Here is a 114,527-nt window from a genome sequence, read left to right on the forward strand (position 1 = left end):
ACGGCGGCGTGTGCGCGCGAGGGCCTTCCCCGCCTCCGCGCGGTTCTCCGTGCGGGGCGCGGCTCGGGGCGGGCGGGCCCCGCCCAGACGCTCCGGTCCCCAGGCGACCGCCGGTCTGCGGTCGGTCCCTGTGGCGCGCGCACGCCCAGGGCGGACGGCCGTCCGCGACGCCCCCGGCCTTTTCCGCCCCGGTGCTCCGGTCCCGCCCCGCCGCCCCGCCGCCCCGCCGCACCGGCGGAGCGGGGGAGGGGCGAGGACCCGGGCGCGGCGTGTCCGTCACGTGGGCCGGACGGGGCAGGCCATGCCGTACCGGGCGCGAGCCCAGGGAACCCGGGGCGCCGCAGCCGCCGCGTCGCATCCGGCTCTTGGGCCGGGACTGGCGGCATCCCGTGCGCGGGCCGGGACACAGCCGGCCGGGCGGGGCCACGGGCGCAGCACGCAGGGACGGACGACCCGCGCCCGAGGCGCCACGCGCGGCGCGCCGTGCCCGCGCGGTGCCAGTGGGGCCCGGGCGGCACGGCCTCAGGGAGTCGCCTGGAGTGCCCTCGTCAGGAGCGGCGTCACCTGTTCGACCTGCCACGGCCGCGCACCCAGCGCGGCCAGTGCCGAGGCGACCGCCTCCGGGCCCGGTTCCGCCGGCGGCTCCCAGCACATCCGCCGCACCGTGTCCGGCGTGATCAGGTTCTCCTGGGGCAGGTTCAGCTGCTCCGCCAGCGCGGACACCGCCGCCCGCGCCGCGGAAAGCCGCGCCGCCGCCACCGGGTCCTTGTCCGCCCAGGAGCGCGGCGGGGGCGGCCCGGCCACCGGCTGCCCCGGCTGGGGCAGTTCCGCCTCCGACAGCGCCCGCGCCCGGTCGACCGCCGACTGCCACTGCTCCAGCTGCCGCCGGCCCATGCGGTGCCCGAACCCGGGCAGGGCCGTGAGTGCGTGCACGTTCAACGGGAGCGCCAGCGCCGCCTCGATGATCGCCGCGTCGCCGAGCACCTTGCCGGGGGACACGTCGCGGCGCTGCGCCACCTTGTCCCGGGCCGTCCACAGCTCCCGTACGACGGCCATCTGACGGCGGCGGCGGACCTTGTGCATGCCCGACGTGCGCCGCCAGGGGTCCTTGCGCGGGGGCGCGGGCGGGGCCGAGGCGATGGCGTCGAACTCCTGCCGCGCCCACTCCAGCTTCCCCTGCCGGTCCAGTTCCTTCTCCAGCGCGTCCCGCAGGTCCACGAGCAGCTCGACGTCGAGCGCCGCGTACCGCAGCCAGGGCTCGGGGAGGGGGCGGGTGGACCAGTCCACCGCCGAGTGGCCCTTCTCCAGGGCATAGCCGAGCACCGACTCGACCATGGCCCCGAGGCCCACCCGAGGGAAGCCCGCGAGCCGTCCGGCGAGCTCGGTGTCGAAGAGCCTCGTCGGCAGCATGCCTATTTCGCGCAGGCAGGGGAGGTCCTGGGTGGCCGCGTGGAGGATCCACTCGGTGCCGGTGAGGGCGTCGCCGAGCGGGGAGAGGTCGGGGCAGCCGACCGGGTCGACGAGCGCCGTGCCTGCGCCCTGGCGGCGCAGCTGGACGAGGTACGCGCGCTGCCCGTAGCGGTAGCCGGACGCGCGTTCGGCGTCGACGGCGACGGGACCGGTGCCGGCGGTGAAGGCGGCGACGACGGATTCCAGTGCCTCGGGCGTGGAGATCACCGGAGGGATGCCCTCCCGCGGCTCCAGCAGGGGGATCGGCGCCCCTTCTGCAGAGACGCCGCCGTCCGGGGGGCCGCCCCCGATGGTGCGCAGGTCCGGCTCTGCTGCGGTCTCTTGGGCGTCGGTCACCTGTCAAGGGTATCCGTCAACGGCAAGCGCCCGTCGACGGAACGTTCCGTCGACGGGCACCGGACCGGTGTGAAGGAGGCTCAGTGGATGATGCCGGTGCGCAGCGCCACGGCCACCATTCCGGCGCGGTCACCGGTGCCCAGCTTGCGTGCGATCCGGGCCAGGTGGCTCTTCACCGTCAGGGCGGACAGGCCCATCGAGACACCGATCGCCTTGTTCGACTGCCCCTCGGCGACCAGCCGGAGCACCTCCACCTCGCGACCCGACAGCTCGCGGTAGCCGCCCGGGTGGCTCGGGGCGCCGGGGGGACGGCGGTGCAGCCGGGCGGCCGCGGCGCCGATCGGGGCGGCTCCGGGGCGGGTGGGGTGGCCGAGGTTGGTGCGCGTACCGGTCACGACATAGCCCTTGACCCCACCGGCCAGCGCGTTGCGGACGGCGCCGATGTCGTCGGCGGCGGAGAGGGCGAGGCCGTTGGGCCAGCCCGCGGCGCGGGTCTCGGACAGCAGGGTCAGCCCGCTGCCGTCGGGCAGGTGGACGTCGGCCACGCAGATGTCGCGCGGGTTGCCGACGCGGGGACGGGCCTCCGCGATGGACGACGCCTCGATGACATCGCGCACCCCGAGCGCCCACAGGTGGCGGGTGACGGTGGAGCGGACGCGCGGGTCGGCCACGACGACCATGGCCGTCGGCTTGTTCGGGCGGTAGGCGACCAGGCTTGCGGGCTGCTCGAGGAGAACGGACACCAGGCCTCCTGGGAAGGTGGGGGACGGAGCCGGCTCGGGGATGAAGCCGGGGCGAACCGTGCTTGATGGGTCACCACCTCTTCGGCAGCAAACCTGGTCGCCTTTAGAGAAAGATCACGATTTGGTGAGTAACAATTCCGGCAATTAGGACGCGTGATCGATCATGCTGTGACCCTGTACGGACATCCCGGGTGATCGTCGGCGGCCCGGACTTGCGGCCCGCACGGCCGTCGCGGACCCCGGGCGCACGGCCCCGGTGACAGCCCTCGCCCGCCGTGCCGACGGATCGGCCGACGACCCTGCGCACCCGTGTCGCGACCGCGCCGTGCGCCGCCCGACGGACCGGCGTGCCTCCGGCCCTTCCGCTCGTCCCACCCACCGCGCCGTGCGCCGCCGCTCCGCGTGCGCGCCGCCGTATCCCGACCCCGCAGACCCCCGTGCCGGCCGTACCGCCGGGGCTACGGCGCGTGCGGGCCCCGGCGCTGCGGCAGTGTGACGACGCCCGCCGTCGTGCCGTCGGGGACGCCCGCGGGCGGCAGGCCGGCGAGCTGGCAGAGCAGGTCGCACCAGGCCGCGAGGTGCGCCGCGGTGTCCGGCGCCCCGTCGCGGCCCTCGCGAGGCGTCCAGGACGCCCGGATCTCGATCTGCGTCGCCGGGCGGCGGTCCGCGAGTCCACCGAAGTAATGGGACCCCGCCCGGGTGACGGTGCCGCTCGGCTCCCCGTACGCGAGGTTCCGTGCCTCCAGCGCGCCGGTCAGCCAGGACCAGCACACCTCGGGGAGCAGCGGGTCCGCCGCCATCTCCGGCTCCAGTTCGGCGCGCACCAGCGTCACCAGCCGGAACGCGCCCTGCCACGCCTCGTGACCCGACGGGTCGTGCAGCAGGACCAGCCGGCCGTCCGCGAGGTCCTCCCCGTCGTCGACGACCGCCGCCTCCAGGGCGTACGCGTGCGGGGCGAGGCGCTGCGGCGGTCGGGCCGGGTCCACCTCGATCCCGGGCCGGGGCCGTGCCGCGCGCAGCGCGTCGACCGCGAGGCGGAACGCCCGCGGCACGGAGTCCGGCTCGGCGCCGTCCGTGCCCTCGGCGCCGTCGGATGGATCGGAGAACTGTCCCTGAGCCGCAGCCATGCGGGGAAGAGTAGGCGGAACGCGGGCCCGGCGCAGGGAGGGACACCCACCGGCGCACGCTCCTTGCTCGCCCGTGCGAAGATTCTGGGCGTGAGCGCCAACGACCTCCCCCCGGCCCGGAGCACCGCCCCCGCAGGGGACGCCCCGTCCGAGGGCCAGCAGACGACGACCGACGCACTGCGGGACTCCGCCTTCCTGAAGGCGTGCCGACGCGAACCCGTGCCGCACACACCGGTCTGGTTCATGCGGCAGGCGGGACGGTCGCTGCCCGAGTACCTGAAGGTGCGCGAGGGCATCCCGATGCTGGAGTCGTGCATGCGGCCGGAGCTCGTCACCGAGATCACACTGCAGCCGGTGCGTCGCCACAAGGTGGACGCCGCGATCTACTTCAGCGACATCGTCGTGCCGCTCAAGGCCATCGGCATCGACCTCGACATCAAGCCCGGAGTCGGTCCGGTCGTCGCCGAGCCGATCCGCCGCCGGGAGGACCTCGACCGGCTGCGCGAGCTGACCCCCGAGGACGTCTCGTACGTCACCGAGGCGATCGGAATGCTCACCGGTGAGCTCGGCGCCACCCCGCTCATCGGCTTCGCCGGTGCCCCGTTCACCCTCGCCAGCTACCTCGTCGAGGGCGGTCCGTCCCGCAACCACGAGCACACCAAGGCGCTCATGCACGGCGACCCGCAGCTGTGGGCCGATCTGCTCGACCGGCTCGCCGGGATCACCTCGGCCTTCCTGAAGGTGCAGATCGAGGCCGGCGCCTCCGCCGTGCAGCTCTTCGACTCCTGGGTCGGCGCGCTGGCCCCCGCGGACTACCGCCGCTCCGTCATGCCCGCGTCCGCGAAGGTCTTCGCCGCGGTCGAGGGGTACGGCGTGCCGCGCATCCACTTCGGCGTCGGGACCGGCGAACTGCTCGGACCGATGGGCGAGGCAGGCGCGGACGTCGTCGGCGTCGACTGGCGTGTGCCGCTCGACGAGGCGGCCCGCCGCGTCGGGCCCGGCAAGGCGCTCCAGGGCAACCTGGACCCGGCGGTGCTGTTCTCCACCCGGGAGGCCGTCGAGACCAAGACCCGCGAGGTCCTGGACGCCGCACGCGGCCTGGAGGGCCATGTCTTCAACCTCGGCCACGGCGTCCTGCCCACGACGGACCCCGACGCACTGACCCGGCTCGTGGAGTACGTCCACACCCGGACGGCGCGCTAGAAGCCAGGGGCACCTGGCCCGAGGGCGGGAGGAGCGTCGCGGGGAGAGGCGGTACCCGTCCGCGCGGCACGGCTTGTTAGGGTCCGCGGGTGAGATCGCGAATATCTGTTCCACCTGCGGCGGCTCGTCTCGGATGGCTCGACGCCGTTCGGGGGATCGCGGCCCTGATCGTGGCCCTGCACCACCTGAGCAACGACCTGTTCGTGGGCTTCGGTGCGGCCGTGCGCGAGTGGTTCGACCCCGGCGTCTTCGGGGTGATGGCCTTCTTCCTGGTCAGCGGGTACATCGTGCCGGCCTCGCTGGAGCGCCGGGGCGACGTGCGGGCGTTCTGGATCGGCCGGTTGTTCCGGCTGTACCCGCTGTGCGCGGTGGTCTTCGTCGCCGCGGCCGTACTGCTGCCGCGGAGTGCCGGCGGCGTCGACCCCTCGGTCCACGACCGCACCCTGCTCGCAGCCGTCGCCAACGGCACCATGCTGCAGGACCTGTTGGGGATGCGCAGCGGTCTCTCGGTGATGTGGACGCTGACCTACGAAATGGTCTTCTACTACCTGGTGACCATGTTGTTCATGGTCGGCGCCCATTGCCGCAGTGGTTCCGCCGCGGTCGTGCTCGCGGGGACGGCACTGTTCCTCGGGCCGTGGGCGGCAGGGTGGAGCCTGCGGCCCGAGCTGTCCGTCCGCGCGCTCGTCGCGGGCACCGCCCTGCTGGTGGGACTCGGGCTGGTGTGCCTGCTCAGCGGCAGCCGGCCGGCGCAGCTGGCGGGGGCCACGATGCTGTCCGGGCTGGGTCTGGTGCTCATGATCGCCAATTCGCGGTCGACCCCGTGGGAGAGCCTGCTCATCCTGGCCACGATGTTCTGCGGCACCGTGATGTACCGCGCCGAACGGGGACAACTCGGCCGGGGCGCGGCGTGGGCCTGCTGCGGCGTCGTGCTCGCGGCGGGGACGACGGCGGGGTTGCTCTACAACGACGGGCCGGCGCAGATCCGCACCTGGACCGAGTCCCCCACAGCCTGGGTCAGCGCGTTCCTCGCGGGCTGGGCGCTGTTCGGGGTGGCTCTACTGCTGCGCCGCCACCGCATGCCCGGGGCCCTGACCTGGCTGGGCGTGGTCAGCTTCTCCGTGTACCTGCTGCACCGCCCGGTGATCTCCGTGATGTCCTGGCTCATGGCGCACGTGGGGCACCCCCGCGGAGCAGCGCAGTTGCTCTGGCTGCTCGCCTTCCTCGTCGTCCTGTTCGTGCTGAGCGCCCTCACCTACCACCTGGTGGAGCTGCCCGGACAGCGGCTCGGCCGACGGCTGCAGAGCCGTCGCCGCGGCCCCCGCGCGGGCGACGACCGGGCCGTGCCCGGGAAGACCGAGAAGCAGCGGGTACCGGTCTGACCGCCTCCGGGGGCCGGCGCGGCTCCCCGCACCTCCCCGCCGAGCCACCGACGGGCGCCGGTCCCACAGCTCCCGTCGCCCGCGCCGCGGTCAGCCGCCCGCGGCGCGCACGGCCGCCGTCGCCTTCCGTGCCGCCACCAGCACCGGGTCCCACACCGGGGAGAACGGCGGGGCGTAGCCGAGGTCCAGGGCGGTCATCCGTTCCACCGTCATCCCGGCGGTGAGCGCGACCGCCGCCACGTCCACGCGCTTGGCCGCGCCCTCGCGCCCCACGATCTGCACGCCGAGGAGCCGGCCGGTACGCCGCTCGGCGAGCATCTTCACCGTCATCGGGGCCGCGTCCGGGTAGTACCCGGCACGACTGGTCGACTCCACCGTGACCGTCACGAAGCGCAGGCCCACCGCACGGGCTTCCTTCTCCAGCAGACCCGTGCGGGCGATCTCCAGGTCGCAGACCTTGCTCACCGCGGTGCCCACCACCCCGGGGAAGGTGGCGTATCCGCCGCCCACGCCCGCGCCGATGATCTGGCCGTGCTTGTTGGCATGGGTGCCGAGCGGGATGTGCCGCTCGCGGCCCGAGACGAGGTCCAGGACCTCGACGCAGTCGCCGCCCGCCCAGACGTCCTCGTACCCCCGCACCCTCATCGACAGATCGGTGAGCAGGCCACCGTGCGTCCCGAGGGGGAGTCCCGCCGCGCGTGCCAGCTCCGTCTCGGGCTCGACGCCGATGCCGAGCACCACCACGTCCGCCGGGAACTCCCCGTCCTCCGTGGCGACCGCCCGGACACGCCCCCGCGGGCCTCCGGTCCCGGCAGGCACCCCCACGTCCGACCCGGTGAGGATCTTGGTGACCTCCGCGCCGTTCACGGTGGTGATGCCCAGCCCGTCCATCGCCTCGTGCACCAGGAGGCCCATGTCGGGGTCCAGCGTCGCCATGGGCTGCTCGCCCCGGTTGACGACGGTGACCTCGAAGCCCCGCTTCAGCAGCGCCTCGGCCATCTCCACCCCGATGTAGCCCGCGCCCACCACCACGGCACGGCGGCCCTCCAGCCCCGCCAGCGTGTCCAGCAGCGCCTGCCCGTCGTCGAGGGTCTGCACGCCGTGCACGCCCGGCGCGTCGATCCCGGGCAGCCCCGGCCGCACGGGGCGGGCCCCGGTCGCGATGACGAGCTTGTCGAAGTCCGTCCACGACTCCGTGCCCGACTCCAGGTCCCGGGCCCGCACCCGCCGCCCGGGGACGTCGAGCCCGACGACCTCCGTGCGCATGCGCAGGTCGATGCCTCGCTTCCGGTGCTCCTGCGGCGTCCGGGCGATGAGCGAGTCCCGCTCCGCCACGTCGCCGCCGACCCAGTACGGGATGCCGCAGGCCGAGTACGACGCGAAGTGGGACCGCTCGAAGGCGACGATCTCCAGTTCCCCGGGACCCCTGAGCCGGCGCGCCTGCGACGCGGCGGACATCCCCGCCGCGTCGCCGCCGATGACCACCATGCGTTCCATACGGAACACGCTACGGGGGAGCGGCCGTTCAGTCCTGCCCGGGCCCCTGCGTCGACGGGACGCCGGAGCCCCGGGCGGTCCGCCGCGCCCGCAGCGGCCGGACCAGCCACCACCACACCGCGTACAGCAGTGCGAGCGCCGCGCCGAACGGCGACACCGCGGCCACCACCACGGCCCCCACCGCGCGGTCGACGCCAGCGCGTCCCAGCCGCCCGACAGCGCGTCCAGGAATCCCGGAGCGCCCTCCTCACCCGGACGTTCCCGCTTCTCGGGCTCCGAAAGCCGCAGGGTGACCGTCGCCATCGCCGTCCGGTCCTCCAGCGACGCCCGGCGGGCGAGCAGGGACTCCAGCTCGGCCTGACGCCTGCTCAGCGCGCCCTCCAGCGTGACCACGTCCGAGACGACCTGTGCCGTGCGCGCATGATGCTCCCCCCAAGGGATGCGGTGAGTTCGGTGCCCGTTCGACGTGCGGCCCCCGGACGGGGTTGCCCCGTCCCGGTACCGAAGCGGTCACGGCAGGGACTCGTTCCGGCGCGCCGGGCCACCGTGCGGTGCGACGCGCGACACGGACCGCGTCGCACCGCACGGTGGGCCCGTGCGACGGCGCGCACCGAGCCTCCCGGGGACGGGCACCGGCCGGGGTGTACGAGCCGATGCCGTCCGGTCCGGAGAGGTTTGAGACAGTGGAGGCATGCTGCCCACGTCCGAGCACCCCCCGTCCGGCGCCGGCCGCGTCGTCGTCATCGGCGGCGGGATCGCCGGCCTCGCGGCGGCCCACCGGCTGGCCACGTCCGGAGTGCGGGTGACCCTGCTGGAGGCCACCGACCGGCTCGGCGGGAAACTCCGGGCCGGCGAGATCGCCGGAGCCCCGGTCGACCTCGGCGCCGAATCGGTGCTCGCACGCCGGCCCGAGGCGGTCGCCCTCGCACGCGCCGTCGGGCTCGGCGACCGACTGCGGGCCCCCGCCACCACCACCGCCTCCGTGTGGACCCGCGACGCCCTGCGGCCCATGCCCCGAGGCCATGTGATGGGCGTCCCCGGCAGCCCCGAGGCACTGTCCGGGCTGCTGTCCGCCGAGGGGATCGCCAGGATCGGGCGGGAGCGCGAACTGCCCCCCGCCGAACTCGGGGACGACGTCGCCATCGGCGGTTTCGTCGCCGAACGCCTGGGCCGCGAGGTCGTCGACCGGCTCGTCGAGCCGCTGCTCGGGGGCGTGTACGCGGGCGACGCCTACCGCATCTCCATGCGGGCAGCCGTCCCCGCCCTCTTCGACGCGGTCAGGGCCGCCGGGGGCAGCCTGCTGGCGGGCGTCCGCGAGGTGCAGCGCCGGGCCGCCGAGCGGCAGGAGACCGGCCCCGTGTTCATGGGCCTCGACGGCGGTATCGGCACCCTGCCGCCCGCGGTCGCCGACGCCGTCCGGGCCGCCGGCGGGGAGATCCTCACCGGGGCGTCCGTACTGGGCCTGACCCGCGGCACCGGAGGCTGGCGGATCCGCACCGACGAGCGCGAGCTCACCGCCGACGGAGTCGTCCTCGCCACCCCCGCCTGGTCGGCCTGCGCGCTGCTCTCCGACGCCGCCCCGGCCGCCTCCGCCGAACTCGCCGGGGTCGAGTACGCGTCGATGGCGCTGGTCACCCTCGCGTTCCGCAGCGGCGACGCGGAAGCGCTGCCCGCCGGATCAGGATTCCTCGTACCGCCGGTGGACGGCCGCACGATCAAGGCGTCCACGTTCTCCGCCCGGAAGTGGGGCTGGGTCGCCGACCGCGCCCCCGGACTGTTCCTGCTGCGCACCTCCGTCGGCCGCCACGGCGAGGAGGAACAACTCGACCGGGAGGACGAGGATCTCGTCGCCGCCTCCCTCAAGGACCTCGCCGAGGCCACCGGGCTCTCCGCGCGGCCCGTCGCCACCGAGGTCACCCGCTGGATCGGCGGACTGCCGCAGTACCCGGTCGGTCACCTCGGCCGGGTCGCCCGCATCCGGGACGCCGTGGCCGCGCTGCCCGGGCTGCGGATCTGCGGGGCGGCGTACGACGGCGTGGGCATCCCCGCCTGCGTCGGCAGCGGACAGCGCGCGGCGGACGAGATCATCGCCACGGCCCCCCTGGTGCGGGGCACTGTCCGTGACGGGCGAGAATAGCCCCATGAGTGCGCCCGAAAAGATCCCGAACGCCGGTAAGAAGGCGAAGGACCTCAACGAGGTCATCCGCTACACCCTGTGGTCCGTCTTCAGGCTGCGGGAGGTGCTGCCGCAGGACGCGGACCGCGCCGGGTACGCGGACGAGGTCCAGGAGCTGTTCGACCAGCTCGCCGCGAAGGACGTCACCGTCCGCGGCACCTACGACCTGTCCGGTCTGCGCGCCGACGCGGACCTGATGATCTGGTGGCACGCCGAGACCGCGGACCAGCTCCAGGAGGCGTACAACCTGTTCCGCCGCACGCGCCTCGGCCGAGCGCTGGAGCCGGTCTGGTCCAACATGGCGCTGCACCGCCCCGCCGAGTTCAACAAGTCGCACATCCCGGCCTTCCTCGCCGACGAGACGCCGCGCGACTACGTCTCGGTCTACCCGTTCGTGCGCTCCTACGACTGGTACCTGCTGCCCGACGAGGACCGCCGCCGCATGCTCGCGGACCACGGCAAGATGGCCCGCGGCTACCCGGACGTCCGCGCCAACACGGTCGCCTCCTTCTCCCTCGGCGACTACGAGTGGCTGCTGGCCTTCGAGGCCGACGAGCTGTACCGGATCGTCGACCTCATGCGCCACCTCCGCGCCTCCGAGGCCCGGATGCACGTCCGCGAGGAGGTCCCCTTCTTCACCGGGCGCCGCAAGAGCGTCGCGGACCTGGTGGCCGGTCTGGCCTGACGGCCCCGAAGACCTGGAGGCGGGCTCCCGCAGGGGCGGCCCGCCTCCCCTCGACCCGGAAGATCAGACAGCGGGCGGCAGCACGCGCTCGACCGCCCGCTGGTCCAGCGACACCGGGTCCGGCTGCGGGTGCGGCGCGCACGAAGCGCGCCGCACCGGCGTCCTGCCGGTCAGCAGGTATACCTCCATGTGGCGGTTGACGCAGGAGTTGTCACCGCCCGAGATGCCGTGCGTGCCCGCACCCCGCTCGGTGACCAGCGCGGAACCCGCGAGGCGTTCCTGCAGCCTCAGGGCACCCGCGTACGGGGTGGCGGCGTCCCGCTCGGCCGCCAGGATCAGCAGCGGCGGCACGTCCCCCGGCCCCGTGCGCACGTCGACCGGACGCTGCCGCGGCGGCTGCCAGTAGGCGCACGGCAGGTTCATCCAGACATTGGCCCAGGTCTCGAACGGCGCCCGCCGCGCCAACGCGGTGTTGTCCCGGTCCCACACCGCCCAGTCCGCGGGCCAGGGCGCGTCGTTGCACTGCACGGCCGTGTAGACGGCGTTGCCGTTCTCCTCCTCGGCCGCCTCCGAGACACGGGGTTTCGCCTGCTTGACGAGCTGCCGCGGATCGCCCTTCAGATACGCCGACAGCGCGAGGGCGCGGCGCGGCCAGTACAGGTCGTTGTAGACGGTCCGGGTGAACGCCGAGTGCAACTGGCCCGGCCCGACGGTGCCGTCCGCCGGCTTCCGCGCCAGCAGGGCGCGGGCCCGGTCGTAACTGGCCTGCACCTGCTGCGGAGTTGTGCCGAGGCCGTACGTGGCGTGGTGCCGGGCGACCCAGGCCCGGAAGTCCGCCCAGCGGCCCTCGAACGCGAGCGACTGCTCCAGGTTGCTGCGGTACCAGATCCTCGCCGGGTCCGGGTCGACGGGCGAGTCGAGCACCATGCGCCGCACCCGATCGGGGAACATCATCGCGTACACGGCACCCAGGTAGGTGCCGTAGGAGGCGCCCAGGAAGGTGAGCCGCCGCTCGCCGAGGGCCGCCCTCAGCACCTCCAGATCGCGGACGTTGTTCAGCGAGTGGTAGTGCCGCAGCGCGGGACCGGCGTTGTGGGCGCAGCCGCGTGCGTACACCCGTGCCCGCGCGATGCCCTTCCCCTTCTCGGCGGCGGTGGGATGGACGGGAGCCGCGGTGGGGCCCTTGGTGAACTCCACGGGGTGGAGGCAGGAGATCGGCGCGGAGCGGCCGACGCCGCGCGGCGCGTAGCCCACCATGTCGTACGCCTCGGCGATGCGCTTCCACGCGGGCTCCTTGGCGAGCGCGGGGAAGTACATGCCGGAACCGCCGGGACCGCCGGGGTTGTAGAGGAGAGCGCCCTGCCGCGCCGACGGCCCGCCTGTCGCCCTGACCCGGCTGACGGCGAGACCGATCTGCCGGCCCCACGGGTCCGCGTAGTCGAGCGGGACCCGGACGACTGCGCACTCGACGGTGGGCGGCAGGTCCTCCTCCGCGGGGCACGCCCCGAACGTGACGCCGGCTGCCACGGCACGGGCGGCGGCGACCACGGTTCCACGGTCCTCCCGGGTGCCGTGCGGGGGTGCACCGGTGGCAGGGGCCGCTGCGACGGCGGAGAGGATCAGGGAGCCGGCGGCTCCGTACAGGGCTGTTGCTCTCATCGCGTTCCCTTCGCGCCACCGGTCGTGGCTCGAAGGTCACCAGAACACCGGACTTTGTAAAGGATCTTGTTCGGGTGTCGCGGTCGATGACCCTTTTGCGGCACGCATGATGTTTCACACCTCAGATGTGACGCCTCCGCTCAGGGGTGTCTGCCGTCTGCCGTCGGGCGTTCCGCTGCCAGGCGCACGCCTCAGGTGGTGCCGGGTCCGGGTCCGCTGCACGGCATCGGCTCCGGGCGTCACGGGAATTCCGGGCTGCGGGCCTCGCGACCCGGGGCGGGCGCGGTGTGGACCGGCCCGGGTCCCTGCTTGCGGCCCGGGGTCGGAAGCGTCGGCGGGGCCGCCCGAACCGGACCCCGGCTCCGGGCCCGAGCGCCCCCCGGCACCCGGTGCCCTCGACCCGCAGGGGCGGGCCGTCAGGTCGAGCCGCCACCGCAGCCGGACCCGCCCCCGCAACCGGACCCGCCGCTCGAACCGCCGCCGCAACCGGACCCGCCGCTCGAACCGCCCCCGCAACTCGAGCCGCCGCCGGACGATCCACCGCACCCGCCGCTGCAACCACCACCCGAGCCGCAGGAACTGCCGCCCGCCCCGCCGCAGCCCCCGCCGCCGGAGGAGGCCGCGCACCACACGGCGACGGGGACCCAGGCCGCGCTGTCGGAGGCACCGCCGTGGCCGCCTCCTCCGACGCGGGCACCGGCCCGGGAGGTCCGCGCGCCGCCGGCGCGCACCAGCCTGGCCGCCGCGACCAACTGCGCCTGGAGGACGGGGTCGGGCACGGCCCGCAGTCCGCCGAACACCACCAGATGGCCGGCGTCGGTGCGATGGGCCTGCGCGGCCCGGTACTCCGCGGCCGCGCGGTGTCCCGCGGCGCTGACGCGGCGGCGCGCCCGGGACGAGCAGACCGCCGCGACGACCACCCCCGCGAGGCAGGCCGGAAGGACCGCGACGACGAACGGGAACGGCATGTCGGCGAATCCCTCGTGGAACGCGTACTGCACGAACGTGGCGACCAGCGAGACCGGCAGCAGCACCAGGCACAGCACGAGCTGCCAGGTGGACCAGGTCTTCCAGCGCCGGACTTCGCCGGGCGCGATCATCAGTCCCCGGGCCGCGAGTCCGTCGCCGATCTCCTGGACGGCGGGGTTGCGCATCACCGCGATCCGCAGGTCGTGCAGCGCCCCGCTCGGGGCCCGTGTCAGTTCGTCCAGGACGGCGCGTTCGACGTGGTCGCGGGCGAGGGGCCGACGGACGGCGACGATGCCCGGCCCTCCGATCATCAGCCGCCCGTCCGTGACCATCGCGGTCAGCGCGGCGTCGACCGCCCTGGCGGGCCCGCCGTTGAGGAACGCGGCCTCCATGAGGTCGTGCACCGGGCCGCCCGGGCCACGGCGGGCCTTCGCCAGGCCGCTGACGAGCAGGATCGAGGAGACGCCCACGGCGAGGTACACGAGGACGGCGAATACGTTCGGCGGCATCCGGGTTCACCCCCTGACCAGAGCGGCGCGGGCCGCGCGGACGAAGCGCGTGGTGCGGCGGGGCGGGCGGGGCGCCGCCCGGTCCTGCCACCAGCGGGTGAGCCGCCGGCGTGCGACCGGGTCCTCCGGCCGGGCCGCGACCAGCAGATGCTCGGCGAAGTCCAGCGCGTCCCGGCGGTAACCGTCCCGCATCGGGCGGGACTTGGCGTAGGCGAGGTACGCGGGCCGGTAGCCGGCGCCGAGGATCTCCGGCAGTTCGGGCGCCACCTTGGCGACGACGTCGGCCCGCTTGGCCGCGAGGGCCCGGATCTGCACCCTCAGCCGCCGGGTGTCGAACCCCTCCGGCGCGGGCGTCCCGGCGACCAGCGCGGACAACAGAGCGGCCTGCGCGAGCCCGAGCCGCTCCCGCGCGGCCGGGTACGCGTCCGTGACCGGATCCGTATAAGCGTCCGTGCTCGGGCTCGGCCCCGTGCCCGCAACGGGTTCCGGTCCCGGAGCCGCATCCCGCCTCGTCCCCGTGAGCGGATCCGTGTCCGTGCCGGTGCCGGTGCCGGTGCCGGTGCCCGTGCTCGGTCCCGGAACCGCCGGCGTCGCCGCGGTACGGGACGCCGGCTCGTCCGCCGCACCCGCTTCGTCGGTACGCGTGGCCGGGGAGCCCTCCACCCGTGTACGAGGTGCCCGTCGCGTGGGCCTGGCGAGGGTCGCGCGGATCGTCTCCAGTTCCGCCGCCAGTTCCTCCTCGGGCGGGAAGTCGTCGTCCCGCTCCAGCAGTACTCCGGGTGGGTCGGTGCGCGAGCGCAGCTCGGCGAGGATGTCGAGGACCGGCTGCGGCACGGGGTGGGCGTGGGTGTCGTGCCAGACGCCGTCCCGCTCCAGACCGCCCGCGACGTGGACGTACGCGACCGCTTCGACGGGCAGCTCGTCCAGGGCCCGGACCGGGTCCTCGCCCCGGTTGACGTGGTTGGTGTGCAGATTGGCGACGTCGATCAGCAGCCGTACCCCGGTGCGCTCGACGAGTTCCGCGAGGAACCGGCCCTCCGTCATCTCCTCGCCGGGCCACGAGACCAGGGCGGCGATGTTCTCCAGGGCGAGCGGTACCGGCAGGCTGTCCTGGGCGATCCGGACGTTCTCACAGAGGACGTCCAGCGCGTCGCGGGTACGCGGGACGGGGAGCAGATGCCCCGCCTCCAGCCGGGGGGAGGCGGTGAGCGCACCGCCCGCCCGGACGAAGGCGATGTGCTCGGTGACGAGCGGCGCCCCCAGCGACTCGGCCCGCGCGGCCAGATCGGCCAGCCTGCGTGCGTCCGGCCGTTCCGCCCCGCCGAGTCCAAGCGAGACACCGTGCGGGACGACCGTGACGCCCCGCTCCCTCAGCCGCCGGAGCGAGTCGGGGAGATGGCCGGGGCAGATGTTCTCCGCGACGACCTCGACCCAGTCGAGACCGGGGAGCCGTTCCACGGCAGCGGCGATCTCCGGGCGCCAGCCGATACCGGTTCCGAGCCTGTCGGGCTGCTTCATGGGTCCCCCTCCTCCGCGTGTGCAAGGGTCATGGCCCCGTGGGGCCCTGCCCAATCCGGAGGAGGGGACGTTCAGAGCTTCATTTGAGGTTGCGGCCTCCGGGCCGGGGAGTCCCGGCCCGGAGGCCGGGGGGATCACGAACCCGTCGTCAGTTGCTCGCCCCGGGCGCCGGGCGGTTGGTGTTGACCGCAGTCGGCGGTCCCGGCTGGGTCGAGGGACGCGAGGTGGTCTCGGTCTGGGCCGGCGGCACGGCCGGGGTCGGCGCGGGCGGCAGGTTCCCGTCCGGCGGCGGCGGGCCCGTCGGGCTGGCCGTGGCACCACCGGCGGCCTCGTTGGCGATCGAGTCGAAGTCGACCATGCCGGTGTTCTCCAGCATCGTGATGTGGTCGAGCACCGTCTGGTTCGCGTCTGACGCCAGCTGGCGTATCAGGGTGTTGCGGGTGGTGTGGCGCACCTGGGCGATGAGGGAGAAGACCTTGCCGTGCGCGTTGCGCAGCAGGTTCGCGAACTTGTACTCGTACTCGCGGCCGCTGGCCGCCGACAGCTCTCTCAGCCAGCCCTGCTGCTGCTCGTTGGGCACGTTCGGCAGCTCCACGCCGAGTTTCGCCGCCACGTCGCGGGCGCGCTGGTCGAGGTCGGTGTGACCGACGATGAGGTGGTCGCCCGCGTCCTTGATCGCCTGGGTCGGGGCACGTTCGAGCGCCTGCTGCCCGGCGGGCAGCTCCCACAGGCCGGCGAGCCGCACCTTGACCAGGAAGTCGCGGTCGGTCGCCGTCAGCGGCCCCCACTGGGTGGACACGGACGAGGCGTTGAGATTGGCCTGGCCAGTCCCGGACCGGTCGGCGTAGGACCATACGGGGAAAGCGAGCGCGCCCACTGTGGCGACCAGTGCCGCGATGATCAGAGCTGTCCCGTTGACGCGACGCAGCAAGTGTGCCTCCCGATCCGATGTGCGTACCGCGGAACCGCCGGTCACGGAACCGGCGACTCAGACTGCTTGGCAGTACCGGAGGGTACGTTCGGGAGACCTGATCCGTTCAGCCCCGCTCGGGGAAGATTCGTTTCCGTACGGGACGGTCGGCGACGACCGTCACGGATCCGGGGGCGATCTCCGTGAAACCGGCGTCCCGGACCGTCGGCAGGCCGCTCGTGGCGAGTTCGGCCCAGCGGCCCGCGGCGGCGGTCCGGACGGCCAGGGGGAACCCGGCGTCGCGCCACGCCGCGCGTTCGGCTTCGTCCATGTCCCACCACAGCAGTTGCGCCCCGTGCCCGACCTGGGCCATCTCCTTGCCCGTCGACATGCGCAGCTCCGGGTTGAGCCAGAGCAGGGCGTGGTCCGGGTCGACGTCACCGGCCGGTTCCCCGGGGTCCTCGAGCTCCGTGCCCGACACCTGGAGCTTCGACAGTTCCCTGGGCCAGCCGTCCAGCGGCACCGGCGGGAACACCCGGACCTCGGCGCCGGCCCCGGCAACCGTGATGCCCGGCAGCTCCGACGCCTTGCGCCACTCCGCGCCGCGTGCTCTGCGCACGACCTTCCGGATCCGGCCGTCCTGCCAGTCCCGTACGCGCTCGGCCCACTCGCCCTCCCCGGAGGACCGCCCGTCGGACAGCATCACCACGACCGCGCGGGCGGCGGTCTCCAACGCGTCGGTACGGGAGGGCGGCGCGGTCTTCTCGATCCGGACGACGAGCGGCAGGACGAACTGGGGGGCCTCGTCGCGCGGTGTCGGCTCCCGGTGGAAGGGGCCGTCGGTGCTGTGGGTGCTGTCGGGACGGCCCGGGCGGTCGGCACTGCCTGGGCTGCCGGGACTGTCGGTGCTGTTCACCCGCACAGTCTGCCAGTCGGCGGCGGGCGGCCGGGGCCCCGGGGCCCCGGCGCTGTGTCCACTGCCCGACCGGGGGGAACGCGCTTCCGACACCTTCCCCTCGGGCCCCGGGCACCCCCGGGTGACACCTCACCGAGCCCGTATCTGACGATACGTCAAAAAACTTTCTTTGCGGGGGCGATGAACGGACACGGGTGCGGCGTCCGTATCAAGGGCCGGACGCGTCCCCCCTCCCGGTCCCCTTCGGCGACCGGAGTCCGTACCCCCGCAGGAGGCGAAGAGTTGAGTCACAGGCGTATACCCAAGCGGAAGGCGATACTCGCCGGAGCCGGAGCGGTGGGCATCGCCGCAGCTGCCGTACTGCTGCCGAATGCCAACGCTTCGCAGTCCGGGTCCGAGGACGACCGGATCGCTCCCAGAAAGATGAGCGCCGCCTCGGCCGCGGATCTCCTCCAGCAGCTCGGCAAGCAGCTCGGCGACTCCTACGGCGGCGCCTACTACGACGCGTCGAAGCAGCAGCTCATCGTGAACGTCGTCGGCAACGACAACGATGTGAACATCGAGATCAAGCGGGCCGGTGCGGTGGCCCGCAGCGTGCAGAACAGCTTCTCCACGCTGAAGTCCGCCACCCGCTCGCTCTCGAGCGAGGCCGCGGTCCCGGGCACGGCCTGGGCCATCGACCCGAGGAACAACCAGATCCTGGTGACCGCCGACCGCACCGTCACCGGCGACCGGTGGAACACCGTCGAGTCGGCCGTAGAGTCGCTCGGCGACGGGGTGGCCCGGCTCCAGAAGTCGAAGGGCGAGTTCAAGCCCCTTCTGGAGGGCGGGGACGCCATCTTCGGCGGCGGTTCGCGCTGCTCGCTCGGCTTCAACGTCACGACCCAGGACGGACAGCCCGGATTCCTCACGGCCGGCCACTGCACGGCAGCTTCCGAGCAGTGGTCCGAGCAACAGGGCGGCCGGCCCGTCGGCACCGCCCAGGAGTCCGTCTTCCCCGGTGAGGGCGACTTCGCGCTGGTGACGTACGACGACCCGAACACCGAGGCGCCGAGCGCCGTCGACCTTGGCAACGGGCAGCTCCTGGAGATCCGGCAGGCCGCCGACGCGGCCGTCGGCCAGGAGGTCTTCCGCATGGGCAGCACCACCGGCCTCAACGGCGGCCAGGTGACCGGCCTCAACGCCACCGTGAACTACCCCGAGGGCACCGTCAGCGGACTGATCCAGACCAACGTCTGCGCCGAGCCGGGCGACAGCGGCGGCGCTCTCTTCACCCGGGACGGCAACGCGATCGGTCTGACGTCCGGCGGCAGCGGCGACTGCACCTCGGGCGGCGAGACCTTCTTCCAGCCGGTGACGACCGCGCTCGAGGCGGTCGGCGCACAGATCGGCTGACGCCACCCACCGGGGCGGGCGGCGGCCCGCCCCGCCCGGATGGCCCGCCGAGACGGCAAGACGACACCCGGCCACGACGGAGAGCGAGGGGACGAGGGAGGGACAGCGGCAGCGGCCCCGGGCATCGGCGGATGCGCGGGGCCGCTGCCGCTGCCGCCGCGGTCCGCGGTCCCGTCCCGGCCGCGGGCCCCGGCGCTCAGCCGTTCCCCAGCAGGAGCTTCCTGCTCGCCTCGATGTCGAAGTCCCCCTTCGGGTACTGCGGGTCGAGTTCCTCCAGGTGTTCCAGCAGCAGCCTGCTGACTGCCCAGTTGCGGTACCACTTGCGGTCGGCGGGCACGACGTACCAGGGTGCCTCGGGGAGCGAGCAGCGCTCCAGGGCCCGTTCGTACGCCTTCTGGTAGGCCGGCCACAGCGTCCGCTCCTCGATGTCCCCCTGGTTGAACTTCCAGCGTTTGTCCGGGTCGTCGAGGCGGGCCAGCAGCCTCCGCCTCTGCTCCTCGGGGGAGATGTGGAGGAAGACCTTCACGATGGTGAAGCCGTCCTCCGCCAGCGCCCGCTCGAAGGCGTTGATCTCGTCGTAGCGGCGGCGGATCCGTTCGCGCGGCACCAGGCCGCGGACCCTGGCGATCAGGACGTCCTCGTAGTGCGAGCGGTCGAAGATCCCGATGTCGCCGGAGCGCGGCAGTTCCCGGGCGATCCGCCAGAGGAAGTGGTGGTCCCGCTCCTCCGTCGTGGGGGCCTTGAACGCCTTGATCCGGCAGCCGGCGGGATTGAAGTGGCCGATGACGTGCTTGACGGTGCCGCCCTTGCCGCTGGTGTCCATGCCCTGGAGGATCAGCAGCAGCCGGCGCCGGTCGCCCGCGGACGCCGCCGCGTACAGTCGTTCCTGCAGCTCCGCCAGGCGCCTGCCCGCCGCCGCGGCCGCCTCAAGGCCCGCGGCCTTGTCCCGCGGACCGGCCGGGACTCCGCCCGGGTCGTACGAGGAGAGGTCGACGCGATCGCCCCGGGGGACGCGCAGCACCTCACGGAGCCGGCCGGGATACCGGTCGGTGACCTCGGCCGGGGCCGGAGCCGGGGCCGCCGGGTTCCCGGCCGAGTCGGGAAGCGGGCCGGGCAGACGCCCACTGCGGCCGCTCTTCGTGGTCATCCTGGGTCACCTCGGGCTCTCTCCCGGCCGTCTCCGGCCCCGGTACTGCTCGGCCACCGGTCCTCTACTCCTCCGTCCAGCGGTCCTCCTCCGTCCACCGGTGTTCCCGGGGAGGGGGCTTCGTGTGCCGGCCACCGGTGCTTCCCGAGGGGCGTCCCCGGGTCCGGCCGGCCCTCCGATCCTCCACCGGATCCGGCACCGGCGCGAGCGACGCCCGGTCCGCCGGCGCGGCGGCGGACCGGGAACCCATGGCGCGGCGGGCCGGAGGTGCGGAGGTGCGGAGGTGACGGGTGTGCGCCGACGGGCGCCCGGAAACGATCCGCGCGCCCGTCGGCGATGACACCCCGGCTCCGCCCCCGGCGGTCCGGCCCCATCCCGGTCCGCAGCACGCCCCGGTCCCGGACGCCCCGGCCCGACGGCCGCCCCGGCCCTGCCGGTCTCAGTGCCGGGTCGCGGGCATCAGCGCCAGGGTCCGGTCACCGCGAACGTCGTACCCGGCGTGTAGCAGTTGACGTACATCGTGCCGCCGTCCGGCGAGAACGTGACGCCCGCGAACTCGCCCCACTCGGGCTCCTCCGGGGTGCCGATGTCCTGGCGGTTGCGCGCCATCGGGTACACCTCGCCCCGCTTGGTCACCCCGTACACGTGCTGGGCGCCGTTCCCGTCCTCCGCCACCATCAGCCCGCCGCCCGGGGCGAGGCAGATGTTGTCGGGGGATTCTCCGGGCAGTTGTACGTCGGTCGCCGGCCCGAAGACGACGACCAGGGTCAGCCGGCGCCGCTGCGGTTCGTAGCGCCACACCTGCCCGAAGTGGTCGGCCGCCGAGCCATCGCCGCTGCGGGCGAAACTGGAGACGAAGTAGACGGACGAGCCGCCCCAGTAGCAGCCCTCCAGCTTCTGGGCGTGGGTGATGCCCCTCGGGCCGAAGTCCTGCAGTCGGATGGGCGTCCGGCGGGCCTGGGGATCGGGCACGGGGACCCACTCGACGCCGTCGAACCGGGCGCCCGTCTCCTGGATCGCGGACAGGTCCGGCAGATCCGGGACCCGCATCGCCTCCAGCCGTCCACCGGCCCGCAGCGAGCCCCTGCCGCCGAGCGGTTTCTCCGGCAGGAAACGGTAGAACAGCCCGAACGGCCTCTCGAAGGCGTCCTCCGTCTCGTAGACGATCCCGCTGCGCGGATCGACGGCGACGGCCTCGTGCTGGAAGCGGCCCATCGCGGTCAGCGGTACGGCGCCGGTACGGCGCGGGTCGGCGCCGTCCACCTCGAAGACGAAACCGTGGTCCTTGGTGCAGCCGTTGGTACCGGCCCTGTCCTCGGTCTCCTCGCAGGTGAGCCAGGTTCCCCAGGGCGTGGGCCCGCCCGCGCAGTTGACTGCGGTGCCCGCGATGGCCACGCGCTCGTCGAGGACGTTGTTGCGGCCGTCGAGGGTGAGCGCAGTGCAGCCGCCCTTGGCCGCGGGATCGTAGGTGAGTCCGTCGACGACGGGGACGCCGATGCGGGCGTTGTGCCGGTTCTCGTGGTTGCGTACGAGATGGACCCTGCCCCGGCGTCCCGGCAGGGCGGCCATGCCGTCGTGGTTGCCCGGCACCCGGCCCTCGCCGGAGCGCAGCGGCTCCCCCTCGCGGGAGAGCACCCGATAGCGGAAACCTTTCGGCAGGTCGAGGAGGCCGTGCGGGTCCGGGACGAGGGGGCCGTAGCCGAAGTGGCCACGGGCGGCGGCCGTACCCGCGAAGAGCTCCGAGAAGGCTCCGGTGAAGGCGATTCCGGCGACTGCGGCACCCGTGCGGGCGAGTACCCGGCGCCGCGTCGCGGAGGAGGCGCCGGGGGCGCCCGGGGGCTCGGAGGCCCCGCCCCCGGCAACCCCTCGTGATTCCTGTGTGCTTTCTGCGGTCATGAGGCAACTCCCTGTTGGCGGACAGAGATGTGACCCGCATGTGTGTACCAGGCGTGTGGTCACGCGTGAAGCATGCGGGTCACCGTGCCCCGTGGGACGCGTGGTTCTGCGTGAGCGACGGCCGCACGGTGTCGCCCGAGTGGCGAGGGCCCGCGCGGGCGGCGAGGCGTTGCCGCGCGTACCTCGCCGTGCTACGCGAGCTTCGCCGTCAGCGTGATCTTCGTACCCGAAAGGGCCTGGCTCACCGGGCAGTTCTTCTTGGCCTCCTCGGCGGCCGCCTGGAAGCCCTCCTGGTCGAGACCGGGAACCTGGCCCTCGACGGTCAGGTGGATGCCCGTGATGCCCTCGCCCGGCTGGAACGTGACGTCGGCCTTGGTCTCCAGGCGGGTGGGCGGTGTTCCGGCGCCCGCGAGACCGTGCGAGAGGGCCATGGAGAAGCAGCTGGAGTGGGCGCCGGCGATCAGCTCCTCCGGGCTGGTCCTGCCGTTCGCCTGCTCGGCGCGCGACGGCCAGGAGACGGGGAAGTCGCCGATGCCGGAGGAGTCGAACGTGACGACGCCGGAGCCGGAGAGCAGGTCGCCGTCCCAGACGGTGTGGGCCTGGCGCGTGGTGGCCATGATGGATCCCTTCTCAAGGCATTCAATGAATCGGTTCCAACCGGCCCCAACCTACTGGAACCTACTGTTCGACGAGGCCCTTGGCGTCCCGCGCGAGTGCCGTCAGACGGGAGATCGCCCGGAAGTACTTCTTCCGGTACCCGCCCTTCAGCATCTCGTCGCTGAACAGCTTGTCGAACGGGAGACCGGAGGCCAGTACCGGCACCTCCCGGTCGTAGAGCCGGTCCGCGAGCACGACGAGCCGCAGCGCCGTCGACTGGTCCGGCACCGGCCGCACGTCGGTGAGGCAGACCGCTCGCACGCCGTCCGTCAGTGCGCCGTAACGGCTGGGGTGCACCCGTGCGAGATGCTCCAGCAGTTGCGGGAAGCCGTCGAGTGAAGCGCCCTCGGTGGCGTGCGCGGCCCGGGTGACCTGCTCGTCCGAGAACGGCGCGGGTGCCTCGGGCAGGCCGCGGTGGCGGTAGTCCTCGCCGTCGATCCGCAGCGGCCGGAAGTGCGCGGACAGGCCCTGGATCTCGCGGAGGAAGTCGGCGGCGGCGAAGCGGCCCTCCCCGAGCTTGCCGGGCAGGGTGTTGGAGGTGGCCGCGAGGGCGACGCCCGCCTCGACGAGCCTGCCCAGCAGGGTCGACACGAGAACGGTGTCGCCCGGGTCGTCCAGCTCGAACTCGTCGATGCACAGGAGCCGGTGGCCGCTCAGGGTCTGCACGGTCTGCTGGAAACCGAGCGCGCCGACCAGGTTCGTCAGCTCCACGAAGGTGCCGAACGCCTTGAGGGACGGCTCCGCGGGTGTGGCGTGCCAGAGCGAGGCGAGCAGATGGGTCTTGCCGACGCCGTAGCCGCCGTCCAGATAGACCCCTCTGGGCGCGGCCGGTGCCGCGGGCCTCCTCGCGAACCAGCGGCGCCTGCCGCTGCCGGTGGCGTGCGCACCGCCCAGACCCGCGGCGAACGACCCGAGCACCGTGACCGCCTCGGCCTGGCTGGGCTGGTTCCGGTCGGGGACGTAGGTGTCGAAGCGCACCGAGTCGAAGCGCGGCGGCGGCACCATCTCCGCGACCAGGCGGTCGGCGGGGACACGGGGCTCGCGGGCGCACAGCGAGAGCGGGACGGCTTCGGTCATGGGGGTGGTCGACACAACCCCCCACTCTACTGAGTCCGGACGGACGGCCGCCCTGCGCGTCCACCGCCCGGGACGGCAGGCGTCCTCGCACGTCACGGCCGCTTCCGGGCAGTCGCGCGCCCAAGCGTCCCACGCGCCCGGATCGGCGTGCGCCCGGGAGCGGCCGTCGGGCCGGCGTCGGACGGATCCTCGCGGGGACCGCCGGACGGGCCGTCGGAAGAGCTCTTGGCGGGGCCCTCGGGACGGCCGTCCGAGCGGCGCCCTCTCGCGCTTCCGCGGGTTCCCCGCCGGGCCCCTGCCGCACGTGACCCACCCGCCGCGGAGCGTATGTGCCCGCGGCCCGACGAGCGCGACCGGGAAGTGCATGGCCGGGGCGTGCATGGCCGGGACGTGCATGAGCGGGAGGTTCGCGGGCGGGACGCGCGTGATCGGGACGTGCGCCACCGCCGAGCCCGACGCGAGCCCGACGCGGCCGTCGTACCCGCTCCGGAGGCCGCGCCAGGGAGGCGCACGGCCGTGCCAGACTGCTCGGTATGCGACGCCTGTTCCCTCTGCCCGACCCGAACGACCCCGCCGGCGCCCGTGCCGCGACCGACCGCGAGTGGGGGCTGGACGAGCTGGCCGACGCCTACGCCTATCCGGACACGGAGGGCCCCTGGCTGCGGGCGAACATGGTCTCGTCGCTCGACGGGGCCGCCCAGCACGACGGGAGGTCGCAGCCGCTGTCGTCCGACTCGGACATGCGGATCTTCGGCACCCTGCGGGGGCTGGCCGACGCGGTGGTCGTCGGGGCGCAGACGGTACGGCAGGAGGGCTACCGCCCCGCCCGCGCCCGGGACGCCTTCGCGGGCCGCCGTGCGGCCGCCGGGCAGGCCCCCGCTCCCGCGATCGCCGTGGTGAGCGCGAGCCTCGACCTCGACTTCTCCCTGCCGCTCTTCACCTCCCCCCTGGTGCCGACGCTTGTCCTGACCGGGGCCTCCGCGCCGCCGGAGCGGGTCGCCGCCGCGGAGGGGGCCGGGGCGGAGGTCCTCGTCGCGGGCGACGGGACGGGCGTCGACCCGGCCCGCGCGGTCGAGGCGCTGGCCGGACACGGCCTGCGGCGGCTGCTCACGGAAGGGGGGCCGCGGCTCCTGGGTCAGTTCGTCGGATCCGGGGTACTCGACGAGCTGTGCCTGACGGTGTCGCCGACGCTCACCTCCGGCACCGCCCAGCGGATCGCGTACGGAACCGACCGGGCGGTGCCGGAGCGCTTCGCGCTGGCGTCCCTGCTGGAGGAGGACGGGTTCCTCTTCACCCGATACCGTCGGACCTGACGTTCGCGAAAGGTTATGTACCGGTTTGCTCCGGCCGGGCACACTACTCGCAGACCCCGTACGGACACGGGGAAGAACGGTTCCGGCAGAAGGGCTCCTGACGTGTTCACAAGCGTATTGATGATCGAGAAGCCCCTCACGGCGACCGACGTGGAATTCGTCACGACGCTGCACGGGGACGAGCCCGTGTCGTTCATCGTGCTCATGCAGCCGCGCGGCGACCAGGCCGACCTGCTGCTGCGCGCCATCGACGACGTGGCCATGGGCGAGCTCAAGGAAGCCGTCCGCGAGGGCGAGGAGCCCGAGGGCGAGAAGGCCCGGCAGCCCGCGGAGCTCGCCATCGTGCACTCCCTGAACGCCCTGCGGGCCGCCGGGGCCGAGGCCGTCGGCCAGGTCGTCGAGGAGCACCCGCTCGACAAGATGAAGACCGTCGTCGAGGAGGCCGGCGCCGACGAGGTGATCGTCCTGACCGCGCCCCACTACGTCGAGGAGTTCTTCCACCGCGACTGGGCCTCCCGCGCCCGGCACAAGGTCGGCGTACCGGTGCTGAAGCTCTTCGCGCACAGCGAATAGGCTGGGCCCTTCGTACGACGTCGCACCCCGGGAGAAACACGCATGGCATCCGGCATCCCCAACGCCATGGAACGGCCTCACTTCATCGGCATCGGCGGCGCCGGAATGTCCGGGATCGCCAAGATCCTCGCCCAGCGGGGCGCCAAGGTCGCGGGCAGTGACGCCAGGGAGTCCGCGACGGCCGAGGCGCTGCGGGCGCTGGGCGCGACCGTGCACATCGGGCACGCCGCCGAGCACCTCGCCGACGACGCGTCCTGCGTCGTCGTCTCCAGCGCCATCCGTGCCGACAACCCCGAGCTGGCCCGTGCCGCCGACCTCGGCGTACCGGTCGTCCACCGCTCCGACGCCCTCGCCGCGCTGATGCGCACCTCGCGCACCATCGCGGTGGCCGGCACGCACGGCAAGACCACCACCACGTCGATGCTGGCCGTGGCCCTGACGGAACTGGGACTCGACCCGTCGTACGCCATCGGCGGCGACCTCGCCGGGCCCGGCACGAACGCCCGGCACGGAGAAGGCGACCTGTTCGTCGCCGAGGCGGACGAGAGCGACCGCAGCTTCCAGAAGTACGACCCGGACGTCGCGATCGTCCTCAACGTCGAACTCGACCACCACGCCAACTACGCCTCCATGGACGAGATCCACGAGTCCTTCGAGGCGTTCGTCGCCAAGATCCCGGCCGGCGGGACGCTGGTCGTCGGCGAGCACGCCGGAGCCCGCGAGCTGGCCGCCCGGGTTTCCGGCCGCCCGGACCTCACCGTCGTCACCGTCGGTGAGGACGAGGGTGCCGACGTCCGGATCCGCTCGATCACACCCCACGGCATGACCAGCGAGGTCACGGTCGTCCTCCCGGACGCCGGGGAGATCACCTTCACCGTCTCCGTCCCCGGACGCCACTACGCCCACAACGCCGCCGCCGCCCTCGCCGCAGGCGCCCGGCTGGGCCTGGACCCGACGGGGCTGGCCCACGCCCTCACGGCCTACACCGGTGTCGGCCGCCGTCTCCAGCTCAAGGGCGAGGCGAAGGGCGTCCAGGTCGTCGACTCCTACGCGCACCACCCCACCGAGATGACCGCGGACCTGGAGGCCATGCGCGCCGCGGCGGGTGATCGGCGGCTGCTCGTCGTCTTCCAGCCGCACCTGTTCTCCCGCACCAAGGAACTCGGCGCCGAGATGGGCCGGGCCCTCGCGCTCGCCGACGCCTCCGTGGTCCTCGACATCTACCCGGCCCGCGAGGACCCGATCCCCGGCGTCACCAGCGCGATGATCACCGATGCCGCGGAGGCGGCGGGCGCACGGGTGACCCCCGTCCACGACAAGGAGAGCGTCCCGGACGTGCTCGCGGGAATGGCGGCACCCGGAGATCTGGTTCTCACCATGGGGGCCGGCGATGTGACGGACCTCGGTCCGAAGATCCTGGCCCGTCTGTCGGACTGAGGCCCTCCGGGGCCGTAGTGGTGAGGGAGACCGATCATGGCCTACGACGTCGACAAGCCGGACGAGCAGTGGCGCGCGGAGCTGAGCCCCGCGGAGTACGCCGTGCTCCGGCAGGCCGGGACCGAGCCCGCCTTCACCGGTGAGTACACGGACACCAAGACCAAGGGTGTGTACTCCTGCCGGGCGTGCGGTGCCGAGCTCTTCACCTCCGGTGAGAAGTTCCAGTCGCACTGCGGCTGGCCGTCCTTCTACGACCCGAAGGACTCGGACGCGGTGGAACTGCTGGAGGACCGGACGTACGGCATGGTCCGCACGGAGGTCCGCTGTGCGCGCTGCGGCTCGCACCTCGGGCACGTCTTCGAGGGCGAGGGCTATCCGACGCCCACGGACCAGCGCTACTGCATCAACTCGATCTCGCTGAGGCTGGAGCCGGCCGAGGAGGCGTGATCACCGAGTGAGCGCCCGGGGCGCCCCGGTGCACGCGAGGCCCGGGAGCACACCGCTCCCGGGCTCTCGTCGTCCGTACGGGTGGCTCACGAGCCGTGGCGCGCCCTGCGGGTCGGTCCTCGCGTCGACCTCGCGACCGGGGCCGACGGGAAAGTGATCCTCGTCGCGAGTCGGCGGCGTGGTTCCGGGAACCGGCAAAGGCCGGTCGGGAACGTACGGATCCGGACGCCGACGGAACACGCACCCGCCACGGCTGTGCAGGTCCCCCGTGATCGAGCCCCTCGGGCACCATCCGATAATCACCCCATGCGCCCCAGAGCCCCCGGCCGCCGAGCCTCCGCCGTCCCCTCCAGCAGGGACCGCCTCCCGTCCCTCACCGGGCTGCGTTTCTGGGCGGCCCTCCTGGTGGTCGCGTACCACCTCTCGCGTCAGGTCGGCCAGATACCCGGGGCCAGTGAGCTGGCCTGGTACGGCCGCAGCGGAGTGACCTTCTTCTTCGTGCTGTCCGGATTCGTCCTCGCATGGACGTACGACGGCAAACAGGTACCCGCGAAGGTCTTTCTCTGGCGCCGGTTCGCCCGTATCTGGCCGCTTCTCGCAGCCACGACGGCGCTTTCCGTCGGGGTGTGGCTCGCGCTCGGCAAGGCTGTGTCGACGAAGGCCGTGGCCGCGACGCTACTGCTCGTCAACGCCTGGATACCCGACCAGGTCATGCTGAAGGGCGGCAATCCCGCCGCGTGGTCGCTCAGCGACGAGGCATGGTTCTATCTGATCTTTCCCATGCTGATGGCCCTTCCGGCCGTGCGTTCGGGCCGTGGACGACGCTGGATCTGGGTGACCGTCTGTGTGGGCGTCGTCCTCGCGTGGCTGAGCGGTGCCCTGATCGACAGCGGGGTGCCCCGCGTCTGGGCGCTTGACTATCTGCCGCTGACCCGCACTCTGCAGTTTCTTCTCGGCGTGGCGGCCGGGCTCGCGGTGGCCCGCGGCTGGAGGCCGCCCGTCGGTCTGTGGTCTTCCGTATCGCTGGCGATCGGCTGGCACTTGGCGTTGATCCCCTGGTCGGGGGCTGTCCCCGACGCCCTCTGGTACAGCCCGTACCAGGCCTCACAGCTTCTCTCCACTCCTCTCTTCGCACTGCTCGTGGCCGCGGCCGCCCATGCGGATCTGAACGGCCGGACGACGGGACTCGGCGGAGAGCGGGCCATACGGCTGGGGCACTGGTCATTCGCCTGGTACCTGATCCACGAGATCGTCATCCGCGTGTGGTTGGCGAGGTACGGCCGGCCCGAGGGACTGCCCGAGACCGCCATGGTATGGCTGGTGGTCATCGCGGTCAGCCTGGCCCTGTCCGCATGCGCCTATCACTGGGTGGAGCACCCCCTCGAGCGACGGCTGCGCAGCTTCGGCCCGCGTGTACCGGCGGAGGGAGGGCGCATCGGCGATGAGCGGCATGCGGCCGAGGCGGTGCGACCGAACTGATCAGAGATGATCTGATTTAGTTCGTGTTCAATCTCACAAGCCTTTGCCATGGCTGCGCTGGCAGGAACGGAGCAGGCCGCGGCGGTGGTCGGCTCATGGCGCGGTTCGTCCGCCGTCGACGCAGGCGAGCGGCCGGACCAGCGCTGGGGCACGGCCGACGGACGCAGCAACCACGCGCCCCCGGACCGTACGGACGCCACGACGTCCGGCGGTCGTCCCGGAGCCCTCCGTGCTCCGGGACAATTGGCCCCGGAGCAGGGGGAGTCGGCGCCGGTGGATCTCAGGAAGCCCAAGCCTCCGACGATGGCTGGAACCCGACCCGTTCCTGCGCCCGCGCCCGGCACTCCGCACGGCTTCGACGAGAAATCGAGTAAGGAAGTCCTCGGGGAGCGGGCCGAGCGCGCTCGGACCTTTCTGAACAGGGACGGTTCCTACACGACCCGCTTCTACAACGAACCCGTCAACTTCCAGCGAGGCAAGAGCGCTTGGGAGGAGATCGACACCACGCTCGTGAAGCCGACGGGTACGCGGGGGTATGAGTGCCGCCGATGACGTCTGGGAGCCGCTCTCGACGGAATCGGGTGTCACGTTCGCCGCGTTCGCCGATGCCGCACCCCTGATGAGCATGAGCCTGGCCGACGGGATGGCAGTCGGCTACTCCGTCGACGGCGTCGCGCACACCCGCGGAGAGGTGCAGGGCAGCATCATCACCTACTCCGGGCTGCGCCCGTCCGCCGACCTCGAACTGCTCGCCGGCAGTAGCTCGGTGAAGGAAGCGGCAACCGGACCGCGGCGACCACGCCCGGCGGGAACACATCGCTGGCGACGTACAACGCGGCCGGTGACCTCACGGCGGTGATGAGTCCGGTCGGTGGCTGGACCCACTTCGCGTACGACGGCCTCGGCCGCCAGATCGGGACCACCGACGCGACAGGCCGCAAGAGCAGGGTGGAGTACGACGCGCTGGGCAATGTGACCGGGGCGTCCGACCACGGCACCGGGACAGCCGCTCTGCGCTCGGTGTCCGCCGAGTTCGACGCCGACGGCAACCAGACGGCCGTCACGTCCGCGACCGGGAGCCGGACCACCTACGCCTACGACACCCTGGGGCGGATGACCCAGCAGGTCGAGCCGGTGTCGCCGGGCAAGGCGATCACCACGTCCTTCGGCTACGACGCGGCAGGCAACCGCACACGGACGACCGACGGCCGCGGCAACTCCACGATCCACACCTTCACACCGTGGAACCTGCCGCAGTCGACCACCGAACCGGCCACCGCGGCCCACCCGGCAGCGGCTGACCGTACGTGGACGACCCTCTACGACGCGGCCGGACAGGACGTGGCCGAGCTACTGCCCGGAGGGGTGAGACGGGAGCGTACCTATGACGGCCTGGGACGGTTGACCGGTGAGAAGGGCACGGGCGCGGAGGCCGCGACGACCAACCGCTCCTTCACATACGACCTGGCGGGCCGGATGACCGCGGCCGGCACCCACAACGTCCTCGACCGGGACACCTTCTCGTACAACGACCGGGGCCAACTCCTCGCCAGCGCAGGACCCGGCGGGGACGGGTCGTACACCTACGACGCCGACGGCAACATGACCACGCGCACGACGCCCGGCGGGGAGGCGTACTACGGCTACGACAGCGCGGGGCGCCTGGACTGGACCTGGGACTCGATCACAGGCAGCGAGATCTGGTACGGCTTCGACCTCGCCGACCGGCCGACGGTGGAGCGCTACGCCACCGACCCGCAAGGCACGGGCGAGTGGGGTGAGACGGCGCGGCGGACGTTCGGCTACGACGACCTGGGCCGCCTGACGAGCGACCGGCTCACCAATCCGTCGGGCACCACCGAGACCGCGTCAACGGCCTACGACTACGACCTCGACGACCGTCTGACGAAGAAGACCACGAAGGGCACCGCAGGCGCTGCCGAGAACGCTTACGGCTACGACCGGGCAAGTCGCCTGACCTCCTGGACGAAGGGCACCACCACGACGGCGTACACCTGGGACGATGCAGGCAACCGGGTGACGGCGGGGGGCGCGACCTCCACCTACGACGCTCGCAACCGCCTGCTCTCGGACGGCGCGTCCACGTACACCTACACCGCCCGCGGCACCCTGTCCTCCGTCAGCAGGCAGGGCGCGCCGACCCGCACGATCGCCTTCGACGCCTTCGAGCGCAAGATCAGCGACGGCGCGTCGACCTTCGCCTACGATTCGCTCGACCGAGTGCGCCGGCACGGCGAGACGACGTTCTCCTACGACGGCGGCTCCAACAATCTTGTGAGCGACGGCACCAACCGCTTCACCCGCACACCTGCGGGCGCTCTCCAGGCGATGGACAGCGGGACGGTGAAGCAGTGGGCGATCACCGACCAGCACACCGACCTCGTCGCCGGCCTCAGCCCAGACGGCGCGACCGTCACCGGCTCAAAGGCGTACACCCCCTTCGGTGAGGTGACCGCGTCTGAGGGCGCATCGACCCCGCTGGGCTACCAGTCCGGGTGGACCGACCCGTCCTCGGGAGACGTCAACATGGCCGCCCGCTGGTACGGGCCCGGCAGCGGAGGGTTCGTCTCCCGGGACACCTGGCTTCTCGACCCCAGTCCCTCGGCCCAGGCCAACCGGTATACCTACGCCAACAGCGACCCGCTCAACGGTACGGACCCGACGGGGCACTTCTGCGCCTGCGGCGGTGGCTACAAGGGCAGCCCGAGACTCTCGGGCATGAGATGGCGCAGCGGTGCCGGGGGAGCGCACGACGCCGCCCCGCGCAACATGGGGGCCCACAGGGGGAGGCCGACAGCCCGTCCCGCCTATCGAGGAAACAGCGCATCGGCCAGGGCGCAGACCCGTAGGAACATCCAGGAAATGCGGCGCTATGACGCCGCGCGCACGCCTGTCCGCGTTCGCCCGACCCGCCCGGCGACCCGAAGCAACGGCAACTACCGCGGCACAAACCGTTGCACCTACTCGTGCGGTACGGGCGCCATCCGCAGCGGAAACCACGCTCGCGGCACCAAGTCCGGATCGCACACGTCGAGCGGCAGCGCAACGCAACGGCTGACACAGCCGAGGCAGCCTACGCCGCCGCAGAACCCGAACCGTGGCAGGAACCCGGCTCCGGCACCGGCGCGCCCGGCTCCGAAGCCGAGAGTCGATGTCAGGCAGATTCAGCAGCGTGCTATTGACCAGGCGGCCGCTTACCACATCCAGGTACTAAACGATCTGGTCATGGTTGATGCAGGGTCTTATGACCCTGAAGAGTTTGCCGCCGACTACAGCCTGTCCCGTTTGGTCACGACGGAAGAGGACGACGAGCACTATCCCGAGGCTGGCACTCCCGTGCGGCGTGATGAGTGCAGAAGGGGCAAAACGGCTGTGCACTACATGCCACTGGACCACTTGGGCCGCGCACAGGGAGTTGTCGCATGCCTCAATCGGGGTGACTACAACTACGTACACTCCAATAAAGTCGAAGGCATCCTGGGAGTGCAATCCGAATGGGCGCTCGATAGTCGTGAGACCGCGATCATAGGAACGCCTACGGAGTACCCCACCAACTGGGAGCACATACCCCGTGGGTACGGTGGTATGAAGAAGCGTCATAATCGCGGTCACTTGTTGGCTCGCCAACTGGGGGGCGACGGCACGGACCTTCGCAATTTGGTGACACTACATGAACGTGTGAATTCTCCGCGGATGTCGAAGTATGAGGGGATGCTGGAAAAGCGGGTTCGGGAGGGTGGGGAGACTATTTTCTATCAGGTCATACCTCACTATGAGGGCAACAATCTGACTCCGGACTATTTGGATCTAAAATGGGTTGGTAGTGTTGGCGGTGCCGATAGTGTGCGTATTCACAACGTGCCCTAGTGGAGGAACTGATGTCCTGGGTTGATCGGCTCGTGATGGCTGTCGGTAGGCGTCCGCTTGGCCTATCTATCGACTGGTCAACAATCGAGGCTCGCATGGGCACCGCTCTGCCCGCCGACTACAAGGACCTTTGCGAGGTATTCGGCAGTGGCTATTTCTGTGACTATCTCACCGTATATGCCTCGACGGGGGGTGCAGGGTCGAGTTTGGTCGACGTGTGCGAGGAAAACTGGCAGATCGCCGAAGAGGATGAAGCGGGTCGTTACTATTATGCCCCATACGGGCTTTTTCGACCGAACAGTCAGGGTGGCCTTCTTCAGTGGGGCGCGAGCGTTCAAGGTGATGAGTTTGCGTGGCTGGCCGACAGTTCCACGTCGCCAGAGTCCTGGACTGTCCTGGCGCGCGATGATGCGCAGCACGCTCAGCGGTTTGCGATGTCAATGAGTGAATTCGTGTATCGTCTGCTGGCCGACAAGTCTTTTGAGGGTTTTGGGGGGTTCGGGGCGACCGAGGAAGCACCGTATTTCACGCCCTATTCCTGACCCTCTTTTGGTGGCCTGTGTGGCCGTCGGCCGTCGGAGAAAGACGCGCCCACGTCACAGGGGCGGGCACGGCTACCCAGGGCGGCGAGGAAGCTCTGGTGGAGGAGGTGCGCCCGAGGTTCAGCCTGCGGGCCGCTCGGTCCCCGCGTTCAGCGCCGCACACAGCCAGTCGTGGGCGGAGCCCGGGTTCGGTTCGGGCGGGGCGCCGGGCGGGGTGGACAGCTCGGCCGTCAGCTGCCAGTACACGTCGATGCGGGGGTCCGCGGCCAGCTGGCGGCCCAGGAGCCGGCGGAACGCCGGGGTGTCGCACGTGCCGCGTGACATGGCATAGACCGAGACGAAGCAGTCGAGGGCCTCGCCCGTCCGAGGTGGCCGCCCCGCCCGCAGCTCGGCCGAGGCCAGCGCGTACGCCTCGCCGAGACCGTCGTACAGCACGGCGGGACGGTAGCCCCGGTCGGGCAGGTGGGCCGCGGGCTGCGGCCGGACGGAACCGGAGCAGCTCCCGGACACCAGCGCGTGCAGCCGGGCGAAGGCCCACACCTGTGCGGGCGTCGGGTCGTCGGGAAGGTGCGGCACGGCCTGGTCGAGGAAGGCGGAGACCACCCGGGCCGGCAGCCGCGGCGGCAGCCAGTACCGCCAGAACCGCGCCATCGACGCCGTGCTGGGCGGCACGGACAGCGCGCCGATCAGCCGCAGCCGCTCCGCGCGCTCGCCGGGATCGCAGTCACGCAACAGCCGCAGCGACGCCTCCCGCCAGCGCATGGCGGCCAGTTGGGGGCCCAGTACCCGCAACCGCCCCGTGATCACGTCCTCCAGGACGTCGTCCGGCCCCTCGCCGTCCTGGCCCTCCAGGACTCGTCCCACCTCGGAGACCGGCAGATCGAGCCCGCGCAGCGAGCGGATCAGCCGTAGCCGGTCGAGCGCTTCGGGGCCGTACCGGCGGTGTCCGCCCGCGCTGCGGCCGGACTCGGGGAGCAGGCCGCGGTCCGAGTAGAAGCGGACCGTCTTGACGGTGACGCCCGCACGCTCCGCGAGCTCCCCGATGGTCAACGTGTCGTCCGGGGGCAAGGCTTGAACCTCCCTCAGGGGGAGTTCCTACGGTACCCGGACCGGGCCGGCCCACGGGGGGCCGGCCCGGCGGGCATGACCCGGTCGAGGAGGAACCATGACGGCGTTCGTGCTGGTGTCGGGAGGCCACACCGGAGGATGGGTCTGGCGGGAAGTCGCCGCCGGGCTGCGGGAGTCGGGAGCCGGGGCCCACCCGGCGACCCTGACGGGTCTGGGCGACCGACGCCATCTCGCCGGTCCCGGAACGGACATGGACACCCATGTCGAGGACCTGGTGCAGCTCATCGACCACATCGACGAGCCGGAGGTCGTCCTCGTCGGCCACTGCTACGGCATCTACCCGGTGCTCGGTGCCGCCGGCCGGCGCCTGGACCGGACCGCCGGGATCGTCTACGTGGACGCGCCCCTGCCCCGGGACGGGCTCTCCGTGCTCGACCAGGTACGCGAGCAGATGCCGCACGGCCCCGCCCGTGACCGGATGCTGGGGCAGCCCGCCCGGGCCGAGGACGGCTGGCGCGTGCCCGCGCCCACACGGGACGAGTGGCCGCAGTGGGGAAACCTGGCGGGTGTCCCCGAGCACGGGATCACCCGCCTGGCCCGCCTCGCCGCGCCCCAGCCGGTGGGCACCCTCACCGAGCCGGTCCGGTTCACGGACGCGGTCGGAAGGCTGCCCATGACGGGCGTCTTCTGCACGGTCGGCGGCACGATGGACATCGGCGGCGTCGAAGCCCTGGTGGCGACGGGGAACCCGCTCTTCCGGCAGCTCGCGGAACCGCGCTGGGGGTTCTTCGAACTCGCCACCGGGCACTGGCCGATGCTGTCCGCGGCGGACGAACTGGTGACGGTCCTGCTGCGCGCCGCCGCGGGGGAGGGGCACCGGCTGGCGAGGACCGAGGGCGGCCGTGACGGTGACCCCACGGTGTGACGCCCCGGTGCGGTGGGGTGCGTCCGGGGGCCGCCCGGCGACATGATGCGCCGTGCCCCGGCCCCGGGCGCCTCCTACCACCCCGGGGCGGTACGGGCGCCCGGCTTGAGGACTCCGGTGCCGGGACCGCCGTGAGGCTCTACCGGTGGCGCCGCAGAGAGGAACGCGGCCGAGGCGCCCGACTGTACGCCCGCGAAGGATCTCCGTGGACAGAGGGCCCGGCGACGACGTATGTTCCGCGAGCGGCCGCCCACCTGGGGCGGTCGCTTGTGTTCCCGTGGGGGGTTCCTTCTCGTGTCCGTCGACTTCAGCAGCGTCCCGCCGACCGGCCGGACGGGTGTGCGTTCGCTCAGGGGCCTCGGTGCCGCCGTCGTCGTGCTCCTCGGCCTCGTGATCGCGGCCGATGTGTTCGCCGTCGTCGTCGGCGCGAGGATGTATGCCCTCCGGGGCGCGGAGCCGGTCGGCTTCGAGGTGCACGAGCGCTGGGAGAGCCTCTACCGCTGGTCCGATGTGGCCACGATGAACACCTACGTCGCCTGCGGCGTTGTCTTCATCCTCTGGTTCCGCCGCGCGCGGATCAACGCCGAGGTGTTCGCCCCTGACGGGCACCGACTGGTGCGCGGCTGGGCGGTGTGGGGCTGGCTCGTGCCGGTCGTGAACCTGTGGATCCCGCGCCGGGTCGCCCTCGACATCTGGTCGGCGAGCACCCCCGGCGCCCACCTCGGCCCGGCGCCCCGGCAGTCGAGCGGACTCGTCAACGCCTGGTGGGCGGTCTGGATAGGGGGATACGTTCCCACCCTGGCAGCGTTGACCTACGCCAAGGCCGAGGGGCCGGCCGAGACGCGGCAGTCGATAGCACTGACGCTGCTCTCCGTGCTGCTCGACATCGCCGCCGCGGTGCTGGCCGTCCGCGTCGTCCGGCGTCTCACGGCCATGCAGCACCGCAAGGCGCTGGAGGCCACGCCGGTGCCGTAGGCGTCAGTCCCGGGTGGCGTAGGCGACGAAGTCCGTCCAGGCGGTGGGGGAGAGGGCGAGCGTGGGGCCCTGCTCGGCCTTGGAGTCGCGGACATGGACGGTGGTGGGGCAGGCGGCGACCTCGACGCAGTCGCCGTCGCCGCCACTGCTGTAGGAGGACTTGTGCCAGGAGAGCGCCACCTCCACGCAGTCCCCGTAACCGCTGCTGCTGTAGCTGCTCTTGAACCAGGCCAGTTCCGCCGTGCCGCTCATAATGCTCCTCGCATCCGCCGCAACAGACTCAGTGAGTCCTCCAGGGTAAGAGCCTGTGAGCGCATCCTGGCATACCGCATCTGGAGCACACTGATCTCCCGGGGGTCGGAGACGAACTGGCCCCCTCGTTGCCCCTCGCAGTAGCCGAACCGCCTGTTCTCCTGGGTTTCCAGCAACTGCACGGGACCGTCCAGTCCCGCATGGCTCTCCCGCACCAGAGGCATGATCTGGAGCTCGATGTTGCGGAGTTCGGCCAGGTCGAGGACATGGTCGAGCAGCTCGCGGGTGACCGCTGCCCCGCCCATCCGGCGCAGCAGCAGATGCTCTTCGAGGATGAAGCTGTAGGCCGTGTTCGGGCGCTCCCTCAGCAGCCGCTGCCGTTCCAGCCGAGCCGCCATCTGGGCCTCGATCTGCTCGTCCCCCAGCGGCGGGAGCTGGTTGACGAACAGCGTCCGGGCGTACGCCTCCGTCTGCAACAGGCCCGGGACCAACCGGCATTCGTAGGTGCAGAGACTGCTCGCCACCGCCTCCAGCCGCGCCCACCTTCGGAACCACGCCGCCAGGCCCGGCCGGCGCGAGAGGTGCTGCGCTGCCCGCCGCAGCGCTCCCGTGTTGCCGAGCGCCGTCTCCGCCCGTTCCACGAAGTCGTCGTCCGGCATCCGGCGGCCCAGTTCGATCGAAGCCACCGTGTGCTTGGAGTAGCCCACCAGCGGGGCGAAGTCGCCGCGGCTGAGGCCCGCGTGCTCGCGTAATGCCTGGACCACCGCGCCGAACGTCCTGAGACTGTCCGAGGACTCCGGCTCCGTCGCGTGCGTACCGGCTCCGCCGGCGTCCGTCATCGCCATCGGGCCATGGTCACGGATGGTGACGCGTACCGTCCACCCGGAGTGCGCGTACGCTGACGCAGCGTACGCGGTGATCCGCTGGAGAAATCCCTGGTCCGGCCGCCAGATTGGGGTCCATGACCGCACCGGCCACCCCACCGACCGCCACCGCCGCTCCCCAACCCCCGACTACCGTACGTGTGTTCACACAGCGCTTCAGCTCCACGCCGCGCGGTGCCCGGCTCGCCCGGCACCTGGCGCTCCACCAACTGCACTCCTGGGGCGTTCCCCACGGGACGGAGGCTTCCGAGACCGCCGCCGTGCTGGTCGCGGAACTGGCGGCGAACGCGGTGACGCACGGCCGGGTGCCGGGCCGGGACTTCGAGCTGAGGCTCGCCCTCGCGCCGGGGCAGTTGACCGTCGACGTGTCGGACGCACGGGGCGAGCGCCGGCCGCCCCGGCCCGGAGCGACCGGCTTCCCGGACGGCGCGGCCGGTGACACGGAGACCGGCCGGGGCCTGGTGCTCGTCGCGGCGCTCGCCGACCGGTGGTCCGTCCTTGACCGGTACCCGGTCGGGAAGACGGTGCGCGCCGAACTGGACCTGCCGCGGTGAGCGTTCCGTGCCGGACTCGACCCGCCGCGCCCGGAGCGCCCCCCCACCGCGGGCTACGCGGGCTGCAGCAGGTCCCAGCGGTTGCCGTACAGGTCCTCGAAGACGGCGACCGAACCGTACGGCTCGTGGCGGGGCTCCTCCAGGAAGCGGACGCCCGCCGCCGTCATCCGGGCGTGGTCGCGGGCGAAGTCGTCGGTGTGGAGGAAGAAGCCGACCCGGCCGCCGGTCTGCGCGCCGACGCTCGCCGACTGCTCGTCGCCCCTCGCCCGCGCGAGCAGCAGGTCCGTGCCGCCCGTTTCGCCTCCCGGCCGGACCACGACCCAGCGCGAACCGTCGCCCCGGTCGGTGTCCTCGACGAGCGTGAAGCCGAGGGCGTCCCGGTAGAAGGCGACGGCCTCGTCGTAGTCACGGACGACGAGCGTGACGAGGGCGATGCGGGGGAGCGGTGCGGTGGACACGGGGATCGGATCTCCTTGCTCGGGGCGCCCCAGTATCACCGACGCTGTGCACAATGCCTCCCATGGACCCGTCGATCGAGCAGCTCGCCGACCGTGCCCGCGGCCTCGCCCGCCGGGGCGGGCGGCACCTCCTCGGCATCGCCGGGCCACCGGGGGCGGGCAAGTCGACACTCGCCGCGGAACTCGTGTCCCGACTGGGTTCGGGGCGTGCCGTGCTGGTGCCCATGGACGGCCACCACCTCGCCCAGGCCGAGCTGGAGCGGCTCGGCAGGGCGCGGCGCAAGGGCGCCCCGGACACCTTCGACGCCGCCGGGTATGTGGCGCTGCTGACCCGCCTCCGCAGCCCGGAGGCGGGCACGGCGGTGTACGCGCCTGCCTTCGACCGGACGCTGGAGGAACCGGTCGCGGGCAGCATCCCGGTCGCTCCGGACGTCCCGCTCGTCGTAACCGAGGGCAACTACCTGCTCCACGACGAGGGGCCCTGGTCGAGGGTCCGCGCGCTGCTCGACGAGGTCTGGTACCTGGAACTGCCCGACGCGGTACGGGTGCCCCGGCTCGTCGACCGGCATGTCCGCTTCGGCAAGGACCGCGCGTACGCCGAACGCTGGGTCCGCGACTCCGACGAGCGCAACGCCCGGCTGGTGGCGCGCGGCCGGCATCGCGCCCATCTGACGGTGCTGATGGGGCCTGGTCCCTGAGCGCCCCGCTGCCTCGCGCGCGGCTCCTGCCTCAGCGGCAGAGCGCGTCGATGTCGTCGGAGAACGTGGGGAATTCCGCGCCGGCCTCGTCGATGATCTGCCCTGCGGCCCGGCGCGGGGTGGTCGTGTGCCGCTCGGCGAGGGCGGCCAGGTCCGGGTCGGCGTTCGGGCGTGCCTCCCGCTCCCCGAACTCGACGGCCTCCACGGGGCCTATGCCGTCGGCCAGGACCCAGAGGAAGTCCGACAGGTTCCCTGCCACGACGCCGCGCTCGCCCTCCGAACCCATGAACACCACGGGCTGCTCGGCGAGCGGCCGGCCGGGGCGGGCGAACCATATGGCCGCGAGGCCGCCGGAACCGTCCTGCCCGAAGATCCGGAAGGCGCCACCGTCCAGTTCGTGGTTGCCGGTCCAGTGGCGCAGCCAGTCGGTCGTCTTCTCCGCGGAGTCGAAGGCGTCGTACGGCTCGAAGTCGACGCCGTCGCCGTCCTCTCCGTACACGAACCCCACTCGGGCCACCTCGGCCAGGGCGGCCGGGAAGGCACGGTCGTCAACGGTCGTCTCGGTCATGCGTGAACCGTAACCGGCCCCACTGACACAGCCGCCCGTGCCCGGCCGCGCTAGGCGCCGAGGCTGCCCATCGCGCGTGAGATGAGCGCGTCGTACGCCCGGTCGGGCAGGACGCGGCGGGTCAGGATCAGCGGCTTCGCGCCCATGCCCACCGCGTAACGGGTCCTGGGGCGGCGGCTGGTGGCGGCCCGGCCGATGGCACGGGCGACGACCGACGGGGGCGAGGACCGGCGCGCGTTGCCCTCCGACTCCAGCGCCCCGGCCATGGACTCGATCTGCGCCGCGTACGCGCTGTCGCCACTCACCTTGCGGAGCTGGTCCGCGGCGATTCCGCTCCACTCGGTGCGGATGGCACCCGGTTCCACGATGACGACGTCGATGCCGAAGGGCCTGACCTCCACGCGGAGGGAGTCGCTGAAGCCTTCGAGGGCGAACTTCGTGCCGTGGTACCAGGCGCCCAGCGGGGTGTGGATCTTGCCGCCCATCGAGGTGATGTTGATGATGCGGCCGCTGCGGTGGGCGCGCATGAGCGGCAGGACGAGCTGGGTCAGCCGGGCGGCGCCGAAGACGTTGACCTCGAACTGGCGGCGCGCCTCGTCCAGGGCCACGTCCTCGACCGGGCCGTACGAGCCGTATCCGGCGTTGTTGACGAGGACGTCGACGCGTCCGGTGTCGGCGACGATCCGGTCCACTCCGGCGCGCAGTGAGTCCTCGTCGGTGACGTCCATGGCGATTGTGCGGATCCCTCGCTCGGCCAGGGCGGACATCCGCTCCACGCGGCGGGCGGCGCCGTAGACGGTGAATCCTCGGGTGTGCAGTTCCAGGGCGGCGGCTTCGCCTATCCCGGACGAAGCTCCGGTGATCAGGGCGACCTTGTTCGGCATGGCGGGGTCCTCCGGGGACGACGGGACGGCAGTAAAGTGAACCAAGACTCACAATCATCATGAGCGTTGGTTCATGTTTGTGCAAGCGGCGGGGAGGTGATCCTGAACTAGAATTCATGTTCCTGTCGTGGACGCGGCACCGCGCACCCGGCGTGAGAGACCGTCCCCCGTCCGAGTTGGAGGACCCGATGGCCGGTTCCCGCCCCCTGCGCGCCGACGCCGTCCGCAACCGGACGAAGATCCTGGCCGCCGCGCGCGAACAGATCACCCGCCACGGGCCCGATGTCCCGATGGACGTCATCGCCGAGGCGGCGGGAGTGGCCGTGGGCACGCTCTACCGCCACTTCCCGACCAAGACGGACCTGGTCGGGGCCGTCATCGCCGAGCACAGCGAGATCATCACCGGCGAGATCGAGGCCGCGGCCGAGCGCGTCGCCGACGGCTCCCGGGCGATGGCGGAGATCACCCGCCTGGCCGAACGCACGGTCGAGGCCGCGGCTCGTGACCGCAGCGTGAAGGCGGCGGCCCAGACCCTGGGCGCCGCGCACTGGACCGAGCAGCAGGAGGAGCGGTTCAGGGGCGCGATGGAGCGGATCATCGCCGCCGCCGTGTCCGACGGGGACCTCCACCCCGATGTCACCGTCGACGACTTCCTGATGCTCATCCTCACCGCCCCCACCGACCAGGAACCGGCCGTACGGACCCGCTGGCTCACTCTCTTCCTGGCCGGGTTCACCGTCCGCGCGCGCGAGGAGGACGCGTAGCCCGCCGGCCGGAGGGCGGCGATGTCGTCTCACACCCGGCAGGGCATGCGGCCCCACGGCCCCGAGCGGCGCTCGGCCCCGAACGCCGCGCGGGCGTCGCCCGGCCTGGCAAGCGGGGCCCGTGGTGCGGTCGGTACGCTCGAAACCTGAGCACACCCAGAGGAAAACCGAGCAGACACCACACCCGAGCAATCAGGATCCGAACCGACACAGGATGAGCGGGGGCCGACGTGAGGCTGTTCCGGCGAGGGCCGAAGCGGGACGGGGACGACGCGCCCCGGGACGCGGAGTTCGCGTTCTTCTCGGTGGCGGAGGGCTCACGCTTCCGCGGCCAGGTCCGGGAGGCGTTCGCCGAGCGCGGCCTGGAGGTCACCGTCTACTCCGACGCAGTCACCGACAGCGCCGGACGGCAGTTCGGGCTCGGCAACCTCGCCGCGGTCTGCCACAACGACGAGCGGGGTCCCCGCGTCTGGCCCAAGGTCATCCGCGGCCACGTCGGCATGGTGCTGCGCACCATGGACGCGCCGTCCGCGCTCGACACCCTCCCGCCCGACCAGATCCGGTCCCAGCTGTACCCGCGGGTGATCGGCTCCGAGGGGCTGGACAGGGAATCGTTTCGCTACGCCCGCGCGCTCGCGCCGGGACTGAGTGAGGTCCTCGCGCTCGACCTGCCCGAGAGCGTGATGATCCTGACCGACGACGCCCTCGAGCCGCTCGGGGACGTGCCGGTGCTGCGCGAACGTGCGATGGCCAATCTGCGGGACCTCCCCGTGGAGGGCCACGAGACCATCAAGGACGCCGGGGGGATGCGCCTGGAGGTGGTGGTCGGCGACTCCTTCTACACGGCGAGCCGCGTCCTCGTGCTGGACGCGCTCGTCCGCCAGGTCACCGGGCAGCAGATCACCGAGGACGGCGCACTGGTCGCACTGCCCTTCCGGCACCAGATCGCCTTCCACGTCATCCGCGACGCCGGCGTCATCCCGTCCCTGAACGCGCTGGCCGCCTTCGCCGCCTCCGGGTACGCCGACACACCGGGGGCGATCACCCCGTACGTCTACTGGTGGCGGGACGGGAGACTGACCCAGCTCAGCGACCGCGACGAGGGCGGCGAGGGGCTGAGGATCGTGGTCGGCGAGGACTTCCAGGACATGCTGCAGCGTCTCGTGGCACGGCACCCGGGCGACGACTGACACCGACCGGCCCGGCTCGTGTACCGCGATCGGCCCGTGTGCCGCGATCGGGCCGTTCCGAGGGCCACCGGCCAGGGAGGCCGGCCCGAGCCGGAACCCGGCCCGGGTACCCCGATCGGGCCGTTCCAGGGACGGGCACCGAACGCAGGAGGAGAGCCCATGCCCAGCACCGCAGGGACCGCGACGCCGGTGCCCTTCACCGTCGACGACTACCGGGCGCGGATGGTCCGGGCCGCCCGGTCCGCCGCCGAGGCCGGGCTCTCCGGTCTCCTCGTGGCCCCCGGCCCGGACCTGGTCCACCTCACCGGCTACCAGCCCGTGCCCACCGAACGGCTGACCTTCCTGGTCCTCGTCGAGGGCCAGGACCCGGTGCTGGTCGTGCCGACCCTGGAAGCCCCTGACGCGGCGAGCGCGGCCGGAGGAGCCGCGCTCAGGCTGCGCGACTGGACCGACGGCAAGGACCCGTACGCCGTCACCGCCGCACTGCTCGAAGGCCGCGGCCGCTACGGGATCAGCGACAACGCCTGGGCCATGCACCTGCTCGGTATGCAGCGCGAACTGCCCGGCACGACGTACACCTCGCTCACCCGGGCCCTGCCCATGCTGCGCGCGGTCAAGGACGAGCGGGAACTGGCCCGGCTGGCGGCGGCCGCGGCCGCCGCCGACGAAACGTACCGCGAGATCCTCAAGGTGCGCTTCTCCGGCCGCAGGGAGACCGACGTGGCCGCCGACCTCGCCGGACTGCTGCTGCGTTTCGGGCACTCACAGGTGGACTTCACTGTCGTCGGATCGGGCCCGAACGGGGCGAACCCGCACCACGAGGCCGGTGAACGCACGATCGAGGAAGGCGACATGGTCGTCCTCGACTTCGGCGGGCTCAAGCACGGCTACGGGTCCGACACCAGCCGGACCGTCCATGTCGGGGAGCCGACCGAGGAGGAGCGGCGGGTGCACGACATCGTGCGCGAGGCGCAGCAGGCCGGGTACGAGGCGGTCCGGCCGGGTGCCACCTGCCAGGACGTCGACCGGGCGGCGCGCGCGGTGATCGACGACGCCGGCTACGGGGCGTACTTCGTCCACCGCACCGGTCACGGGATCGGCGTGACCACGCACGAGCCGCCGTACATGATCGAAGGGGAGGAGCAGCCGCTGGTCCCCGGAATGTGCTTCTCCGTGGAGCCGGGCATCTATCTCCCCGGCCGCTTCGGGGTGCGGATCGAGGACATCGTGACGGTCACGGAGACGGGCGGCAGGCGGCTGAACGACACGCCCCGCGAACTGGCGATCGTCCAGTAGGGAGGCGCCGTTCGGGGGCGTGCCGGGCCTTCGTCGGGGTGACCGCCCGGGATGGGGACGACCGGGAGGCCGTGGACGCCGGCCGCCGCTGGACCCGGGCCGGGGCGATCCGCGCCGGTGTCGCGCCGTGAGCAGCGGCGATCTTGCGGACGGGCTCCAGCGGTGCCGTGCTCACCGCGGCCGCCGTCACCGGTGAACCACGGCCGGTGGCGCCGGAAGTCGTTCCGACATCGTCCGCCTGGAGACCGACGCCGCTGGTGTTCGGTGGGCCGGAGAGACCGTCCAGGCCTCGAGACCCAGCAACTGCCCGCCAGAGCGTGCTGGAGACCTTTCACAGCCTCGGTACGACCGGCGAGGGAATCGAGCAGCGCGGCGGCGGTCACATGCGAAGACCCCCGCACTCAGCGACGCCCCGGTCGCGGAGGGAGATACCAGAGACGGCCCCGTGTCCCGATGCGATACGGGTACGCGGGGCCGTCGACTGTGGGCGGGCTCGGCTGGTGAGAGCTGCACGATCAGCTCTGCGACCGCTGGGCCTCCCGCTCGGCCTCAGCCGCCAGAGCGGCGTGAGCGGCATCGTGGGCCTCCCGAAGGTCCGCCCAGGCCGGCGATGTGTGCGCGATCTTCTTCGCCTCGGCGAGGGAACAGGCCCGAAGCTCCCTGACCGCCTTGATGCAATCGATCATGCCGAACCCGCTGGCTCTGAGGTCCTCCAGCACGGCGTCGATCGGCTTGCCTCTGTCGTACAGCGGACGTTCCCGTACGAGGGCGTCTTCCATGCTCATGGACACAGTTCTCACCTTTTCTCCCAGCACCGGCCGGTGCGGCCGTTCTGCCATCCTTACAGATACTTGGACAGGTCGAATGTCATGTCGACTTGGTGGCCGGGGTTGCCAGTGAGCCTCTCTGCGGTGATCCGTGCTGACTTGAAGCCCTGCCTCGCAGCCGCCGGCAAGATGTTCCCCCGTAGTTCGGACAGGATGATCCGGGGGCTCAGGTCACCGCGCTCCATGGCCTCGCCGTAGACGATGACGTTTGCCAGGCGCAGATGATCGCCGTCAACTGTCACATCAGCGAGCATGCCCACATCGCCCTTGGGGGTCTTCAGGGTGTGCTCGAAGTTGCTTCCGGCACGGAAGTTGCTGATGTCGCAGACATCGCCGGCGTTGTGTACCAGAAGGGGCGTGACACCTGCTGCTGCGTAGAAGGTGTGGATGCCGTTGACGGAGAGGTTATAGACCTTCTGGACGGCGGTCCACGCGCGGACGGCCGTGACCTTCACCCAGGTGCCGGTCGAGGTGCGCAACAGCATGCCCGGCTCGATTGCGCCAGCGTTCACCCACGCGTTGCGAGCCTCGAGCCAGAAAGGGTGCCCCTCGGTGGCGGTCAGGGTACTGACAGCAGCGCCGCGAGCGCCGTCGGTGTCTACCGTCAGTTCGACGAGGTGCTTCTTACCGTCCCCGACAATCACGTCGTCGACAGGACGCCCCTCGGTCCGGCCCGACACGGGGTCGGTGGCCAGCACGCGGTCACCCTCGACGACGGCTCGGATCGGCTTGAGCGTGCCGTCGGCCAGGGCAACGGTGGTCTCGGGAGTAAAGCTGTTTCCCCCGCGGCACGGCGGGGGCACTTTGCCGCCCTTTCCGAAGAGATTCTTGAAGGCATCGCGCGCCTTGTCGCCCCACTTGCCAAACTTGACTGCGCTCGCGCCGTACCCTGCCGCCGGGATGGCAGACGCACACGACAGACCGGCGTCGACGGCATCTCCCTCCGCGCCATACCACGCACAGTTGGCGCCATCGGCGATCTCACCGGCACCGGGGATCAGGCCGACCACGTCGAGGCCGAAGTGACCGGCCTCTGACAGCATGTCCCAGACGCTGGTGTCGTCGTCGCTCGTCTGCGAGAGCAACGCCTCGGCCAGTTCTTCCATCTGTTCCCGCTCTTTGCGGTCCTCGGTACGGCGCCTAGCCTCGTCCTCGGCGCGCTTCTTGGCGACGTAGGTGGCGAATGCCTCCTTGGCTGCCTTGTCCGCTGCCGTGGCGTCCTTGCCCGCGGTGATGGCGGCGGTGCGGGCTTCTCGGGCTGCTGTTCGGGCAGCGGAGGCAGAAGCTTGCGCCCACTCGGCGGAGGCGTTGGCCGCCTGTGCGGAGGCGCGGGCTTCGCGTGCTGCGGCGGTCGCATCAGCCTGCGCCTTACGTGCAGCTTTGGCAGATTCGCGTGCCTGGGCTGCGGAGGTCTCGGCTTGAGATGCTGATCTGTTGGCTTCGTCCGCGTACGTCTTGGCGTCCGCGGCCGACTTGCCTGCCTGGTCGGCCCAGGTATTGGCTTCGCCGGCCTTGTTGTTGGCGAGGGCGGCGGCCCGGTTGGCTTCTGCCGCGTTCTTCTGGGACTGGGCGGCGATGACGGCGGCGCCGGAGATCAGGCGCTGGACGTCGGCGATGTGGGTGGCGGTCAGGGCGTCTTTGCGCTTGGCCCGGTACTGGCCGACGGTGATGAACTCGTGCAGCATCTGCGGGGGGCCGGCGTCGGCGACCATTGCTGCGGCCTTGAGTTCAGGACCGCCGGTGCTGATCAGTTGCGAGACGCGCAGGCGTTCGTCGTTGGCGCGCGCGGTGTACTGGCCGGTGGTGAGGAAAGTGTGTATCGCGTCGATGCTGCCGTCGTCCAGGGCGGCCATGGCGGCTTCCTTGGTCACCGGCCCGCCGGTGCTGACGATCTGGGAGATCCGCAGCCGATAGTCGTTCGCGGCTGCTTCGTGCTGGCCGGTGGACAAGAAGCCATGGATCTGCTGAGCGTCGCCTGCCAGTGCCTTCTCCGCGGCCTGTCGGACGGCCGGGGAGTCGGCGTCGTCCGCGAGCCGCTCGGCCCGGGCACGTTCGTCCTGCTCGGCCGCCTCCTTGAAGCCGGTGCGCACGTAGTCGACGACCTCGGGGTCGGCGCCTGCCAGGGCAGTGGCTGCAGCGGTGCTGCTCCACGGTCCGCGGGTCTTCATGACCGCGAGTGCGGCGGTGCGGCCTTGGGCTGCAATCCGTGCGATGTCGGCACCGGGCTGAGCGGCCTGGGTGCCGAGCTGCTCCATATCGGCGTCGAGTGCCGCGGCGGCTTTGGCTGACTCCGCTGCCTGGGCGCGCCTGCGGTCGTCGGCAGCTTTGAGGGCCTTGGCTTCCTCCATTACGGCCGCGGTGCGTGCGGTCAGTTCTGCGGTTTCGCTGCGGCGGGTCAGCTCGAAGGTGGTGCGGGCCTGTTTGACAGCATCGCTGGCCGCGTCCGCAGCCTTCTTCGCGTTCGCTGCATGGACGGCGGACTCTTTGGCAGCCTGAGCGGACTTACCAGCCTGCTTGGCTGCCTCCTCCGCGGCCGCCGCTGCCCTTTCGGCGTGCTCGGCCGCGCCGTTGGCCGCGTCCCGCGCCCTGCGGGCGGCCGCGGCGGACTCGTTGGCGAGTGCCCGTGAGACTCCGGCCGCGCGGCTCGCCTCAGCCGCCTGACGGCGTGCCGCCGCCGCGGCGGCATCCGCCTCCGCGGAATGAGCCCCGGCTGCCGTCGCCAGGCTGCTGGCCCGACCGGCCTCGGCGGCTGCAGCGTCAGCGTTGCGGCCCGCGCTGCCGGCGGCCTCGGCCGCAAGCCCGGCATTGTCGGCGGCCACGCCGGCCGCTTCGGCTGCCCGCGCGGCCTGGCGGGCCTGCTTGGCCACCGTGCGAGCCTCTTCGGCCGCCTTGCGCGCGGCGGAGGCCATTCCGGCGTTGGTGGCGGCAGCCGAAGCGGCGCTCTGCGCCCTCGCCGCGGCGTCGGCGGCACCAGCCGCAGCTGCCGCGGCCTGCGACGCAGCGGTCGCGGCAACACGCGCGGAGGCGTTGGCCGCACGGGCCGCACTAATAGCCTGCCGCGCGGCAGCAGCGGCACCCCGGGCCGCTCGTGCTGCCTGGCTGGCCGCGTTCGCCGCGTGCCTGGAGTCCTTACGAGCCTCCTGGGTCTGCTTCGCCGCTTCCTCGGCTGCCTTCCTGGCCAGTTCGGATGCCTTCACCGCCCGGGCAGATGCCTCCTTGGCGGCATCGGTCTCCCGCTTGGCCTGGGCACCTGCCACCGTCGCTCGCTGGGCCAGTTGAGCGACGGTCGCCCGCTCCTGGTCCCGCGCCTGGGCAATGTACTGTCCGACCTCCAGGAACTCCCGGATGTCATCGGCGGTGCCGTCGAGTGCGGCCATTGCGGCGGCTTTGGTCGCGGGACCGCCCGTGCTTACAACCCGGGACAGGGCGAGCTGGTTGTCAATCTCGCGCGCCGGATACTGCCCTCGTTCGATGAACTCCCGTACCTTGTCCGGTCCGCCGTCCAGGGCCGCGACACCGGCTTCCTTGAGGGCAGTACCGCCCTCGCTGATGATCTGCGAGACCTTCAACTGCCGGTCCCTCACCAGCGGCTCTTTCCAGCCGTCCTTCAAGAAGGCATCCACCGCGCCCGGGTCAGCGCTGTCCAGCGCCTTCAGTGCCGCCTCACGCACAGCCGGACCACTGGCCGAGTACAACTGCGAGAACAACAACTGGTCGTCGAGACGCTCGGCATCGGCCTTTCCCTTGTCGAGGAACAGCCGCACCTCCGTATCCGAACCCTGAAGTGCGAGTTCAGCCGCCTCCTTGACAGCCGGGCCTCCGCTCTCCCATATCTGCACAACTCGGCCGCGGTCACTCAGCGGAATGGATCTGGCGTCATCGCTGTCATCCGCGTACGCAGGGCCTGCACTGAGAACCCCCGAAATCATTGAGAGTGACACAGCGCCCAGGAATGCCCCTCGCATACCACGCAGCCACCCTCCCCCAGTTCTCTTCATCTCTCCGTTTTCCGTCGATGAGGCCTGCCGGTCGTAACAGGCCTGCCGCGTGTCGGCCGCCCGAGCATATATCCCGGAGATTCGGCACTCACGTTCACCTAAACGGAACTTGAGGTTCACAGCGGATGCGAAACCCTCCCTCAAGGTTCCTCGAGAACGGCACCTGTTGCGTTTTCGATATCCAATGACGCCTTGTGAAGGTCTCGAAAAGGAGGTGGTACCTTCTGGGAGGGCCCTGGGGGAACGGGCCGTCTACGCGGCTGCCGTCGTGCGCCGCTCCGTTCGGAAGGAAAACAGTCGTGAAATCACGCGCGCGCGGAATCCTGCTTTCATCTGTCGTAGGTACTATTGCGGCGCTGGGGGGCCTGCTGACCGTCGCGACCGCCGCCCCTCAGAGCAGGACGCAGACTGCCCCCGCAGCGGATGCCACCACTGATCAACTACCGTACGCCGTTGAGGACTTCGCTTATCCAGGAGCTGAACAGCTGTTCACCGACAAGGGAATCGTCCTCCGTAGAGGCGATGGCCACATCCTGCTCACCGACTGCGCAGGGGATCACCAGATCAAGGTGTCCACATTGCAGAGCGAGCAAGGCGGATACTGCTTCCGCGTCCTCGGCAAGTCCGGAACCCTCGCTCTGGAGGTCAACAAGGTGCACGCGATCCGCACAGCGGAGCGTGCTGTCAGAGCCAGCCTCACCATGGACGGCGAAACCACCACTGTGGACGTGCCCAAGAACGACTACAAGCCCGTCGGCGAAGGCGACGTGAAGGACGGGCGCCGGGCGGTACTCGTAGAGCTCAAGGTCACAGGGTGAACGGAACCCCCCCACACGACCTCGACTCCACACACCAACCGATCCACCGAGGAATGACCATGCCCTCCCCACGCCAGCGGACCGTTTCGTTCAGCCTTGCGGCCGTGACAGGCGCCGGCCTGCTCACTTTCACCTTCACCGGCGCGCCCGCCATGGCAGCTACCGGTCCGGACGCCCTCGCCGACACCCAGGCATCCGTCGCCCGCCTCCACATCGGTGAAGGCGACACCACCCGCTCCTGCTCCGGTGCCCTGGTGGACCGTCAGTGGGTGCTGACCGCCGCGGCGTGCTTCGCCGTCGCCCCCGCCAACTCCGCGCAGGTCGCCGCGGGCAAGCCGGCCATCAAGACCACCGCGACCGTCGGCCGCAGCTCCCTGACCGGGACCGGCGGGCATGTCGCCGACGTCGCGGAGCTCGTGCCCTCTCCCACCGGCGACCTGGTCATGGCCCGCCTCGCGACACCCGCCCCCACCGGCATCGGCCCCATCAAGCTGGCCGCCTCCCCCGCCGCCGAGGGCGACACCCTGCAGGCGGTCGGCTTCGGCCGCACCAGGACCGAATGGGTGCCCGGCGCGGCCCACACCGCGTCGATGCAGGTCGGCGCGCTCTCCGACACCGAGCTCAGCCTGGCCGGTGCCACCGCGAACGACGCCCTGTGCAAGGGCGACACCGGCGCCCCCCTGCTACGGGAGGGCGAGGAAGGCGTCGCGCTCGTCGGTGTCGCCACCCGCTCGCGCCAGGGCGGCTGTCTGGGCGAGTCCGAGACCCGCACCGACGCCGTCGCCACGCGCACGGACGACCTGGCCGACTGGATCGCCACCACCGCGGGGCGGTCGTGGGCGCTGCTGATGACCGCCGCCGACTTCAACGGCGACAAGAAGGCCGACCTGCTCGCGATCGACGCGGCCGACGACTTCCTCTACGCCCAGCCCGGCGACGGCAAGGGCAAGTTCGGCAAGCGCGTCAAGGTCAACGAGGGCAGGTGGACCAACATGCGTCTGCTGGCCGCCACGGACTTCACCGGCGACGGCAAGGCCGACATCCTCGCCGCGAACACCAACGGCAACCTCTACCTCTACCCGGGCAACGGCAGGAACGGCATCACCGGCTCCTCCGTCGTCGGGAGCAACTGGGGCGGCATACGCCTGATCACCGCCTCCGACTTCAACGGCGACAAGAAGGGCGACCTGATCGCCGCCCACACCAACGGCAACCTCTTCTTCTACCCGGGCAACGGCAAGAACTTCGCCTCGGGGAGCGTGACCAGCACCGGCTGGACCAACATGCGCATGCTCTCCGCCGGGGACTTCACCGGCGACGGCAAGGCAGACATCTACGCCGTTCACAACAGCGGAGACCTGTACCTCTACTCCGGCAAGGGCAACGGCACCTTCAACACCGCGAGCAGGACCGGCGGCGGCTGGCAGAGCATGCGCCTGCTCTCCGAAGCCGACTTCAACGGCGACCAGAAGAGCGACCTGATCGCCATCCACACCAACGGCAGCATCTACGCCTACCCCGGCAATGACGAGGGCGGCTTCGGCACCCCCGTCGTCACCCCGGCTCCGGCCGCCTGATCCGAACGCCCGGGTGCACCCGGTGCAGGGCAGGAGAGCCGCCCACCCACCTGATCCGCAAGCCGGGCCCCGAAGGGGCCGACCCCCTACGGGACCCTGCTGACAAGCGGCCATGTGCCGTGAACTCGGTCCGTTCCACCTCGTCCAGGTGGTGCGGACCGAGGTCGTGTGCCATGTGATGTGAGGTGCTTGCGGCCCTGCCATGTCACGCGTCGTGCAGCACCACACACGACTCGCCCGCCAGTTCCAGCACGCCCTCCGGCCCCGGCGGTGCGGTCTCGTCCCAGGCGGCGAGCACCCGGCCGCCCCCCGCGCCCAGCGGGATCGTGACCGGTTCCACGCCGAGGTTGACCGCGACCCGTACGTCGCCCCGACGGAAGACGAACCAGCGCGCCTCCTCGTCGTAGGCGATCCGCACGGCCGCGAGGTCCGGGTCGGACAGGTCGGGTTCGCTCCGGCGCAGGGCGATCAGCCGGCGGTACCAGGCCAGGAGCCGGGCATGGGGTTCGCGGTCCCGCTCGGCGCGGTCCAGGCACGAGCGTTCCCTGGTGGCGGGGTCCTGCGGGTCGGGGATGTCCCGCGCCGTCCACCCGGTCCCGGCGAACTCCCGCCGCCTGCCCTGCCGTACCGCCTCCGCGAGTTCCGGGTCCGTGTGGTCGGTGAAGAACTGCCACGGCGTACGGGCGCCCCACTCCTCGCCCATGAACAGCATCGGGACGAACGGTCCCGTCAGCACCAGTACCGCCGCGCAGGCCAGCAGTCCGGGCGAGAGGGCCGACGAGAGCCGGTCGCCGGTCGCGCGGTTGCCGATCTGGTCGTGCGTCTGGGCGTAGCCGACGAACCGGTGGGCGGGTGTGCGGACGAGGTCGACGGGACGGCCGTGCGTACGGCCGCGGAACGTGGAGTACGTGCCGTCGTGGAAGAAGACATGGCCGAGGGTCTTGGCGAGCGCGCCGAGCGGCGCGCGTGCGAAGTCGGCGTAGTAGCCCTGCGATTCACCGGTCAGCGAGGTGTGCAGGGCGTGGTGGAAGTCGTCGTTCCACTGGGTGTGGACCCCGAGACCGCCCTCCTCGCGCGGGGTGGTGGTCCTCGGGTCGCACCGGTCGGACTCGGCGATGAGGAACACCGGCCGCCGCACGTCCGCCCCGAACCGGTCCACCTCCGCGGACAGTTCCTCCAGAAACGTCAGCGCCCGGGTGTCGACGAGGGCGTGGACCGCGTCCAGCCGCAGTCCGTCGACGCGGTAGTCCCGCAGCCACCCCAGCGCACTGCCGATCAGGTACGCGCGCACCTCGTCGGAGCCGGGCGCGTCCAGGTTGATTGCCGAGCCCCAGGGAGTGTGATGAATGTCCGTCAGATACGGTCCGAACGCCGGCAGATGGTTGCCGGACGGCCCCAGGTGGTTGTGGACGACGTCCAGGACGACACCGAGCCCGAGTCCGTGGGCCGTGTCCACGAAGCGCTTCAGGGCCGCCGGGCCGCCGTACGGCTCGTGCACGGCCCAGGGAGCCACCCCGTCGTAGCCCCAACCGTGGGTCCCCGGGAAGGGGCACAGCGGCATCAGTTCCACATGGGTGATGCCGAGTTCCGCCAGCTCGCCGAGCGCGGCGGCCGCGGCGTCGAGCGTGCCCTCGGGCGTGTAGGTGCCGATGTGCAGCTCGTACAGGACCGCGCCCGCGAGGTCCCGGCCGCGCCAGTCGTCGCTTCGCCACACGTGCGTGTCGGGGGCGACCACCGCGCTCGGTCCGTCCGGGCCCTCGGGCTGACGGCGCGAGCGCGGGTCGGGCAGGACGGGGCCGCCGTCGAGGCGGAAGCCGTAGCGGTCCCCGTCACCCGCGTCCGCCTCGGCCGTCCACCAGTCCTCCCGCGACGGGTCGCGCTCCATCCCCTGCTCGGTGTCCTCCAGCCACAAGTCGACCCGGTCCTGCGCCCGCGGTGCCCATACCTCGAACAGCACTGGTGATCGATCCCCTGTCATCTCGGCGTCGGTGTTGCCGGCGTCCTCGTGCGGGCGTCGGTGGTCCGGTCGTCCGTGGTCCGGTCGTCCGTCGTGCGGCCGCCCGGCGTCCGGTCGTCCGACCCGCCGGCGCCGGCGGAGTCGTGCCGTCGGCGGCAGTTCTCCCCAATCCTGGCAACTTCGCCCTCTGGAGGCGCCGTACTCGCCGGTACTAGGGTCCGCGCCATGACATCGCCCTCCGCGACACCGCTGCCCTCCTTCCCGCCCGGATTCCTGTGGGGTGCCTCGGCGTCCGCGTTCCAGACGGAGGGGGCCGCCGACACCGACGGCAAGGGCCCCTCCGGCTGGGACGCGTTCGCGGCGGAGCCCGGACGGATCAAGGACGGCGCGGACGCCTCCCGCGGAACCGGCTTCCACGAGCGCTACCGCGAGGACGTGGCGCTGCTCGCCGGGCTAGGCGCCGGCGCCTTCCGCTTCTCCGTCAGCTGGCCCCGGGTGATACCCGGCGGCAGCGGTCCGGTGAACCCCGCCGGGATGGGCTTCTACGACCGGCTCGTCGACGAGCTGTGCGAGCACGGCATCACCCCCGCGCCGACCCTCTACCACTGGGACACCCCGCTGCCCCTGGAGGAGGCCGGTGGGTGGCTCGACCGCGACACCGCCGCGCGGTTCGCCGACTACGCGGCCGTCGTTGCCGACCGTCTCGCCGACCGCGTCCCCATGTGGATCACCGTCAACGAGCCCGCCGAGGTCACCATGCTCGGTTACGCGCTCGGCGAGCACGCCCCCGGCAAGCGGCTCCTGTTCGACGCCCTGCCCGCCGCCCACCACCAGCTCCTCGCCCACGGCCTCGCCGTCCGGGCCCTGCGTGCCGCAGGCGCCGGGAACATCGGCCTCGCGGTGTCCCACTCGCCCGTCCACCCGTCCGGCGACAGCGACGAGGACCGCTCCGCCGCCGAGCTCTACGACACGCTCACCAACCGGCTGTTCTCCGACCCGCTGCTGACCGGCCGCTACCCGGACGGCTTCGACGGACTGATGCCGGGGCCGGTCGCCGACGACCTCGCCGTCATCTCCGAGCGACTGGACTGGTACGGCGTGAACTACTACAGCCCCATGCTGGTCGGCGCCCCCGCGACCGACGCGCTGGACTCCTACGCCGGACTGGGCATGCCCGCCGAACTCCCCTTCGGGCTCAGGGAGATCGAGGGCGTCGAACGCACCCGGTTCGGCTGGCCCGTCGTCCCGGACGGCCTGCGGGAACTGCTGGTCGGCCTCAGGGCGCGCTACGGCGACCGCCTGCCTCCCGTCCACATCACCGAGAACGGCTGCTCCTACGACGGACTCGACGACCACTCCCGGATCGCCTTCCTCGACGGCCATCTGCGGGCCCTGCACCGGGCGGTCGAGGAGGGTGTCGACGTCCGCGGCTACTTCGTCTGGTCGCTGACGGACAACATCGAGTGGGCGGAGGGCGCGTCGCAGCGCTTCGGCCTGGTCCACGTCGACTACGACACCCTGGAACGCACGCCGAAGTCGTCGTACGCGTGGTACCGCGACGTCATCCGCGCCCAGCGGGCCGCGCGGCCGCAGTCGCGCTGACCGGCCCGGCGCGGGCCCTGCGCGCGGAGCGGGTCCCGCTCCGCGCGCACCGGGTCAGAAACCGAGGTGGACGCGCTCCTGCACCACCGGGTGCCCGGCCCTGGCGAAGGTGTTCGCCATGGGCACGTTGCCCTGGTCGGTGGCACCGGCGATGAACTCCGCGCCCCGCTCGGCCAGGAAGTGCGTGCACTCGGCGAGCAGGTCGTACGCGTAGCCGTTGCCGCGGTGTTCCGGAACGACGCCGATGAAGCCGATGCACGGGCCCGACGGGTTGTGCGCCGGGATGTGCAGACCGACGAGTTCGCCGTCCCGGTACGCCAGCCGCCACCATGCGCGCGGCGACGGGCACCAGTGGAAGAAGTCCAGCTCCTCCTGGGCCGCCTGGTCCAGCCCGCCCTCGGCGATGGCGCGCAGCGCATGGACGTCGAGCGTGCCCGTGTGAACGCGGCGCAGCACGTCGAGGAACACGGCGTCGTCGGGTTCGGGCCGGAACTCCAGCCGCCCGGGCCGCTCCGGCAGCCCGCATCCGGGCGTCCACCGGTACTGGAAGCGTTCCACCAGGACGCTCATCCCGGCGGCTTGCGCGGCCCGTATCCGCACCTCGGCGGCGGCCCGGGACACGGGGTCCTCGCGCCAGCCGGAGGGGAGTATCAGCTCGTACTCGACCCGGAACGGGGAGGCGCGCAGCAGCTCGGCGCCCGCCTCCTCCTCGCCGTCGGCGACGTCGAACCAGTTGAGATTGACGGGAGCGGTGTCGTCGGGGCCGCCCCACCAGGCGGCACGTGCGACGACCTTCCCGTCGCGCAGGGCGACCCGCTTCCACTCGGGGCGGTGGGTGGCGCGGGCCAGGGCCCGGCCCACGCCGAGCGGATCGGGCAGGGTGTCGAAGAGGTACGCGTCGCTCTCGGAGAGCGCGCGGAAGAGCGGACCGGTGGAAGCGGTCATGGTGAGTCCTCCGGGACTGCGGAAAGGTGTGCCGCGCTCCCGGTCAGACGACGGACGCCGGGCGGTCGGGGCGGGAGCGCGGGAACGATCTGGTCTGCACTGCACTCGCCTCCTTCCAGCGGCCATGGGCGTCGGGAGCATGGTAGACGCACCCGGGGGAGCCCACCATCGCATTTCCGCCCGCCGGTCCGGGGAGTCGCCGGCCGGGGGTGGGTGAGGGACGTACGGGGTGCGGCACCTCGCCGGGGCACCGCCCGCCGGACCGTTCCGGCGGGCCGGTCACCGCGGACTGTTCCCGGGTGGGCTGCTGCCGGGACGGCCCCGCCTCGGCGGACCGCTGACGGTTTGCAGGGCGCGGCCGCGCGGGGAAGCGGGAGGAGGGGCGTGACTCGGGGCGGTCCTCCCTGCCGCGGACGCGCTCCCGCTTCCCCTTCCCCTCCCTCGCGTTGTGCCCGTGCCCGTGTCCGTGCCGCTGCCCGTGCTCAGCCGCCGGTCGCCTGGGCCGACTGATCGCGGACGTACTCGGCATGGCGCAGCAGCCCGGCCGAGGTCTCGGTCCCCAGCTCCTTCAACTCGCCGACCACGGCGTCCATCCGCGCGGTGCCGCCCTCGGCGCGGCCGAGGGCATGCTCCGTCCAGGCGGCGCGGACCAGGCACTGGACACGGTCGCAGAGCGGCCTCGGGGCCGGGCTCGCTCCAGCCCTTCACCGTCTCGGCGGCCCGCAGGAACTGCTCGGCCGCAGCGCGAGGGTCGCGCAGCTGTTGCAGCAGCCGGGCCAGCGTCTCCCGAGCCTGTACGCCCTACTCCCCGGGGCGGCCGCCGACAACCTCCTCGTCCTTGTGCCTCCGGGCGCTGCGGCACCGCCGGTCGGAGGCGGTTCCTGGGCGTTCGCCGCCCGGAGGACGCCCGAGGTTCGGCCCCGCCGGCCCGGGGCACGCCGTACCGGAACGGAAGTGATCTTCATGGTTCCTTCTGGACACCCGGGGCGCCCGGCCGGACAATCACGTCTGTGACGTCCTCCTTCGAGTCCCAGACGTATCGCGCGCGGCCCTCCGACGCCGATCGGGAGCGCGTCCTCGGAGTGCTCCGGGAGGGCGCCGTCCAGGGCCGGTTGTCGCACGACACATTCGTGCGGCGCATGGAGCTCGCCCTGGCCGCCCGCGGGCCCGACGAACTCCGCGCGCTCACCGCGGACCTGCGGCACGACGGCGGCGGGCTGTCCGAGAAACTGTTCGGCGCGGTGGGGAGGGTCTCGGCGTTCTCCATGAGGCTCGGCCGCGCCTGGCGGGCGGAGCGGCTGCCTCCGCTGCTGCTGCCGGAGCCCGGTCCGTATCCGCTGCGCATCGGCCGTGACCCGTCCAACGGGCTGCGGCTCAGCCATGAGACGGTGTCGCGGCTGCACGCCGAACTGGCGCTGCGCGGCGGGCTGTGGGTCCTCCGCGACCTCGGTTCGACCAACGGCACGACCGTCAACGGCCGTCGTGTGACCGGCTCCGTGGTGGTCCGGGCCGGCGACATGGTCGGCTTCGGCCACATGAGCTTCCGCCTCGACGCGCGCTGAGACACGTACGCGGGCGGTGCGGAGGGGCGCCGGGGGACCACGCGCAAGGGGGCGCCCCGCCGGCGCGCCCTGTCGACGGCGCCGGTGACCATCGCCATGCCGACGGGGGGCCGCCGCATCCGGGACCAGGGGCACGGCCTGGGTCCCGTCGCCGGGTCCGACGTGTGGCCCGGCGCTCATGCGACCGTCCTCGCAGGGGTGAAGGTCGGCGGCCCGGGCGACGGTGGGTGCCGGCGCGGTCTTCACGCGCGACATGCCGGCGCCCTCCGCTGCCGTCGGAGTTCCGGCACTGGGCGTCGCGGAACGGCCCGTGCCGGGGCGGAGGGAGGGCGCGGTGGGTGATGGCCCGCACGCGTGCGCCGATGCATCCCGTCACTGTCCGTCACCTCCTGAATCGCGCCGTTCGTCCGGAGTCGGTACTTTCTTGATCAGGTGTCCTCTCGCGTCGAGGGCCGCGCCCACCGGGCCCGGCCCCTCGCAAGAGCCCGAGGCAAGGAGGACGGCATGTCCCGACCCATCGTCGTGGGAGTGGACGGCTCGGACGGAAGTCTCGCGGCCGTGGACTGGGCCGCCGACGAGGCCGCCCTGCGCGGCGCGCCACTGCGGCTGGTGTACGCGACCCAATGGATCGCGCACCAGTTGCAGGCCGTGCGGATGTCCCACGAGGACCGGGCCGGCGAGGCGGAGGGCGTCCTCGGCGCGATGGAGGAGCGCGTACGGTCCCGCAGGCCGGAGCTCGTGACGACCGGCGAGGAGATCGAGGACTCGCCGACGACGGTCCTGCTGGAGGCGGCGTCCCGGGCCGATGCGCTGGTCGTCGGGTCGCACGGACTCGGCGGCGTGGGCGGCTTCATCATCGGTTCCGTGGGGCAGGAGGTCGTCGCCGGCGCCGAGGAGCCGGTGGTGCTGGTACGGCCGGACTACCGCGAGGCCCCGTCCGGCTCGCCGGCCGGCGCTCGGCGCCGGGTCGTCCTCGGCCTCGACGTGACCGATGCCCGCGACGAGCTGATGGAGTTCGCCTTCGACCACGCGGCGCGGCGCGATGCCCCGCTCCACGTCCTGCACGGCTGGCACGCCCCGTTCTTCCACCGGCACCGGGCCGCCGGCGACGCGGACTCGGGCGTTGAGGCCGAGATGGCGTCGGCGCTCGCCCAGGCCGTACGTCCGTTCCGCGACAAGTTCCCCACCGTGGAGGTGACGGAGGAGTCGGCTCCCGGAAGGCCCGCCGGACAGCTCGTGGAGGCAGCCGCGGACGCCCGTCTGGTGGTCGTCGGCCGGCGCAGGACGGCCTCCGGTTCGCATATCGGTTCGATCACCCACGCCGTCATCCACCACGCCGCCTGCCCGGTTGCCGTGGTCCCGCACGGCTGACATGTCGGAACGTCCGACGGCGGGCGCCCGTGTGGGGCACCCCGGCACCGGCGAGGGCGAACCGTCCAGGGCCGACCGGGGTTCCCGTCCGTCCCGTTCATCCCGTCCGTCCCGGACACGCCGTACGTCCCCGCGCGGCCCACGCCCGGGACGTGCCGTCCGCCCCGGACATCTCGGCCACGGCTCCCGCATCTCACCCGGCGTGGGTGAGGCCCGCCCGCCGGCGCCGTGGCCACGATGCGAGAAGGACCTCGACGCCGCCGGGCCTGCGGATCCCCCCTGTCCGTCGCCGCGCGAGGCCCCGCACGGCCGGACGCCCCGCCCGCCGGTCGGCCCGACCGGCCCCAACGGTTCGCCCCGCCCGCCCCCGACGAAGGAAGCAGGCCCACGGCCCCACGCAGGAAGCAGGGACAGAGCAGAGAACGAGCACGCCGAGACGCCGAGACGCCGAGCACGCCGAGAACGGGGAACGCTCATGACCGACGACCTGGACACCCTGTCGGTGAACACCATCCGCGGCCTGTGCATGGACGCCGTCCAGCGCGCCGAGTCCGGGCACCCCGGCACACCGATGGGCATGGCCCCCGTCGCGTACACGCTCTGGCAGCGGTTCCTGAGGTACGACCCCCGGGACCCGATCTGGCCCAACCGCGACCGCTTCGTGCTGTCCGAGGGCCACGCCTCGACGTTGCTGTGGTCCCTGCTGCACCTGGCCGGGGTCCACGCGGTCGACCCGGACTACGAGGTGCTGGGCCGTCCGGCGGTCACGATGGAGGACCTGAAATCCTTCCGCCGGCTGGACTCCCGCTGCCCGGGCCACCCCGAGTACCGCTGGACGAGCGGGGTGGAGACCACGACCGGCCCGCTCGGCCAGGGCGTCGCCACGTCCGTCGGCATGGCGCTCGCCGGCCGGTGGCTGGGCGCCGCGTACAACCGCGAGGACTTCCCGCTCTTCGACTTCGACGTGTACGCCCTCGCCGGCGACGGCTGCATGATGGAGGGCATCTCCTCCGAGGCCGCCTCGTTCGCCGGCCACCAGCGGCTGTCCAATCTGTGCTGGATCTACGACTCGAACCGGGTCACCATCGAGGGCCACACCGGCATCACCTTCACCGAGGACGTCGCGGCACGGTTCCTCGCCTACGGCTGGAACGTGACCACCGTCGCCGACGCCAACGACCTTGACTCCGTCGCGCGGGCCTTCCACGACTTCCGGGCCGAGACCGAACGCCCCACCCTGGTGCTGGTGCACAGCCACATCGGCTACGGCTCGCCCGTCGAGGACTCCCCTAAGGCCCACGGCTCACCGCTCGGCCCCGACGGGGTCCGCGCGGCCAAACGCTTCCTCGGCCTGCCCGAGGACGAGGAGTTCCGGGTCCCCGACGCGGTGCGGGAACGGTTCGCCCAGGGCATCGGCACCCGCGGCGCCGAACTGCGCGCCGCGTGGGAGAAGCGGTTCGAGGACTACCGCGCCGCCTGGCCCGCCGAGGCCGACGAACTGGAGCGCATACAGCGCCGCGAACTCCCCGACGGCTGGGACCGGGCGCTCCCCGAGTTCCCGCCGGACCCCAAGGGCCTCGCCACCCGGGACTCCTCGGGCCGGGTGCTCAACGACCTGGCGCGGAACGTCCCCTGGCTGCTCGGCGGCTCGGCCGACCTGGCCCCGTCCACGAAGACCAGGCTCACCTTCGACGGCGCGGGGGACCAGGAACCCGACGATCCGGGCGGGCGCAATCTGCACTTCGGTATCCGCGAGCACGCGGCCGCCGCCATCTCGAACGGGATGGCGCTGACGAAACTGCGGCCCTACTGGTCCGGCTTCCTCATCTTCTCCGACTACGCCAAGGGCGCCATCCGGCTTTCGGCCCTGATGGAGCTGCCAGTCGTGCACATCTTCACCCACGACTCCATCGGCGTCGGCGAGGACGGACCGACCCACCAGCCGGTCGAGCAGCTCGCGGGACTGCGGGCGATGCCCGGTCTGCTGGTGTTCCGCCCCGCGGACGCCGGCGAGGTCACCGAGACCTGGCGGTACATCGCCGCGCTGCGCCACGAGCCGGCCGCGCTGGTGCTCTCCCGCCAGGCGCTCCCCACGCTCGACCGCACCCGGCTCGCGAGCGCGGCGGGCGTCTCACGCGGCGCGTACGTCCTGGCCGACGCGCCCTCCGGCGCGCCGCAGGTGATCCTGCTCGCCACCGGGTCCGAGGTGTCCCTGGCACTGGCGGCCCGGGACGAGCTCGCGGCCGAGGGCATCGGCGCCCGGGTCGTCAGCATGCCGTGCTGGGAGCTGTTCGACCGTCAGCCGCGGGCGTACCGGGACGAGGTGCTGCCGCCGTCGGTGACCGCCCGGGTGGGCGTCGAACAGGCGTCCACCTTCGGCTGGGACCGGTACGTCGGCGACCGGGGCGCCCTCGTCGGCATGCACACCTTCGGCGCTTCGGCGCCCCTGAAACAACTGCTCGGCAAGTTCGGCTTCACCGCCCAGCAGGTGGCCGAGACCGCCCGCGGACTGCTGGCGGCCGGCCGGGAGGCGGCGCCGTGACGGGCCACCGCCGAGCAGTCCCGCAGATCGTCCGCACCCACCGAGAACGGGGAGAACGACCATGACCACGGACACACCCATGCAGCTCGGCATGGTCGGACTCGGCCGGATGGGCGCCAACCTGGTGCGCCGGCTGATGCGCGACGGCCACCACTGCGTCGTCTACGACCTGGACACGGACGCCGTGAAGGAGATGGAGAAGGAGGGGGCGACGGCCGCCTCCTCGCTCCACGACCTCGTCGATCGGCTGGAACAGCCGAGGAACGTCTGGCTGATGCTGCCCGCCGGTGTCGTACAGCCCACGCTGGACCAGCTGGCGGCCCTGCTGGCGGCCGACGACACCGTCATCGACGGCGGCAACTCGTACTACCGCGACGACATCGCCCGTGCACGGCAGCTCGCCCCCAACGGCATCCACTACGTGGACTGCGGCACCTCCGGCGGCGTGTGGGGCCTCGAACGCGGCTACTGCCTGATGATCGGCGGCGAGGACGAGCCGGTGGCACGCCTCGGCCCGCTCTTCCGCACCATCGCCCCGGGCGTCGGTGACGCGGCCCCCACACCCGGCCGGACCCGTTCCGACGGGACCGCTCCGGAGGGCTATCTGCACTGCGGGCCCAGCGGGGCCGGCCACTTCGTGAAGATGGTCCACAACGGTGTCGAGTACGGGATGATGGCGGCCATCGGCGAGGGGCTCAGCATCATCAAGCACGCCGACGCGGGTCTGCGTTCGCGCACGGTCGACGCCGAGACCGCCCCGCTGCGCGAGCCGGAGGCCTACCAGTACGAGATCGACGTGGCCGAGGTCGCGGAGGTGTGGAGGCGAGGCTCGGTCGTCGGGTCCTGGCTGGTGGACCTCGTCGCCGACGCGCTCGCCCGCTCGCCCGAGCTCGACACGTACTCCGGGCGGGTCTCCGACTCAGGCGAGGGCCGCTGGACGGTCCTGGCGGCGGTCGACGAGAGCGTGCCGGCGCCCGTCATCACCAACGCGCTCATCGAGCGCTACGAATCGCGCGGGCTGGGGCAGTTCACCGACAAGGTGCTGTCCGCGATGCGCGGCGAGTTCGGCGGGCACGCCGAGAAGGCGGGGTGAACCGTGACCGCAGGAAACCACGCGGAGCACCCCGGTGCCGTCCCGGACGACCACGTCATCGTGCTGTTCGGGGCCACCGGCGACCTCGCCCGGCGAAAACTGCTGCCCGGACTCTTCCACCTGGCGAAGGCCGGACTGCTGCCCGACCGCTACCGGATCGTCGGCTCCGCGCCCGCCCGGGCGGCGCTCGGCGACGACGAGTTCCGCAAGAGGGCGCGGGAGTCGGTCGCCGAGTTCGGAAGGTCCGGGCCCGAGGGCGAGGAGTGGCGGAGGTTCGAGGAGTCGCTGTCCTTCGGTGCCGCCGACCCCGAGGACCCGGAGCCGCTGCTGGCGGCCGTGCGCGACGCCGAGCAGGCCGTGGGCGGCGGGCCCCGCCGGCTGTTCCACCTCGCCGTGCCGCCGAATGCGTTCGCCTCCGTCATCGAGATGCTCGGCGCGACGGGCCTCGCCGAGGGCGCGCGCGTCATCGTGGAGAAGCCGTTCGGCACGGACCTGCCCTCCGCGCGGGCCCTCAACGCGACCATCCACTCCGTCTTCGACGAGTCGAGGGTCTTCCGCATCGACCACTTCCTCGGCAAGGAGTCGGTCGACAACATCCTGGCGCTGAGGTTCGCCAACGGTCTGCTGGAGCCGGTCTGGAACCGCGAGCACATCAGCCATGTGCAGATCGACGTGCCGGAGAGGATCGGGATCGAGGGCCGCGCCCAGTTCTTCGAGGGGACCGGCACCTTCCGCGACATGATCGTCACCCATCTGTTCCAACTGCTGGGCTTCGTGGCGATGGAACCGCCGACCACGCTCGCCGCCAAGCCCCTGCGGGACGAGAAGGAGAAGGTCTTCCAGTCCATGCGGCCACTGGACCCGGCACACGTGGTGCGCGGGCAGTACGAGGGCTACCGCGAGGAGCCCGGCGTCGACCCCCGCTCGGACACCGAGACCTTCGTCGCACTGCGCGTCGAACTCGACAACTGGCGCTGGGCGGGTGTGCCCTTCTACCTGCGCTCCGGAAAGTCGTTGGGGGAGGGGCGGCACGTCGTGACGCTCGGCTTCCGGGAGCCCGCCCTTCGGATGTTCCCGGACACCGAACGCCACTGCACCCGGACCAACGAGCTGGTGATCGACTTCGACGACCCGGGCACGATCGCCGCGCGCTTCCTGGTGAAGGACCCCGGGCCCGCGATGCGGCTGAGCGACGCCGAGATGCTCTTCAGCTACGCCGAGTCGTTCAACACGATGTACGCGCTCGAGGGGTACGAGCGCCTCATCCTGGACGCGATGCTCGGCGACCAGTCCCTGTTCACCCGTTCCGACGGCATCGAACGGCTCTGGGAGGTGTCCACCCCGCTGCTGGAGAACCCGCCGCCGGTCGAGCCCTACGCCCCCGGCTCCTGGGGGCCGGAGAGCATCGACCGCCTGATCGTGCCCTACCACTGGGCCCTGCCGGGCCGACGGTGACGAGCCCGGAAGCCGGTCCGCGTCCCCCGCCGGGGCCCGGACCGCACCGGACGCGGAGGCCGGCGGGTGTTCGGGCGGCGGGCTGCTCCGGATGGCACCGGGCACGTCATCCCCACGGGGTACGCGCGGTGCGGCGGGGGTCCGCTGTCGCCCCCGACGGCCGCCGGCGCCTCCTAGCCTCGACCGCATGCTGGGGCTTCCCGATCATGTGCGCACCTGTCTGTTCGACCTCGACGGCGTCCTCACCCGCACGGCGAAGGTCCACGCCGCCGCCTGGAAGGAGATGTTCGACGACTTCCTGCGCCGGCGGGCCGAACGCGAAGGCGCCGCCTTCGTGCCGTTCGACGCCGTCCGCGACTACGACGAGTACGTCGACGGCCGCCCCCGCGAGGACGGCGTCCGCACCTTCCTCGCCTCCCGCGGCGTCGAACTGCCCGAGGGGACGCCCGAGGACCCGCCGGAGCGCGAGACGGTGGGCGGCCTCGGCACCCGCAAGAACGAGCTGGTGCTCCGCCGGATCCGCGAGGACGGCGTGGAGGCGTACGAGGGCTCCGTCGCCTATGTGCACGCCGTCCGCCGCGCCGGGCTCCGTACCGCCGTCGTCTCCTCGAGCGCCAACTGCCGGGATGTGCTCGCCGCCGCAGGCATCGAGGACCTGTTCGACGAACGCGTCGACGGGATCGTCGCCCGCGAGCAGCGGCTGCACGGCAAGCCGGCGCCCGACACCTATCTGGCCGCGGCCCGCGCCCTCGGCGTCGCGCCGGGGGCCGCGGCCGTGTTCGAGGACGCGCTCGCCGGGGTGGAGGCCGGCCGGGCGGGGAACTTCGGCCTCGTCGTGGGCGTCGACCGCACCGGACAGGCCGCGGAGCTGCGGCGCCACGGGGCGGACGTCGTGGTGGACGACCTGGCCGAACTGATGGAGTCGCGATGATCACCCACTCCGGTTACACGGTCGAACCGTGGTGTCTGCGAGAGACCGGGCTCGACCTCGGCGTCCTCGCCCAGAGCGAGTCCGTCTTCGCCCTCGCCAACGGCCACATCGGCTGGCGCGGCAACCTCGACGAGGGCGAGCCGCACGGGCTGCCCGGCTCCTACCTCAACGGCGTCCACGAACTCCATCCGCTGCCGTACGCCGAGGCGGGATACGGCTATCCGGAGTCCGGCGAGACGATGGTCAACGTCACCGACGGCAAGATCATCAGGCTGCTCGTGGACGACCACCCCTTCGACCTGCGCTACGGCGAACTCGACTCCCACGAGCGGGTACTGGACTTCCGCACCGGAGTCCTGCGCCGCACGGTGGAGTGGACGTCGCCGGGCGGACGCACCGTGCGCATCACCTCGGAGCGGCTGGTGTCGCTCTCCCAGCGTGCGATCGCCGCGATCGCCTACGAGGTCGAGCCGCTGGACGGGCCCGTCCACGCGGCGGTCCAGTCCGAACTGGTCGCCAACGAGCAGATGCCCCGCGAACCCGGCGACCCGCGCGTCGCCGCCGCCGTCGACGCGCCACTGGAGCCGGAGGAGCACTTCGCCCGGGACACCGGGCTGCGGCTGGTCCACCGTACCCGGCGCAGCGGCCAGCGGGTGGCGGCCGCCGCCGACCACCTCGTCGAGGGCCCGGAGGGGACGGCCTGGTCCGCGGAGAGCGAGCCGGACGTCAGCCGGCTCACCGTCACCGCCACGCTGAAGCGGGGCGAGCGGCTGAGGCTGGTGAAGTTCGTCGGGTACGGGTGGTCGGCCGAGAGGTCGCTGCCGGCCATGCACGACCAGGCCGACGCGGCCGTCGCCGCCGCCCGCAGCACGGGCTGGGAGGGGCTGCTCGCCGAGCAGAGGGCGTTCCTGGACCACTTCTGGTCCTGCGCCGACGTCGAGGTGCAGGGCGACGCACAGATCCAGCAGGCGGTGCGCTTCTCGCTGTTCCACGTTCTGCAGGCGGCGGCCCGCAGCGAGGAGCGGGCCATTCCCGCCAAGGGACTGACCGGTACGGGCTACGACGGGCACTCGTTCTGGGACGTGGAGTCCTTCGTCCTCCCGATGCTGACCTTCACCGCTCCCCGGGCCGTCGCCCCGGTGCTGCGCTGGCGGCACGCGACCCTGCCCGCGGCACGGGACCGGGCGCACCAGCTCGGGCTGGCCGGGGCGGCGTTCCCGTGGCGGACCATCAGTGGCGCCGAGTGCTCCGCCTACTGGCCCGCCGGCACGGCAGCCTTCCACGTCAACGCGGACATCGCGCGAGCCGTGGTGCGGTACGTGGCGGCCACCGGGGACGAGGAGTTCGAGCGCGGGCCCGGACTCGAACTCCTGGTGCACACGGCACGGCTGTGGCACTCGCTCGGGCACCACGACCAGGACGGCGTCTTCCACATCGACGGGGTGACCGGCCCCGACGAGTACAGCGCCATCGCCCGCGACAACCTCTACACCAACCTGATGGCGCGGTGGAACCTGCTGGCCGCGGCGGAGGTGGCGGCCCGGCACGCCGACCAGGCCGAGCAGTTGGGCGTCGACGACGAGGAGACCGCGGCCTGGCGGGACGCCGCCGCCCGGACGGCCGTGCCGTACAACGAGGCCCTCGGCGTGCACGAGCAGTCGGCCGGGTTCACCACGTTCCAGCACTGGGACTTCGCGAACACCCCTCCCGACCGGTACCCGCTGCTGCTGCACTTCCCCTACTTCGACCTCTACCGCAAGCAGGTCGTCAAGCAGGCCGACCTGGTCCTCGCCATGGTGACCTGCCCGGACGACTTCACGGCGGAGGAGAAGGCCCGCAACTTCGCGTACTACGAGGCGCTGACGGTACGGGACTCGTCGCTCTCCGCGTGCTGCCAGGCCGTCATGGCCGCCGAGACCGGGCACATGCGGCTCGCCTACGCCTATCTGGGCGAGGCGGCCCTGATGGACCTGGAGAACCTGGAGCACAACACCCGCGACGGGCTGCACATCGCCTCGCTCGCCGGCACCTGGATGGCGCTGGTCGCCGGCCTCGGCGGCATGCGCCAGCACGAGGACGAGGAGGGGGTGCGCCGGCTGGGCTTCGCCCCCCGGCTGCCGGAGAAGCTGTCCGGCCTCAGGTTCACCGTGCTGATGCGGGGGCGCCGACTGCGGGTGGACGTCAGCCCCCGTACGGTCCGCTACACCCTGGAGGGCGGGGACCCGCTGCAGATCCTGCACCATGGCGAGCCGGTCGAGCTCGCCGCGGGCAGCCCCGCGGAGCGCCCCGTTCCGCCGGTGCCGGTGCTGCCCGAGCCGCAGCAGCCCAAAGGCCGCCGCCCGGCGGACCGAGCGTTCGCCGGGCCCGCCGCCGACGAGGGCGCGGACGGTTGAGAACGAGGGCGCGGACGGTCGAGCACGTCGTCCGGCGGTGTCCGGGATTCCGGGTCCCGGACCCCGACTGAGCCGCCGGACCGCCGGACCCACCTGTGCCGCCGGACGCCTGTGCCGCCGGACCGCCGGACACCGCCGGACCCGCCGGACCCGCCGGATGCCGGCGGCCGCCGCTCAGCCGTCCGCCGTGCGTTCCAGCAGCGCGACCGGACCCGCGGCGAACAGCTCCGCCAGCGGCACGGGACCGCCGCCGGTGAACTCCCGGCCGGGGGACAGCAGATCCGTCCACCGCCCGGCCGGCAGCGGCAGCGCGGTGTCCCGCCAGCCGCCCGACTCCTCCAGCCGTAGCGCCAGCCGGGTGACCGCCGTGATCGCCGCGCCCGAGCGGGAGAACGCCAGGCAGTGCCCGGCCGCCGGCCCCTCCGCCGTCAGCGGGGCGTACGTGCCCGACTCGCCGAAGACGCCCGGGCGCCGCAGGCGCAGGTCCAGCGCCGCCTTCGTCACGGCCGTCTTCCGGTCCTCGCCCCGCTCCCGGAACGGCCGCCGGTTGTCCGGGTCCACCAGCGCGAAGTACTCGCCCTCCGTGCCCTGGTACAGATCCGGCACCCCCGGCATGGTCAGGTGCACCAGTGCCGCGCCGAGCGAGGTGGCCCGTACGTACGGGTCGAGTTCCCGGGCGAACAGCGCCACCTGGTACATGGGCGGTCCCGCGGGCCCCGCCTCCACGAACTCCTCCACGGCCCGCTCGTACCCCTCGTCCGGTTCGGTCCAGCTGGTGTGCAGCCCCGCCTCCCGCACCGACTTCAGCAGCGCCGGACCGAGCCGCTCCGGATGGGGGAGCCCGAAACCGCAGGCCGTCTGCCACGCCACCCACGCGAAATGCCGGTCCGGTGCCGGCGCCCAGGCCAGGCTCGTCAGCAGCCGCTCCCACCGCTCCGGGCACTCCGACAGCACCGCGATGCGCGCCCGTACGTCCGCGCTGCGCTTGGTGTCGTGCGTGGAGAGCACCGTCCCGGTGGCCGGCCAGTCCCGGGCGAGCCGGGCGCAGTAGGTGTGGAACTCCTCCGGAGCCACCGCCGGCCGGCCGGGGTCGCCGCCCACCTCGTTGGCCGACAGCAGCGGTACGTAGCGGTAGAAGGCCGTGTCCTCCACCGACTTCGCCCGCAGCGCCGACGACGTCTGCGCGAACCGCGCCCGGAACGCCCGGTGGTCCGGGCCGTCGCCGAGCCGGCCCAGCGCCAGGTCCCGGACCACGTCGACAGCGTCGCCCTCCCGGGCCACGGTGAACACGGCCCTCGCCCGCAGAGCCGCGTCCGCCGTCACCACCGACTCGCCGCCGGTGCGGTACGGGCGGTACACGGGCACACGCACCAGCAGTTCGCGGATCGCGGTGCGCAGCGCCCAGGGCGCATGGTCGCGCAACGCCGTGTCCGCCGCGCAGACCCGCTCGGCCAGCCGGGTCAGGGCCTCGGTCTCGGCCGCCAGCTCGTGCGTCACCACCTTGTAGGCGGCACGCCGCACGGTCGCCCCCCAGTAGCCGCCGCGGTCCCCGGCGGGAGCCGCGTGGTTTCGGTACTGCCGGAGCAGTTCCCCGGCTCCGTCCGGGTCGGTGAACAGCCCGTCGATCCGGTACAGCGCGTCGTACCCGGTGGTGCCGGCGACCGGCCAGGACGCCGGCAGCCGCTCGTCGCCGGTGAGGATCTTCTCGACGACCGTCCAGCAGCCTCCCGCCGCCTCGTGCAGCCGCAGCAGATAGCCCTCCGGGTCGGCGAGCCCGTCCGGGTGGTCGATCCGCAGCCCCTCCACCACCCCGTCCCGCACCAGCTCCAGGATCTTCGCGTGGGTGGCGGCGAACACCTCCGGGTCCTCCACCCGGACCCCGATCAGATCGGAGACGGTGAAGAACCGCCGGTAGTTCAGCTCGGTGCGGGCCAGCCGCCACCAGCCGAGCCGGTACCACTGCGCGTCCAGCAGCTCCGGCAGCGGCAGCTCCTCCGTGCCCTCCCGGAGCGGGAACGTGTGTTCGCCGTAGTGGAGGGTCCGCCCCTCCACCCGCAGCGCTCCGAGCTCCTCGCCCAGCCGCTCGCCCAGCACCGGCACCAGCACCTTCCCGCCACCCGCGTCCCAGTCGATGTCGAACCAGCGGGCGAACGGCGACTCCGGCCCCTCCCGCAGTACCTCCCGGAGGGCCCGGTTGTACCGGGGGACGGCGGCCATGTGGTTGGGCACGATGTCGACCACCAGCCCGAGACCGTGCTCGCGTGCCGTGCGCGCCAGCGCGCGCAGCCCCTCCTCGCCGCCGAGCTCCTCCCGCACCCGGTCGTGGTCGACGACGTCGTACCCGTGCGGGGAGCCGGGCACCGCCTCCAGGACGGGGGAGAGGTGCAGATGGGAGACGCCGAGGCCGGCGAGATAGGGGACCGCCTCCTCGGCGGCCCGGAAGGGGAAGTCCGGTTGCAGCTGGAGCCGGTACGTGGCGGTGGGCGTCATGCGAACGTACGTACCCGGATCGCGCCCCTCTGTGTCACCGGCCGCCGCACCGGCGGCCGTCACCGCCCGCACGTTCACCTGATACGGCGAACGCGCCCCGGCCCGGGGACGACCCGTGCCGGGGCGCGCCACGCCCGTCGGGGACTACGCCGGCCGCCGCAGCACCGTCAGGCTCCGGCTGATCATCCTGATCCGCTCGCCCGCGTCAACCTTCGGCCCCTGGCCCGGGGGGACGCCTTCGGGCCGTGCCGTGTCGACCACGACCTGCCACTGCCGGCCGTGGTCGACCGGCACGGCGAAGTCCAGGTCCTCGTCGCTCGCGTTGAACATCAGCAGGAACGAGTCGTCCGAGATCCGCTCGCCGCGCGGCCCCGGTTCCGAGATGGCGTGGCCGTTCAGGAAGACCGTCAGGGCCTTCGCATGGGCCGCCTGCCAGTCCCGCGACGTCATCTCCCCGCCCTCCGGGGTGAACCAGGCGATGTCGGACAGTTCGTCGTGCGTGCCCTCCACCGGCCGGCCGTGGAAGAAGCGCCGCCGCCGGAACACCTGGTGGTCGCGGCGCAGCCACACCATCGCGCGGGTGAACGCGAGCAGCGTGCCGTCCTGGTCCGCCGTCGACTCCGGCCAGCGCACCCAGGACAGCTCGTTGTCCTGGCAGTACGCGTTGTTGTTGCCCTGCTGGGTGCGGGCGAACTCGTCGCCGTGGCTGAGCATCGGCACGCCCTGGGACAGCATCAGCGTGGCGATGAAGTTGCGCATCTGGCGGTTGCGCAGCTCCCGGACCCCGCCGTCCTCCGTCTCCCCCTCCGCGCCGCAGTTCCAGGACCGGTTGTGGCTCTCCCCGTCCCGGTTGCCCTCCCCGTTGGCCTCGTTGTGCTTCTCGTTGTAGGAGACAAGGTCGTGCAGGGTGAACCCGTCGTGGCAGGTGACGAAGTTGACCGAGGCGAGCGGGCGCCGGCCGTCGTCCTGGTACAGGTCGGAGGAGCCGGTCAGCCGGGACGCGAACTCGGCCAGGGTGCGCGGCTCCCCGCGCCACAGGTCCCGCACCGTGTCCCGGTACATGCCGTTCCACTCCGTCCACAGCGGTGGGAACCTGCCCACCTGGTAGCCGCCCTCGCCGACGTCCCACGGCTCGGCGATCAGCTTCACCTGGCTGACCACCGGGTCCTGCTGGACCAGGTCGAAGAACGACGACAGCCGGTCCACCTCGTGGAACTGCCGTGCGAGGGTCGCCGCCAGGTCGAAGCGGAAACCGTCGACGTGCATCTCGGTGACCCAGTACCGCAGCGAGTCCATGATCAGCTGGAGGACGTGCGGGGAGCGCATCAGCATCGAGTTGCCGGTGCCGGTCGTGTCCATGTAGTACCGGCGGTCCTCGGTGAGCCGGTAGTACGAGGCATTGTCGATACCGCGGAAGGAGAGCGTCGGGCCGAGGTGGTTCCCCTCGGCGGTGTGGTTGTAGACGACGTCGAGGATGACCTCGATGCCCGCCTGGTGCAGCGCCCGCACCGCGGACTTGAACTCCAGGACCTGCTGGCCCCGGTCCCCCCAGGACGCGTAGCTGTTGTGCGGGGCGAAGAACCCGATGGTGTTGTAGCCCCAGTAGTTGTTCAGCCCCGCGTCGACCAGGCGGTGGTCGTTGACGAACTGGTGCACCGGCATCAACTCCAGTGCCGTGACGCCCAGTTCCGTCAGGTGCGAGATCACCTCGGGATGGGCGAGCCCGGCGTACGTCCCGCGCAGTTCCTCCGGCAGCGCGGGGTGCAGCATCGTCAGGCCCTTGACATGGGCCTCGTAGATGACCGTGCGGTGGTAGTCGGTGCGCGGCGGGCGGTCGTCACCCCAGTCGAAGTACGGGTTGACGACGACCGACGCCATCGTGTGCGGCGCGGAGTCGAGATCGTTGCGCGAGTCCGGTCTGCCGAAGTGGTAGCCGTAGACCGCCTCCCCCCAGTCGACGCGGCCGCTCATCGCCCGCGCGTACGGGTCGAGGAGCAGTTTCGCGGAGTTGCACCGCTGCCCGTGCTCGGGCTCGTACGGGCCGTGCACGCGGAAGCCGTAGCGCTGTCCGGGCATCACGCCCGGCAGGTAGGCATGGCGCACGAACGCGTCGGTCTCGCGGAGCTCGACCGCGGTCTCGGAGCCGTCGTCGTGGAGCAGACACAGCTCGATTCGGTGCGCGGCCTCTGAGTAGACCGCGAAATTGGTGCCGGCGCCGTCGTACGTGGCACCGAGTGGATACGCCTGTCCCGGCCAGACCTGCATAGATAAGACTCTTCCACTTCTGATCCGGGTGTTGGGGACCTCTTCGGCCAGATCCTCCCCGAAAGTTGGGCAACCTCCTAGGACTTACCACCGTCCTACCGGGTGACCACGGGTACGAGGGGGGAAAAGTGCGCACATTGATGCGCCGCCACCTGGGGAAGCTGGTGGCGGGCACCGCCATTGCGGTGACCGGCACGGCCGCGATGGTCGCCGTCACCCTGCCGGACACGGCGGGAGCCCGGGCGGGCCAGGGTGCCCCGGCCGCCGCAGGGCAGCGGGCGCCCGGGGAGCCGCACGCCCCGCCCCCGCCCGGACCCGGGGTCGTCGCGGCGGCCCCCGCGGAGGGGAAGCGGGGCACGGGACGCGATCCGCTCACCGACGACGAACTGGAGCGCGCCCGGCGGCTCGCCGCCGCTCCGGCGGCACGCACCGCCCTGAACGCGGCCGGCGACCGGGGTCCGCAGCACCTCTCCGCCGATCTGGCCGAATCCCTGCCGTCCGAGGCCGGATCCGCCGCGCCGCCGCGCCGCGCGGTCGTCTCGTACTACGACTACCGCACCGACCGGCTCGTCACGACGACCGTCGACGTCACCGGCGGGAAGGTCGAGAGCCGCAGCACCCGGCAGGGCGTGCAGCCGTCCCCCGTCCGGGCGGAACTCCGGGAGGCGGTCGAGCTGATCCTCGCGAGCCCGCACGGCGCTGGTCTCCGCGCGGACTACCGGGACGCCACCGGCGCGGATCTGACCACGCCGGCACCGCTCACGCTCAGCGGATACGCGTACCGAAAGGAGCGCGAGGCCCGGGTGCCGCCAGGACTCCGCTCCTGCGGCGTGCACCGCTGCGTGCGGGTCGTCACCAGGATCACCGGCGGGCCGTGGATCGACACGAGGGACCTCGCCGTCGACCTGAGCGCCCGCACCGTCGTCGTCGCGCCGTCCGGCTGAGGAGTTCGCATGCGCACGGACAGGAACGGACATCCGGATACCGAGTCCGCCGCGGAGCACCGAGTCCGGGTGCGCGCCCCCCGGAGGGCCGCCTCCGTGGCGGCCGCCGCCGTGCTGCTCGGTGGCGCGCTGACCGCGGCCGGCCCCACCGCGGCCGGAGCGGCACCGCCGGCCGGCCCCACCCCGCCGCCCGCCCCGGGCTGCAGTGCGCCCTACCGGGTCACGCAGAAGCTCGGCGGCGGAACCACCTGGCGGATGTGCTGGCGCTACGACTCCTCGGCCGGGCTCGTCCTGGACGACGTCAGCTACCAGCCGCGCGGTGAGGCCCGGCCGATCCTTGTGCTGACCAGCGCCAAGCTCGCGCAGGTCCACGTCCCCTACGACGACGGGCGGGCCGAGTACGACGACCTCACCGGCTTCGGCTTCGGCTACGGACTGCAGGGCCTGAAGCCCGAGGAGTGCCCCGGCGGGACCATCCGCTCCGTCAAGGTCCCCGACACCGGCCGCGTCGACGGGCTCTGCCTCACCACCCGCTCCCGCGGCCACGCCTACCGGATGGCGAAGGACGACGGCACCGGCGTCTGGCACGAGGAGGGCAGGGACCTGCTCCTCTACACCGTCAACAAGGTCTCCTGGTACGAGTACATCACCGAGTGGCGCTTCTCCTCCGACGGCACCGTGTCGGCGAGCGTGGGCGCCACCGGCAGCCTCTCCCCCGCGGACTACGACGCCGGCGACGGCCGGGGCTGGCCCGTCGGCAGGGGCGCGAAGGACCACGCCGTCAGCCACAGCCACAACGTCTTCTGGCGGCTGAACTTCGGACTCGACGGCGGGGCCGGGGACCGGATAGAGCAGTACGACTCCGCGGTCACCCCACCCCCCGCCCAGGGCAGCCCCACGACCAGGACCACCCGGACCCCCGTCACCAGGGAGCTGGCCGGGGACGCCCGGGAGATGCGCTGGTGGCGCGTGGTCAGCGCGAAGGGACGCAACGCCGACGGGCACGCCCGCAGTTACGAGATCGTGCCCGGCCCGACCGCCAAGCACGCCGGACGTCCCTACACCCGCCACGACGTCTACTTCACCCAGAACCGAGCCTGTGAGCAGTTCGCCAGCAACAACATCCTCGACTGCGGCCGGGACGCGCCCGACAGCGTGGACCGATGGGTCAACGGCGAGACGCTCGCCAACCCGGTCGTGTGGGTCCACATCGGCTTCCACCACATCGCCCGCGACGAGGACCAGCAGCCGATGCCCGTCCACTGGCAGGGCTTCCAGCTGGCGCCCAGGGACGTCACGGCTATGAATCCGCTCACCCCGGCCGACCTCGCGGACCAGAACGGGGCTCCTCCGGCGGGGAGTTGAGCGAAGAGCCTGTGGATCCTGCTGCAGCGCGTCCCGCTCCCGGAGTACCCTTCCTTGATCGTTGAAGACGGGTGTGCGGGAGCAGAAGGCGGTGCGCGGGTGAGCTCGGGAGGGCTTGAGCTACCCCCAGGTGACACGGGTCACGACGGGGACTCCTCCGACGCGCCGCCGGGCGCCGTCTCCCTCGCCCGGCCGGTGGACATGGGATCCGAGATCGGACCCGAACTGGACTGGAGCGCGGACGCCTGGAGCGAGGTGCGCACCCGGGCTCAGCGGGCAGGACGGGCGTACATCTGGCTGAATCTGGTCGAACAGCGGCTGCGTGCGGTCGTGTCAGCGGTGCTGAGGCCCATCTACGAACCCGTGCACGGCGAGGAGTGGGTCGTGGCCGCGGCGGGACCCGCCGGGCAGGAGTGGGTGCAGCGCGCCGTCGCGGTACGGGAGGTCAGCCGGCGCAAGGGCTATCTCCTCGACCCCGCCGACGACAACGTCCTCAGCTTCCTCACGCTGCCGCAGCTGCGGGAGCTGATGGTCCAGCACTGGCCCTGCTTCGAACCGTACTTCGACGACCGGCGCGACGTGGAACTGGCGCTGGACGAGCTGGAGGTCGCGCGGAACGTGGTCTCCCGCAACCGGGCGCTCAACGAGACGGTGCTGGCCCAGGCCGAACGGGCCTCGGCGCGGCTGCTGGAGATCCTCGGCAGCGGCGCCGGCGTGCCCTCCGCCGACCGGCTCCCGGTCGACGCGGTCGAGGACCTGGTGGGGGACCGGTACGCGGACGTGGTCTCGATCCACCCCGACCGCGTGCGGCTGCAGCGGCAGCTTCCGGCGGAGGACCTGTTCGGGGGCGCGCGGCGCCTCGACGCCGTCGGCATAGGCCTCAATCTGCTGGTGCAGAACTTCTCCGGACGCCGGCTGGTGCGGCTGGCGGAATCCGGCTGCCGGGTGCGGCTGCTCTTCCTCAATCCGGCGAGCAGCGCGGTGAAGCGCCGCGAGCGCGAACTGGGCCTGCGGAAGGGGGAGCTGAGCCGTGCGGTGGAGATGAACATCCTGCACATGCGGAGGGTGCGGTCACGGCTCCGCGACCCCGGGGCGTTCGAGATCCACGTCTTCGACGAGACCCCGCGCTTCACCGCCTATCTCGTCGACGGGGACGGGGCGGACGGGCTCGCCGTCGTCCAGACGTATCTCCGGCGGGCCCGCGGCATGGAGGCGCCGGTGCTCGTCCTGCGCGGCGGAGGCCGGTCGGTGGTGAGATCCGGGCAGGAAACCGAGCACGGGCTGTTCCAGACCTACCGCGAGGAGTTCGAGTCGGTCTGGGCGGACTCCCGGCCGGTGTCCTGAACGGGTGGCGCCCCGGGACCGGCCGGTCGCGCCGGAGGTCCGGGCGACGCCTGCGGGGCGGAACGCCGCTGACGGCCCCGGGAAAGGACTGTCAGTGCCGCGTGCGAGAGTTCTTCCGTCAAGCAGGACCAACGAAAGAGGGGGGACGATGAGCCGGCACCGCGGGCCACTGGTGGGGTTCGCTCCGGGGGCGACGGGCACGGACCCGCTCCCGGCACGGACCGTGACGGCGGCCGTCGCCGCGGACGACGTGTTCCGGACGTCCTCTCCCCCGGCCGGGTGCCGGGCCGCGGCCCGTGCCGGAGCGGGCGCCGCGGGATGAGCTGGATCACCGGGCCCCTGGCGGCCTTCGACCTGGAGACCACCGGTACTGACGTCGAGACCGACCGCATCGTCACCGCGGCGGTCGTGCGGCTGGAGCCGGGCGGGGACGTCTCGGAGGAACGGACCTGGCTGCTCGATCCCGGGGTCGTGATACCCGAACAGGCCTCCGCGATCCACGGTGTCTCGACGGCCCATGCCCGCGAGCACGGGGTTCCGGCCGCGTCCGCGGTCGAGGACATCGCGGAGACCGTTGCCGGGGTCCTGCGCTCGGGGACCCCGCTGGTCGTGATGAACGCGCGCTACGACCTGTCGCTGCTGGACCGCGAGTGCCGCCGCCACGGGTTGGAGTCGATCACCGAGCGGCTGGGGACCGTGCCCGTGCCGGTCGTCGACCCCCTGGTGATCGACAAGCACGTCGACAAGTACCGGAAGGGCAAACGCGCCCTGCACGCCTTGTGCGCGCACTACGGCGTTCCGCTCGAGGACGCGCACGATGCCAGGGCGGACGCGGTGGCCGCGGCCCGCGTGGTGCGGCGCATGGGCGAGCGGCACCGGCCCGTCGGGAAGATGTCCCTGACGGACCTGCACGACCTCCAGGTGCGTGCCGCTGCCGCGCAGTCGGCCTCACTGCAGGAGTACCTGCGGCGGACCACGAACCCGACGGCGGTCGTCGAGTCGGCCTGGCCGGTCATTCCGCGGAGCCGGTGACCCGGCCGGGTCGAGGGCTGCCGTGCCGGCCGGCCCCGGCCCGCGGCCGAGGAGCGGGGAAGCGTCAGAAGGGGTGCCAGCGCACCTCGGGGTCGTCCGCGCGCAGCGACGCCACACGGCGGCGGAACTCGGCGAGGGCACGGGGGTTCGTGGGCGCGTGCTGCGCCACCCAGGCGCAGCTCGCCGTCTCCCGGGCGCCGCGCAGGACCGCGCAGCCGCCCCACGCCCGGACGTCCCACCCGTAGGCGTCGGTGAACGCGTCGTACGCCGCCGGGTCGAGCCCGTAGCGGTCGCGCGAGAGAGCCAGGACGACCAGGTCGTGCTCGCGCAGATCGGAGGAGAAGGTCTCCAGGTCGACGAGGACCGGGCCGTCCGGCCCGACGAGCACGTTGCGGGGGAGCGCGTCGCCGTGGATCGGCCCGCGCGGCAGGTGCGGCGTCAGTGCGGCGGCGGCGGCCGCGAAGCCGTCCCGGCGCTCCCGCAGATAGGCCGCGTCCGCCGGGTCGATCGCGTCGCCCGCCAGCCGAAGCCAGCGCTCCACACCCCCGAGCAGTTCCCGCCCGGGCAGTGCGAACGGCGCCTCCGGCAGCCTGTGCACCCGGCGCAGGAGCGGCGCCAGATCCCGTGCTTCCGCGGGGCGCACGGCCTCGGGCAGCCGGTGCCACACCGTCACCGGATGGCCCTCGACCAGCCGCGCCTCCGGCTCCGCGGCCCGTACCGCGGGGACATCCGCCGCTTCCAGCCACTCGGACACCGCCAGCTCGCGCTCCGCGCGTTCCAGCAGTTCGGCGCTCCGCCCGATCCTCACCACGGTGGGGCCGGACGCGAACACCGCGTTCTCGCCGAGCGCCAGCAGCTCCGCGGTCCGCGGTAGTCCGGCCGCCGCCAGCACCTCCCGCGCACGTGTCTCGTCCATGGCGTGAATTCTCGCATCTCCGCAGGTGGGGTCGGCCGCGAGGAGTCGGGGAAGCGGCTGGTCGAGGGCGGCGATCCGGTACCCGCCGCCACCGTGCGACTGATTCCGCATCAGGCGGCGACCGGAATCGAAATTGCACGAGACGTATCGTCTCGTTTAGTGTGGGGGCATGACCGAAGCGAAGCGGGCCCACATCGCCATGTTCTCCATCGCCGCCCACGGGCACGTGAACCCGAGCATCGAAGTGATCCGCGAGCTCGTGGCCCGCGGGCACCGCGTCAGTTACGCGATCCCGCCGTCCTTCGCAGGAAGGGTCGCCGCGACGGGTGCGGAACCGGTGCTCTGGAACTCCACGCTGCCGACCGACGACGAGCCGGAGGCCTGGGGCACCGAACCAATCGACCACATCGAGCCGTTCCTCAGTGACGCGATCCAGGCGCTGCCGCAACTCGCCGAGGCGTTCGCGGGGGACGAGCCGGACCTCGTCCTGCACGACATCACCTCCTACCCCGCGCGCGTCCTCGCTCATCGCTGGAGCGTGCCCGCGATCTCCCTCTCGCCGAACCTCGTTGCCTGGGAGGGTTACGAGAAGGAGGTCGGCGAGCCGATGACCGCCGCGATCAGGGCCACCGAGCGGGGCAGGGCCTACTACGCCCGGTTCGAGTCCTGGCTGTCGGAGAACGGGATCGGTGTCCACCCCGACCCCTTCGTCGGCCGCCCGGCCCGCTCCCTGGTGCTGATCCCCAGGGTGCTGCAGCCGAACGCCGACCGGGTCGACGAGCGCGTCCACTCCTTCGTCGGTGCCTGCCGGGGCGACCGCGCGGAGCAGGGGGAGTGGCGACGGCCCGCGGGCGCGGGGAAGGTGCTGCTGGTCTCGCTCGGCTCGGCTTTCACCAAGCAGCCCGGCTTCTACCGCGAGTGCGTGAAGGCATTCGGTGAACTGTCGGGGTGGCATGTGGTGCTGCAGATCGGCAAGTTCGTGGACCCGGCGGAGCTGGGCCGGGTGCCGGCGAACATCGAGGTGCGCGACTGGGTGCCGCAGCAGGCGATCCTCCGGCAGGCGGACGCCTTCATCACGCACGCCGGTGCCGGCGGCAGCCAGGAGGGGCTGGCCACCGCCACGCCCATGGTCGCGGTCCCGCAGGCGGTCGACCAGTTCGGCAACGCCGACATGCTCGCCTCACTCGGAGTGGCCCGCCGTCTCTCGATGGAGGAGGCCACCGCGGACAACCTCAGGGAGGCCGTGCTCACGCTGTCTGGCGACCCTGAGGTGGCCCGCCGTCTGGAGGGGATCCGCCGTTCGATGAGCCTGGAGGGCGGTACGCGGCGCGCCGCCGACCTCGTCGAGGCCGAACTGCCGCGGACCTGAGGGTGCGTGCGGCGGACGGGCCACGGCGGCGGTACGCGGCCGCCGTGCCCGCCGTGCGTTTGCGCCTGCCGTGCCCGCGGTGCGTCCGTGCGTGCGTGCCGTGCCCGCGTGCGCTCGTGCCCACCGTGCGTCGGTCGGCCCCGTCTTCACGCTGTGACCGTCGGATGACCAAGTCGTCCCGCGGGAGCCGGCGTCACGGCCGCTCGCTCCGCGGCTTCGTGCCCCCACCCGCCTGAGGGGGCGTGAACATCCCTTTCGGATCAAGCCGATCCTCGCGCCCGCAAATGCGGTCCGCGCTTCCCCGATGAGGTGCCGACCGCCCGCCGGCGCCCGATCTGCCCGCGCCCCCCGGAGTGCTCGTCGCCGTATACCCGTATCACCCGGGGGCACGCCACGATTACCGCATGGGCACATTTCCTCGACAGAAATTCCCTGCCTGTGAGGGAAGTTCGACCGATGGTCCGACTTGTGAAGTCCTGGCCGATTTCGTATTACGAACGCTTGTTGATCAAGTCACACCTGGATGAAGGTCTTGATCTGAGCCCGTCAATCGGTCAGGGTTTCGACTCAGCCCCCGGAGATTTTCTTTCCGGGAGCGAATCCCCCCACAAATGATGACGAGGAGAACCCCTCTTCATGGCATCTCACAAGCGCACCAACAGGATGAAGCTGACCGCGGCAATAACCGCCGTTGCGGCCGCCGCCGGAGTGACCGTCCTCAACACCTCTTTCGCCGGTGCGGCTCCCGCGCCCGCCGAGGGCAGGATCTACGGTGCGAACGCGGAAGGCGCCGTCGCCGGCAGCTACATCGTCCTGCTGGACGAGAAGACGGACAAGAAGAAGCTCGCCGAGGAGTACGGCGGCTCGCTCCAGCGCACTTACAGCTCGGCGGTGAACGGCTTCTCCGCCAGCGGCCTTTCGGAGACCGAGGCGAAGCGCCTCGCCGCCGACCCGGCCGTCGACAAGGTCGTCCAGAACAAGAAGTTCACCGTCAACGCCACCCAGGACAACCCGCCCTCGTGGGGCCTGGACCGAGTCGACCAGGCCGACACCGCCGGGGACAGCAAGTACACCTACCCCGACGGCGCCGGAGAGGGCGTCACGGCGTACGTCATCGACACCGGGGTCCGGATCACGCACAAGGACTTCGACGGCCGTGCCAGCCACGGCTTCGACGCCATCGACAACGACGAGACCGCCGACGACGGCAACGGCCACGGCACCCACGTGGCGGGCACCATCGCCGGTGCCTCCCACGGCGTCGCCAAGAAGGCGAAGATCGTCGCCGTGCGCGTGCTCGACGACAGCGGGTCCGGCACCACCGAGCAGGTCGTCGCCGGCATCGACTGGGTCACCAAGAACCACCAGGGCCCGTCCGTGGCCAACATGAGCCTCGGCGGCGGCGCCGACCCCGCGCTCGACGAGGCCGTGCAGAAGGCCGTGGCCGCCGGCGTCACCTTCGGTGTCGCCGCGGGCAACGAGTCCAGCGACGCCGGACAGGGCTCGCCCTCCCGCGTCAGGGAGGCCATCACCGTCGCCTCCTCGACCAAGGACGACAAGCAGTCCGACTTCTCCAACTTCGGCGCGGTCGTCGACATCTACGCCCCTGGTTCGGACATCACCTCCGCCTGGAACGACAGCGACGAGGGCACCAAGACCATCTCCGGCACTTCCATGGCGACCCCGCACGTCGTCGGTGCCGCCGCGGTGTACCTCGCCGCCCACCAGGACGCCACACCGGACCAGGTCGCCAAGGCCCTGACGGACGGTGCCACGCCCGACAGGATCGGCAACCCGAGTGAGGGCACGCCCAACAAGCTGCTGAAGGTCGTCGAGTAGCCGACCGGCCGACAGCGTGATCCGGCGGCCGCCGTGCCCTCCCCCACGGGGCACGGCGGCCGTCCTATGGTGTGCGCATGGCGAAGACCCATGCGTACGCCGCGTTGCTGCGCGGCATCAACGTCGGCGGCCACCGCAAGGTCCCGATGGCCGACCTGCACAGCCTGGTGACGGACCTCGGCCACGGCCACGTACGCACCTACCTGCAGAGCGGCAACGCCGTGTTCACCAGCGAGACGGACGACGAGGACGCGCTCGCCCGAGGCATCGAACGGGCTGTCGAGGAGCGCTTCGGCTTCACCGTGGACTGCCTCGTCCGCGGCGGCCCGTACCTCGCATCCGTCGTCGAGGAGTGCCCCTTCCCGGCCGGCCGGCTCGAGGGGAGGCAGTTGCACGTCACCTACTTCTCGCAGCGAGTGGACCCGGACAGGTTCGCAGGCGTGGACCGGGACGCCCATCTGCCGGAGGACTACCGGCTCGGGGAGCGTGCGCTGTACCTGTACACGCCCGGTGGAATCGGCCGATCCAAGCTGGCCGACGCGCTGGCGCGGTCGAGCGTGAGCAAAGGGCTCGTCGCCACGACCCGCAACTGGAACACCGTCGTCAAGCTCGCGGAGATGACCGGGGACCCCGCCTGAGCCGGGAAGCGACCACGCTCACCGGCCCCCGGACTCCCTCCCCACCGGCACCGTCGGCGGCGTGCCGCGACCCGGGACCCGGGGGCGGATGCCCGTCCCACCCGCCTGGCCGGCCCCGTCTCAGGGGCACGCCTTCGCCGCTCAGCGCCGCCGGAAGTGCCGGTGCCAGCTGAAACCGCCGGGCAGCCGCACCGACGCCCTGCCCTGGCCGCCGCTGCCCCGGGTGATGTGGGCCCGGCGCGTGCCGAGGCTCAGGGACCAGCCGTGCGTACCGATGTTCAGGTGCAGCAGCTTCGGGACGATCGTGATCCGCTTGTGGTAGTAGAGCGACATGTCGGCCTCCTCGCAGCCATCATGCGCCGTCGGCTCGTCGTCTCCGTCACGACGGCGCCACCGTCGTGTCACCGCGGGGCCGGACGGTCGCGTCCGACCGTCGTGCCCGGCCCGTCGTGCCCGGCTCCCGGCGGGGCAGCCCCGGCGCGGCGGACGGACACCCGGCCGGGCGGGCAGGTGCCTGTCGGTGCCGCGTCCTATCGTCGGTCCCATGTACGAGGACGGTGACGGACCGCCCCGCCCCGGCGGTGCGCGTGAGGCACGGGCACGGGCCGCCGAGGTGCGGGTCGCGTTCGAGGGCATGCTGCAGATACGGCGGCTGGCCAACACCGGTGCTCCCGACCCCGAGTCGGTTCCCGCACCCTGGGAACGGGGCCGGATGGTCCGTGCCGTGGCCCTCGCGCTGGAGGCGGCCGGTATCGCCCCCTCCGCCGTGGACGCCGATTCCGGGCAGCGGGTGGCCACCGGATACCGGGTGGGCCCGGTCCCGGACGAACCGGGCACGGTCACGGTCGAGTGGCTCGGACCCCATGGCAGCGGGGCCGCCGGCGAGGAGGAGGACGCCCTCGCCGACTGCGCCGGGGTCCTTCAGCGCCTCGGCTGGGACGCCCTGCTGTACCGGGGGCGGAGCCGGCGCCGCTTCCTGGAGGTCCGTCCGCCGCACCCGCGGGGCTGAACGGCCGGGCCGGTGGCGGTGAATGGCCCAGGAGAACCGGCGCCCATTGGCCCGGGCGGACGGGACACCCCGGTCCTAGGCTCACCGTCATGACCAAGCCCACCGAGCACCACGTCGACCAGCACGGCACGAACGAGCACGGCACGAACGAGCACGGCACGAACGAGCACCGCGATCGCGGCCAGCGCACCACCGTCGACTTCTGGTTCGACCCCGCCTGCCCCTTCGCCTGGATCACCTCGCGATGGATGCTGGAGGTGGAGCGCCGGCGCCCGGTCGACGTCCGCTTCCATGCGATGAGCCTGCTCCTGCACAACGTAGGGAACGAACTTCCCGACTGGTACCGGGACCTGGTCGACCGGTCCATCGGACCGGTGCGCGTCGCGGTCGCCGCCGCGGAGCAGCACGGCGAGCACGTCCTGCGCGACCTCTACACCGCCATGGGCACCCGTATCCACCGGCAGCGGGCCGAGGACTTCGACACCGTGATCGCCGAGTCGCTGGCGGAGACGGGACTGCCCGCCGCGCTCGCCGCTGCCGCGCACGACCCGGGCCACGACGACGCCGTGCGCCGCAGCCACGATGCCGGGAAGGACCCCGCAGGGGGCGGCTACGTCGGTACGCCCACGCTTCACGTGGACGGAGCCGTGTGGTTCGGGCCCGTGCTCAACTCCGTGCCCCGGGGCGAGGAGGCGGGACGGATCTTCGACAGCTTCCGCGTGCTAGCGGGACACCCCGACTTCTTCGAGCTGAAGCGGACCCGTACGGGGAAGCTGGACCCGCACTGAACATGCGTGCACGGGCCCGGGGGCGCACCGAACGTGCGGCGCACGGGCGGGGGACACGCACGGGGTGCGATTCGCGACCAGCGGGCAGGTACCCAGCCCGGAACGCGCCGAGCCGGGGGGCACCGGGTCCGCGGCGCACCGGGCCGGGCAACGTTCGAACCGCCGCCCGTACCGGCTCGCAGGGGCACCCGTACGCCCGTCGGAAGCCGACGCTCAGCCCGCGGCGGCGAGGCGGCGTGCCGGCCGGGCCTCTTCGTACCGGCGCAGCATCAGCCGGGCCAGCCGCGGCGACGCACCGAGGACGTCGGCCAGTACCTCGGCGCCGGCCGACCGGGCGCCGTCCGCGATCCGGTCGGGCAGCCGGCCCGGGGCGATGACGTACGGTGCCACCGCCACCCGGGCCACGCCTCCGGCGCGCAGTGCCCGCACGGCGTCCTCGGGACGGGGCGGGCCGGCGGCCGTGACGGCGGAGGCGAACGCAGGCCGCACGGCGCACCATCCGGTGTGCCGCAGCTCCCGCGCCATGTCAGCGATCACTGCGATCGCCTCCGGGTCGGAGGAGCCCGCCGAGGCCAGGACGACCCCGGTCGAGCGCTTGTCGGCCGGGGTCAGCCCCGCCTCGTACAGCCGCTGTTCGACCGTGTCCAGCAGCAGCGGGGACGGGCCGAGAACGTCCGCCTGGGCGATGCGGACCCGGGGATGCCGCGCCCGCGCCTCGCTCAGCACGGACGGGATGTCCGACTTCGCGTGGAAGGCGCGGGTCAGCAGCAGCGGCAGCGCCACCACGTCCTCCACCCCGTCGTTCGCCATCCGCTCCAGGACCTGCGGCACGGACGGCGCGTTGAAGTCCAGGAACGCCGTGCCGACCCGCAGCGCGGGCTCCTGCGCACGGATGTGCCGTACGAGGGCGTGCACGGTCGCCGCGTGCCGCGGATCGCGGCTTCCATGGGCGACGACGAGAAGCGCCGGCCGGTGGGGGCGCACGGGGCGGGCGGGGTGGTGAGGGCTGTACACGGTGATCAGCTCAGCTCTTGACGAGAAGCCCGCGGCTGCGGAGCACCCAGCGCTCCAGCGGGCTGAAGACGAGCAGGTCGACGGTGATGCCGACGATCAGGATCAGGAGGATCGCGAGGAACACGCCCGGCATGTCGATGTTGTTGCGGCCGTTCTCCAGCAGCTGGCCGAGGCCGAGACCCAGGTCGGGGGAGGAGGCGATGATCTCCGCGGCCATGAGCGAGCGCCAGGAGAAGGCCCAGCCCTGCTTCAGGCCCGCCAGATAGCCCGGCAGGGCGGCCGGCATGACGATGTGCCAGGTGCCCTTCAGGCCGGTGGCGCCGAGCGTCCGGCCGGCCCGCAGGAACAGCGGCGGCACCTGGTCGACGCCGGACACGAGTCCGTTCGCGATCGACGGCACCGCGCCGAGCAGGATCACCGCGTACATCATCGAGTCGTTCAGGCCCAGCCAGATGACGGCCGGCGGCACCCACGCCACCGACGGCAGCGACTGCAGACCGGACAGTATCGGGCCGATCGCGGCGCGGACGAACTTCACCCGCGCCACGAGCAGGCCGAGCGGGGTGCCGATGGCGAGGGCCAGCAGGAAGCCGAAGAGACCGCGCGACACGCTGGTCCAGATGACGTCGAACAGGGTGCCCTGCAGCCACATGTCGGACAGGCCCGTCCACACGGCGGACGGCGCGGGCAGTTTGTCCTCGGTCGTGACCTGGGCGGAGACCAGGACCTGCCACACCACGAGGACGAGGGCCACCGCCACGACCGGCGGCACGACCTTCTTCACGAGCAACTCGCGCACCGGCGTGCGGCGGATCTCGACGGCGTCGAGCGCGTCCAGGCCGGCCTCTAGACCGGCGAGGTCGTCGCGCCCGGCGGGGGACGTGCCCGCCTTCGTGACGCCGTCGCGGACTTCAGTGCTGGCCATGTCGGCGGATCTCCCCACGCAGTTGTTCAGTGATCTCGACGGACAGCTCCGCCACGGCGGCGTCCTCGATACGGCGCGGCTGCGGGATGTCCACGGCCCACTCGCGGGCCACCCGGCCGGGACGTGAGGACAGCAGGACCACGCGCTGGGCGAGCCGTACCGCCTCGCGGACGTTGTGCGTGACGAAGAGGACCGACACGTTCGTCTCGCGCCAGATCCGGGTCAGCTCGCCGTGCAGCACGTCACGCGTGATGGCGTCGAGCGCCGCGAACGGCTCGTCCATCAGCAGCAGATCGCTGTCCTGCGCGAGCGCCCGGGCCAGTGCGACCCGCTGGCGCATGCCGCCCGACAACTCGTGGACGCGCTTGCCGTGCGCGCCACCGAGGCGGACCAGCTCCAGCAGCCGCTCGGCCTCGGTACGGCGCCCGGCCTTGGGGACCCCGCGCAGCCGCAGGGCCAGTTCGATGTTCTTGCCCGCGGTCAGCCAAGGAAAGAGGGCGTGCTCCTGGAACATCAGTGCGGGCCGCCCGCCGGGCGTCTCGATGGACCCGGCGCTCGGCCGGTCCAGCCCCGCGACCAGGTTGAGCAGCGTGGACTTGCCGCATCCCGACGCGCCCAGGATGGTGACGAACTCGCCGGGGGCGACGTCGAGACTGATGTCGTCGAGGACGAGCTGCGATCCGGCCGGACCGGAGAAGGACTTCGAGACGTGCTCGATCCTGGCGGCGTGCGACACCGCGGTGGTGTCCTCGGCGGCCTCGGCAAACGTGGTGGCCATGGTCGTCACCTCCTGGGAACGTTCGGTTCGGGTACTCGGGTGCCTACTCCGCGCCGAGGCCGGCGTCGTCGACCCCGGGCCTGCCCTCGGCCTTCAGCACCTTGTTCAGCAGCGTCAGGTCGTAGATGCCGTTCAGGTCGGGCTCGTCGATGAGCCCGGCCTTCACCGCCCACTCGGACTGCGTCCTGAGCGTGGCGGCCAGCGGGTCGTCCGTGACCCGGATACTCGGCCAGGCCGGATCGATGACGTCCGGGGCGAGCGCCTTGCCGGTCTCCGCCTTCAGGGCCGCGTTGGCGGACGCCTTGGCCTTCTCCGGGTTGGCGTTGATCCAGGCGTTCGTCCTCACCGTGCCGCGGAGCACGGCCTCGACGACGTCCGGGTGCTCCTTCAGGAACGTCTGCGACACGATCACGTTCGTGATCACGAACTTCCCGTCGGGCCACAGCGCCGTCTCGTCGAGGAGCACCCTCGCACCCTCGGAGACCAACTTGGAGGCGGTCGGCTCCGGCACCCAGGCGCCGTCGATGGAGCCGGACCTGTAGGCGCCCGGGGTGACCTTGTTGTCCGTGCGGACCACGGAGACATCGCCCTCGCCGCTCTCCGCGTCGACCTTCCAGCCCTTGCCGGAGGCCCAGTTCAGGAACGCGACGTCCTGGGTGTTGCCCTTCTGCGGCGTGGCGATCCGCTTGCCCTTGACGTCGTCCGGGGTCCTGATCCGGTCCGGGTTCACGACGAGCTTCACGCCGCCGGACGCGGAACCGGAGACGATCCGCAGGTTCCTGCCCTTGGACTTCACATACCCGTTGACGGACGGCGAGGGGCCGAGGAAGCCGATGTCGAGTGAGCCGCCGTTGAGGGCCTCGATCGCGGACGGGCCCGCGTTGAAGGTCTGCGGCGCGAGCCTGGTGCCGCCGAGCTCCTTCTGGATGATCCCTTCCTGGACGCCGACGAGGGCGGTCGCGTGGGTCAGGTTCGGGAAGTAGCCGACGCGGACGGTGTCGGCGGAGAGCTTCCTGCCCTCGGCGGCCACCACGGGCCTCTCGTCGTCCTTGGCCTGGGAGCCGTAGCCGCAGGCGGTGGCCGCGACGGCCAGCAGGGGGAGCAACGCCGCGGCGGCGAGACCGCGGCGCGGGGTCGTACGGGATGCAGGCACGGGAGGCTTTTCCTCTCGGGGGCCCGGCGCTCACGTCCCCCGGTGGTTCCGGGTGGTGCGGGACGCGGCCGGGAGATCGGCAGGTCTGTGTCTTCGTCCGGGGCGCGGTGTGGCGCCGGTCATCGGACACATCGCGTGACACCTCCCGAACCCGCGCCGAGCACTCCGCTGCCCACGCGGCCGCCCTCCTTGGCGAACGTCGCGTACGCGTCGATCGCCATCAGAAGTCCCACCCCTCGTCGTCCTGCGCCGGCGCGGCCCCGGAGGTGGCGAAGGACTCGCCCGCCATCCCGGCCGCCAGGGTCGTGCCGTCCGCAGGATCGATCAGCAGGAAGGACCCGGTACGGCGGGAGTCCGCGTACGCGTCGAGCGCCAGCGGCTCGGCGGTGCGGACCCGGACCCTGCCGATGTCATTGGCCACCAGCTGCCCGGGAGCCGGATGCTGGGACAGGTCGTCGAGCGTCAGCCGCGACGGGATCTCCTTCACGATCGCCTTCACCGTGCGGGTGGTGTGCTTGAGCAGCACCCGCGCGCCCACCGTGAGCGGGGTGTCCGCGACATGGCAGACCGTGGCCTCGACGTCCTGCGTCGTGGCGGGCGCGTCGTCGCTCGGCACGACGATGTCGCCGCGGGAGACGTCGATGTCGTCCTCCAGCAGCAGCGTCACCGACTGCGGGGTCCAGGCGACGTCCACCGGCTCGCCCAGCAGGTCGATCCCCGCGATCCTCGACGTCCGGCCCGACGGCAGCACGGTCACGCCCTCGCCGACGCGGAACGTGCCGGCGGCGATCTGGCCCGCGTAGCCGCGGTAGTCCGGGTGCTCGGCGGTCTGCGGGCGGATCACGTACTGCACCGGGAAGCGCGCGTGGCAGCTGGTCAGATCGTGGCTCACCGGCACGGTCTCCAGATGTTCCAGCACCGTCGGGCCGCCGTACCAGTCCATGTTGGCGGAGGCGTCCACCACGTTGTCGCCGGACAGCGCCGAGATCGGGATCGCGGTGATCTCCGGGACGCCCAGTTCGCTCGCGTAGGCCGTGAACTCCTCGGCGATCGTGGCGAAGACGGACTCCTCGTAGCCGACCAGGTCCATCTTGTTCACGGCGAGGACGACGTGCGGGACGCGCAGCAGCGCGGCGATCGCGGCGTGCCGGCGGGTCTGCTCGACCACACCGTTGCGGGCGTCGACGAGGATCACCGTCAACTCGGCCGTCGAGGCGCCCGTGACCATGTTCCGGGTGTACTGCACATGCCCCGGCGTGTCGGCCAGGATGAACCGCCGCCGGGGCGTGGCGAAGTAGCGGTACGCCACGTCGATCGTGATCCCCTGCTCCCGCTCGGCCCGCAGACCGTCGGTGAGCAGCGCCAGGTCCGGAGCCTCCTGGCCGCGGGAGCGGGAGGCGTGCTCGACGGCCTCCAGCTGGTCGGCGAGCACCGACTTGGAGTCGTGCAGCAGCCTGCCCACCAGGGTGGACTTGCCGTCGTCGACCGACCCGGCGGTGGCGAAGCGCAGCAGGGTGGTGGCCGACAGCTGCTCGGCCGAGTGCTCGGTGGAGCTGGTCATGTCTAGAAGTACCCTTCGCGCTTGCGGTCTTCCATCGCGGCCTCGGACAGCTTGTCGTCGGCGCGGGTCGCGCCCCGCTCGGTGAGCCGGGAGGCGGCGATCTCGGCGATCACGGCGTCCAGCGTGGTCGCGTCGGAGTCGACGGCGCCCGTGCAGGACATGTCGCCGACGGTGCGGTAGCGGATCAGCCGCTTCTCGGGCGTCTCGCCGTCCTTCGGGCCGCCCCAGTCGCCGGCGGTCAGCCACATGCCGTTGCGGGCGAAGACCTCCCGCTCGTGGGCGAAGTAGATCTCCGGCAGCGCGATCCGCTCGCGCTGGATGTACTGCCAGACGTCCAGCTCGGTCCAGTTGGAGAGGGGGAACACACGGACGTGCTCACCGGGCGCGTGACGGCCGTTGTAGAGCTGCCACAGCTCGGGGCGCTGGCGCCGCGGGTCCCACTGGGAGAACTCGTCGCGCAGCGAGAACACCCGCTCCTTGGCGCGGGCCTTCTCCTCGTCGCGCCGCCCCCCGCCGAACACGGCGTCGAAGCGGTGCTGCTGGATGGCCTCCGTCAGCGGGACGGTCTGCAGCGGGTTGCGGGTGCCGTCGGGACGCTCGCGGAGCGCACCGCGGTCGATGTAGTCCTGTACGGAGGCCACATGGAGCCGCAGACCGTGTTGCGCCACCACACGGTCCCGGTACTCGATGACCTCGGGGAAGTTGTGCCCCGTGTCCACATGCAGCAGCGAGAACGGGATCGCCGCGGGAGCGAACGCCTTCAGCGCGAGATGCAGCATGACGATGGAGTCCTTGCCGCCGGAGAAGAGGACCACCGGCCGCTCGAACTCGCCCGCCACCTCGCGGAAGATGTGCACCGCCTCGGACTCCAGCGCGTCCAGGTGCGTGAGCGCGTACGGGCTGTCCGTGCTCCCGCCCACGACGTCGATGCTGGTCGTCATGCCAGTCCCCTCTCGATGAGCAGCGCGTGCAGCGCCTGCGCCGACTCCTGCACGGTCTGGGTGTGCGACTCGATCCGCAGGTCCGGGGACTCCGGTGCCTCGTACGGGTCGTCCACACCGGTCAGGCCGCTGATCTCGCCGGCCGCCTGCCGGGCGTACAGGCCCTTGACGTCGCGCACCGCGCACACGTCGACCGGGGTCGCCACGTGCACCTCCACGTACGGCGTGCCCTCGGCACCGTGCCGCTTGCGGACGGCCTCGCGGCTGTCCGCGTACGGGGCGATCACCGGTACCAGGACCGTCACACCGTTGGACGCCAGCAGTTCGGCGACGAAACCGATCCGCTGGACGTTGGTGTGCCGGTCCTCACGGCTGAAGCCGAGGCCCGCGGACAGGAACTCGCGGATCTCGTCGCCGTCGAGCACCTCGACGCGGCGGCCCACGCCGCGCAGCCGGCCGGCCAGCTCGTACGCAATGGTGGTCTTGCCCGCGCTCGGCAGCCCCGTGAGCCAGATCGTGGCCCCAGTCACGTGCATCTCCCGTTGGTTCAGGGTCGGTTCGGTCGGATGGTCTGCTGTGGTCGCGGGCGCCGTCATCAGCCGTGCAGCCCGCACTCGGTCTTCGCACGGCCCGCCCAGCGGCCGGCTCGAGCGTCCTCGCCCTCCAGCACCCGCCGGGTGCAGGGCGCGCAGCCCACCGAGGCGTAACCGTCCATGAGCAGCGGGTTGGTGAGGACGCCGTGTTCCGCGACGTACGCGTCCACGTCCGCCTGCGTCCAGCGGGCGATCGGCGAGACCTTGACCTTCCGGCGCTGCTCGTCCCAGCCGACTACGGGCGTGCCCGCCCGGGTCGGGGACTCGTCGCGGCGCAGGCCGGTCGCCCACGCGTCGTAGGCGGTGAGCCCTTCCTCGAGGGGCGCGACCTTGCGCAGCGCGCAGCACAGGTCGGGGTCGCGGTCGTGCAGTCGCGGGCCGTGCTCGGCGTCCTGCTCCGCCACGGACCGCCGCGGGGTGAGCGTGATCAGGTTGACGTCCATCACGGCCCCGACCGCGTCACGCGTGCCGATGGTCTCGGGGAAGTGGTAGCCGGTGTCGAGGAAGACCACGTCGACCCCCGGGAAGGCGCGCGAGGCCAGATGGGCCACGACCGCGTCCTCCATGGAGGACGTGACGCAGAAGCGCGGGCCGAAGGTCTCAGCCGCCCACGTCAGGATGTCGAGGGCGGACGCCTCCTCGAGGTCCCGCCCGGCCGTCTCTGCCAGCGACCTGAGCTCGTCCCCGGTCCGTCGGGTCCGTATCGCCGTCATATCGCGTCCCCTCCGTCGTCGTTGCGCCGAACCCCGCGGGCGAGCAGCCCGAGGAACTTCAGCTGGAAGGCCCTGTTGCACGACGCGCACTCCCAGGCGCCGTGGCCCTGCTCGCTCGGACGAAGATCCTCGTCGCCGCAGTAGGGGCAGTAGAAGGGGGCGGCCCGCTCGCTCACTGCACGTCCCCCTTCGCTATTCCGCCCGCGTGGCTCAGGGGTGCGGCTTTCGCGGTCGGCTGCGGCCGGGTGGCCGCGAGTGCGTCGCTCGACTCGCTCATGAGAGTGACTCCTCGCTCGCGCGAGCCACCCAGGCGGCGAAGCGCTCGCCGTCCTCGCGCTCCACCCGGAAGCGTTCCAGCACGCGCTCGACGTAGTCCGGGAGTTCCGCCGCGGTGACCTTCAGCCCGCGGACCTTGCGGCCGAATCCGGCCTCCAGGCCCAGCGCACCGCCCAGGTGAACCTGGAAGCCCTCCACCTGGTCGCCGTTCTCGTCCAGCACCAGCTGGCCCTTGAGACCGATGTCCGCGACCTGGATACGGGCGCAGGCGTTGGGGCAGCCGTTGATGTTGATCGTGATCGGCTCGTCGAAATCCGGGATGCGGCGCTCGAGTTCCTCGATCAGCGAGGCACCGCGGGCCTTGGTCTCGACGATCGCCAGCTTGCAGAACTCGATGCCGGTGCAGGCCATCGTGCCGCGGCGGAACGGGGACGGGGTGACCCGCAGGTCCAGCGACTCCAGCCCGGACACCAGCGATTCGACCTGTGACTCCTCGACGTCGAGGACGATCATCTTCTGCTCGGCGGTGGTACGCACCCGGCCCGAGCCGTGCGCCTCCGCCACCTCGGCGATCTTTGTGAGGGTGGCGCCGTCGACCCGGCCGACACGCGGCGCGAAGCCGACGTAGAAGCGGCCGTCCTTCTGCCGGTGCACACCGACGTGGTCGCGCCAGCGCTGCAGGGGCTGTTCGGGCGCCGGGCCGTCGGTCAGCGGGCGCCCCAGGTACTCGTCCTCCAGTACCCGGCGGAACTTCTCCGCGCCCCAGTCGGCGACCAGGAACTTCAGCCGGGCGCGGGTGCGCAGCCGGCGGTAGCCGTAGTCGCGGAAGATCGAGATGACGCCCTCGTAGACGTCCGGGACCTCGTCCAGCGGCACCCAGGCGCCCAGCCGGACGCCGATCTTCGGGTTGGTGGAGAGGCCGCCGCCGACCCACAGGTCGAAGCCGGGGCCGTGCTCGGGGTGGTTCACCCCGACGAAGGCGATGTCGTTGATCTCGTGCGCCACGTCCAGCAGCGGCGAGCCGGAGATCGCCGACTTGAACTTGCGGGGGAGGTTGGAGAAGGCCTTGTTGCCGACGATCCGGCGCTGGATCTCGTCGATGGCCGGGGTGCCGTCGACGATCTCGTCCTCGGCGATGCCCGCCACCGGGGAGCCGAGGATGACGCGTGGTGTGTCACCGCACGCCTCGGTGGTGGACAGGCCGACGGCCTCCAGCCGCTCCCAGATCTCGGGCACGTCCTCGATGCGGATCCAGTGGTACTGGACGTTCTGCCGGTCGGTGATGTCGGCGGTGCCGCGTGCGAACTCCTGCGAGATCTCGCCGATGACGCGCAGCTGCTCGGTGGTCAGCCGCCCGCCGTCGATGCGGACGCGCAGCATGAAGTACTCGTCGTCCAGCTCCTCCGGCTCCAGGATCGCGGTCTTGCCGCCGTCGATCCCGGGCCGGCGCTGGGTGTAGAGGCCCCACCAGCGCATACGGCCTCGGAGGTCGTTCGGGTCGATCGAGTCGAATCCGCGCTTCGAGTAGATCGTCTCAATGCGTGTCCGCACATTGAGACCGTCGTCGTCCTTCTTGAACTGCTCGTTGCCGTTCAGGGGCGTGAAGTGGCCGACGGCCCACTGGCCCTCGCCGCGGTGGCGTCCGGCCTTGCGGCGGGGCGTGGCGGTGGCGGGCTTTCCGGGGGTGGCGGCCATGGCGATTACGTCCTTCGGGACTACGGGAGGGCGGCTCTGACCTGCACATGCGCGCCCGGTTTCACGGGTGGGCGCGGCGATGCGCGGAGGTCGGGGATCTCAGGGAACGCGGGGAACCGGTGCCGGGGCCGATGGCCCTCGATGACACTCAGGCCACGCGACACATGGCGCTGGACATGCGGCCGAGGTCGACGTGCCGCCGACTCACCAAGGCAATTCCAGCTCGAGACATGACGGAAGCGTGTCACGGGAGTTTGGACCCAGTCCACTGCTGTCCATTATTTGGACAAGAGTGTCCCGTATCCCAAGACAGTGTGGGGTCGGTCACTCGTCCCGGCGGTCACTCGTCCCGGCGGGCGCTCGGGCCCGGCCGGCGCGCCGCGCGCCCACCGGGCCCGGATCGGGTTCTGATCGGGCCCGGTGCGTGGGCCGAGGGTGCTGCCCCTGGGTCCGGGCAGGGCATGGGCGGCGCTTGAACGGGGCCGGTCGAGGTCGCGGGCCGGGGTCGGCGGTCGGAGTCGCGGGTCGGGGTCAGCCCAGGGCGCCGGGCCAGGGCCCGGGCGTGGCGGTCTCCGGCTCCTCCTCCACCTTGGTGTCGAAGAGCGCGAAGCCCCTGCGCAGATAGTTGTCCATCGCGTGCGGGCCGTCCTTGGAGCAGGTGTGCAGCCAGACCCGCTTCGTCGGGGCGCGTCCCGGCCAGCGTTCCGCCAGGTCCCAGGCGCGGGCGGTGCCGTACGAGAGCAGATGGCCGCCGATCCGCCTGCCGCGGAACGCCGGGATCAGCCCGAAGTAGACGATCTCGACCGCACCCTCGTCCTGCGCCTCCAGCTCGACGTACCCGGCGGGCGTGCCGTGCTCGTACGCCACCCACGTCTCGACCCCCGGCCTGGCCAGCGTCTCCTCCCACTGCTTGTAGGTCAGGCCCAGCCGGTCGGTCCAGCGCACGTCCCCGCCGACCGCCGTGTAGAGGAAGCGGCTGAACTCCGGCGAGGGGACCTCGGCGCGCACGATCCGTACGTGCCCCGGGGGCTCGGCGGCGGGACGCAGATCGGAGGGCGAGGTCTGCTCCAGGGACCACGTGGTCACGGTGATGCTCATGACCGTCAGGGAACCACGGGCGCCCCGCCCCGGACAAAGCGGACCCCCGTCCGGGCGGCCCACCCGGGGCGCACCGACGCACGCCGTGCGGTGCCGGGCGGCACACCAGGGGCACCCGGCACACGACGGCGGCACCGGGCGGCTGCCGGTCCACATGGCGGCTGCCGGTCCACATGGCGGTCAGCGGCCCGGTGCCGGGAGGTGCGCCACGGCGCGGGTGGACCGGGACCGGCCGGGGCGATCCGGAGGTCCGGCGCCGCTGGGGGCCCGGGGGCCCCGGTGACCCGGGCGCTCAGGCGGCGGGCGGGATGTTCTGGTTGGCGTGGAGGAAGTTGTCCGGGTCGTAGCGGCGCTTGATCTCCCGGAGCCGGTCGTGGTGGTCCCGGTACGTGGCCCGGACCCGGTCCGGTCCCTCGTCCGCGCCCACGAAGTTCACGTACGCGCCGCCCATCGAGAACGGGTGGAGGGCGTTCCAGTAGTCGACCGCCCACTGCCTGATGAGCGCGGCGTTCGCCGGGTCGGGGTCGATGCCGGCGATGACCCCCGACCAGACCGCGTCACGGTAGGCCCACGCGGTGTCGCCGGGCGCCACGTCGTGAGCGGCCCCGTCGACGGGGTACAGGTGCATCGTCGACAGCGGCGTCGGCAGGTTCTCCCCGTACTTCAGGTGCACGTCGATCGCGCCGTCCGCGATCCGGTCGAAGAAGTCGCCCCGCCAGTACCACTGCAGTCCCGCCGGAATCAGCCCGTCGAACATGGCCTGCAGCGCGGGATAGGGCATCGGCGCCGCGAAGTGGAAGAGCGGAGGCGCCGGCTCGCTCACGGCGGAGGAGAGCTCGTCGGTACCCGGCCGATCCCGGGCGCCGGTCCGGCACCACACCACGCCGCACACCTTGCGCCCGTGGATCTCCTCGGGGAACGGCGGGCCCGGCGGCACGGACAGCAGGGCGAAGAAGCCGTAGATGTCGCGGGGCGCTCCGGGCAGGAACGTGCGGTACCAGTCCAGTACCTCGCGGGTGCTCTCCACCGGCCACACGGTGATGGCGACGCCCACCGTGTCGACGGGGTGCAGCCGGTAGGTGAAGGAGGTGACGACGCCGAAGTTGCCGCCTCCGCCGCGCAGGGCCCAGAACAGGTCGGGCCGCTCGTCCTCGGAGACGGTGACGAAGGTGCCGTCCGCCAGCACGACGTCCGCGCCGATCAGGTTGTCGGCCGTCAGGCCGTACCGGCGGGTCAGATAGCCGTGGCCGCCGCCGAGCGTCAGGCCGCCGGCGCCCGTCGTCGACATGATGCCCGCGGGGGTCGCCAGCCCGAAGCCGTGGGCGGCGTGATCCAGATCGCCGAGCACGGAGCCGCCCCCGACCTGCGCGGTGCGGGTCACGGGGTCGACCCGCACCCAGCGCATCAGGGACAGGTCGAGGGTGAGGGCGCCGTCGGCCAGGCAGAGCCCGGGGCCGCTGTGGCCGCCGCCGCGTACGGCCAGCTCCAGGTCCCGCTCGCGGGCGAAGGCGACGGTACGCATCACGTCCGCGGCGTCCACGCACCGCGCGAACGCGGCCGGACGCCGGTCGATCATCGCGTTGTAGATCGCCCGGGTCCCGTCGTACCCGGGGTCCTGCGAACCCACCACCGGCCCGCGCAGGGTCTCCCGCAGCGCATCGAGAGCAGCGCCGTCCATGTGAACTCCTCGAGGAGCGCGCGCCCGGCCCCCGCCCCCGCTCTCCGGCCCCACCGGTCGCACTGTGGATCAGGTGGGCGTACCCCGCGCGGTCCGGCGGGGTGCGTCGGCAGAGCCCCTCGGCGTCCGCCGCGGCGCCTCAGGGCCGACAACCTCAGCCTGGCATCGGGCCCGAGCGCCCGCAACGCGTCAGTCGGCCCCGGTCCCCGCTCCGGCTTCCGTCCCGGTCCCGGCCCCCGTCGTGCTCCCCGTCCCGGTCACGGTCCGCGCCTCCGCCACGGCCGGGGCCGAGGAGTGCGGCAGCAGGTCCGCGGAGTCCGCGGGGAGCACGACCTCCACGTCGACCTCGTCGCTGAAGCGGTACGGGCGGTGCGCCAGCACGCCCGACAGGTAGCGCCTCACACGTGACATTTCAGCGCGCACCGTGACCATGCGCGTCGGGTCGCCGAACACATCGCCCGCGAGTTCCGCGGCCGTGCGCCCCTGAGGATGCACCGCCAGCACGTACAGCAGTTCGGCGTGGCGGGGGCTGAGCTCCTGCGTCCAGCTGCCGGCGGGGCCGTGGACGGCGACCGACCACCGGCGGGCGCGACTCAGGTCCAGGACGACCCGCCCCACGGACTCCGCAGGCCGCGGCTCGTCGGGGCGCACCAGCCAGCCCCCCGGCAGCGGTTCGACGGTGCAGACGCCCAGGGACGGCAGCCACACCCGGCCCGTGTGGAACGACTTGGGCAGTGGCAGCCGGTCCACCGGCGCCATTCCGATCACTGCCGCCGTCCAGCCGTGCACGTCCACGGCGAGCGCCCGGCCGCCCACCCGGCACAGGATCGGCGCCGCGACGGAGCGGAGCCGTTCGATCTGCCGCAGATGCCTCTCCCGCAGCTCCGCCTCGGCGAGCTGCGCCACCGACCTGACGAGCGCGAGGGTCGCCGGATGGAAGCTGGACGCCGGCCCGCTGACGTCGACGATGCCGAGCAGCCGGCCGTCGCGGGGGTCCTGGACCGGCGCGGCCGCGCAGGTCCAGTTGTGCAGCGTGTGGACGAAGTGCTCCGCCGAGTGCACCTGGACCGGTCGCCGCGCCGCGAGCGCGGTGCCGATGGCGTTGGTGCCGGTGCTGTCCTCGCTCCAGGCGGCGCCCTCCTCCAGGCAGATGGTGTCGGCCTGCCGGAGCACACCCGCGTTCCCCTCCCGCCACAGCACCCGGCCCTGACAGTCCGTCACCACCATGATCTGCAGGGAGGCGTCGGCGATCGCGGTGAGCCCACCGCTCAGCGTGTGCATCACCTCGCCGAGGACGCTGGACCGCCGACGGTGCTCCAGCTCGGCCCGTTGCAGCAGCACGCTGCTCGTGGAGCGGTCGGGGTCCAGCCCGAGCCGCAGCATCCGCTGCCAGGACGCGTCGATGACCGCTCGGGGCGGGATCGGCGGGCGGCGCCCGGCCAGCGTCGCCGCGTGCACCTGGTGCAGCACATGGGCCGCGTGCGCGGCGTCGGCGGTGCTCAGCCGTGAGATGTCCAGAGCAGTGTTCCTCATCGGAAGTCCCCCGCCGTCGTCGGCGCCCTTCGGCGCAGGTCGGTCGTGCGCGTGGTGCCGGGCCGGCCCTCACGATGCCGCGGGCCGGTCGTGCCGTGACGGTTCGGTGTCCGATCGGCGCGCGAGCCGTCGCGGACCGTCCGGATCCATCGTGCCGCCCGTGCCCGTACCCGGAAGAGGAGTTCGGGCAACTTCTGCAACGGTCTGCAACTCTGGCCAACGAACGACAGGTGGGTGAAGGTGACATGAGCGGAGGGTGGTGCCGTGTCGGCGCAGCATCACCCCCCGCTTTTGCGCACGTCGGATCCGGTTCACCTGGTGAAGGCGCACGGGTGCGTCCACCGGCGCGCGATGCCGTGTCTCACACCTGCACGCGCGCCCGTTCCACCACCGCCGCCTGGTTCAGGCCGTACGGCAGCGTGCCGAACGCCGACCCCCAGTCACCGCCCAGCCGCGAGGCACAGAACGCGTCCGCGACCTCCGGCGGCGCCCAGCGCACCAGCAGCGACCCCTGGAGCACCAGCGCCATCCGCTCGGCGAGCCGCCGCGCCCGCACCTCCGCGGGCTCCAGGTCCGCCAGCTCCGTCAGCAGCGCCTTGATCGCACCGTCCAGCCGGTGGTCGGCGCCCCGGGCCAGGCCCACCTCCCGGAGGAAGGCGTCCACGGGAAGCACCTCCCGCCCGCTCCGCCCCGCGGCCCGGGGCACCCCCCGCAGTGCCCTCAGCACGTCCAGCGCCTGGACGTTGCCCGATCCCTCCCACACGGAGTTCAGCGGCGACTCCCGCAGCAGCCGCGGCATCCCCGACTCCTCCACGTAGCCGTTCCCGCCCAGGCACTCCAGCGCCTCCGCCACCACCGGCGTACACCGCTTGGTGATCCAGTACTTGGCCGCCGGCACCGCGATCCGCAGCAGCGCCCGCTCCGACTCCGAGCCCTCACCCGCCGCGTCGTAGGCCGCGGCCAGCCGCATCGCGAGCACCGTCGCCGCCTCCGACTCCAGCGCCAGATCGGCCAGAACGTTGCGCATCAGCGGCTTGTCGACGAGCGGGCCCCCGAACGCGCTCCGGTGAGCGGCGTGGTGGACGGCCTGCGCCACCGCCTGCCGCATCAGTGCCGCCGAGCCGAGCACACAGTCGAGTCTGGTGGCCGCCACCATCCCGATGATGGTGCGCACCCCGCGTCCCTCCTCGCCGACCCGGCGCGCCCACGTGCCGGCGAACTCCACCTCGGCCGACGCGTTCGACCGGTTGCCCAGTTTGTCCTTCAGCCGCTGGATCGCGAACACGTTCCGCGTCCCGTCGTCCAGCACCCGCGGCACGAGGAAGCACGCCAGCCCCCCGGGGGCCTGGGCCAGCACCAGGAACCCGTCGCTCATCGGCGCCGAGCAGAACCACTTGTGCCCGGTCAGCTCGTACTCCCCGGCCGCGGCCAGCGGCACGGCCCGGGTCGTGATCGCGCGCACGTCACTGCCGCCCTGCTTCTCCGTCATGCCCATCCCGAACAGCACCCCCGGCTTCCGCGCGGCCGGCCGCAGCCCCTGTGCGTACACCCCGGACGTCAGCCGCGGCTCCCACTCCGCCGCGAGCCGGGGGTCGGCGCGCAGCGCGGGCACCGCGGCGTGCGTCATCGACACCGGACAGCCGTGCCCGGCCTCCGCCTGCGACCACACGAGGAACCCGGCCGCACGCCGGACGTGCCCGCCGGGCCGCCCCCAGGCGTTCGTCAGCCCCGAAGCGACCGCCTTGCCCAGCAGCCGGTGCCACGCCGGATGGAAGTCGACCTCGTCGATCCGGTTGCCGTAGCGGTCGTGCGTGCGCAGCACCGGCGGGTTCGTGTCGGCCTCGACCGCCCAGCGCCGTGCCTGGGCAGAGCCCGCGGCGCGGCCGAGCTCCGCCAGCTCCCGCCGCGCCTCGCCGTGGACCGACGGGTCCAGGTGCCGCTCGACGGCCTCGGCGAGCGCCCGGTCCGTCGAGAACACGTCGTACGCCACCAGGGGCGGAGGCTGGTTGGTCACGGTGTGGGTGCTGGTCGCCATGCCGATACGGTAAGGAGGTGCAGGCAGCAAACGAAACACCTGACCGGCCCGCCGGCCGGCTCCACCGGGTCCGAGTCCTCTACCGCAACGTCTCCAAGCGGAAGCTCGCCTGGCTGCTGCTGAAGGACACGGTCAATTCGTGCATCGAGTACCGGATCCTGGGGCTCGCGGCCGAGGCCGCGTTCTTCACCCTGCTGTCCCTGCCGCCGCTGATGCTGGGTCTGCTCGGCCTCCTCGGCTACGTCGACGACTGGACCAGCACCACCACCGTCGCCTCCATCCAGGAGAACATCCTCGGCGCCGCCGGCACCGTCCTGTCCGACCGCGGCGTCAACGAGATCGCCAAACCCCTGCTGGAGGACGTCACCCGCGGTGGCCGCCCCGACGTCATCTCCCTCGGCTTCGCGATCGCCCTGTGGTCGGGCTCCCGTGCGGTGAACGTCTTCATCGACACCATCACCGTGATGTACGGACTGGACGGCCAGCGCGGCATCGTCGCCACCCGGCTGCTGGCGTTCCTGCTCTACCTGATCGCACTGCTGATCGGTGCCGTGGTACTGCCGCTCGCCGTGGTCGGCCCGGACCGGGTCGTCGAGTTCGTGCCGTTCGGCGCGGGACTCGTCAGCGTCCTGTACTGGCCGGTGGTGATCCTGCTGTCGGTCGCCTTCCTCACCACGCTCTACCACGTGTCCGTGCCGGTCCGTTCGCCCTGGGTGGAGGACGTCCCGGGCGCACTGGTGGCCCTCGGCATGTGGGTGCTCGGGAGCTTCCTGCTGCGCATCTATCTGACCAGCACCGTCGAGGGCCCCACCATCTACGGCTCTCTCGCCGCGCCCATCGCGGTGCTGCTGTGGATCGGCATCTCGGCGTTCGCGGTCCTCGTCGGCGCCGCCGTCAACGCCGCGATCGACCGGGTGTGGCCGTCGGTCGCCACGGCCGCCGCCCGGGCCGCCAACCAGCGCGTCCGGGCCGCCCACGCCGCCGAGCTGGTCGCCCGTGCCCGGGCTGCGGAGGGAGAGAGCGAGGACTGGGAGGAGGGTGGCGGGGACATGCCCTCGGAGTTCCCCGAGCGCTGGTCGAAGTTCCTGCCGCCGGACGATGTGCGCTCCCGGCTGCACGGGAGCCGGGAACACCGTGACCGGGACATCCGGGCCTCTCGTGACCGGGCCTCTGGTGACCGGGCCTCTGGTGAGCGGGCCTCTCGTGACCGGGCCTCTGGTGAGCGGGACGCTCGTGCCCCGGACGCTCATGACAAGGACAAGGACAAGGACAAGGGGCAGCAGAAGCTCTGACGAGGGCCGGTGGAAGCCTCGGGGACGGAGCGCGGGTCCGGAGGGCGTGGCAGAAGCCGGCCGCACGGGAGGGGGAGGGACCCGGAAGACGGACGGAGAACCCGGGTACGGAGGGGCGGAACGTCCGGGGCGTGTCCTAGCCTCGACAGCATGTACGCGGAACGGGCCTCCCTGCTGGCCGGCGCCGTCCTCTGGCACAACGAGCCCGGGCCCGGCCCGGCGGTGCCCGTCCTGCCCGACGGCTGCATGGACCTGCTCTGGACCGAGGGCCGGCTGCTCGTCGCCGGCCCCGACACCCGTGCGCAGCCTTCCGACGGTCTACGAGCCGCCTGCACGGGCGTACGTTTCCCGCCCGGCGCCGCACCCGCCTTCTTCGGCGTCGCGGCCCACGAACTGCGTGACCTGCGCGTGGACCTCACCGACGTCTGGCCGGCGCGCCAGGTACGCCCCCTGGCGGACCGGGTCACCGACGCGCCGGACCGGCCCGCCGCGCTGGAGGCCGTGGCCCTGCGGCACGCGGCGGACTCGCCCTCGCCCGACCCGCTGCTGCGGGCCGTCGCGGAGGGACTGGACGCGGGCGCGACCGTGGCCGCGACCGCCGCGGCCGTCGGGCTCGGCGCCCGCCAGTTGCACCGTCGTTCCCTGGACGCCTTCGGCTACGGGCCGAAGACCCTCGCCCGCGTACTGCGGCTGCAGCGTGCCCTGGCCCTGGTCCGGCAAGGTGTGTCGTACGCGGAGGCCGCCGTGGTCGCGGGCTGCTCCGACCAGGCGCACCTCGCACGCGAGATGCGGGCCCTGGCCGGGCTCACCCTCGGCCGCTACGCGGAGCTGACCGCCGGGTCCTGGCCCGCGAACAGCGACACCCCGGCACCGTCCGGATCGAGGACGACCGCGTAGCGCTGTCCCCAGTCCGCGTCCCAGGGCGCGAGGTGGCCGCGGTGTCCCGCCCCGACGAGTTCCTCGTACACCTTGTCCACCTCGGCGGGACTGTCGCAGAGGAAGGCGAGACCGACCCGGTCCCCGCCCTCGGGCCGGGTCCAGGCCGGGTCGAAGGAGCGGACGGTGTCCTCGGTGTCGAACAGCACGCGCGGCCCGCCGGGCAGCGCGGCCTCGACGTGCGGAGCGGACTCGGCCCCCTCGGGGATGTCCAGGCCGAGCCGGCGGTAGAAGGCGAGCGAGGCGGCCATGTCGGAGACGACCAGGCCGACGGCATCGAGTCGTGGAGTCATGCGGTCACCGTAGGGGCGGTGACGCGGCGCGGTATTGAACGAATCGGACGTGGCCGCCGGCTCCTCCGCGTCGGTGGGGGAGGGCCCGGGAACGGCATCGTCCTGCCGGAAGACGTGGGCGCTCCTTCCGACCGCACCACCGCAGCGGGCACCGTTTCCGGGGAGGACGGCCGTGTCCGACGTGGCAGCGGTCCGCGGGCGGCGTCATCGATTCGTAAGGGGCGGGGCGCGCGCCCCGGGGGCCGGGGGGAGAAGACTGGGGGCATGCAGAACATCCTGGTCGTCGACGACGATCCGACCGTCGCCGAAGTGGTCACCGGCTATCTGGAGCGCGCCGGGTACACGGTGGCCCGCGCCGAGGACGGGCCCGGGGCCCTGGAGGCCGCCGGAGAGCGGTGGCCGGACCTGGTGGTCCTCGATCTGATGCTGCCCGGCATGGACGGCCTGGAGGTCTGTCGCAGGCTCCGCGGCCGGGGACCGGTTCCGGTGATCATGTTGACCGCTCGCGGGGACGAGGACGACCGGATCCTCGGTCTGGAGACCGGCGCGGACGACTACGTCACCAAGCCGTTCAGCCCGCGCGAACTGGTGCTGCGGGTCGAGTCCGTACTGCGGCGCGGCCGGGCGGTCGCCGACGCCGACCCGGGCGGGCCCGTGCTCAGCTGTGCCGGGATCACCGTGGACCCTGCCGCCCGCCGGGTCACCAAGAACGGTGAGGAGATCGGCCTGACCCTGCGGGAGTTCGATCTGCTCCTGCACCTCATGCGCCACCGCGGCCTGGCCATCGGGCGGGAGCGGCTGATGCAGGAGGTGTGGGGCTGGGACTTCGGCGATCTGTCGACCGTCACCGTGCACGTGCGGCGGCTGCGCGGCAAGATCGAGGACGATCCCGCCCGGCCCCGCCTGATCCACACGGTCTGGGGCGTCGGCTACCGCTTCGACGCGCCCGCGGTACCGCAGCCGGAACCGGAACATGGACGGCCGGCGGCATCGGCGCGGGCGTCCGACGGGCAACCGGACCGCCGAGCGGGCGGGGGCGTCCCGGGCGAGGGCACCGACCCGGGGAAGGGGCGTGAGTCCCGTGCGTGACGTCCTCCTCATCGCACTCTTCGCGTTCCTCGGCGCCGCCGCGGCGGGACTGGCCGGTGCCGTCGTGCTGCGGATGCTCCGCCGGAGGTCACTCACCGTCTCGCTGACCGTGGTCGCCGGCGTGACCGTCGTGGCGATGCTCGCCGGAACCCTGGCGGTCGCCCGAGCGATGTTCCTGTCCGCGCACGACCTGACCGTCGTCACCACGGTCGTCGCGATGGCCGCGGTCGTGTCCCTCGCCACGGCCCTGCTGCTCGGCCGGTGGGTCGTCGCGCGCAGTCGCGAACTCGCCCTCGCCGCACGTACCTTCGGGGAGGACGGCAGCTTCGCCGCGCCCGGAGGGGAGGCCACGGCCGAGCTGGCCGAGCTGGGCCGGGAACTCGCCGCCACCAGCGCCAGGCTCGCCGAGTCCCGCGAGCGGGAACGAGCGCTGGAGTCCTCCCGGCGGGAACTCGTCGCCTGGATCTCGCACGATCTGCGGACCCCGCTCGCCGGGCTGCGGGCCATGTCGGAGGCGCTGGAGGACGGGGTCGTACCCGACCCCCAGCGGTACTTCCGGCAGATCCGTGCGGAGGTCGAGCGGATGAACCGGATGGTCGGCGACCTCTTCGAACTGTCCCGCATCCACGCCGGCGCGCTCGCGCTGACACCCACGCGGATGTCCGTGCACGACCTGGTCGGCGAAGCCCTGGCGGGCGCCGTCCCGCTGGCGCGGGAGCACGGGGTGCGGCTCGTGGGGGACCGGGTCGAGCAGGTGCCGATCGAGGTCGACGCCGAGGAGATGACACGGGTCCTGGCCAATCTGCTGGTCAACGCGATCAGGCGGACCCCGGCCGACGGGACGGTCGCGGTCGCGGCCGAGCGTCGGGAGGGTTCCGTCGTACTGTCCGTGACCGACGGCTGCGGGGGCATACCGGAGGAGGACCTGCCGCGGGTCTTCGACACCGGCTGGCGCGGCAGCGAGGCCCGCACCCCTCCCGCGGGGGCGGGCCTCGGTCTCGCGATCGTCAGGGGCATCGTGGAGGCGCACGAAGGACGTGCCGGGGTGCACAACGTGTCGGGGGGCTGCCGCTTCGAGGTGACCCTTCCGGCCGCTCCGTGACCACCGTCCCCTGCCGCGGCAGCCGTCGTCCCCCGCCGCGGCCGTAGTCCCCCGCGGCCCGGCGACCCGGGAGCACACGACTGGTCGGACCGGCGGGAGGCGGCGGGAGCGGTCACCGCAACGGGGGTGCGACGGGAGGGCGTTGTCAGTGGCGTGCGGCAGGGTGGCGGGTGCACCGTCACATATGACGCGAGACGACCCGAGAGGAACGGCCGACCGATGAGTGCCACCGCTGTGATGACGTCCCGTGAACGAGCCGCCGCCCAGGCGTACGTGCGGCTCCTCGGCGCCGTGCGCGCCGCGCTCGCCGAACCTCCCGGTGCCGACGCCCCGCCGCCTCCCGTGCTGCTCAGCGCCCCCATGGCGGAGGCGGACGAGGCCCTCGCCGCGGCGGGCCTCGTCGGCAACGAGGAGGCGTTGTTCGGTCTGGTGACGGGGCTGCACCGAAGGCGTCCGTCGGACCCGATGAATCCGTCGGACAGGTCGGACCCGGCGGCCCACCGCGTTCCGCGGCCGGCTCGCGTCACGCCTCGTGGCGCAGGGGGGTGAGCTGTTCGATGTCGTAACGGGCCCGGAGTTCGGCGATCGCGCCGTGGTCGGGCGGGCCGTCCGCGTCGAGGATGGCGATCAGCTCCTCGAAATACCGCTCGTGGTCCGGCGGAGGGGACGCCTGGAAGAACATCCTCGCCGGCTTCCCGGTCCGGTTGGCGAACGCGTGCGGACAGCCGGGCGGCACCACGACGACCGTGCCCGGACCCGCGCGCACCGGACGCCGCCCGCTCGGTGACTCCCAGTCCCGCCAGTCGCCGTCCGTCCGCACCCGCGGCTCGAAGGCGAGCATCTCCAGCTCGCCCTCCAGCACGTAGAAGAGCTCCTCGCTCCGGGCGTGCACATGCGCACCGACGTCGAACCCCGGTGGGACGACCACCTCGAAGCTGGACGACACACGGGAATGCTCGCCGGTGACCTTGAACGTCACCTCCTGGGCAGCCGCGCGCAGCGTACGGCCGAGGCCCGCGGGCAGCAGCAGCCCCTCGGCCGCGGCGGGGCGGTCGCCCTCCCGTGCCCCCGGGCGCCGTACGTGCGACGTCACCAGACCACCGGCAATCCCTCGGGGCCCCGGATCAACGCACCCGGTCGCCAGCGCAGTTCCTCGGCCGGCCCGGCGAGACGCATCCCCGGGAAGCGGTCGACCAGGGCGGAGAACAGCAACTCGGTCTCCAGCCGGGCCAGCAGTGCGCCCACGCAGTAGTGCGGACCGTAGCCGAACGCCACATGCGGGTTGGGGTTGCGGTCCAGCAGGATGCCGTCCGGATCGGCGAAGACCTCCGGATCCCGGTTGGCGGCGAGGTACGAGACGTAGACGGCCTCTCCCCGGCGGATCTCCCGGCCGCCGACGATCAGGTCCTCGGTGGCGATACGACACAGCCCGACCCCGTTGCGGTGCGGTATCCACCGCAGCAGCTCGTCCACGGCCGTGGCGCGCACCCCGGGGTCCCCGCGCAACCGGTCCATCAGATCGGGCCGCGTCAGCAGGATGTACGCCATGTTCCCCGTGTTGTTGGTGACCGCCTCGCCGCCGATCTGGATCAGCAGGGCCAGGCCGACGGCCTCGGCCACGGTGATCTCCCGGTGCGTGACGGCCGTCGACAGCAGGCCGATCACGTCCTCGCCGCCGGTGCCCCGCCGCTCGCCCAGCAGCCCGGCGAAGTAGTCGCACATCGCGGTCCTGGCCCGCTCGCTGCGCTCGGCTCCCTCGGCGGAGGACAGGATGAGCGAGGTCCACTCGTGCATCGTCGGCCGGTCTCCGGCGGGTACGCCCATGAGTTCGCAGACGACGGCCAGTGGGAACGGCGCGAGGACACGGGCGACGAGGTCGGCGGGCGGTCCGTCGCGCAGGACGCCGTCCACGAGTTCGTCGAGCATGGTCTGGGCGCGCCCGCGCAGCCGTTCCACGCCGCGGGTGGTGAAGGCGGGGGCGACGGCACGGCGCAGCCGCGTGTGGTCGGGCGGGTCCTCGAAGCCGACCGCGCCGTCCACCGGGATGAAGTGCGGTGCCAGCCGGGTGACATCGCTGCCGACGACCGCCCTGCGGCTGAAACGAGGATCGTTCGTCACGTTCCGCACGTCCTCGTGGCGGGTCACCAGCCAGGCCCAGCCTTCGCCATTGGGGAGCCGGATCCGGGTCACTGGTCCCTCCCGCATCAGCGCCGCGAGATCCGGGTCGAACTCCACGCCGGTCAGGTCCCGTACCGGCCAGAAACGGACCGGGGGAGGCACGCCGGGCGTCGAGGCCGTCGTTGCCGCCGCAGCCGTCGTGCCCTGGGCGGTCGCTGCCGTGGCCGTCGTGCCTTCTGCGGACGCTCCCGTGGCCGTCGGCGCCGTGGCCGCTGCCCCTGCTGTCGGCGTCGGCGCCGGCGCCCGGGTCGTGGGCACCGGATTCAGGGGCGAGGGTGTCGAGGAGGCTTCGTCCCGCACGGTCAGCACCTCCCCACCGGGGCCGGGACCTCGGCCTCGGTCCAGCGCCCCAGACTCATCTCCGCCGTGATCCCGGGGCCGAAACCGGCGAGGATGCCGCGGGCGGTGTGCCGGGTCGATCCCTCGTCGAACAGCCTGCGCAGGGCGTCGAGGACGACGGCGCTGGCTATGTTCCCGTACTGGGTGAGCGTGGCCCTGCTGAAGCGGAACGCCTCGGGCGGGACCCCGAGATACTTCCCCAGGTCGTCGAGGATGCGTGGACCGCCCGCGTGGATGATGTAGAAGTCCAGCGAGGCGGCGTCCCAGCCGTGTTCGGCCGCGAGCCGCCTCAGCGCCGGCGCCAGTGGTTCCATGGTGCCGGGGACCCGTCGGTCGAGCCTGAAGTGGAAGCCGGTGGAGCGGACGTCGTAGGCGATCCAGTCCTCGGTGTCCCGCACCAGGTAGGAGCCGTTGCGCTCCAGGGCGACACCGTGTCCGCCCCGGCCGCGCACCACGGCTGCGGCCAGACCGTCACCGAACAGCCCGTTGGACAGCAGATTTCCCACGTCCAGATCGGTCGGCTGGTAGCACAGCGAACAGAACTCGCACGCCACGATGAGGGCGTTGGCCTCCGGGTACGCCGTGCAGAAGTCATGGGCCCGGTTGACCGCGGCGCCCCCGGCCGCGCAGCCGAGCTGGGCGATCGGCACCTGACGCGCGTCGGTGCGGAAGCCCATGGAATTGATCAGCCAGGCGGTGAGCGACGGCATCATGAAACCGGTGCACGACACGTAGATGATCACGTCTATGTCGACCGGCCTGAGCTCGGCGTCGGCCAGCGCCCGCTCGATCACCGCGGGCACCCGGGCCTTCGCCTCGGACTCGTAGACGGCGTTGCGGTGTTCGAAGCCGGGATGCCTCAGCGTCTCCTCGATCGGCTGCAGCAGGTGCCGCTTCTCCACCCCGGTGTTCCGGATCAGGCGCAGCGCCAGGTCCAGTTGTGGGTGGTCCGCGTGAACGGTCCGCGCCAGGTCCAGCGTCTGCTCCATGGTGATCACGTGTTCGGGTACGGACACCGCCGGTCGGCACAGAGTGGCCATGATGGTGCGCCCTTCTCTCGCGTTCCCCTCCAAAAGGATCCGGGAGGTCACCCGTTCGCGCCCGCCGAGGAAAGCCCTTCTGGCTGGTCCGTCCGGGTGACGGCACGCCGGTGCCCTCCCGGCGGCGCTGCGGCCGCGAAGGGCTGGTCCGTCCGGGTGATGGCGTGCCGGTGCCGTCCGGACGGCGCGGCGACCGGGAAGGGATGTCGAAGCCGTTGAACGCCGCCCGCTCCGCTCACCCCGGCGTGACCAGGGCCGCGGCGGCATCGGGCGTCGGACGTTGGGAGTTGAACGTGAAGACGTCAGAACCCGGGACGCCGGGCGCGTCCGACCTCGGCCCGCGGGAGGACGAGGGCGTTCGCCACTGGAGCCTCGAGGACCTGAGGGCCCTGGACTTCGACCCGTTCCTGACCACGGTCCTCCGGGACGAGCCGGTGGCACGCATCCGGCTTCCGTACGGTGAGGGCACCGCCTGGCTCGTGACGCGCCACGAAGACGTCAGGGCCGTCACGTCGGACCCCCGGTTCAGCCGCCGGGCCCTCGCCGACCTCGACGTGACCAGCGGTTCCCCGCACGCCATCGCCGCCAGGCACGCCTCCCTCAACTACACGGACCCTCCGCATCTCACGACCATGCGCCGGGTCGTCGCCCGCGCCTTCACCGGCGGCAGCATGGAGCGGCTGAGACCCCGGGCCCAGCGGACCGCGGACGCACTGCTGGACGAGATGGAGCGGCACGGGCCCCCGGCCGATCTGGTGCGGTACCTGCACGGGCCGTTCCCGCTGTCCGTCGTCGGCGACCTGCTGGGGCTGCCCGAGGAGGACCGAGCCGGCATGACCTCCTGGACGGACGTGATCATGGCGCCGGGTGCCGCTCCGGCCCGCAGCCGGGCCGGCAGGAAGTCGGTCCGCGAGGTCGTCGAGGCGCTTCTCGTCCGCAGGCGCACGGAGCCCGCGGACGATCTGGCCGGGGTGCTCGCCTCGGCCGCGTCCGACGGGGAGATCAGTGACGACGAGGCGCTGTCGATGGCGACGGCGATTCTCGTGAGCGGCGCGCACGCGGTCCGCAACAACAGCGCAAACATGGTGTTCGCCCTTCTCACCCGTCCGGAGCAGCTGGCGCGGCTGCGCGCCGATCCCGCACTGCTGCCGCGGGCGGTCGAGGAACTGCTGCGCTTCGTCCCGCACCGCAACGGCGTGGGCCTGCCGAGGATCGCCACCGAGGACGTGGAGGTCGGCGGAGTGCGCATCGGAGCCGGCGAGGCCGTCTACTGCTCGTACCTGGCCGCGAACCGGGACCCCTCGGTCTTCCCCGACCCGCACATCCTGGACCTCGACCGCCCCGCGGCAGCGCATCTCTCCTTCGGGCACGGCCCGCACCACTGCGTCGGACCGATGCTGGCGCGGATGGAGTCCGAGGTGATGCTGGCGACGCTCCTGCGCCGGTACCCGCGGCTGGCCCTCGCGGTGCCCGAGGAGGAGATCGCCTGGCAGGAGGGCGCGCTGATCCGCGGGCCCAAGTCGCTCCCGGTGAGGTGGTGAGGCCGCGTGGACGTGGACCTGCGCATCGTGCACGGCGCTCCGGACGCCGAGGAACTGGCCGCCGTCATGGCCGTGCTGACCGTCATCGCCCACCGCCGTTCGACGGCCCGAGCCGCCGCCGGCGGCGGCGAACCGGACGGCGGATCGCGGCGCGCCCACTGGGACCGCGCCTGGGGCGGTGGCTTCCAGCCCTGCGGCTCATGGCGGGAGCGGGACCGAACGGTGACGGCGTTCGACCCGGGCGGCCGCTGAGCGGGCCGAACGGTGACGGCGTTCGACCCGGGCGGCCGCTGAGCGGGCCGGGCGGTGGTGGTGTCGTTCGACCCGGGAAGCCGCTGAGCGGGGCGGGCGTGGTGGCGTTCGACCCGGGCGGCCACTCAACCGGGCGGGCGTGGTGTCGTTCGACCCGGGCGGCCACTCAACCGGGCGGTGGTGGTGTCGTTCGAGCCGGGAAGCCGCTGAACCGGGCGGGCTGGTCGTGCCCGACGGAGCCGGGTGCCGAAGTCGGGTGCCGACCGCGCTGAATCCTCGGCGTCACCCCGAATGAACCCGTACGCCCCGGGTACCCGAAGTCCGCGATGCCCCCACGAAGGGGGCGGCACCCCCTCGCCGCCCCGCGAACGGCCCCGCCCGCCACCCGCCCCTCGGGCGGGCGGGGCCGACACATCCCCCTCCCGCAGGGGCGGTCAGACGAGGAGCCTCAGGGACGTGTCCGACACGCCCACGCGGACCGACTGACCCCAGGTGAGCTCCAGCGCGTCGGACTCCATGCCGTCGCCGAAGGCCACCAGCCGGTCGCACTCGACGGTGATCCGCAGCCCCTGCCCGGCCGTTAGGTCCCCGTCGACCAGCGACGTCCCGGTGGTGGGGGAGGGCCAGGCCTCCCGGACGAACCACAGCAGCCGGGCCTCGCCGGGTGCCGGCAGGGGCCGGGCGCCGCCGCGTCCCCCCCACAGCGACCGCAGCCAGCCGGTCGCACCCGTTCCCGTGCCGACGAGCACGCCGGAGGACGCCTGGGCCTCACCGGCCAGGACCTCGTCGGACCCATGACCGGCACCCTCGGCGCCGCCGCCGCTCTCGGTGGCCCGCGCCGGTCCCGTGGGGCCGCCGGGGCCGCCGTCGATTTCCAGCCGGTAGCGGGACGTCTGGTGGTCGGGCCGGCCCAGGTAGATCTCGTTGAGCGCGACGAGCCGCTGGGTGTCGTCGGCGAGGGCCTCCACCATGGTGAGCTCGTCGGTCGTGGCCCCCCGTCCCACGGCGGCCTGCAGCAGCCGCCCGGTGTCGCCGGGCCGGTGCCGTACCAGTACGCCGGTGTTGCGGCCCGGATCGGTGTCGATGCCCACCACAGGCTGACCGGCCAGGTACTTCGCCGTGTTGGCGACGAGCCCGTCCTGCCCGGCCACGACCACCACGTCCTCGGGTGCGAAGAGGAACCGGTCGAGGTCCGACCGCTCCACCCGGGCCCGGCGCCACCGCGCGGGCACGGCCGCCGAGACGGCGGTCAGTGCCCGGCGGGTGCGCCGGTGCCGCTCGGCGACCTCGCGGATGCTCCTGCCGCGGGAGGTGAGGAAGAACTCGGCCTGGCCGTGCGTGCCGTGACGGGCGAGCAGTTCCTCGTACTCGGTGGTGCGGTGCACGATCACGGCGCGGGGGGCGAGGCTCACGCTCCCTCCGCTCCCGCCCCGCCCAGCCGTGCGAGCAGTCCGGTGAGGACGTCGGGGGAGAGTGTGATGCTGTCGACGCGCGGCAGGTTCTCCGCGAGCCGGGTGACGGCCAGGGCGTGCAGGGTCGACGGGTCGGCCTCGGAGTGCACCCGAAGCCAGGCGGCCTGGGCCCCGGCGCGGGCTTCGCCCACCTCGCGCGCCGCGGTGGCCTCGGCCTTGGCGAGCCGCACCTTCCGGGCGGCCTCCGCCTCGGCGCGCACGGCGTCCGCCGCGGCGCTCTCCTCGGCCTCGCGCCTGGCGTTGGTGCCCTTCTGGTCGACCAACTGCTCCTCCCGGCGGGCGAGTTCGATTCTGCTGGCCAGCTCGTTCTCGGCGATGGTCCGCTCGCGTTCCACGGCCACGGCCCGCCGCTCGTACGTCGCGCGGTCGGCCTCCTGCTGTATCTGCTCGCGGGCGGGGGTGCGCAGGGCCCGTTCGACCTCCGGCTCGGGCCGCAGGGCGATGACGCGCACGGCCACCACCTCGATGCCCGTGGCGGACAGCCGCGGTTCCGCGCCCAGCCCGCCGGAGATCCGTTCCCGCACGGCGGCGACACCGTCGACCAGGGCCGCCGACAGCGGGGTGCGGGCCAGCACGTCCAGCGCGTGCTGCTGGGCGGTCTCGGTCAGCAGGGTCGAGATCTGCTCCAGCGGCGCTCCGCGCCAGGCGCCGGTGTCCGGGTCGACGGAGAAGTCCAGCCGGGTGGCCGCCGTCGCCGGATCGCTGATCCGGTACGTCACGGTCGCCTGCACGGACACGTCCTGGAAGTCGGACGTCCGGGCGTGGAAGGTCATGGCCAGTTCCCGGTCGTCGACGGGCACCTCGGACAGTGCGGCCGTCAGGGCCCGGAACCAGAAGCTGAGGCCGGGTCCGTCGTGGACGAGCCGGCCGTGGCGGTGGTGGCGGACGTGTGCGGTGGGCGCGGAACGCAGATGGCGCCAACCGAAGCGCCTGGTGATGTCGGCCATGTGGCGACCCCCTCTTTTCGTCATCAGGACGATATCGAGACGACCTCTTATCGTCAATGCGACGAAATTCGGATTCCCGCGCTTGCGTCGCACCGTCCCGCACAGCAGGCTGTCGGCATGGCGACCGTCAAGGTGCGCAGGGTCTACGACGCGCCCGACCCGGACGACGGCACCCGTGTGCTCGTCGACCGGCTCTGGCCGCGCGGCGTCTCCAAACAGCGGGCCGCAGTCGACACGTGGCTCAAGGAGGTCGCCCCGTCCGGTGAGTTGCGCGCCTGGTACCACCATGACCGCTCGCGGTACGAGGAGTTCGACGCCCGCTACCGCACGGAACTCGAGGACGGCGCGGCGGCGCAGGCCCTGCAGCGGTTGCGCGCACTCGTCCGCGACGGCCCGGTCACCCTCGTCACCTCGGTGAAGAGCGTCGAGGGCAGCCATGTGCCCACGCTCGTCGCCGTGCTGGAGAAGTCCGCCGAGCCGCCCGCGGGCCGCTAGCCGCTCACCGGGACCCCGCCCGTGCGGAGGTAAGAGCGCCGCGCGGGCCGGGACGGGCGGGAGGGGCGTCAGGGCCGGCGGCCGCGCGAAGGCTCCCACTGCCGTGAGCTCCACCGACGGTGCCCCCCGGGCGCGCGGCGTCGCCGGGGTCGGGCGGACGGGCCCGCATTCCGTGGCCGCCCCGCCGGAGCGCCCTCGTCGAGCGCTTCCGCCGGCGTCGCGGTCCTCCAGGTGGGGACCACCCAGGTCCGTCAGCCGGCTCGATGTGGCCGCCCGGAGGTTCAGGTCACCGGAGCGGCCGGTGCGTCGGGCGGGGCGTCCTCGGCGGACGACAGATGGAAGAGCCCCCCTTCGGGGTCACGGATCGTCGCCGTTCGCCCGAGCGGTGTCTCCTGCGGGGGCGTCACGACCGTGCCGTGCGCGGCGGCCGCGCGGGCCGTTGCCCCGTCCACGTCGTCGCGGCAGAAGTGGACGTGCCACTGGGGGCGGATCGCCGGCTCCGCGGACTCCGGAACACCGCCGTACATCCCCGCCACCGTGCGGCCCCCGGCCCGCAGCATCACCCGGTCGTGCTCGTAGCGCACGTCGACGGTGTCCGGATGGGCGTCCCATTCGAACACCCCGCCGTAGAACAGCGCGGACGCGAACGGGTCCCTCGTGTGCAGCTCCAGCCATGCCACGGCGCCGGTTCCCCGGCCCGCCCGCCACCCCGGGGAGGCAGGTCCCTCCCAGATGCAGAACGCGGCGTCCAGCGGATCCGCCGCCCAGGCGATCCGTCCCCGGCCGAAAGCCAGCGGCCCCACGGCGACCGTTCCGCCCCGCTCCCGTACGCGTCCGGCCGCCGCGTCGGCGCTCTCGGCCACGAAGTACGCCGTCCAGGCGACCGGCAGCCGGACCCCCATGCTCTGCGCGGACTCCACGAGACCGGCGACCGGTTCGCCGTCCGCGTGGGCGACCACGTACCCCTCCGCCTGGACGTCCGGCGCGAACTCCCAGCCGAACACCGCGCCGTAGAAGTCCTGGGCGACACGCATGTCCTGCGTCGTCAGGCTCACCCAGCACGGCGTGCCCGGCACCCCGGGTGAAGTGCTCGCCACGGCCGCTCACCTCATTCGCGTCAATTGGTGCTCATCCCGGGGCAGGGGCGGGCCAGGACAGTCGACCACCGGGCAGGGGCGGGTGGCCGCTCCCTGACACCCTTCAACAGAATCCGGACGGTCGCCACCGCAGCAGGCGCCACCGCAGCAGGCGCCACCGCAGCAGGCGACGCCGCCGCCAGGCGGCGGCGTACCGAAAACCCGTTGGCACGGTGTGGGCGACCGGTTAGTGTGGCGTCGCAGCCGTGCGCGAGGCACGGCCATGGGCATCGAGGAACACATGGAGGTGAGGACGTTGATGACGGTCACCGTGCCGGGCGCTGCCCGGAACCCGAAGTTCATCACCCCCATTTCCGTGGCCGCCGGCTGACCTGCTCCTGTCCTGTCGCACGCCCGTGCGCGTGCATCGCCGGGGCCACCCGTGTGAAGGGTCTCCCTTGTCTCTCCCCTCCTCTGCTCACTTTTCTTCCGCAACTCCCTCCACTCCCTCCGCGGCCTCCTCATCCGGCTCCCCCCACGGCGACTCCGCCACCGGCCGCGGGGCCGCGCACCCGCTCGCCGCGTACGGCTGGGACGGCGACCTCACTGCCGCGTTCGCGCCGTACGCCGAACGCGGACTGGTGCCCGGGCGGGTCGTACGGGTCGACCGTGGCCAGTGCGACGTCGTCACCCCGGCCGGGACCGTCCGCGCCGACACGGCGTTCGTCACCCCGCACGACCCGCTCCGTGTGATCTGCACCGGCGACTGGGCGGCCGTCGACCCGGAAGGCGGCAGCCCCCGCTACGTACGGGCGTACCTGCCGCGGCGCACCGCCTTCGTGCGCTCCACCTCGTCCCAGCGGTCCGAGGGGCAGATCCTCGCCGCCAACGTCGATCACGCGATCATCGCCGTCTCGCTCGCCGTCGAGCCGGACCTGGGACGGATCGAACGGTTCCTGGCGCTTGCCTGGGAGAGCGGGGCGCAGCCACTCGTCGTCCTCACCAAGGCCGATCTGGTGCCGGACGCGACCGCCCTGTCGTACCTGGTGCAGGACGTGGAGACCACGGCCCCCGGCGTCCAGGTGCTTCCGGTCAGCTCGATGACCGGGGAGGGCATGGACATCCTCGCGGCGGTGGTCTCGGGCGGTACGAGCGTGCTGCTCGGCGTCTCCGGCGCGGGGAAGTCCACGCTGGCGAACACGCTCCTCGGCGAGGACGCCATGGACGTGCAGTCCACGCGAGGCGTCGACGGGAAGGGCCGTCATACGACCACGACCCGGAACCTGCTGGTCCTTCCCGGCGGTGGCGTGCTCATCGACACCCCCGGGCTGCGGGGGGTCGGCCTCTTCGACGCGGGCGCCGGTGTGGGCCAGGTCTTCTCGGAGATCGAGGACCTGGCCGCGGACTGCCGTTTCCACGACTGCGCCCATGAGACGGAGCCGGGCTGCGCCGTGCTCGCGGCACTCGCCGACGGCTCGCTGCCGGAACGCCGGCTGGACAGCTACCGCAAGCTCGTCCGTGAGAACCGGCGGATCGTGGCGAAGACCGACGCCCGAGTCCGCGCGGAGATCCGCCGCGACTGGCAGCGCAAGCTGGCGGAGGGCCGCGCGGCGGGCGAGGCGAAGCGGAGCGGCCGCATGCGCTGATTCCGCAGGGGCTCCCGGGGCTCCCGGGGCTCCCGGGGTCCCGGCGTCCGCGTGTTCGCCGGGTCCCGGGGGTGCTCCCCCGGAAACACGGCTGCGGGCCCGCCGTGACGCACCGGCAGCGGCACGGGGCGGCCGCGGACCGGCCCCGGAGCGCGATCGCCGATCTGCGCGATCCGACCGGTCAGGGGTGGATTCCCACGGAGCGCCGGGGGTGCTCGGCCGGCCTCCGCTGACCAGGCGGCCGAGCACGGCGACGGCGCCGCCGACCTGGTCCCGCTGACCGGTCTGACCAAACGCCG

At 72.5% G+C, this 114,527-nt stretch carries 99 protein-coding genes and 1 pseudogene; 49 read left to right on the forward strand and 51 right to left on the reverse strand.

Annotated features, from left to right (window positions below; translation table 11 throughout):
- Positions 1-522: 522 nt before the first annotated feature.
- The 3 genes from AB0J10_RS08705 to AB0J10_RS08715 form a co-directional block, all read right to left on the reverse strand.
- The gene (locus AB0J10_RS08705) at positions 523-1,806 is read right to left on the reverse strand and encodes a ribonuclease D (RefSeq protein ID WP_363059230.1); all 1,284 of its coding nucleotides are present in this window, start codon (positions 1,804-1,806) and stop codon (positions 523-525) included.
- Between the two features lie 80 nt (positions 1,807-1,886).
- A complete protein-coding gene (locus tag AB0J10_RS08710) occupies positions 1,887-2,549 on the reverse strand; it encodes a response regulator transcription factor (RefSeq protein WP_093651875.1) in 663 nt (220 codons plus the stop codon).
- Between the two features lie 458 nt (positions 2,550-3,007).
- Positions 3,008-3,676, reverse strand: coding sequence for a DUF3000 domain-containing protein (locus tag AB0J10_RS08715; RefSeq protein WP_363059233.1), 669 nt, complete (start codon positions 3,674-3,676; stop codon positions 3,008-3,010).
- 177 nt (positions 3,677-3,853) lie between these two features.
- Here AB0J10_RS08715 and hemE point away from each other — a divergent pair, with 177 nt between their 5' ends.
- Both hemE and AB0J10_RS08725 read left to right on the forward strand, forming a co-directional pair.
- On the forward strand, positions 3,854-4,879 hold the full coding sequence (hemE, locus tag AB0J10_RS08720; RefSeq protein ID WP_363059422.1) for a uroporphyrinogen decarboxylase: 1,026 nt from the start codon (positions 3,854-3,856) through the stop codon (positions 4,877-4,879).
- An 89-nt stretch (positions 4,880-4,968) separates the two neighbouring features.
- Positions 4,969-6,261, forward strand: coding sequence for an acyltransferase (locus AB0J10_RS08725; protein WP_363059235.1), 1,293 nt, complete (start codon positions 4,969-4,971; stop codon positions 6,259-6,261).
- 90 nt (positions 6,262-6,351) lie between these two features.
- On the opposite strand, the gene AB0J10_RS08730 is transcribed toward AB0J10_RS08725, so the two are convergent.
- The 3 genes and pseudogenes from AB0J10_RS08730 to AB0J10_RS08740 all read right to left on the reverse strand — a co-directional run.
- The gene (locus AB0J10_RS08730) at positions 6,352-7,758 is read right to left on the reverse strand and encodes an FAD-dependent oxidoreductase (protein WP_363059424.1); all 1,407 of its coding nucleotides are present in this window, start codon (positions 7,756-7,758) and stop codon (positions 6,352-6,354) included.
- A gap of 28 nt (positions 7,759-7,786) precedes the next feature.
- Positions 7,787-7,930: a hypothetical protein gene (locus AB0J10_RS08735; protein ID WP_363059440.1), complete on the reverse strand. Its 144-nt coding sequence runs from the start codon at positions 7,928-7,930 to the stop codon at positions 7,787-7,789.
- Positions 7,931-7,995: 65 nt separating this feature from the next.
- Positions 7,996-8,151, reverse strand: a pseudogene (locus AB0J10_RS08740) (DUF4349 domain-containing protein); the annotation flags it as partial.
- A gap of 298 nt (positions 8,152-8,449) precedes the next feature.
- On the opposite strand from AB0J10_RS08740, the gene hemG reads away from it, so the two are divergent.
- The gene (gene hemG / locus AB0J10_RS08745) at positions 8,450-9,895 is read left to right on the forward strand and encodes a protoporphyrinogen oxidase (RefSeq protein WP_363059237.1); all 1,446 of its coding nucleotides are present in this window, start codon (positions 8,450-8,452) and stop codon (positions 9,893-9,895) included.
- A 4-nt stretch (positions 9,896-9,899) separates the two neighbouring features.
- Positions 9,900-10,619: a hydrogen peroxide-dependent heme synthase gene (gene hemQ / locus AB0J10_RS08750; protein ID WP_363059239.1), complete on the forward strand. Its 720-nt coding sequence runs from the start codon at positions 9,900-9,902 to the stop codon at positions 10,617-10,619.
- Positions 10,620-10,682: 63 nt separating this feature from the next.
- Here the strand turns inward: hemQ and AB0J10_RS08755 are convergent, their stop codons facing one another.
- From AB0J10_RS08755 to AB0J10_RS08775, 5 genes are all read right to left on the reverse strand, one after another.
- Positions 10,683-12,278, reverse strand: coding sequence for an alpha/beta hydrolase (locus AB0J10_RS08755; RefSeq protein WP_363059241.1), 1,596 nt, complete (start codon positions 12,276-12,278; stop codon positions 10,683-10,685).
- A gap of 416 nt (positions 12,279-12,694) precedes the next feature.
- Entirely contained in the window at positions 12,695-13,756 is a 1,062-nt protein-coding gene (locus tag AB0J10_RS08760) for a TIGR04222 domain-containing membrane protein (RefSeq protein ID WP_363059243.1), read from the reverse strand.
- A 6-nt stretch (positions 13,757-13,762) separates the two neighbouring features.
- On the reverse strand, positions 13,763-15,274 hold the full coding sequence (locus tag AB0J10_RS08765) for a DUF692 domain-containing protein (RefSeq protein ID WP_363059245.1): 1,512 nt from the start codon (positions 15,272-15,274) through the stop codon (positions 13,763-13,765).
- Positions 15,275-15,422: 148 nt separating this feature from the next.
- Positions 15,423-16,202, reverse strand: coding sequence for a DUF4142 domain-containing protein (locus tag AB0J10_RS08770; protein ID WP_269732400.1), 780 nt, complete (start codon positions 16,200-16,202; stop codon positions 15,423-15,425).
- 109 nt (positions 16,203-16,311) lie between these two features.
- Positions 16,312-17,100, reverse strand: coding sequence for a peptidyl-tRNA hydrolase (locus AB0J10_RS08775; RefSeq protein WP_363059247.1), 789 nt, complete (start codon positions 17,098-17,100; stop codon positions 16,312-16,314).
- Positions 17,101-17,436: 336 nt separating this feature from the next.
- On the opposite strand from AB0J10_RS08775, the gene AB0J10_RS08780 reads away from it, so the two are divergent.
- Positions 17,437-18,495 (forward strand): S1 family peptidase, encoded by a 1,059-nt coding sequence (locus tag AB0J10_RS08780; protein WP_363059426.1) that lies wholly within the window; start codon positions 17,437-17,439, stop codon positions 18,493-18,495.
- 196 nt (positions 18,496-18,691) lie between these two features.
- Here the strand turns inward: AB0J10_RS08780 and AB0J10_RS08785 are convergent, their stop codons facing one another.
- From AB0J10_RS08785 to zapE, 4 genes are all read right to left on the reverse strand, one after another.
- Entirely contained in the window at positions 18,692-19,642 is a 951-nt protein-coding gene (locus AB0J10_RS08785) for a PPK2 family polyphosphate kinase (RefSeq protein ID WP_363059249.1), read from the reverse strand.
- A 459-nt stretch (positions 19,643-20,101) separates the two neighbouring features.
- Positions 20,102-21,538 carry an alkaline phosphatase PhoX gene (locus AB0J10_RS08790; RefSeq protein ID WP_363059251.1) on the reverse strand — a complete coding sequence of 479 codons (1,437 nt, stop codon included), beginning with the start codon at positions 21,536-21,538 and terminating at the stop codon, positions 20,102-20,104.
- A gap of 191 nt (positions 21,539-21,729) precedes the next feature.
- A complete protein-coding gene (locus AB0J10_RS08795) occupies positions 21,730-22,155 on the reverse strand; it encodes an OsmC family protein (RefSeq protein ID WP_363059253.1) in 426 nt (141 codons plus the stop codon).
- 61 nt (positions 22,156-22,216) lie between these two features.
- On the reverse strand, positions 22,217-23,272 hold the full coding sequence (gene zapE, locus AB0J10_RS08800; RefSeq protein WP_363059428.1) for a cell division protein ZapE: 1,056 nt from the start codon (positions 23,270-23,272) through the stop codon (positions 22,217-22,219).
- Positions 23,273-23,805: 533 nt separating this feature from the next.
- Here zapE and AB0J10_RS08805 point away from each other — a divergent pair.
- From AB0J10_RS08805 to AB0J10_RS08845, 9 genes are all read left to right on the forward strand, one after another.
- On the forward strand, positions 23,806-24,585 hold the full coding sequence (locus AB0J10_RS08805; RefSeq protein WP_363059255.1) for a pyrimidine reductase family protein: 780 nt from the start codon (positions 23,806-23,808) through the stop codon (positions 24,583-24,585).
- A gap of 102 nt (positions 24,586-24,687) precedes the next feature.
- Entirely contained in the window at positions 24,688-25,158 is a 471-nt protein-coding gene (locus AB0J10_RS08810) for an indole-3-glycerol phosphate synthase (protein WP_363059257.1), read from the forward strand.
- Between the two features lie 42 nt (positions 25,159-25,200).
- Positions 25,201-26,595: a UDP-N-acetylmuramate--L-alanine ligase gene (gene murC, locus AB0J10_RS08815; RefSeq protein WP_363059259.1), complete on the forward strand. Its 1,395-nt coding sequence runs from the start codon at positions 25,201-25,203 to the stop codon at positions 26,593-26,595.
- Positions 26,596-26,631: 36 nt separating this feature from the next.
- Positions 26,632-27,042, forward strand: coding sequence for a peptide-methionine (R)-S-oxide reductase MsrB (msrB, locus tag AB0J10_RS08820; protein WP_363059261.1), 411 nt, complete (start codon positions 26,632-26,634; stop codon positions 27,040-27,042).
- A gap of 306 nt (positions 27,043-27,348) precedes the next feature.
- On the forward strand, positions 27,349-28,521 hold the full coding sequence (locus AB0J10_RS08825) for an acyltransferase (RefSeq protein ID WP_363059263.1): 1,173 nt from the start codon (positions 27,349-27,351) through the stop codon (positions 28,519-28,521).
- Positions 28,522-28,569: 48 nt separating this feature from the next.
- Positions 28,570-29,073, forward strand: coding sequence for a hypothetical protein (locus tag AB0J10_RS08830; protein WP_363059265.1), 504 nt, complete (start codon positions 28,570-28,572; stop codon positions 29,071-29,073).
- Complete coding sequence (locus tag AB0J10_RS08835) at positions 29,057-29,380, forward strand: hypothetical protein (protein WP_363059267.1); 324 nt, start codon at positions 29,057-29,059, stop codon at positions 29,378-29,380. The genes AB0J10_RS08830 and AB0J10_RS08835 overlap by 17 nt, the downstream gene beginning before the upstream one ends.
- Positions 29,380-32,409 carry a DNA/RNA non-specific endonuclease gene (locus AB0J10_RS08840; RefSeq protein ID WP_363059430.1) on the forward strand — a complete coding sequence of 1,010 codons (3,030 nt, stop codon included), beginning with the start codon at positions 29,380-29,382 and terminating at the stop codon, positions 32,407-32,409. Before AB0J10_RS08835 ends, AB0J10_RS08840 begins: the two co-directional genes overlap by 1 nt.
- A complete protein-coding gene (locus tag AB0J10_RS08845; protein ID WP_363059269.1) occupies positions 32,409-32,951 on the forward strand; it encodes an SMI1/KNR4 family protein in 543 nt (180 codons plus the stop codon). Before AB0J10_RS08840 ends, AB0J10_RS08845 begins: the two co-directional genes overlap by 1 nt.
- A gap of 120 nt (positions 32,952-33,071) precedes the next feature.
- Here the strand turns inward: AB0J10_RS08845 and AB0J10_RS08850 are convergent, their stop codons facing one another.
- Positions 33,072-34,019, reverse strand: a complete 948-nt coding sequence (locus AB0J10_RS08850) for a MerR family transcriptional regulator (protein WP_363059271.1) — start codon at positions 34,017-34,019, stop codon at positions 33,072-33,074.
- A gap of 97 nt (positions 34,020-34,116) precedes the next feature.
- Here AB0J10_RS08850 and AB0J10_RS08855 point away from each other — a divergent pair, with 97 nt between their 5' ends.
- Complete coding sequence (locus tag AB0J10_RS08855; RefSeq protein ID WP_363059273.1) at positions 34,117-34,944, forward strand: alpha/beta hydrolase; 828 nt, start codon at positions 34,117-34,119, stop codon at positions 34,942-34,944.
- Positions 34,945-35,238: 294 nt separating this feature from the next.
- The gene (locus AB0J10_RS08860; protein WP_363059275.1) at positions 35,239-35,919 is read left to right on the forward strand and encodes a DUF4328 domain-containing protein; all 681 of its coding nucleotides are present in this window, start codon (positions 35,239-35,241) and stop codon (positions 35,917-35,919) included.
- A 3-nt stretch (positions 35,920-35,922) separates the two neighbouring features.
- On the opposite strand, the gene AB0J10_RS08865 is transcribed toward AB0J10_RS08860, so the two are convergent.
- Together AB0J10_RS08865 and AB0J10_RS08870 are read right to left on the reverse strand one after the other, a co-directional pair.
- Positions 35,923-36,171, reverse strand: a complete 249-nt coding sequence (locus tag AB0J10_RS08865; protein WP_363059277.1) for a DUF397 domain-containing protein — start codon at positions 36,169-36,171, stop codon at positions 35,923-35,925.
- Positions 36,168-37,016 carry a helix-turn-helix transcriptional regulator gene (locus tag AB0J10_RS08870; RefSeq protein ID WP_363059279.1) on the reverse strand — a complete coding sequence of 283 codons (849 nt, stop codon included), beginning with the start codon at positions 37,014-37,016 and terminating at the stop codon, positions 36,168-36,170. The genes AB0J10_RS08865 and AB0J10_RS08870 overlap by 4 nt, the downstream gene beginning before the upstream one ends.
- Before the next feature lie 116 nt (positions 37,017-37,132).
- Here AB0J10_RS08870 and AB0J10_RS08875 point away from each other — a divergent pair, with 116 nt between their 5' ends.
- The gene (locus tag AB0J10_RS08875) at positions 37,133-37,609 is read left to right on the forward strand and encodes an ATP-binding protein (protein WP_363059281.1); all 477 of its coding nucleotides are present in this window, start codon (positions 37,133-37,135) and stop codon (positions 37,607-37,609) included.
- A gap of 53 nt (positions 37,610-37,662) precedes the next feature.
- On the opposite strand, the gene AB0J10_RS08880 is transcribed toward AB0J10_RS08875, so the two are convergent.
- Positions 37,663-38,067 carry a VOC family protein gene (locus tag AB0J10_RS08880; protein ID WP_363059283.1) on the reverse strand — a complete coding sequence of 135 codons (405 nt, stop codon included), beginning with the start codon at positions 38,065-38,067 and terminating at the stop codon, positions 37,663-37,665.
- 62 nt (positions 38,068-38,129) lie between these two features.
- On the opposite strand from AB0J10_RS08880, the gene AB0J10_RS08885 reads away from it, so the two are divergent.
- Complete coding sequence (locus AB0J10_RS08885) at positions 38,130-38,765, forward strand: nucleoside/nucleotide kinase family protein (RefSeq protein WP_363059285.1); 636 nt, start codon at positions 38,130-38,132, stop codon at positions 38,763-38,765.
- A gap of 31 nt (positions 38,766-38,796) precedes the next feature.
- On the opposite strand, the gene AB0J10_RS08890 is transcribed toward AB0J10_RS08885, so the two are convergent.
- Positions 38,797-39,333 (reverse strand): SMI1/KNR4 family protein, encoded by a 537-nt coding sequence (locus tag AB0J10_RS08890; RefSeq protein WP_363059287.1) that lies wholly within the window; start codon positions 39,331-39,333, stop codon positions 38,797-38,799.
- Positions 39,334-39,383: 50 nt separating this feature from the next.
- Positions 39,384-40,217, reverse strand: a complete 834-nt coding sequence (locus AB0J10_RS08895; protein ID WP_363059289.1) for an oxidoreductase — start codon at positions 40,215-40,217, stop codon at positions 39,384-39,386.
- Between the two features lie 188 nt (positions 40,218-40,405).
- On the opposite strand from AB0J10_RS08895, the gene AB0J10_RS08900 reads away from it, so the two are divergent.
- From AB0J10_RS08900 to AB0J10_RS08910, 3 genes are all read left to right on the forward strand, one after another.
- Entirely contained in the window at positions 40,406-40,981 is a 576-nt protein-coding gene (locus AB0J10_RS08900) for a helix-turn-helix domain-containing protein (protein WP_363059291.1), read from the forward strand.
- 230 nt (positions 40,982-41,211) lie between these two features.
- Positions 41,212-42,171 (forward strand): hypothetical protein, encoded by a 960-nt coding sequence (locus AB0J10_RS08905; RefSeq protein WP_363059293.1) that lies wholly within the window; start codon positions 41,212-41,214, stop codon positions 42,169-42,171.
- A 159-nt stretch (positions 42,172-42,330) separates the two neighbouring features.
- The gene (locus AB0J10_RS08910; protein WP_363059295.1) at positions 42,331-43,467 is read left to right on the forward strand and encodes an aminopeptidase P family protein; all 1,137 of its coding nucleotides are present in this window, start codon (positions 42,331-42,333) and stop codon (positions 43,465-43,467) included.
- Between the two features lie 515 nt (positions 43,468-43,982).
- On the opposite strand, the gene AB0J10_RS08915 is transcribed toward AB0J10_RS08910, so the two are convergent.
- Both AB0J10_RS08915 and AB0J10_RS08920 read right to left on the reverse strand, forming a co-directional pair.
- On the reverse strand, positions 43,983-44,252 hold the full coding sequence (locus AB0J10_RS08915; RefSeq protein WP_363059297.1) for a hypothetical protein: 270 nt from the start codon (positions 44,250-44,252) through the stop codon (positions 43,983-43,985).
- Between the two features lie 56 nt (positions 44,253-44,308).
- A complete protein-coding gene (locus tag AB0J10_RS08920) occupies positions 44,309-48,292 on the reverse strand; it encodes a polymorphic toxin-type HINT domain-containing protein (protein ID WP_363059432.1) in 3,984 nt (1,327 codons plus the stop codon).
- Positions 48,293-48,591: 299 nt separating this feature from the next.
- Between AB0J10_RS08920 and AB0J10_RS08925 the strand changes: the two genes are divergently transcribed.
- A complete protein-coding gene (locus tag AB0J10_RS08925) occupies positions 48,592-49,110 on the forward strand; it encodes a hypothetical protein (protein ID WP_363059299.1) in 519 nt (172 codons plus the stop codon).
- A gap of 104 nt (positions 49,111-49,214) precedes the next feature.
- Entirely contained in the window at positions 49,215-50,687 is a 1,473-nt protein-coding gene (locus AB0J10_RS08930) for an FG-GAP-like repeat-containing protein (RefSeq protein ID WP_363059301.1), read from the forward strand.
- A 205-nt stretch (positions 50,688-50,892) separates the two neighbouring features.
- Here the strand turns inward: AB0J10_RS08930 and treZ are convergent, their stop codons facing one another.
- Positions 50,893-52,644: a malto-oligosyltrehalose trehalohydrolase gene (treZ, locus tag AB0J10_RS08935; RefSeq protein ID WP_363059303.1), complete on the reverse strand. Its 1,752-nt coding sequence runs from the start codon at positions 52,642-52,644 to the stop codon at positions 50,893-50,895.
- A gap of 225 nt (positions 52,645-52,869) precedes the next feature.
- On the opposite strand from treZ, the gene AB0J10_RS08940 reads away from it, so the two are divergent.
- A complete protein-coding gene (locus AB0J10_RS08940) occupies positions 52,870-54,246 on the forward strand; it encodes a GH1 family beta-glucosidase (RefSeq protein ID WP_363059305.1) in 1,377 nt (458 codons plus the stop codon).
- Between the two features lie 54 nt (positions 54,247-54,300).
- Here the strand turns inward: AB0J10_RS08940 and AB0J10_RS08945 are convergent, their stop codons facing one another.
- The gene (locus AB0J10_RS08945) at positions 54,301-55,191 is read right to left on the reverse strand and encodes a GNAT family N-acetyltransferase (RefSeq protein WP_363059307.1); all 891 of its coding nucleotides are present in this window, start codon (positions 55,189-55,191) and stop codon (positions 54,301-54,303) included.
- A gap of 1,010 nt (positions 55,192-56,201) precedes the next feature.
- Between AB0J10_RS08945 and AB0J10_RS08950 the strand changes: the two genes are divergently transcribed.
- The 7 genes from AB0J10_RS08950 (at position 56,202) to AB0J10_RS08980 (ending at position 66,538) form a co-directional block, all read left to right on the forward strand.
- Positions 56,202-56,753, forward strand: a complete 552-nt coding sequence (locus AB0J10_RS08950; RefSeq protein WP_363059309.1) for a DUF1707 and FHA domain-containing protein — start codon at positions 56,202-56,204, stop codon at positions 56,751-56,753.
- A 504-nt stretch (positions 56,754-57,257) separates the two neighbouring features.
- Complete coding sequence (locus AB0J10_RS08955) at positions 57,258-58,124, forward strand: universal stress protein (protein WP_363059311.1); 867 nt, start codon at positions 57,258-57,260, stop codon at positions 58,122-58,124.
- Between the two features lie 475 nt (positions 58,125-58,599).
- Entirely contained in the window at positions 58,600-60,666 is a 2,067-nt protein-coding gene (tkt, locus tag AB0J10_RS08960) for a transketolase (RefSeq protein WP_363059313.1), read from the forward strand.
- A 61-nt stretch (positions 60,667-60,727) separates the two neighbouring features.
- Complete coding sequence (gnd, locus tag AB0J10_RS08965) at positions 60,728-61,759, forward strand: phosphogluconate dehydrogenase (NAD(+)-dependent, decarboxylating) (protein ID WP_363059315.1); 1,032 nt, start codon at positions 60,728-60,730, stop codon at positions 61,757-61,759.
- A gap of 3 nt (positions 61,760-61,762) precedes the next feature.
- Positions 61,763-63,214, forward strand: coding sequence for a glucose-6-phosphate dehydrogenase (gene zwf, locus AB0J10_RS08970; RefSeq protein WP_363059317.1), 1,452 nt, complete (start codon positions 61,763-61,765; stop codon positions 63,212-63,214).
- A gap of 187 nt (positions 63,215-63,401) precedes the next feature.
- Complete coding sequence (locus tag AB0J10_RS08975; RefSeq protein ID WP_363059319.1) at positions 63,402-64,145, forward strand: beta-phosphoglucomutase family hydrolase; 744 nt, start codon at positions 63,402-63,404, stop codon at positions 64,143-64,145.
- The gene (locus AB0J10_RS08980; protein ID WP_363059321.1) at positions 64,142-66,538 is read left to right on the forward strand and encodes a glycosyl hydrolase family 65 protein; all 2,397 of its coding nucleotides are present in this window, start codon (positions 64,142-64,144) and stop codon (positions 66,536-66,538) included. Before AB0J10_RS08975 ends, AB0J10_RS08980 begins: the two co-directional genes overlap by 4 nt.
- Positions 66,539-66,712: 174 nt before the next feature.
- On the opposite strand, the gene treY is transcribed toward AB0J10_RS08980, so the two are convergent.
- Complete coding sequence (treY, locus tag AB0J10_RS08985; RefSeq protein ID WP_363059323.1) at positions 66,713-69,028, reverse strand: malto-oligosyltrehalose synthase; 2,316 nt, start codon at positions 69,026-69,028, stop codon at positions 66,713-66,715.
- Positions 69,029-69,172: 144 nt separating this feature from the next.
- Positions 69,173-71,293 (reverse strand): glycogen debranching protein GlgX, encoded by a 2,121-nt coding sequence (gene glgX, locus AB0J10_RS08990; RefSeq protein WP_363059325.1) that lies wholly within the window; start codon positions 71,291-71,293, stop codon positions 69,173-69,175.
- A gap of 128 nt (positions 71,294-71,421) precedes the next feature.
- On the opposite strand from glgX, the gene AB0J10_RS08995 reads away from it, so the two are divergent.
- From AB0J10_RS08995 to AB0J10_RS09010, 4 genes are all read left to right on the forward strand, one after another.
- Entirely contained in the window at positions 71,422-72,237 is an 816-nt protein-coding gene (locus AB0J10_RS08995) for a Tat pathway signal sequence domain protein (protein ID WP_363059327.1), read from the forward strand.
- 9 nt (positions 72,238-72,246) lie between these two features.
- Positions 72,247-73,602: a copper amine oxidase gene (locus tag AB0J10_RS09000; RefSeq protein WP_363059329.1), complete on the forward strand. Its 1,356-nt coding sequence runs from the start codon at positions 72,247-72,249 to the stop codon at positions 73,600-73,602.
- A 99-nt stretch (positions 73,603-73,701) separates the two neighbouring features.
- On the forward strand, positions 73,702-74,946 hold the full coding sequence (locus tag AB0J10_RS09005) for an SAV2148 family HEPN domain-containing protein (protein ID WP_363059331.1): 1,245 nt from the start codon (positions 73,702-73,704) through the stop codon (positions 74,944-74,946).
- Positions 74,947-75,264: 318 nt separating this feature from the next.
- Positions 75,265-75,978 (forward strand): exonuclease domain-containing protein, encoded by a 714-nt coding sequence (locus tag AB0J10_RS09010; protein WP_363059333.1) that lies wholly within the window; start codon positions 75,265-75,267, stop codon positions 75,976-75,978.
- Between the two features lie 64 nt (positions 75,979-76,042).
- Here AB0J10_RS09010 and AB0J10_RS09015 read toward each other — a convergent pair whose 3' ends face one another.
- A complete protein-coding gene (locus AB0J10_RS09015; protein WP_363059335.1) occupies positions 76,043-76,894 on the reverse strand; it encodes an aminoglycoside phosphotransferase family protein in 852 nt (283 codons plus the stop codon).
- Positions 76,895-77,063: 169 nt separating this feature from the next.
- On the opposite strand from AB0J10_RS09015, the gene mgt reads away from it, so the two are divergent.
- From mgt to AB0J10_RS09030, 3 genes are all read left to right on the forward strand, one after another.
- Complete coding sequence (gene mgt / locus AB0J10_RS09020) at positions 77,064-78,263, forward strand: macrolide-inactivating glycosyltransferase (RefSeq protein WP_363059337.1); 1,200 nt, start codon at positions 77,064-77,066, stop codon at positions 78,261-78,263.
- A 636-nt stretch (positions 78,264-78,899) separates the two neighbouring features.
- A complete protein-coding gene (locus tag AB0J10_RS09025) occupies positions 78,900-80,102 on the forward strand; it encodes a S8 family peptidase (protein WP_363059339.1) in 1,203 nt (400 codons plus the stop codon).
- Between the two features lie 77 nt (positions 80,103-80,179).
- Entirely contained in the window at positions 80,180-80,740 is a 561-nt protein-coding gene (locus tag AB0J10_RS09030; protein WP_363059341.1) for a DUF1697 domain-containing protein, read from the forward strand.
- A gap of 141 nt (positions 80,741-80,881) precedes the next feature.
- On the opposite strand, the gene AB0J10_RS09035 is transcribed toward AB0J10_RS09030, so the two are convergent.
- Entirely contained in the window at positions 80,882-81,073 is a 192-nt protein-coding gene (locus AB0J10_RS09035) for a DUF4236 domain-containing protein (protein WP_363059343.1), read from the reverse strand.
- A gap of 211 nt (positions 81,074-81,284) precedes the next feature.
- On the opposite strand from AB0J10_RS09035, the gene AB0J10_RS09040 reads away from it, so the two are divergent.
- Together AB0J10_RS09040 and AB0J10_RS09045 are read left to right on the forward strand one after the other, a co-directional pair.
- Entirely contained in the window at positions 81,285-81,749 is a 465-nt protein-coding gene (locus AB0J10_RS09040) for a hypothetical protein (RefSeq protein ID WP_363059345.1), read from the forward strand.
- Positions 81,750-81,838: 89 nt separating this feature from the next.
- Positions 81,839-82,537, forward strand: a complete 699-nt coding sequence (locus AB0J10_RS09045) for a DsbA family protein (RefSeq protein WP_363059347.1) — start codon at positions 81,839-81,841, stop codon at positions 82,535-82,537.
- Positions 82,538-82,750: 213 nt separating this feature from the next.
- On the opposite strand, the gene AB0J10_RS09050 is transcribed toward AB0J10_RS09045, so the two are convergent.
- From AB0J10_RS09050 to AB0J10_RS09120, 15 genes are all read right to left on the reverse strand, one after another.
- Positions 82,751-83,551 carry a sirohydrochlorin chelatase gene (locus AB0J10_RS09050; protein ID WP_363059349.1) on the reverse strand — a complete coding sequence of 267 codons (801 nt, stop codon included), beginning with the start codon at positions 83,549-83,551 and terminating at the stop codon, positions 82,751-82,753.
- Between the two features lie 10 nt (positions 83,552-83,561).
- Positions 83,562-84,476 (reverse strand): ABC transporter permease, encoded by a 915-nt coding sequence (locus AB0J10_RS09055; RefSeq protein WP_363059351.1) that lies wholly within the window; start codon positions 84,474-84,476, stop codon positions 83,562-83,564.
- Positions 84,463-85,254 carry an ABC transporter ATP-binding protein gene (locus tag AB0J10_RS09060; protein ID WP_283298828.1) on the reverse strand — a complete coding sequence of 264 codons (792 nt, stop codon included), beginning with the start codon at positions 85,252-85,254 and terminating at the stop codon, positions 84,463-84,465. The genes AB0J10_RS09055 and AB0J10_RS09060 overlap by 14 nt, the downstream gene beginning before the upstream one ends.
- Positions 85,255-85,297: 43 nt before the next feature.
- Complete coding sequence (locus AB0J10_RS09065) at positions 85,298-86,407, reverse strand: aliphatic sulfonate ABC transporter substrate-binding protein (RefSeq protein WP_363059353.1); 1,110 nt, start codon at positions 86,405-86,407, stop codon at positions 85,298-85,300.
- 220 nt (positions 86,408-86,627) lie between these two features.
- Positions 86,628-87,968, reverse strand: coding sequence for a GTP-binding protein (locus tag AB0J10_RS09070; protein WP_363059355.1), 1,341 nt, complete (start codon positions 87,966-87,968; stop codon positions 86,628-86,630).
- Positions 87,969-87,970: 2 nt separating this feature from the next.
- Positions 87,971-88,909, reverse strand: coding sequence for a sulfate adenylyltransferase subunit CysD (cysD, locus tag AB0J10_RS09075; protein WP_363059357.1), 939 nt, complete (start codon positions 88,907-88,909; stop codon positions 87,971-87,973).
- Complete coding sequence (gene cysC / locus AB0J10_RS09080; protein WP_363059359.1) at positions 88,906-89,445, reverse strand: adenylyl-sulfate kinase; 540 nt, start codon at positions 89,443-89,445, stop codon at positions 88,906-88,908. Before cysC ends, cysD begins: the two co-directional genes overlap by 4 nt.
- Positions 89,446-89,504: 59 nt before the next feature.
- Entirely contained in the window at positions 89,505-90,215 is a 711-nt protein-coding gene (locus tag AB0J10_RS09085) for a phosphoadenylyl-sulfate reductase (protein WP_363059361.1), read from the reverse strand.
- On the reverse strand, positions 90,212-90,391 hold the full coding sequence (locus AB0J10_RS09090) for a hypothetical protein (RefSeq protein WP_283298835.1): 180 nt from the start codon (positions 90,389-90,391) through the stop codon (positions 90,212-90,214). The genes AB0J10_RS09085 and AB0J10_RS09090 overlap by 4 nt, the downstream gene beginning before the upstream one ends.
- Positions 90,392-90,488: 97 nt before the next feature.
- Positions 90,489-92,186 (reverse strand): nitrite/sulfite reductase, encoded by a 1,698-nt coding sequence (locus tag AB0J10_RS09095; protein WP_363059363.1) that lies wholly within the window; start codon positions 92,184-92,186, stop codon positions 90,489-90,491.
- 148 nt (positions 92,187-92,334) lie between these two features.
- Positions 92,335-92,418, reverse strand: coding sequence for a putative leader peptide (locus tag AB0J10_RS09100; protein ID WP_363059434.1), 84 nt, complete (start codon positions 92,416-92,418; stop codon positions 92,335-92,337).
- 299 nt (positions 92,419-92,717) lie between these two features.
- Positions 92,718-93,284: a GNAT family N-acetyltransferase gene (locus tag AB0J10_RS09105; protein ID WP_363059365.1), complete on the reverse strand. Its 567-nt coding sequence runs from the start codon at positions 93,282-93,284 to the stop codon at positions 92,718-92,720.
- A 292-nt stretch (positions 93,285-93,576) separates the two neighbouring features.
- Positions 93,577-94,962 (reverse strand): FAD-binding oxidoreductase, encoded by a 1,386-nt coding sequence (locus tag AB0J10_RS09110; RefSeq protein ID WP_363059367.1) that lies wholly within the window; start codon positions 94,960-94,962, stop codon positions 93,577-93,579.
- A 189-nt stretch (positions 94,963-95,151) separates the two neighbouring features.
- The gene (locus tag AB0J10_RS09115) at positions 95,152-96,495 is read right to left on the reverse strand and encodes a GAF domain-containing protein (RefSeq protein WP_363059369.1); all 1,344 of its coding nucleotides are present in this window, start codon (positions 96,493-96,495) and stop codon (positions 95,152-95,154) included.
- A gap of 361 nt (positions 96,496-96,856) precedes the next feature.
- Entirely contained in the window at positions 96,857-98,530 is a 1,674-nt protein-coding gene (locus tag AB0J10_RS09120) for an acyl-CoA dehydrogenase family protein (protein ID WP_363059371.1), read from the reverse strand.
- A 17-nt stretch (positions 98,531-98,547) separates the two neighbouring features.
- On the opposite strand from AB0J10_RS09120, the gene AB0J10_RS09125 reads away from it, so the two are divergent.
- Together AB0J10_RS09125 and AB0J10_RS09130 are read left to right on the forward strand one after the other, a co-directional pair.
- On the forward strand, positions 98,548-99,822 hold the full coding sequence (locus AB0J10_RS09125; protein WP_363059373.1) for a YihY/virulence factor BrkB family protein: 1,275 nt from the start codon (positions 98,548-98,550) through the stop codon (positions 99,820-99,822).
- Between the two features lie 150 nt (positions 99,823-99,972).
- Positions 99,973-100,719: a helix-turn-helix domain-containing protein gene (locus AB0J10_RS09130; RefSeq protein WP_363059375.1), complete on the forward strand. Its 747-nt coding sequence runs from the start codon at positions 99,973-99,975 to the stop codon at positions 100,717-100,719.
- Here AB0J10_RS09130 and AB0J10_RS09135 read toward each other — a convergent pair.
- Entirely contained in the window at positions 100,641-101,051 is a 411-nt protein-coding gene (locus AB0J10_RS09135) for a VOC family protein (protein WP_363059377.1), read from the reverse strand. The genes AB0J10_RS09130 and AB0J10_RS09135 overlap by 79 nt on opposite strands.
- Positions 101,052-101,315: 264 nt before the next feature.
- Between AB0J10_RS09135 and AB0J10_RS09140 the strand changes: the two genes are divergently transcribed.
- The 3 genes from AB0J10_RS09140 (at position 101,316) to AB0J10_RS09150 (ending at position 103,791) form a co-directional block, all read left to right on the forward strand.
- Positions 101,316-102,140: a response regulator transcription factor gene (locus tag AB0J10_RS09140; RefSeq protein WP_363059379.1), complete on the forward strand. Its 825-nt coding sequence runs from the start codon at positions 101,316-101,318 to the stop codon at positions 102,138-102,140.
- Positions 102,133-103,242 (forward strand): HAMP domain-containing sensor histidine kinase, encoded by a 1,110-nt coding sequence (locus AB0J10_RS09145; protein WP_363059381.1) that lies wholly within the window; start codon positions 102,133-102,135, stop codon positions 103,240-103,242. The genes AB0J10_RS09140 and AB0J10_RS09145 overlap by 8 nt, the downstream gene beginning before the upstream one ends.
- Before the next feature lie 219 nt (positions 103,243-103,461).
- Positions 103,462-103,791, forward strand: a complete 330-nt coding sequence (locus AB0J10_RS09150) for a hypothetical protein (RefSeq protein ID WP_363059383.1) — start codon at positions 103,462-103,464, stop codon at positions 103,789-103,791.
- Here AB0J10_RS09150 and AB0J10_RS09155 read toward each other — a convergent pair.
- The 3 genes from AB0J10_RS09155 to AB0J10_RS09165 form a co-directional block, all read right to left on the reverse strand.
- Positions 103,766-104,335: a cupin domain-containing protein gene (locus AB0J10_RS09155; RefSeq protein ID WP_363059385.1), complete on the reverse strand. Its 570-nt coding sequence runs from the start codon at positions 104,333-104,335 to the stop codon at positions 103,766-103,768. The two genes, AB0J10_RS09150 and AB0J10_RS09155, sit on opposite strands and share 26 nt — an antisense overlap.
- Positions 104,332-105,522 (reverse strand): cytochrome P450, encoded by a 1,191-nt coding sequence (locus AB0J10_RS09160; RefSeq protein ID WP_363059387.1) that lies wholly within the window; start codon positions 105,520-105,522, stop codon positions 104,332-104,334. The genes AB0J10_RS09155 and AB0J10_RS09160 overlap by 4 nt, the downstream gene beginning before the upstream one ends.
- Before the next feature lie 200 nt (positions 105,523-105,722).
- Entirely contained in the window at positions 105,723-106,799 is a 1,077-nt protein-coding gene (locus tag AB0J10_RS09165) for a type III polyketide synthase (RefSeq protein ID WP_363059389.1), read from the reverse strand.
- A 293-nt stretch (positions 106,800-107,092) separates the two neighbouring features.
- Here AB0J10_RS09165 and AB0J10_RS09170 point away from each other — a divergent pair, with 293 nt between their 5' ends.
- Positions 107,093-108,340, forward strand: a complete 1,248-nt coding sequence (locus AB0J10_RS09170) for a cytochrome P450 (protein ID WP_363059391.1) — start codon at positions 107,093-107,095, stop codon at positions 108,338-108,340.
- 6 nt (positions 108,341-108,346) lie between these two features.
- Positions 108,347-108,592, forward strand: coding sequence for an acyl-CoA carboxylase subunit epsilon (locus AB0J10_RS09175; RefSeq protein ID WP_363059393.1), 246 nt, complete (start codon positions 108,347-108,349; stop codon positions 108,590-108,592).
- A gap of 434 nt (positions 108,593-109,026) precedes the next feature.
- Here AB0J10_RS09175 and AB0J10_RS09180 read toward each other — a convergent pair whose 3' ends face one another.
- Together AB0J10_RS09180 and AB0J10_RS09185 are read right to left on the reverse strand one after the other, a co-directional pair.
- Complete coding sequence (locus AB0J10_RS09180) at positions 109,027-110,004, reverse strand: hypothetical protein (protein ID WP_363059395.1); 978 nt, start codon at positions 110,002-110,004, stop codon at positions 109,027-109,029.
- Positions 110,001-111,011 (reverse strand): SPFH domain-containing protein, encoded by a 1,011-nt coding sequence (locus AB0J10_RS09185; RefSeq protein ID WP_363059397.1) that lies wholly within the window; start codon positions 111,009-111,011, stop codon positions 110,001-110,003. The genes AB0J10_RS09180 and AB0J10_RS09185 overlap by 4 nt, the downstream gene beginning before the upstream one ends.
- Before the next feature lie 117 nt (positions 111,012-111,128).
- Between AB0J10_RS09185 and AB0J10_RS09190 the strand changes: the two genes are divergently transcribed.
- Entirely contained in the window at positions 111,129-111,506 is a 378-nt protein-coding gene (locus AB0J10_RS09190) for a DUF488 family protein (protein WP_363059399.1), read from the forward strand.
- 281 nt (positions 111,507-111,787) lie between these two features.
- On the opposite strand, the gene AB0J10_RS09195 is transcribed toward AB0J10_RS09190, so the two are convergent.
- Positions 111,788-112,582, reverse strand: coding sequence for a VOC family protein (locus AB0J10_RS09195; protein WP_363059436.1), 795 nt, complete (start codon positions 112,580-112,582; stop codon positions 111,788-111,790).
- A 458-nt stretch (positions 112,583-113,040) separates the two neighbouring features.
- Here AB0J10_RS09195 and rsgA point away from each other — a divergent pair, with 458 nt between their 5' ends.
- Positions 113,041-114,228, forward strand: a complete 1,188-nt coding sequence (rsgA, locus tag AB0J10_RS09200) for a ribosome small subunit-dependent GTPase A (RefSeq protein WP_363059401.1) — start codon at positions 113,041-113,043, stop codon at positions 114,226-114,228.
- Positions 114,229-114,527 lie beyond the last annotated feature (299 nt).

Source organism: Streptomyces sp. NPDC049887, assembly GCF_040656535.1.
Classification (GTDB): Bacteria; Actinomycetota; Actinomycetes; order Streptomycetales; family Streptomycetaceae; genus Streptomyces.

What these genes read in the sequence shown, in the direction of transcription:
- AB0J10_RS08715 (WP_363059233.1), bottom strand. Translation starts at nt 3,676, where the DNA reads ATGGCTGCGGCTCAGGGACAGTTCTCCGATCCATCCGACGGCGCCGAG.
- AB0J10_RS08730 (WP_363059424.1), bottom strand. Translation starts at nt 7,758, where the DNA reads ATGGAACGCATGGTGGTCATCGGCGGCGACGCGGCGGGGATGTCCGCC.
- hemG (WP_363059237.1), top strand. Translation starts at nt 8,450, where the DNA reads ATGCTGCCCACGTCCGAGCACCCCCCGTCCGGCGCCGGCCGCGTCGTC.
- hemQ (WP_363059239.1), top strand. Translation starts at nt 9,900, where the DNA reads ATGAGTGCGCCCGAAAAGATCCCGAACGCCGGTAAGAAGGCGAAGGAC.
- AB0J10_RS08755 (WP_363059241.1), bottom strand. Translation starts at nt 12,278, where the DNA reads ATGAGAGCAACAGCCCTGTACGGAGCCGCCGGCTCCCTGATCCTCTCC.
- AB0J10_RS08760 (WP_363059243.1), bottom strand. Translation starts at nt 13,756, where the DNA reads ATGCCGCCGAACGTATTCGCCGTCCTCGTGTACCTCGCCGTGGGCGTC.
- AB0J10_RS08765 (WP_363059245.1), bottom strand. Translation starts at nt 15,274, where the DNA reads ATGAAGCAGCCCGACAGGCTCGGAACCGGTATCGGCTGGCGCCCGGAG.
- AB0J10_RS08785 (WP_363059249.1), bottom strand. Translation starts at nt 19,642, where the DNA reads ATGACCACGAAGAGCGGCCGCAGTGGGCGTCTGCCCGGCCCGCTTCCC.
- AB0J10_RS08790 (WP_363059251.1), bottom strand. Translation starts at nt 21,538, where the DNA reads ATGACCGCAGAAAGCACACAGGAATCACGAGGGGTTGCCGGGGGCGGG.
- AB0J10_RS08795 (WP_363059253.1), bottom strand. Translation starts at nt 22,155, where the DNA reads ATGGCCACCACGCGCCAGGCCCACACCGTCTGGGACGGCGACCTGCTC.
- zapE (WP_363059428.1), bottom strand. Translation starts at nt 23,272, where the DNA reads ATGACCGAAGCCGTCCCGCTCTCGCTGTGCGCCCGCGAGCCCCGTGTC.
- AB0J10_RS08805 (WP_363059255.1), top strand. Translation starts at nt 23,806, where the DNA reads ATGCGACGCCTGTTCCCTCTGCCCGACCCGAACGACCCCGCCGGCGCC.
- murC (WP_363059259.1), top strand. Translation starts at nt 25,201, where the DNA reads ATGGCATCCGGCATCCCCAACGCCATGGAACGGCCTCACTTCATCGGC.
- msrB (WP_363059261.1), top strand. Translation starts at nt 26,632, where the DNA reads ATGGCCTACGACGTCGACAAGCCGGACGAGCAGTGGCGCGCGGAGCTG.
- AB0J10_RS08825 (WP_363059263.1), top strand. Translation starts at nt 27,349, where the DNA reads ATGCGCCCCAGAGCCCCCGGCCGCCGAGCCTCCGCCGTCCCCTCCAGC.
- AB0J10_RS08830 (WP_363059265.1), top strand. Translation starts at nt 28,570, where the DNA reads ATGGCTGCGCTGGCAGGAACGGAGCAGGCCGCGGCGGTGGTCGGCTCA.
- AB0J10_RS08835 (WP_363059267.1), top strand. Translation starts at nt 29,057, where the DNA reads ATGAGTGCCGCCGATGACGTCTGGGAGCCGCTCTCGACGGAATCGGGT.
- AB0J10_RS08840 (WP_363059430.1), top strand. Translation starts at nt 29,380, where the DNA reads ATGAGTCCGGTCGGTGGCTGGACCCACTTCGCGTACGACGGCCTCGGC.
- AB0J10_RS08855 (WP_363059273.1), top strand. Translation starts at nt 34,117, where the DNA reads ATGACGGCGTTCGTGCTGGTGTCGGGAGGCCACACCGGAGGATGGGTC.
- AB0J10_RS08865 (WP_363059277.1), bottom strand. Translation starts at nt 36,171, where the DNA reads ATGAGCGGCACGGCGGAACTGGCCTGGTTCAAGAGCAGCTACAGCAGC.
- AB0J10_RS08870 (WP_363059279.1), bottom strand. Translation starts at nt 37,016, where the DNA reads ATGGCGATGACGGACGCCGGCGGAGCCGGTACGCACGCGACGGAGCCG.
- AB0J10_RS08875 (WP_363059281.1), top strand. Translation starts at nt 37,133, where the DNA reads ATGACCGCACCGGCCACCCCACCGACCGCCACCGCCGCTCCCCAACCC.
- AB0J10_RS08885 (WP_363059285.1), top strand. Translation starts at nt 38,130, where the DNA reads ATGGACCCGTCGATCGAGCAGCTCGCCGACCGTGCCCGCGGCCTCGCC.
- AB0J10_RS08890 (WP_363059287.1), bottom strand. Translation starts at nt 39,333, where the DNA reads ATGACCGAGACGACCGTTGACGACCGTGCCTTCCCGGCCGCCCTGGCC.
- AB0J10_RS08895 (WP_363059289.1), bottom strand. Translation starts at nt 40,217, where the DNA reads ATGCCGAACAAGGTCGCCCTGATCACCGGAGCTTCGTCCGGGATAGGC.
- AB0J10_RS08900 (WP_363059291.1), top strand. Translation starts at nt 40,406, where the DNA reads ATGGCCGGTTCCCGCCCCCTGCGCGCCGACGCCGTCCGCAACCGGACG.
- AB0J10_RS08910 (WP_363059295.1), top strand. Translation starts at nt 42,331, where the DNA reads ATGCCCAGCACCGCAGGGACCGCGACGCCGGTGCCCTTCACCGTCGAC.
- AB0J10_RS08915 (WP_363059297.1), bottom strand. Translation starts at nt 44,252, where the DNA reads ATGAGCATGGAAGACGCCCTCGTACGGGAACGTCCGCTGTACGACAGA.
- AB0J10_RS08920 (WP_363059432.1), bottom strand. Translation starts at nt 48,292, where the DNA reads ATGAAGAGAACTGGGGGAGGGTGGCTGCGTGGTATGCGAGGGGCATTC.
- AB0J10_RS08940 (WP_363059305.1), top strand. Translation starts at nt 52,870, where the DNA reads ATGACATCGCCCTCCGCGACACCGCTGCCCTCCTTCCCGCCCGGATTC.
- AB0J10_RS08945 (WP_363059307.1), bottom strand. Translation starts at nt 55,191, where the DNA reads ATGACCGCTTCCACCGGTCCGCTCTTCCGCGCGCTCTCCGAGAGCGAC.
- AB0J10_RS08955 (WP_363059311.1), top strand. Translation starts at nt 57,258, where the DNA reads ATGTCCCGACCCATCGTCGTGGGAGTGGACGGCTCGGACGGAAGTCTC.
- tkt (WP_363059313.1), top strand. Translation starts at nt 58,600, where the DNA reads ATGACCGACGACCTGGACACCCTGTCGGTGAACACCATCCGCGGCCTG.
- gnd (WP_363059315.1), top strand. Translation starts at nt 60,728, where the DNA reads ATGACCACGGACACACCCATGCAGCTCGGCATGGTCGGACTCGGCCGG.
- AB0J10_RS08975 (WP_363059319.1), top strand. Translation starts at nt 63,402, where the DNA reads ATGCTGGGGCTTCCCGATCATGTGCGCACCTGTCTGTTCGACCTCGAC.
- AB0J10_RS08980 (WP_363059321.1), top strand. Translation starts at nt 64,142, where the DNA reads ATGATCACCCACTCCGGTTACACGGTCGAACCGTGGTGTCTGCGAGAG.
- treY (WP_363059323.1), bottom strand. Translation starts at nt 69,028, where the DNA reads ATGACGCCCACCGCCACGTACCGGCTCCAGCTGCAACCGGACTTCCCC.
- glgX (WP_363059325.1), bottom strand. Translation starts at nt 71,293, where the DNA reads ATGCAGGTCTGGCCGGGACAGGCGTATCCACTCGGTGCCACGTACGAC.
- AB0J10_RS09000 (WP_363059329.1), top strand. Translation starts at nt 72,247, where the DNA reads ATGCGCACGGACAGGAACGGACATCCGGATACCGAGTCCGCCGCGGAG.
- AB0J10_RS09010 (WP_363059333.1), top strand. Translation starts at nt 75,265, where the DNA reads ATGAGCTGGATCACCGGGCCCCTGGCGGCCTTCGACCTGGAGACCACC.
- AB0J10_RS09015 (WP_363059335.1), bottom strand. Translation starts at nt 76,894, where the DNA reads ATGGACGAGACACGTGCGCGGGAGGTGCTGGCGGCGGCCGGACTACCG.
- mgt (WP_363059337.1), top strand. Translation starts at nt 77,064, where the DNA reads ATGACCGAAGCGAAGCGGGCCCACATCGCCATGTTCTCCATCGCCGCC.
- AB0J10_RS09025 (WP_363059339.1), top strand. Translation starts at nt 78,900, where the DNA reads ATGGCATCTCACAAGCGCACCAACAGGATGAAGCTGACCGCGGCAATA.
- AB0J10_RS09030 (WP_363059341.1), top strand. Translation starts at nt 80,180, where the DNA reads ATGGCGAAGACCCATGCGTACGCCGCGTTGCTGCGCGGCATCAACGTC.
- AB0J10_RS09035 (WP_363059343.1), bottom strand. Translation starts at nt 81,073, where the DNA reads ATGTCGCTCTACTACCACAAGCGGATCACGATCGTCCCGAAGCTGCTG.
- AB0J10_RS09040 (WP_363059345.1), top strand. Translation starts at nt 81,285, where the DNA reads ATGTACGAGGACGGTGACGGACCGCCCCGCCCCGGCGGTGCGCGTGAG.
- AB0J10_RS09045 (WP_363059347.1), top strand. Translation starts at nt 81,839, where the DNA reads ATGACCAAGCCCACCGAGCACCACGTCGACCAGCACGGCACGAACGAG.
- AB0J10_RS09055 (WP_363059351.1), bottom strand. Translation starts at nt 84,476, where the DNA reads ATGGCCAGCACTGAAGTCCGCGACGGCGTCACGAAGGCGGGCACGTCC.
- AB0J10_RS09060 (WP_283298828.1), bottom strand. Translation starts at nt 85,254, where the DNA reads ATGGCCACCACGTTTGCCGAGGCCGCCGAGGACACCACCGCGGTGTCG.
- AB0J10_RS09070 (WP_363059355.1), bottom strand. Translation starts at nt 87,968, where the DNA reads ATGACCAGCTCCACCGAGCACTCGGCCGAGCAGCTGTCGGCCACCACC.
- cysD (WP_363059357.1), bottom strand. Translation starts at nt 88,909, where the DNA reads ATGACGACCAGCATCGACGTCGTGGGCGGGAGCACGGACAGCCCGTAC.
- cysC (WP_363059359.1), bottom strand. Translation starts at nt 89,445, where the DNA reads ATGCACGTGACTGGGGCCACGATCTGGCTCACGGGGCTGCCGAGCGCG.
- AB0J10_RS09085 (WP_363059361.1), bottom strand. Translation starts at nt 90,215, where the DNA reads ATGACGGCGATACGGACCCGACGGACCGGGGACGAGCTCAGGTCGCTG.
- AB0J10_RS09095 (WP_363059363.1), bottom strand. Translation starts at nt 92,186, where the DNA reads ATGGCCGCCACCCCCGGAAAGCCCGCCACCGCCACGCCCCGCCGCAAG.
- AB0J10_RS09100 (WP_363059434.1), bottom strand. Translation starts at nt 92,418, where the DNA reads ATGTCTCGAGCTGGAATTGCCTTGGTGAGTCGGCGGCACGTCGACCTC.
- AB0J10_RS09105 (WP_363059365.1), bottom strand. Translation starts at nt 93,284, where the DNA reads ATGAGCATCACCGTGACCACGTGGTCCCTGGAGCAGACCTCGCCCTCC.
- AB0J10_RS09110 (WP_363059367.1), bottom strand. Translation starts at nt 94,962, where the DNA reads ATGGACGGCGCTGCTCTCGATGCGCTGCGGGAGACCCTGCGCGGGCCG.
- AB0J10_RS09115 (WP_363059369.1), bottom strand. Translation starts at nt 96,495, where the DNA reads ATGAGGAACACTGCTCTGGACATCTCACGGCTGAGCACCGCCGACGCC.
- AB0J10_RS09120 (WP_363059371.1), bottom strand. Translation starts at nt 98,530, where the DNA reads ATGGCGACCAGCACCCACACCGTGACCAACCAGCCTCCGCCCCTGGTG.
- AB0J10_RS09130 (WP_363059375.1), top strand. Translation starts at nt 99,973, where the DNA reads ATGTACGCGGAACGGGCCTCCCTGCTGGCCGGCGCCGTCCTCTGGCAC.
- AB0J10_RS09135 (WP_363059377.1), bottom strand. Translation starts at nt 101,051, where the DNA reads ATGACTCCACGACTCGATGCCGTCGGCCTGGTCGTCTCCGACATGGCC.
- AB0J10_RS09140 (WP_363059379.1), top strand. Translation starts at nt 101,316, where the DNA reads ATGCAGAACATCCTGGTCGTCGACGACGATCCGACCGTCGCCGAAGTG.
- AB0J10_RS09150 (WP_363059383.1), top strand. Translation starts at nt 103,462, where the DNA reads ATGAGTGCCACCGCTGTGATGACGTCCCGTGAACGAGCCGCCGCCCAG.
- AB0J10_RS09165 (WP_363059389.1), bottom strand. Translation starts at nt 106,799, where the DNA reads ATGGCCACTCTGTGCCGACCGGCGGTGTCCGTACCCGAACACGTGATC.
- AB0J10_RS09185 (WP_363059397.1), bottom strand. Translation starts at nt 111,011, where the DNA reads ATGGCCGACATCACCAGGCGCTTCGGTTGGCGCCATCTGCGTTCCGCG.
- AB0J10_RS09190 (WP_363059399.1), top strand. Translation starts at nt 111,129, where the DNA reads ATGGCGACCGTCAAGGTGCGCAGGGTCTACGACGCGCCCGACCCGGAC.